Below are 115343 nucleotides of genomic sequence, written 5' to 3'. Positions count from 1 at the left end.
GAACATGGACAATGCGCCCTTCACTGCGTTTGCGGAGGCGGAAGCGGCTATAAGCGCCCCGTAAACAAGCCCGCAGGGGATAAGCCCCAGAACCAGTCCGCTGCCGAAGGCTGTTTTAGGCTGAACCTTTTTTATCAGATTCATTATTTTCTCTGCGGCAAACCTGTTCTCGAACCTGTTCAGCAGGTTGTAGCCGAAGAATGACAGGAGCCCGTAAAGTATGAGGAATACTCCGGCGAATACGGCGGAGGCTTTCTGTATCCCCGCCATGTTTCCGGCGAGGGTGGCCATATTCCCCAGAGCGCCCGCCGCAGCGCCCATCACGGCGTAAGTGACTGAGCGGCCTATATTGTATTTCAGGTGCGGGGCGTACATATTCGCATAGCCTTTGTTTCCGCCCACGAATCTGCCGGAAATATAAAGAACGAAGGGGTGGCACATGCCTATGCAGTGCCCGAACCCCCCGAAAAAACCGAGCGACAGAAACCCCAGAAGGTCAATGTTCTGCAAGATCGGCTCCTAGCTTTTTGGTATTTTGAAGAAAAATACCTTGGAGTGCTCAGCGCCTTTGTAGGAGAAGGTGAGCTTGCCGAACCAGATTTCCCCGCCCATCATGCACTTGGGCAGAACAGCGGTTGCGGTGTATTTTCCGTCCGCTTTTGCGAGGTCATAGGCATATTCACCCATATCCATCTTCATGTTAAAGCGTATTTTACCGTTTTCAACCGCAATCGGAGCTCCCTTTTCCGTAAAGGCAAATGTGAAGGTGATCGGCTTGAAGGCCTCTGTCGGGCGTGACATTGCGGCTGCTATCTCAATGCCGTCCACTGTGAAGGTTTTGTCCGCAGTATAGAGATCGTTTTCCGCATCAAGGGGTATGACGAAGCGCTCCGCAGCGAAGGCTGCCGAGAACATGCATACGATGACTGCAGCGGTTAAGAGTGTAATAAATTTTTTCATAAATAATACCTCCTTGATATTCATATGATGTTACTCCTTTTATAAATCGTGATCAAGTCAATGTAAGCATCAGCCCAACAAATATGATCTGTGCAAAAACTGCACAGGAAAAGAGGGCAGGCTGGCTGAGAAGGAGCATATGATGCAGAAATCAAACATATGTATAACGCAAATAGGTAATTTTGTCAGTGTTTTGGCGGGATATTTATTTTTTTGCAGTTTGATGTTGCCACCGGAAAAACAGCCATCTATATTTCCTATAAAGTTAATATGAATATGGCTTTCAGGACTTCTCGGGGGAGGAGTCTTCCGCAGACGGCGCTGTCCACTCCGCATGGGCAGCGCCGCATGAGCGGAACTTTTTCTGTTTGAAAGGTTCATACGTAGATACACACGGAGGAAATATGAAGATTTTGTTTAAATTAATGTTATTAGGCGTTCTTGTTATGTCTGTCGCGGCGTGGAGCTGGGGCGGAAGCAAAACAAAAGAGGCAAAAGCCCAGAACGGCGTGGTTAAAATAGCCCTTAAAGATGTGAATGACGGCAAGGCTCATTATTTTCATACAAAAATCAACGGCAAAGACGTGAAGTATTTCATACTTAAAAGCAGTGACGGCGTGATCAGGGCAGCGTTTGATGCCTGTGATGTCTGCTACCGCGAGAAAAAAGGCTACTCACAGCAGGGCGATTTCATGGTCTGCAACAACTGCGGTATGAAGTTCCACTCCATGAAAATAAACGAGGTCAAAGGCGGCTGCAACCCTTCGCCCCTGACAAGAACAACTGACAAGGATTTTGTCTACATCAAGGCAACTGATATAGCTTCAGGCGCGATGTACTTCTAGGATAGCTGATGAATCTGTTTACGATACCTTTAAAGAATCTCCGGCGCAAAGCTCTCCGCACGGCGATGCTGACGCTGGTTTTCTCGGCGGGGATAATCTCCGTGGTGGGGCTTTACTATGTCTCTGCCACTGTGGGTGAGAGCCTTGAGCAGAAGCTCACCGCCTACGGAGCCAATATCCTCATAAGACCCCATTCCGAAAGTCTGGATGTGAGCTACGGCGGTTTTTCCATGGGCAACCTTTCCTACAATATCCACAAGCTTGATATGGATGAGGTGGAAAACGGAGTGCGCGGCATAGGCTATAAGGAGCGCATAAGCTCTGTTGCACCCAAGCTTCTGGAAACATCCTCCATAGACGGCAGGGAGTTTGCCGTTGTGGGGATAAACTGGGTGGAAGAGCTTAAGATAAAAAGCTACTGGTACATAGACAAGGCAGACCACAAAGCGCACGGGCACGACACGGCGAGCCTACCCGAAGGCACGGAAATGGTCATGGACGGACTTGAGGAAGGAAGCGAGTTCGGGAAATACGACATAGTGGCCGGAAACACCGCAGCAAAGCTTTTGGGACTTGAAAAGGGCTGGGAAACGGAGATTGAAGGAAAGACTTTTAATGTGGCAGGTGTCCTCGCTCCTATGGGAACTGATGAGGACAAGCTGGTGTTCATGGATATAGAGGCCTTGCAGGAGCTTAAAAACAAGCCCGGAGAGGTCACCTTCGTTGAGGTCTCAGCCCTGTGTGCCGGATGCCCGATTGAAGATATAGTGGTGCAGATAAAGCAGGCTCTGCCTGATGTGGATGTAACTGCCATGCAGAGCGTGGTTAAGCAGAGGATGTTTACGGTTAATTTCGTGAAAAACCTTGTTCTCGTAATTAGTGCGGTTATCCTCGTTATAGCCTGCTTCATGCTTGCCGTGTTTATGATGGCCTCTGTAGCCGAACGCAGGAGCGAGATAGGCATTCTCCGTTCCATGGGCTATTCAAGATTCAAGATCTTCTGCCTGTTCAGCTTTGAATCGCTGGTAATAGGCGCTGCCTCAGGCATTGCAGGTTTCGGGGCGGGTTATTTCACTGCGGTGAAAATACTTGAGAAAATGGAGCTTACAGACGGGGCGGCGATACACTTTGAACCTGCTCATCTGATTCTCAGCGTGGCTGTGGTGTGCCTTGTTTCTGTAGCTGCATCGGTCATTCCCGCACTCAAAGCGGCCAGAACCGAACCGGCAAGCGCCATAATAAGGCTCTAGGTGAAATGATGCTTAAGGTAAATGATATATATAAAAGCTACAGCGGCAGCGGGGTCGTTACCCCTGTGCTGAAAGGGGTTTCCCTTGAAGTCGGCAAAGGGGAGTTTGTGTGCCTCCTCGGCCGTTCGGGTTCAGGCAAGAGTACACTGCTGAACATAATGTCCTCCCTGCTGGATGCGGATAAGGGTGACATAATTTATATGGACAAGCCTTTCAGGGGTATGAAACGCTGCGAAACTGACCGCTTCCGCAGGGAAGAGGCAGCAATGATATTCCAGTTTCATCACCTCATGCCGTATATGACAGCCTTTGAAAATGTTATGCTTCCTTTTCTCTCCGGCATTAAGCCCGCAGGGAAGGAACAGAAAGCCAGAGCCTATGACGCTTTGGCGAAGGTTGGGCTGGCCGGAAAGGAAAAGCGCCTTCCCTCACAGCTTTCCGGCGGCGAGCAGCAAAGGGTGGCAATAGCCAGAGCCATAGTGGGCAGACCTGCCGTTCTCTTTGCGGATGAACCGACAGGCAGCCTGGACAAAGCCAACGGGGACGCTGTGATGAAAATACTGAGCGATCTGAATAAGGAAGGGCTTACCGTAGTCATGGTGACCCACCAGAGGGATTACGCGGAGTATGCCGGCAAGGTTGTGGAGCTCTCCGACGGAAATGTTGACAAAATAACAGTCAAATCAGCATAAAGACATGCCGCCTCCGGGCGGCTTTTTCTTACTTATTTATAAGCATGCTTATTTTTCGTTTTCTAATCAAAAAAGCTTCATCTCGCTTGGAAACTTCATTTTTGAGATGTAAAATAAGATAAATACACAAGTTCTTCCGGGGTCGGGAATGCGAGAGGAAATCAGACGGGTCAAGCTTTATTCTGTGCTTTTGGTCATGATATGGACCGGACTTATTGTTGCCCTTACATTTCTGCAGTATCTGGAAATATCCAACTCAACAGAAAGAATTGCCACTATGATGGCCGAATCAGCCTTTACCAAGGACGAACTCTACAGAAAATGGAACACCGGTCACGGCGGGGTATATGTTCCTGTTACTGACGATGTTAAGCCGAACCCGTACCTCATACATGTTCAGGACAGGGATATTGTCACTGATTCCGGCAGAAAACTCACCCTTGTAAACCCGGCGTACATGAGCAGACAGGTTTATGAAATGGCCATCGACACGGATGTCATACAGACGCATCTCACAAGTGACGTGCTCATAAACCCTGTGAACAAGCCGGACACGTGGGAGAAGCTCGCACTGGCCAAGCTTTTCGGCGGTGCTCAGGAGTATGTATCTGTGGATACAATAGACGGCGAGAAGTATCTGCGGTTCATGCGCCCGTTTGTGACTTCTGAGGGCTGTCTGAAATGTCACGCTGTTCAGGGGTACAGTGTGGGCGAAATCCGTGGCGGCATAAGCGTCAGCATACCTCTCAGAAAGCTTTCTGACATAGAGACCAATGAAATACTTCTTTCGATAATAACCCACAGTCTTATCTGGGTTATAGGCCTTGCGGTGCTTGCTGTGGGCTACAGGAAAATATACGACATGATGTATGAACTTGCAGAAAGCAAGGACAAGCTTCATGAACTGAACGAACAGAAGTCAGCTATCCTTTCCTCCACAGGTGAGGCTATTCTGGGTGTGGACAGTACAGGGATTATTATTTTCGTTAACCCAGTTGTGGAGCAGATTACAGGATATTCAAGGGATGAGCTTCTCGGCAAGTCACACCACATTGTGCTGCAGCGCAGGAATAAACAGGGCAACCCTCTGGAAGAGGCTGACTGTCCGGTGTTTAAAACCATTCATGACGGTGAAAGACGGCGTGAGGAGCAGATTTTCCGCTGTAAAAACGGCACTTTTATAAACGTTGAGGTATTTGCCGCACCAATCAAGAAGGGCGGCAGGGTGCAGGGCGCCGTTGTTTCATATTATGATATAACAGAGCAGATCAGCAACAGGGAGACCATCAAGCGCTCGCTGGATGAAAAGGAGATTCTGCTTAAGGAGATACACCACAGAGTCAAAAATAACCTGCAAATTATAAGCAGCTTTTTAAGCCTCCAGAAGGAATCCAGCGGCTCCAAAGAAACCAGCGATGCATTGGGGGAAGCGGAAAGCAGGGTAATGGCTATGGCGCTTCTGCATCAGTCTCTGTACAGGTCTGAGAATATGTCAGTGGTGAGGCTGGATGCGTATTTCCACAGCCTTCTGGACAATATGCGCAAGAACATGAAAAGTATTCCCATTGAGATAATAGAGGATGTGGAGGCTGTATCACTGCCTATAGATACAATAATGTGCTGCGGGCTCATAGTGAATGAGCTTGTGATGAACAGCATAAAATACGCTTTTGATGAGGAAAGCGAAAATCCGCAGATACTTTTTTCATTCAAAACCGAAGGTGACCTCTGCAACATGACTGTGAAGGATAACGGCAGAGGCTATCCGCCCGGTCTAGATGCGGCATCTCTGGAAAGCCTCGGTCTGCCTATTGTCATTAACCTTGTGAAACAGCTCGGCGGTGAATATTTCCTGGGGAATGACGGCGGGGCATACTTCCGGGTATCTTTCAGATTATAGCCTTCAGCCGGAACAGTTTCTTTTCTTTTGTCTTCATGCTAATAATTATAATGATGCCGATATGTCTGTCCGTTTAACGGATAAAAATCCCCCTCTGTCCCCCTTTATTAAGGGGGAGGTTAGTACGAAAGGCGAAACACACTGTTTTTCCTTCTGCAAACCGCGAGCGTGTATCACAAATTTTTAATGATAGAGAGTAATTTGTGATAATAATGTTTAACACTCCCATGGAAGGGAGTGCGCCGTGCGCAGCGAAGGTTTGCCTTTGCAAACCGCGAGCGTGTATCACAAATTTTTAAGGATAAAAATTTGTGATAATAATATTAAGGAGCCAACTATGAGGATATACATACGTCTTTTCTCTTTTATAATAATTCCTGTCATGTGTGTGACACTGCTGATGTTTTTCACTTATCAGAAGCAGTTGCTCATCAATGCGGAGAATGAGCTTGTCAACGAGCTTAAAAACAAGTGGGAGATAATAAACGCGTCCGGAGTGCTTGAGCTCCCCCCGCATGAAGCCAGAGCGAGGCTTGAATCCATAAGCCGGGCAGCCCCCTTGCGGATTACTCTTATCAGCTCGGACGGTGTGGTTATCGATGATTCCTATGTGGCGGCGGATTCCGTGCCTGGAATAGAAAACCACAGTTCCCGCCCGGAAATTCAGGATGCCTTCAAAAACGGCGAAGGGATGGAGAAGCGTTTCAGTACAACAACCGGGCAGCGGATGATATATTACGCGAAGGAGCTTAAAGAAGGGGGGAATGTTCTGCGCATAGCCTACCCCATGCTTTATGTGGAAAGCCTGAAAAAAAAGATGAAGGAACAGGCCTACGCCACCTTTCTGGGGCTTTTTGCCGTTCTTTTCGCTGTGCTGTGGTTCATAAGCCTGAGAGTGAGCAGACCAGTGGTGAAGATAAGCCGCATTGTTGAGGATATAGAAAGCGGCAGACCGCCTGTTTTTCCTATTTTCAAAAGCAGGCTGATGGATAAGGTCGCGGGGCTGATATACCGGACATACAACGCTCTGGAGAAACAGAAGCACATACTTGAGGCGGAAAAGAAAAAGCTGAACGGTCTGGTTAATCTCCTTGAGGAGGGGATAATCAAGCTGGATGAAAACGGCAGGGTGGAACTTGCCAATAAAAGGGCTGAAAAAATTCTCGGCTGCCTGCTCAGGCAGGGGGATGATGTTCTGGCTAAGGTAACTGACAGGGATGCCATAGTTCTGGCTAAGGAGATCCTCTCCTACGAAACGGACTGCACAAAGGTGTACGAACTCCAGAATGCGGTTTATGAACTGTATGTGCGCTTCATGGAGGGCTCAAGAATCATCGTGCTCACGGATATAACCGACAGCGAACGCTACAGCAAATACAAGAGCGAGCTTATAACCAATATTTCCCACGAACTTAAAACACCGCTGGCGCTGGTTATGGGGTATGCGGAAACGCTTATGGAGCATCCGAACATGAAGCCGGAGGACAGGGATAAGTTCCTCGGCAAGGTTTATAAAGGGACAACCCAGCTTAACCAGATTATTAATGATGTTATAGAACTGCACAGATACGAATCATCCTCTGCGGAGGATATTGAAACCGAAGAGGAGACGGACCCGGCCGAATACGCTGAGGAACTCAGGGATTACTATTCGGATAAATTCGCCCCCGGAATGAAAATTACTGCGGAAGGAGAGCCTGTCAGGGTGAACAGGGCGCACCTTTCGAGCCTTGTCACGAATCTCATAGAGAATGCTGTCGCTTACTCAGGGAAGGATTATATAGAGGTGAGAATGCTCAGCACCGCGGATGAATTTTGCCTTGATGTGGAGGACGGCGGCCCCGTCATCCCTGCCGAGGAGCGGGACAGAATATTTGAGCGCTTCTACACTGTTTCAAAATCCAGAAATAAGAATATCTCAAGCACAGGGCTAGGGCTTTCCATAGTCAAGCATATATGCAGATTATACAGAGGCGGCATAACCCTTGAAACCAACAGCAGGGGCGGCAACACCTTTAAGGTGCGCATTACGCAGCCGGAGTGATGTGTAAGGTTTAAGAATACTGAGAGATTGCTTCACTGGCGTTCGCAATGACAGCAGCCTTTAAAGGGTTGTAGGTCAATCCGGCAGGACGCACGGATGATTGATGTTGTTGGGTGAAGGCACATGGATGTGCCGCCGCCGTGCGCAGCGAAGGATTGCCCTGCAATCCGCGAGCGTGTGGGTCAATCCGGCAGGACGCACTGATTGACCTTGTTAATTAGTGCGGTTTGCCGATTGCGGCGCTCTCTCCGGCCATAAGAACCTGCGCAATGTTGAATGTATGGTCGCCTATTTTTTCAAGGCAGTTCAGTATATCAACATAAATCAGCCCGGCATCAATGGTGCACTCTCCGGCGTTGAGCCTTTTCACATGGTTCTTCTTAAAACGTTTTCTCATGCTGTCTATGATGTCTTCATCTTCTGTATCGATTTTTAAAGCACCGTTCATGAAACAGTTCATGGTATGCCTGTAGAAGCTTTGTACAACGTCATAAATTTCTCTCAGTTCTTCATTGGCTTCCGGGCTGAAAACTATCTGTTTTTTTCTGATTTTCTTGATTGAGTTATATATGCTTTCGGAATAGTCGCCGATTTTTTCCAGATTATGGACAACATGGTGCATCTTATTGATCTGGTTTGCGGAGTTCTGGCTGATGTTTTTCATGGACAGCTTAACGAGGAACGCAGATATTTCCTTGTCGAACGTGTCCAGATGCCCCTCAAAGACTTTAACATCCGCAAGGCCTGATTCATCGCCGTTTACAAGGTATTTTCCGGTAGCTTCCACCATGCTGCCCGCATAGCCTGACATGCGCAGGACTTCTTTTTTAGCCTGTTCAACCGCTATTGAGGGTGTGCTCATTATATTGTCGCTGAGGCGCACCATCCTGTTTTCATCCGGTTTGTCCGGTTTGATTATGACTTCGCACAGTCTGGCCAGATAGTGGATGAAGGGGAGGAACACAAGCATGTTAATCAGGTTGAACATTGTGTGCAGGTTGGCGATGTGGCGTGCTATATTGGGCTTGGAGCCGTCTGCCGCCACTAAGTCCGCATCTCCCGGAGTGACATAGTTAACGAAATCCACCAGATAACGCAGTATGAACAGCATGTACACAACACCGATAAAGTTAAGGAGGAAGTGGCCGAATGCCGCCTGTTTTGCCGTGCGGTTTGTCCCTATGGCCGCAAGGTTGGCTGTTATTGTTGTGCCTATGTTCTCACCGAGAACAAGGGCGCATGCGCCGTAGAAATCTATAAGCCCTGTGGTTGCCAGTGCTATGGTAATACCTATGGTGGCTGAGGAGCTCTGCACTAAAACGGTGAGAAGTGCGCCTGCGCTCACCGCAAGGATGGGGTTGCTGGAGAAGAATACGAACATATCCCTGAAACCATCGGTCTTGCGTAAGGGGACAAAGCCGTCCTTCATGATCTCCATACCGATGAAGAGCATACCGAAGCCGAGAAGAATCTCGCCCCAGTACTGTTTCATAACATCCTTGGAGAACATTTTAAGCATCATGCCTATGGCTATGGCGGGGAGCGCAAAAGCGTGTATGTCAAATGCGATAAGCTGCGCTGTGACTGTTGTACCGAGGTTTGCACCCAGAACAACACTGAGTGCCTGAGTAAGGCTCATCAGCCCGGCGTTGACAAAACCGACAACCATTACGGTGGTTGCTGAGGAGCTTTGTATTATAGCTGTGACCGCAAGTCCGACAAATGTTCCCACGAATCTGTTGCTAGTAAGCTTTTCGAGGGCTTTTTTGAGACCCTGTCCTGCGGATTTCTGAAGTGCTTCGGACATGAGCTTCATGCCGAATATGAATAGACCGAGACCGCCGAAGAGTCCCGCAATCAGGTTAAACCAGTCCGATGACGTCACAAAATGCTCCTTTGGATGACAAAAATCTGACAGGAATATAACCGTAATCTGACAATTTTGACAACCTTAACATGAAAGGAGAATCAAAGTTTTTTGAAACGTCTGCCTAACGAACTGATGGTAATAAAAGCTTTTGTTATTTGCCCAGAACGCTGACAAGCATGAAGCTTTCAGCTTCGTCAAACTTACTGCCGCTGAAATCGCCGTAGTGGACACATGATGAAAAGCCCGCCTGTGCGGCAGCTGTGGAAAGCTCAGTATGGGTCAGAGGATAAAGCATTACGGATGAAGAGGATGTCTGTCTGTCTGCGGTGAGTGTCCCTGTGAATTTGATGCTGTTCTCCGCGTAGGTGTAGTCCCTGACGAAACGCACTCTGTCAGTTTCGATAAGGGGCAGACTGAGGGGGCGGTTTTTCAGTATACGGGCGTAGTTAAGTATCTGGATTACCGCCTTTCCTCCGCTTTGCAGGGTGCGGGCAAATCCGCCGAGGATATTTTCTGCGTCCGCAGTGTCTGTGCAGTGGGCGAGGGTGTTGCCTATGCAGTACACAAGGGAAAATCTGCCGGAGAAGCTTTCCGGCAGGCGGCGCATATCTCCGGCGGATATATTTTCGGTGTATTTAATGAGTTCGGGAACATACTCAATGCCTTCTGCGCTGAATCCTTCCCCATGGAACCTTTTTACATAGGCTCCGGTGGCGCAGCCGACATCCAGAACTCTTCCCGCGGCGTGCAGCCTGAGGAAGTCGAATGTGGTCTGCGAAAAAGGGAAAACCTCGTCATAAGCTTTTGCGAGTATGCGGTAGAACTCCATTATTTCTCCTAGAACATTATGCGCAGTTCGGCGCTGCCTGTTGCTCCGCCGTTAACTTTCTGATCGCGGAGAACTTCGTCATCGTCATCAACAATATAATATCTGGCGCTGGTGATCATCCCTGCGGAAAGTACCAGCCTTGCGTAGCTGCTGATGTCCTTTTCAGCCTCAAGGCTTACTGAGGCTATGCGCAGCCTAAGCTCCGAATCCTCCGGGTAGTCTTTGCCCAGATAAAATGTGTCCGTATTGTTTGAGTATACCAGAGAAGTTCTGAAATCGTCCGACCAGTGGTAAGTTCCCTTCACTTTGCCCTGTCCCAGAATGGAGAGCGAGGCCTCAAAGCTTACCTTCTCCGCCGGTTTCCACTTAATCATATTAAGCGAACCCGCCAGAATGTAAAGGTTTGGGGCAGTGTAGGAATACCCGAAGGCGGGCAGAACGTACATGTCGTCCAAAAGCTCCTTATTAGAGGCAACCAGTCCGAGATAAAATTTATGCGGTCCGGTTTCGTAAATCTTTTTTGCCGCCACGATTCCGACGAAATAACCGTCCGATTCCTCAAACGGCTCATCAGTCGATACTCCTGCCTTCATATTGAGCAGATATTCATGTCCCTCTATATCAATTCCCAGAGCAGCCTGAGTCAGGGTGTCCGGCATGAAGCCTGCCGCATCGTTGAAATCGGTCATTTTATAATCTGCGGAGAGTTTAAGCTTATGATTGTTCGGTATGTCGATTGTTTCGGAAACCTCTGCCCCGTAGTAGGCTGCACCAAGGTCATCAGGGCTGGTGAAGCCGCCGATGAAACCTATTTCCGCTGCCAAGGCATGAACAGAAAAAAGACACAAAAACAAGGCTGCTGCATATTTCATAAATTTTCCTCCAAATAACTCAGGGTATATTATATTATTTACAGTAATATTCGATGCTATTTTTTACCCAGATGCAATTTTTAACATTATCCGGACAAAAATAACGCTGAATAATTCATTGAAAAGAGGGATATTTATGAAATGTGTGCTGATTACAGGCGGAGCAGGCGGAATAGGTCTCGGCTGCGCCTCATACTTCGCCGGAAAAGGCTGGTCGGTGTTTATCGCGGATATAAACGGGGAAGCATGTCCGGAGGCGGCGCGCAGTATTGACGGTGCTGACTTTGCGGTTACAGATGTGGCATCAGAGGAGAGCGTGAAAGCCTGTGTCGAACGATGTGTAAAAAGATTCGGGCGGATAGATGCGCTTATAAATAACGCAGGCATAGCAAACCCTTTTACGGAGCCGGTGGAGAGCCTGAGCCTTGAGGAGTGGAACAGGGTGATCGGCGTGAACCTCACCGGAGCATTTCTTATGACCAAGCACTGTGTGCCTTACCTGAGAAAAACAAACGGCAGCATAATAAATATGGCTTCCACAAGGGCTTTTCAGTCTGAGAAAAACTCAGAGAGCTACGCCGCGTCCAAAGGCGGGCTGACAGCTCTCACCCACGCTTCCGCCGTGAGCCTCGGCCCTGATGTCCGGGTGAACTGCATCTGCCCCGGCTGGATAAATGTTTCAGGTTACAGAACATCGGAAAGGGATCACGCACAGCACCCGGCGGGCAGGGTGGGAAAGGCGGAGGATATAGCATCCCTTGCTTATTATCTGGTTTCAGATGAGGCGAAGTTTATTACAGGGCAAAGCTTCACTGCGGACGGCGGAATGACTGTGAAGATGATATATGAGGATTAGCCCGCCAGCTCCCTTTCCGGTTTGCCGATGAAGTAGCCCTGCGCATAGTCCACACCGAGGCTGTCGGCGGCTTTCAGAAGCTCTTCGCTGCTGATAAACTCCGCTATTGTCCGGACACCGGTCTGTCTGGCGAAGGTGACTATGGAGCGGACAATCTCTGTTGCCCTTTCATCTTCAAGCACATGCTTCATTATGCCTGCATCTATTTTCACATAGTCCGCGTTGAGCTTTATGAGGTATTCAAAGTTTGAGTAACCTGAGCCGAAATCGTCTATGGCTATTTTCACACCATGATTCTTGAACTCCCTGAGCAGGGTAAGCACTTCCTCAAACCCCTGAAGCTCCTCCGTTTCCACGATTTCGATCACAAGCCTGCTGAGAACATCGTGGCTTTTGGCGTAAGTGATCAGGTATTCCATTGTTTCATCATTCATCAGATCCTCAATGGTGAGGTTGATGGAAAACTCATACGGAAGGTTTTTGAACTTCTGCACTGATTTCTCTATTATGATAAGCGTGAGTCTCGGATATATCCTTGTTTTCTTGCTTATATCCATGAAGTCGCCTGGGGTGAGGATTTGCCCGGTTTCATCCTCCGCCCGCATGAGGCACTCGTATTTCTCGATTCTGCCTGTGGCTATATTGTATATTGGCTGGAACACCGGGAAAACCTTATCATTCTTTATGGCAGCATAAATGCTTTTCAGCACTGCAATATCTTTGCCGTAGTTTGCCGCCATCTGCATATCCGCGGGGTCGTAAACATAGTAGTCGGCGTTTCTTGCCTTTGCGTTGTTCAGAGCCATGTCTGCATATGCCAGAACGTCCCTGCTGCCGTATGCTATGCCGCTTCTCAGGGTTATGGGTATCTCTTCGCTGCCTATTTTAACTCCTGTTGAGGCTATGCTGTACTGAACGTCCCTGATGTCGTTTTTGAACTGTTCAATATCCGCCCCGTCAGCGAGAACCGCGAAGGTATCGGCATTCACACGGTAAAAGGAGTAGGGCTTCCTGCTGAGTCTGCGGAAAATGGATGACCCGGTTTCCCTTATGACCCCGTCTCCGGTTTTGTTTCCGTAGTGGTCATTTACAGCGCTGAAACGGTCAATATCAAGGAGCCCCAGAACGGGTTTCTCTGTTCTTTCTATATCCGCCAGAAGCTTCATCCTGCTTCCTAAGCTGGTGAGAACATCCGTGTTGAAAATATTTTCAAGCCTGTCCCTGTTCTCCATGAGCTCCGTTATGTCATGACCGGATGATATGTATTCGATTATGTGCCCGTCCTCATCTTTAAGAGGCACGATGGTGGCACTCTTGTAATAGCTTGTGCCGTCGGCTTTTTTGTTTTTGAGCACTCCGTGCCATACTCTGCCGCTGCTTATGGTTTCCCACATCCTGCGGAAGGTTTCCCTTGGTGTGGCCGGGTGGCGTTCCACATTGTGGGAGCGGCCGATTACGTCATCTTTGCTGTAGAGAGTGGTGGTGCTGAACTTGTCATTGACATAGTTGATGCGCCCCTGAGGGTCTGTCTTGGAGACGATTGATGACTCGTCCAGAACAAGCTTGTACTGTTCCAGCATGTTCATTTCACGCAGTCGGCTTTTCTCTATTTTTCTTATATGCACGTTTATGTATATGCTTATCAGTGCTGTTATGAGGACAATGATCGCCAGCAGTGCGGAGATGCGTATAAGGTCATTGTGGAAGACCTCTTTCAGTTCTCTGCTTTCCCTGTCGAGATAAGTGTTGAAATCGCTGGAGTAAAACCCTGTGGCGATTATCCAGTCCCACGCGGAGATTTTAGCCATGTAAGTGACTTTTTCTTCCGGTTCTTGCCCTTTCGGAGCTTTCCAGTAGTATGAAACATAGGCTGAATCAGTGCTTTTGAGCGCTTCGGAGAACAGGCTGCCCAGGTTGTTCCCCTTTGAGTCGGTTATGTCAAAGGTGCTCATATTTTCGATTTCGCTCATTACCGGATGCAGAAGCACTCTGTAGTCTGCGTCCATAATGAAGAAATAGCCATAGTCGTTATAGCCGAAGCGTTCCTCACGGAAAAGCTCCAGAATATATTTTTTGAGATATGCATCCTGAAATTCGGTATAGGAAGCGGCTGCGATGTAGATGCCCAGTTCGGGGACATATTTTGCGAAAGCTATTTTGGGATAAAGGTCGTTTTTGTCCGCCGCAGGCTTAATCCAGTCATAGTGACCGAAAGTTTCGTTCTTTCCCTCAAGATCGGCCAAAAACTTTTCCAGCCCCTCGTTCCCTTCTACAATGCTGAATATGCTGGTTCCGGTCAGGCTGTTGTTTCCGCCGTGGAAAATAAATTTGCCGTTACTGTCGAAAACAAAGCAGTAGCCTGTTCCGTTGTCCCATTTCAGGCTGTCCAGAGTCTGAGTGATTAATGATTGCGGAGCATTTGCCGCATAGAGTTTTTTTAGAATATCCTCAGCGTTTTCCGCCCTGTTTTTCAGAAAGATGCGGATCGTTTCCTGACGCATGAGGCGCATATTCTCTATCTTCGCCTCGGCGCGCCCGATTTCGGTTTTTATGTTGGCTTTCTGGGTTTCTATGAATCGGTCGCGGATGTTTCCGGCGCGGGTTTCGAACTCCTTTTCCGCTTCGTAAAAAAGGAAATAACCGATAAGCATTATGAATGACACAAAGATAAACAGCACATTAAGTATATTGAGGGTTGTTACGGAGATTCTCGGTTTGCCGTTAATCATATAAATAACCTGTATCAGCGGATTCCTAAGGATTATAGACTAATTCCTCCTATTTTCAATCTATAAAGCGCTGTGTAATACATAGTAAATCTATAGGTTTTGTCTTGACAAAAGAAAAATATGCTTTATCCTGTGTATATGCTTATCCAGAGCGGCTGAGGGACGGGCCCTGCGAAGCCGCAGCAACCCTGCGCACAGACGCGTAAAGGTGCTAACTCCCGCCCTATAATATTTTCAGGGGCAGATAGGCGGAGACAGATTCTCCGGTTATAAGACTCATAAGCCCCTGATCGTTCCTGACGGTCAGGGTTTTTTTATAGCCGAATTATTTTCCCCGTCCCCCGGTATCCAGAGGAGGAAACTATGCCGCACAGACAGGAAACCATAGCCGTAAGAGGGGGCTATAAACCCGAAGAGCACAACGGCTCTATCACAGTGCCTATCTACCAGACGAACGCTTACCAGTTCCGCGACATTGAACATGCCAGAAATCTCTTTGATCTAAAAGAGTTCGGGCATATCTACACCCGCATAACAAACCCCACCACTGCTGTTCTTGAGGAGAGGCTCTGCCAGCTTGAAGGCGGTGTGCATGCGGTGGTAACCTCTTCCGGTCACTTTGCGGAATTTGCGGCAATAAGCGTTATCGCCGGCGCGGGTGATGAAATTGTTTCCTCATCCAGACTTTACGGCGGCTCGGTTAACCTTTTCACTTACTTTCTCGGCAACCTCGGAGTTAAGGTGAATATAGTTGATCAGTATGACTTTGAGGCGGTGGAGAAGGCGATAAACGAAAAAACCAAAGCTCTGTTCATAGAAACCATCAGCAACCCGTCATGCGACATAGCAGACTTCGAGGCGTGGAGCGCCATAGCCAAAAAGCATAAGCTTCCGCTCATTGCGGACAGTACGCAGGCGACACCGCTTCTCTGCCGCCCGAAGGACTTCGGGGCGGACATAGTCATACATTCGCTGACGAAATACATAGGCGGACACGCCAACTCCATGGGCGGGGTGGTTATCGATCTGGGCACGTTCGACTGGGCAGGCTCAGGAAGGTTCCCTTCATTTACCGAGCCGAACCCCAGCTATCACGGACTTAAATTCGCAGAAACCTTCGGTGCGGCGGCTTTCGGTGTGAAGGTGCGTGTTGAAGCCCTGCGTGATGCGGGCGGATGCCTCTCGCCGCAGAACTCGTTTTACATTTTACAGGGTATAGAAACCCTGCATCTCAGAATAAAGGCTCACTCTGAAAATGCCCTCTCCCTTGCGCAGTTTTTGCAGGAGCATGAAAAGGTTGAGTGGGTGAACTACCCCGCGCTTCCCGGAAGCCTCAATAAGGCAAGGGCTGACAAGTACCTGAAAGGCTATGGCTCAGGGGTGCTCAGCTTCGGCGTGAAGGGCGGTCTGGATGCGGCTGTAAAGGTTATTGAGGCACTTAAGATAGCTAACCATGTGGCAAACTTCGCCGATGTGCGCACCCTCGTCACTCACCCCGCAAGCACCAGCCACAGGCAACTTTCCAGCGAAGGCAGAAGAGCCGCAGGCTCCCCTGATGAGCTTATCCGCGTCTCCGTCGGCATAGAACACATTGAAGATATTAAGGAAGACTTTGCACAGGCTTTGGCGCAGATATAAAACACTCCCCGCCCCCCGCTCCCATGGAAGGGAGCGCGCCGTGCGAGCGAAGGCGGGTTTATCCCGCCGCGAGCGTGTATAAAAAATTCCCACGGAGGGCGAATTTTTTATAGTTAAGGACAGACAGACTTTGCGCAGGCTTTAGCGCAGATATAAAGGTTTCCTTGGGCGGGAGTGATAAGCGGGTTAAGCATAAATGCCCAAAGTTTAAATCTTCTTATCTCTGACAGATATTTAGGCGACCATACTTGACTGATGACACGGCCATCTCTTTTTAGAGATGGCTTTAAGTTTTTTTCAATGGCTTCTTTCAAAACCTCAGCTTTCATTTGTGATTCTATATGTATTTTTTTAAGATGCATGTAGAGTCACTTGAACTCTTTTTTCGGTAGGATGATTGCTATCCCTACAATATTGCATTATCCCATTATGTGTGGTATAGTGCAAATATATTGGGATAATATTGATAAATAGGTGATAAATGGGAATAGGAGATTCTGTTCGTAAATATTTATTAAAGACTCTTGGTTGGAATTTTCAGGGCTTTCAAAAAGAGAGTTTTGGAAGCTTGCCTATGTATCTGTCTTCAAGATATAAGTATTTTTCAACTTATCTTTTTGAACAAAGACTGATTTTTATGCAGTGCGATGATTATGAACTGACTCCTGCCCAGATCTATAAGGATTACAATAAGGTTCAAAACATACTGAATCAACCTTTAGTTTATGTTGATGAAGTTATGACTTCTTACGACAGAGAAAGGCTGATAAAATATGGTGTCCAGTTTGTTGTGCCTAATAAACAGATATTTCTGCCTGACTTAAGAATTGACCTGCGTGAACATTTTTCTAAAAGAAAAAATAAAGCTGAATACTTTTCTCCATCGGCTCAGATGGTATTGTTATCAGTGTTGTGGAGAACTTTCGATGTGACTTTTTCCATAGGTGCTTTGGTGGATAGATTTGGAATATCAACATCAAATGCTCAGAGATTAATAGATGATTTAGAAGAATTGGGATTGGCGGAAAGCCATAAAGAGGGGCGTGAGCGAATAGCAAGATTTGTTTTTAGCGGAAAAGAGCTTTGGGATAATTCTGTTAAATACTTAAAATCACCGGTGAAAAAACGGTTGTTTATAAAGGATTTCAATAGTCCTGTGGTTGTAGGCTTTATTGCTGGGCTTACGGCTCTTTCAGAATGTTCCATGTTATCAACACCAAGAAGACCGTCGTTTGCTGTTTCTCAAAAAACTTGGGATGAACACTCCAATATTTACCAATTGGCAAAATATGCTGATGAAGCTGCACTGGAGGTTGAAATCTGGACTTACCCTCCTGAAAAAGTATTGGATTATAAGTCAGAAACTGAACATCCGTTCTCTTTCGGTAATGCTGCTGTAGATAAGTTATCTATGTATCTTTCTTTGAGGAATGATTATGATGAAAGGGTTCAGGGCGAGCTTGCAGATGTGTTGGAGAAAATGCAATGGTAAAAGGATTGGAGTTATTTGCCGAATATTTTAAAGATTATACTGAATGCTACGTTATCATAGGCGGTACTGCATGCGATTATTTTCTGGATAAAGAAGATATTGAATTCAGGCTGACAAAAGATATTGATATTGTTGTTTTATTAGAAGTTCTAAATAAAGATTTTAATGACAGATTTCAACTGTTTGTCAGCGATGCAGGCTATAAACATATAAAGAAATCCACAGGGGAAAAGCAATTTTACAGATTTGAAAACCCGGATGATGGAAGATTCCCGGTTATGATTGAACTCTTTTCCAAAAAAGCGGATTTAATTGACATAAAAGAGGACCAGATTTGTGCTCCTATCACTGTTGATGAAGAAATTAACAGCCTTTCTGCTATTCTGCTTAATGAAGAATACTATGATATGATTAAGAATAACTGTGTATCAGAAAATAATATAACTTTCGTGCAGAAAGAAATAATAATACCACTTAAGGCAAGGGCATATATAGATAACATAAGTAAAAAAGAAAAAGGAATATTTGTTGGAGATAAAGATATTAGAAAACACCGAGGCGATATTTTCAGAATTGCCGACACTATTGCTCCTGATACTCGTATATCTATTCCTTCTCTAGTGCAGAAAGATTTAGCTGATTGCCTCAATATGTTGAGAGACGATGATGTCAAAATGAAAGATTTGGGTATCACAACTGATAAAACAACACTAATAGAAAACGTGATTAAAATATATAGTATTTCATAGTTATAAATGAGCGAATATCTTACAGTAGCTCATCTGCCCTATTTCCTACACATTCGTGCCTTCCTCTATTCCTTGACCATATCCGCGTGTTTTGCCTCTTCCCTCTGCCTGAGTTCAACCCTGCGGATTTTTCCGCTTACGGTTTTAGGGAGCGATTCCACAAACTCTATTTCTCTGGGATATTTATACGGCGCGGTCTCTTTTTTAACGTGCTCCTGAAGCGATTTGATTAATTCAGGTGACGGCTCGTACCCTTTTTTCAACACCACGAACGCCTTGACAATTGTGCCCCTGATAGGGTCTGGCGAGCCGACAACGGCGTTTTCGGCAACTGCGCCGTGGCTCTGGAGTGCGCTTTCCACTTCGAAGGGGCCTACCCTGTAGCCGCTTGCCTTGATAACATCATCCGCTCTGCCCACAAACCAGAAGTAGCCGTCCGCATCCTTGTAGGCCTTGTCCCCTGTGAAATACCAGCCGCCGCGGAAGGCTTCCTTTGTACTTTCCTCATCGTTGTAGTAGCCTCTGAAAAGACCTACGGGGTGGTTTGAGGCGCATTCAATGGCGATATGCCCCGTTTCGCCTGCGGGAAGCGGAAGACCGTCATCATCAACTATGTCAACATTGAAGCCCGGCGCAGGCTTGCCCATGCTGCCGAAGCGTATCTCAAATGCGGGGCAGTTGGCGATGGTGTTCACCGTTTCCGTCTGACCGTAGCCGTCATATATGGTTGTTCCTGTGTGCTCCTTCCAGATGCGTATGACTTCGGGGTTCAGCGGTTCCCCTGCGCTTACCGAGTGGCGCAGCTTTGAAAAGTCATACCGTGTGAGATCCTGAAGAATGATCATCCTGTAGGCGGTGGGGGGAGCGCAGAAAGTTGTCACACCGTATTTCTCCATGATGTAGAGGTGTTTTTCCGGCTCAAAGTGGTCGGCCGCATTGTGCATGAGAACCGTTGTGCCGATTATCCACTGACCGAACATCTTGCCCCAGACAGCTTTTCCCCAGCCTGTGTCGCTGAGTGTCCAGTGGATGTCGTTCTCTGTTAAGTCCTGCCAGAAGCGGGCTGTTATGTAATGACCGAGGGCGTATGTCTGGTCGTGCATTACCATGCGGGGGAACTTGGTTGTTCCGCTTGTGAAGTACATTATGAGCGGGTCGGTCGGGAGAGTGGGTTCTGCATCCTCCCTCCGGAAGTCTGCGGGTGCGTTCTCCATCTCTTGTTCATAGGAGATCCAGCCTTCGCATTCGGCGCCTACGGCTATTTTCCCTTCGAGGTTGTTGAGATTGCATTTCTGCATTTTTTCCAGGCAGTCATGGTAAACCGCTGCACCCTTTGCTCCGGAAGCGGCTATGCGGTAGTTTATGTCGTTGGGCTGGAGTATTTTCGGTGCGGGCATGGGGACAACGCCCATCTTGAAACAGCCGAGCATAACCGCATACCACTCAGGCACACGGGGGATCATTACATAGAGCTTGTCCCCTTTTCTGAACCCGTGCTTTTTCAGGACATGGGCGAACCTTGCGCTCATTCTGCTTAAGTCTTTATAGGAAAAATGTATGTCTGTTTCACCGTCTGTATCAACGAAAATAAGTGCGGTTTTATCCGGCGTGAGTTCCGCCCTTTTGTCTATAACATCAAAACCGAAGTTGTAAAACTCAGGTATTTCAATCTTAAAATCGCCTGTTGCGGGGTCTGTTCTGAATAAACTGTCGGGCATATGAGTCTCCGAATGAAAATTATGGTGACAAAATATAATAGTGCTGCTTAAGAAAGTAAAGCAGGAATTAACAGTTGGACGTAATAAGAAAACCTTTTCCGTCCGCTGTTGCATTCGGCGTAAATTTCCCCTAATATTTGAGTTTAACAAAAAATAAGCGGTGAAACTGATGAGCGAGTCAAAAGAAACTTACAAGGGTTCCAACTTTATCAGGAATATAATCATAAAAGACCTTGAGGAAGGCAAAAACGAGGGCAGGGTGCATACCCGCTTCCCGCCTGAGCCTAACGGCTATCTCCATATAGGGCATGCGAAATCGATCTGCCTCAATTTCGGAATGGCGGAGGAGTTCGGCGGAAAATGCAACCTCCGTTTTGACGATACCAACCCGCTGAAAGAGGACACGGAGTATGTGGAATCGATCAGGCGCGATGTGAAATGGCTCGGTTTTGACTGGGAAGACAGGGAATATTTCGCTTCCGACTACTTCGGGAAGTTTTACGAATACGCAGTGCAGCTCGTCAGGGACGGACTGGCGTTTGTGGACGACCTCACGGCAGAGGAGATAAGGCAGTACAGAGGCTCGCTCACCGAACCCGGCAGGGAAAGCCCTTACAGAAACCGCAGTGTTGAGGAAAACCTTGACCTCCTTGAACGCATGAAAAAAGGTGAGTTCAAAGACGGCGAAAAGGTTCTGAGAGCCAAGATTGACATGAGCTCGCCGAACATAAACATGCGTGACCCGGTTATATACCGCATAGCCCACGCCGAGCACCACAACACCGGAAACGACTGGTGCATTTACCCTATGTATGACTTTGCCCACGGGCTTGAGGATTCCATAGAGGGGATAACCCACTCGATCTGCACACTGGAGTTCGAGGATCACAGACCTCTTTATGACTGGTTTCTGGAAAAACTCGGCGTGTACCACCCCCAGCAGATAGAGTTCGCGAGGCTGAATCTCACCAATACGGTGATGAGCAAGCGCAAGCTGCTCAAACTCGTGCAGGATAAATATGTAAACGGATGGGACGACCCCAGAATGCCCACCATCGCAGGTCTGCGGAGAAGGGGCTTCACACCGGAATCGATCCGCATGTTCACGGACATGATCGGCGTTTCCAAAAGCAACAGCATAATCGAATACTCCCTCCTTGAAAACTGCCTGAGGGATGACCTAAACAAGCGCGCCCACAGGCGCATGGCGGTTATTGACCCGCTTAAGATGGTTATCATCAACTATCCGGAAGACAAAGAAGAGCTTCTTGAGGCTGAAAACAACCCGGAAAACGAAGCGGACGGCAAAAGGATGATCCCTTTCTCCAGAGAGCTTTACATAGAGCGGGAAGACTTCATGGAAAACCCGCCGAAGAAATATTTCAGGCTTTTCCCCGGCGGTGAGATAAGGCTTAAGCATGCCTACTACGTGACCTGCGTTAATGTGGTGAAGGACGCTGAGGGCAATGTGACCGAAGTTCACTGCACATACGACCCCGCAAGCAAAGGGGGCTGGACGGAGGACGGGCGCAAGGTCAGGGGCACATCCCACTGGGTGAGCGCAAGACACGCTGTCAGGTGCGAAGTCCGCATTTATGACAACCTGTTCATAAAAGAGAACCCCGATGACGTGGAAGAGGGGCAGGACTTCACGGCGAACATCAGCCCCGATTCACTGAAAATTACCGGGTGCTGGGGCGAGCCTTCTCTGGCGGAGGCTGCGGAGTTTACCTCCTTCCAGTTTCTCAGACAGGGCTACTTCGTGGCGGACCCGGATACATCAAAAGAAAAGCCTGTGTTCAACAGAACTGTTTCCCTTAAGGATTCATGGGCTAAGGAACAGCAGAAGGGCTGATTATTTAAGGAGGAGATATGCAGATTCTTGAGGCTATTTTCAACAGGAGAAGCATCAGGCGTTTTTCCGTTGTGAAAAAGGTGGAGAAAGATAAGGTGGAAACACTGCTTAAGGCGGCAATGAGCGCTCCCTCAGCGGGAAATCAGCAGCCGTGGGTCTTTGTGGTGATTGATGATGAGTCAACCCTGAGGGAGATCCCCTCCATACACCCTTACGGGGCTATGTTTTCTCAGGCTCCGCTGGGCATAGCGGTCTGCGCTGATCCTTCAAAGGAAAAGCACAAGGGCTACTGGCCGCAGGACTGCGCGGCGGCTGTGCAGAACATACTGCTTGCCACTCAGGCTCTGGGGCTTGAGGCTGTCTGGTGCGGGCTTTACCCTAACGAAAAGCCGGAGGCGGCAGTTAAGGAACTGCTTAAAATCCCCGCTGAAATACGCGCCATGGCGCTTATCGCAATCGGCTATTCCGATGCGAAAGGACACCCAGCCGACAGGTTTGATGCGGATAAAGTGCACAAAAACCGCTGGGGCGGCAAATAAATGAAATACTGGCTGATGAAGTCCGAGCCGGAATCCTACTCCATAGACAGACTGGCGAAGGAAGGTAAAACCTTCTGGGAAGGGGTAAGAAACTATCAGGCGCGCAATTTTATGATGAATGAGATGAAAAAAGGGGACAAGGTTCTCTTTTATCACTCAAACACCGCAGAGCCCGCGGTTGTCGGGCTGGCTGAGGTGTGTGCGGATGGGGCGGCAGCGGATTTCACAGCTTGGGATAAATCAAGCAAATATTACGACCCCAAATCGCCGCAGGAAAAACCAAGGTGGTTCATGACGGAGGTCAGGTTCATTAAGAAGCTTGATAAGCCAGTGACGCTTAAGGATATAAAAGAGATGCCGGGGCTTGAGGGGATGAAGCTTGTCCAGAAAGGGATGCGCCTCTCCGTTCAGCCCGTTTCGGCGGAAGAATATAATATAATTCTTGAGATGGCGGGCGAAAAGGTTTAGAACGCCCGCATTGCCTTGGTGAGCAGCTTTTCCAGAATCTGCCCCTCCTCCGGCGTGAGTTCGCTGAGGATCTCCTCGGTTAGCTCAAGGTGCAGTGCATGGTGGCGGCGGTAAATCTCCTCCCCTTCATCAGAGAGCGCCACATAGTAAGACCTTCTGTCAGTTTCGTTCGGCTTTCTGATCACATACCCCAGCTTCACCAGCTTATCTATATTCACTGTGAGAGTGCCGGTGGTTATGCCCATTTTTTCCGCCAGTTCCTTCATGCGCAGGGGTTCGCTGCTGCCCAGAACCTCTATAGTATGCATCTGCGGCAGCGTGAGGCCTGTATCTTTTACAACGGAGTGCTCCCATGAGGAGAGCTTTTCATAAAATTCAACAACAACGTTTGACAGCTTTTCCATAAGAACCTTTTTTATTAGTGCAGGAATCTGAATCTTAGCAACAGAGAAGTTTTTCTTCAATAAAACTTTACTTTATTATTCGCCATAATAAAAGCTCCTGTTGATTTTGACAGTGCTAATTGGGATAATTAAAAAATTACAGTATTCAGGAATATTAAACAGTTTATCCCGGAGTGAATATGGAAAAGTCCACAGTCATAGGTCTTATCCTCGGTTTTGTCGCAGTCGGTGTCGGAATGGTGTTCAAAGGCGCCAGCCTCACATTCCTCCTGAATCCGGCGGCGTTTCTCATTATCTTTGTCGGCACAGCAGCGACCCTTTTCATAGGCTTTCCCATGAAGGAAATTTCAAAATTCCCTGTTCTTCTGGGGATAATAATGAAGGGGCAGAAGCACGAAACGGAGGAGGAACTGATCCGTATATTTACCGACTTTGCCGGAACAGCGCGCAAGAGCGGGCTGCTCTCGCTGGAAGGGCGGATGGACGAGGTTCACAACCCCTACATGCGTAAAGGTCTGTCACTGATAATTGACGGCCGCGATCCGGAATTTGTGCAGAACATCCTTCAGGAGGATATAAGCGCAATGGAGGAGCGTCACCAGATGGGGGCGCAGATCTTCACACAGGCAGGTACATACGCGCCTACGCTGGGGGTTCTCGGTGCGGTTATAGGGCTTGTGGCTGCTCTGGGAAACCTGAATGATATAGAGAAGCTCGGTCATTCGATAGCTGCGGCGTTCATCGCAACTCTTATGGGTATTTTCAGCGGCTATGTTCTCTGGCATCCTTTCGCTAACAAGCTCAAACGTTTCTCAAAGCATGAGGCGGAGCTGAAGAAAATGATTTTCGAGGGAATAACGGCGCTTCAGGCAGGTGATTCCGCATCCACAGTGGAGGAGAAGCTTAATGTCTTCCTCCCGCAGAAAAAACGCGAAAAACCGGAATAGGGTCATGACATGAAGAAACATAAACATAAGCACCATGAAGAGCATGTGGATGAATCATGGCTCATACCTTACGCTGACCTGCTGACGCTTCTTCTGGCGCTGTTCATTGTCCTTTTTGCAACAAGCCAGAGCGATAAAAAGAAAATGGAGCAGATGGCGGAGGTTTTCACCGATATACTGTCAGGTCAGACGGGTATAATGGACAGCATGGCTCCGTTCAGGAAGGTCAAGCCTGATACAGGCAATACTCCTGATGCACCCGCTCAGACAGGTGATAAGGGCGGAGGCGGGGCAAAGGCCGCTCAGGAGGAGACAGATCTTATACAGCTTAAAAATGATGTGGATGAATTTTCAAAAATGAACAGCCTGCCCGGTTATCTCAGCACCAGCATAACCGGAGAAGGGCTCATGATCTCCATAAAGAGTGTGGCTCTTTTCTCCTCCGGCAGCTCAGCACTTATGCCCGAAGCGGACAGGATTGCCGCGGGAATAGCGAAGCTTCTGGAAAATTACGATCAAAGCGTGGTTGTGGCGGGGCACACTGACGATGTTCCGTCCGGCACTGTGCCTAACTGGGATCTCAGCTCTGCCAGAGCTCTGAGCTTCATGAAGGAGATGCTGAATGATCCGAGGCTTAATCCAGCCCGTTTCAGTTCCGCAGGCTACGGAGAGTATCATCCCATTGTGCCTAATATCACTGAGGAGAACAGGCAGCTTAACAGGCGTGTGGAGGTGCTTGTGAAACGCAAGTTTCCCATGCCTCCTGCCGACTGAATGCAGCAGTCTCGAATATAAGACACCCCTCTGAGGAGGGGTTTTTTTGTATGAAAATAAAGTTTGATGTTCAAAATAAATCCATTGACACTTTCAGAAAACAGGCGTAACTATACCCATACCCCTATGGGTATCGCCGGCATAACTGTAGGAGGTAAAAATGCGTCAGTGTATAGACGTTCCGAAGGTACGCACACGAATAAAAAAGATCGAAGGTCAGCTCAGGGCTATTTCGGATATGGTTGATAAGGATGTCCCCTGCGAGGATATACTTATCCAGATAAACGCCGCCAAGAGCGCGCTGCACAAGGTCGGGCAGCTTGTTCTGGAAGGGCACTTGCAGCACTGCGTCCGTGACGGGATAGAGCACGGAAACGCGGACAGAACCATAGCCGAATTTGCCAAAGCAGTGGAGCACTTTTCGAGAATAGGCTAGGTTTTAATGGAAAAAATAAAGGAATTATTTGAGGACGGGGATAAGCGGACAGTTCTTTTTCTGGTTTTGTCCTGCCTGTCTCTTGCGGTGAGTTTTTTTGAGATAGGCAGCCTCCCTTTGGACGCTGCATGGGTGGCTATTCTGCTTTGCGGAGTGCCGATAATAAAGGGCGCCGTAATCGGCCTTGTCACAGAGTTTGACATCAAGGCGGATGTGCTTGTGGCGCTTGCGCTAACGGCCGCTGTTATTATAGGCGAAACCTTCGCCGCAGGTGAGGTGGCTTTCATTATGGCTCTGGGAGCCATGCTTGAGGAGCGTACGGTTGCCAAAGCCAGAGCGGGCATAGAGAAGCTTGTTCAGCTTTCGCCCAGAACGGCGAGGATAATATCTCCGGACGGAGACGAAAGGGTTGTTCCCGCCGAAGAGGTGCAGGTGGGCGATCTGCTCCGTGTGCTGCCGGGCGAGACGGTCGCCGTGGACGGAGTTATAGTTTCCGGGCAGACATCCATAGACCAGTCGGTTATGACCGGGGAGTCTCTCCCTGTTGATAAAGGCGTGGGGGATGAAGTGTCCAGCGGTACAGTGAACCAGTTCGGCGCTTTTGATATGAAGGCTGTGAAAGTCGGCGGGGACTCATCACTCCAGAGGATGATCCGCCTTGTGGAATCAGCCGATGCGGGCAAGGCAAAGATAGTCGGCCTTGCGGACAGGTGGGCGACATGGATTGTGGTCATAGCCCTCGTTTCCGCTGCGGGTACATGGTTTGTGACCGGTGAGATAATACGTGCCGTGACTATCCTTGTTGTTTTCTGCCCCTGCGCCCTTGTGCTTGCCACACCGACCGCCATCATGGCGGGCATAGGCAATGCCACCAAGTTCGGCATACTCATCCGTGAGGGTGATGCGCTGGAGAGGCTGGCGAAGGTTACAAAGGTCGCTTTCGATAAAACAGGAACCCTCACTTACGGCAAGCCTGAGGTCGCCGCTGTGGAGAGTTTTGCCCCGGCCGTTTCTCAGGATAAGCTTCTGGAGCTTACCGCTGCTGCGGAATCCAGATCCGAGCACCCGCTGGGCAGGGCAGTTGTAGCAGGCTTTTGTGCAAATTTCAAAACCCGCCCGAAGGAACCGAAGGACTTTCTGATGACCGCAGGACGGGGAGTCAGGGCAGTTGTGGACGGAATAGCCGTTCTGGCAGGCAATGCGGAGATGATGGCGGAAAACTCCGTATCTCTTTCTGATGAACTCAAAAACGCAGCCTCACTCCACCGCGGAGAAGGGCGGACGGTTATATATGTGGCTCTCGACGGGAAAGAGGCAGGGCTCATTGCCCTTGCGGATGCCCTGCGGGGCGAATCCGCCGAGACAGTGCGGAAGCTCCGTGATCTTAAGGTGGATAGTGTCCTCCTCACCGGAGACCATCAGGAAGCGGCAGGACATATAGCAAGGGGTGCTGGAATCCCCAAGGTGCATTTTGACTGCCTGCCGGAAGACAAGATGTACTACATTGACAAATATCAGAAACAGAAAAAGATGGTCTGCATGATAGGGGACGGCATAAATGACGCACCCGCTCTCAAATGCGCCTATGTGGGTGTTGCGATGGGCGGAATAGGCAGCGATATTGCGGTAGAGGCGGCTGATGTTGCCCTTGTGGGGGATGAGATAAAGGCTGTGCCGCACCTGCTTAAGCTGGCGCGGAAAACCATGTCCACCATTAATATAAATATAACCCTCTCCCTTGTACTGAACTTTGCTGCCATATTCATGGCTATGGGCGGGCTTCTCAACCCTGTTATGGGAGCCTTGGTACACAATCTGGGGTCAGTGGCGGTGATAATAAACTCAGCGCTTCTGCTCAATTTCAAAAGCGCGTAAATAGGTCGGGGCGTATCAAGCGCCCCTTCTTTCAGTTTTTCTGCTGAATTAATACGATATTTCTTCACTATTATCGGGTAATATTATATTTATGAGTGTTAAGAGGTATCAGATGGCTGTTTCCGTTAAATCCAAGCTTATCACTATTTTGTGCTTTATTCTTTTCACAGGTTTCTTATGCGTTAATCTCATTAATTATTTCTCAGTAAAAAAGACCATGCGTGAGAATGAAATATACGGTTCTCTCCCCCTCACGAGGGATAACATTTACACAGAGATTCAGCGGGATCTTATGAGGCCTGTTTTTGTTTCCTCTCTCATGGCGCACGACACCTTTCTTAAGGACTGGGTTCTGGAGGGCGAACAGAGCACGGGAATGGTGGAGAAATATCTCCAGGAGATAAAGAATAAGTACGGCTTCTTCACCGCCTTCTTCGTTTCCGAGAAAAGCGGAAAGTACTATTACCACGACGGTGTTCTGAAAAGAATTAAAATGGGTGACGAGCATGATGTCTGGTATTACAACTTCAAGGCACTGTATAAAGACTACGATATAGTTATAGATGAAAATCAGGCGGAGGAGAACACCCTCACGGTTTTTATCAACCACAGGCTGAATGACTACAACAATAATCTCCTCGGCGTTACCGGAGTGGGGCTTGAACTCCAGCGTATAACAAACCTTCTCAGCGCTTATCAGGTAAAATACGACCGCGACATATACCTTGTGGACAGGGAGGGGAACATACAGATGCACCCCGGCGGCAAAACCCTTGCTGATAACATATACAATGAGGAAGGGCTCAGGGATGTGGCTAAGGATGCCCTGACCGTCAGTGAAATATCAGGCTTTTATGAATACGACAGGGGAGGGGACAACATATTCCTCACTGTGCGCTATATTGAGGAGCTGGACTGGTTCCTTTTTGTGGAGAACAACCAGAGCAAGTCTCTTGAAGGTCTGCGCAAAAACCTGTGGCAGAACATGTTTCTGGGCTTTTTCGTGAGCATTCTTGTTATTCTCATAAATATTTTTACCGTTAATTTTTTCCAGAGCAGGCTTGAAAAAATGGCTTCGACCGATGAACTCACCGGACTGCTGAACAGGCGCGCTTTTGAAAATGAATTCCGCAGGGCGGAGGCCTTCGCGGAGAGAAACGGAACCGCATTTTCCATTATTCTTTTTGATCTGGACGGCTTCAAGGCGATAAACGATACCTGCGGACACGGCACAGGGGACGAGATACTTAAGAAAGTAACTGCCACAGCCATTGAGAAGATCCGTCAGGTGGATATTTTTGCCCGCTGGGGAGGGGATGAGTTCATAATCCTTGCCTACGGCGGAGAGGAGATAGCCGTTGCCATAGCGGAAAGGATAAGGGCAGGGATAAACCTCATAAGCTGCGGCGGCGCACCGAAGGTAACGGTAAGCTGCGGCGTGTCAAAATACATTCCGGGCGAAAGCATGGACAGCCTCATAAAAAGGGCGGACGAAGCCCTTTACGAGGCAAAGAAGACAGGAAGGGATAAGGTAACCAGCGCTTAGGAGCGCAGAAAATAGAAGGTTGCAACAACCGAGGCCGCAACACCGGGTATCACCGCCGTGTGCGGCAGTCTCTTTCCTATGAGAGCCTGTATTATTATCACGAATACGGGGGTGAGGTATATGTAGCTCATAACCTCGCTCACCGGGAGCTTCTTGCTGGAATACTGCACTATGAAGAAAGTGGCGATGGTGGCAAAAACAGTGATGTACGCCACACCTGCAAAGAAGGCTGTGTCCAGCGCAGAGAAATTGATTTTAAGTATTTTCACATTCGCTATCAGAAGCAGCCATACAGTTCCGGTTATCATCGTCCACAGTGTCAGCACAGGCATGGGCTCAGTCTTATGAAGCTTTTTGGAAAGCGGCGAATACAGCCCGATGCACAGACAGCCTGCGAGGAAGATTAGATCTCCTTTATTAAAATCAAGCTCCGCAAGCCTTGAGAGCGAACCGTCTATAATAACCCACACAGCGCCAAGCATAGCGGCGAACAGCACAGCGAACTTCACAAATGAAACCCTCTCTTTCAGCAGGAAAATTCCGTAAACAGCGGAAAACAGCGGAACCACGGTGTAGGTTATTGCTGTGTTCAGCGGAGTCGTGTAGCGCAGAGCCTCAAACATCGCCCAGAAGTAGAAGATCATGCTGGCGCTTATGGCGAAATACCGCGCAAGATCGCTCAGGGAGGGAAGCCTTACCTTGTACCTCGGAAAAACATACACCCCGAAAAGCACGGAACCCAGCAGAAACCGCACAAAGGTAAGCACTGTGGAATCCATATAATTTACAAGTACATGGCCTATATGGAACGAGCCTGAAACAAGAACGGTGTACAGAAGCATCAGGAAATGGGGGTTGCTGTAATTAATTTTCATCGGCGGAGATTATCATAATCCGGGGAAAAATAAACAGATATTTACAATTAATGTAATTGTCTTTGAGATATTTTTATTTTCTTTATGTGTATATTATGCTTTACATGCACATGATATTGGTTATTATAAAGGTAAGAGACAGCCGCGGGCGGGTTTATGTTCTGGAAGCAGAAAACGGAAGACACTCAGACCTTTTCGGATCTGATAAGGGGTTTGCAGCATTCCATCAGCTCCGCAATGGAGATGATAGAGGCGAGGAATATAGAAATCCTCGGCAGATATTTTGACCCCAGAACGGGGGAGCCTGTCACCCGCCGTCTGCGTCTGGATGAGGACACGGTGATAGATGTGCCCCTTATCTCAGTTGTAAATCCGTCCACGCTTAATATCAAAGAGGTGGAGATGGATTTCTCCGTGAGGGTCAACCAGACCGAACTCAAGCAGAGACAGCCGGACACATCGCTTCTGAACAACTCGGATAATATGCTCTATGCGAACCGGGTTGAGCGCTCAAGCCTGAATGTCAGCTTCGGCGGTAAGGGCGAATCGGTAATGAATGTCCGGGTCAAGTTCAGAGCCGCCCCCATACCGGAGGGGATGTCCAGAATAATAACAGATTTCGATAAAACCATAGAGCCCAGAAAAGAAACTGATAAATAAAGGAGTTTGCTATGCCTAACGTTGGTTCGGAGTTCAGGGGGCTGCCCATTGAGGAGCTTATAGCTGCACCGCTCAAGGCGGCGTGCGATGCGCAGAAACATCTGGCGGTTTCCGCTTTTGCTTTCATGAAGGAGATAGGTTTTGACGGTGACAAGCCGAGGTTGCTTGAATTTAATCTCCAGCGTCCGCTCGGCGATCAGGGCGGAGTGTCAAACGTTAAGGTTCAGGCGCCTTTTATCGGTCTTGTGCCGATTCCGTCTCTGCTTGTTAACGATGTTCAGATTGACTTTCAGATGGAAGTCACGGACACAGCCACATCAAAGGAGACTGACTCCAAGAGTGTGGATGCTGATGTTAACGCTAATTTCAAGTTCGGCCTCTTCGGCAGCGGCGGCATTAAGATTCACGGCAATGTCACATCCACAAGGGAAAACACCAGAAGCACCAACCAGACAGCTAAATATCAGGTGCGTGTTTCTGCCAGACAGCAGCAGCCCACGGAAGGGCTCAGCCGCTTGATGGATATAATGGCCTCCTGCGTCACTCCGATTCCTGTTTCAGGCAGCGGCGGCTAAGGAATTTATTATGTCTGTCCGTGTCTTAATCGGCGAGATAATAAGATGGCTGGGTGAACAGGCTGATAATATTGAAGAGTGCTGCCAATATCCCGGAGGTTTTGAAGGTTGGCTTCAGTGTGAAATGATCAGATTTCTCAACGCAAGAGATGGTGTGGCTGTTTTTTATGAGCGTGAGGCAGGTCATGTGTATGGAAATGTGCTTAAAAGAGCGGACTTTCTGTTTCATTTAAAAAACAGGAGCTACATTGTAGAACTCAAGTGTCAGTCCAGACAGACAGTTGGTTTTGAACATCTAATAATGGAAGATATAGACAAGCTCAATCAGGCAATGGGAGAATATCAGAATTATGAAGGAATTGTGTTAGGGGTTTTCACTCAGGGGTACAGCAATGAAATGGATGATTTTGTGGAACGTCCTCCCAGTATGACTGTCACGGGCGTAAATAGAATTAACGGGAATATTTATTTATTTTATATGATCACCCGTTCCGTTTATATACAGTCGCTTGCTGATAATGCTGATTTCCTAAACTAGCATTTCAGCCGTTTTTTTGGTTATCTCCTCCGGAAAGCGTCCGTTTATGAGGAGTTTTTGATTGAGTTCAAGCTCAATCCCTGCATACTCTGAATCGGGCATGAGCTTCCTCAGCCATGCCGCCGTTCCGTCAGATTTGCCCTGATAGGGGCTGTTTTTCATAACCTTATAAGGCAGTGCCCTTAATCCGTCCGTGAGGACGGCTGCCGCTGCCTTTTCCCTTTTTCCCGCCGGATCGTAAAGAATGCCTATGTCCGCCTTCCGCACTTCATTCTTAAGCACGGGGGTGAATGAATGAACGGATATATGGAGCAAAGGTTTTTCCGCTTTTTCCGCAGCCTCAAGCACTCTGTTTCTGAACGGTGCATGGTATTCATCAAGCAGCCGCTGCTTTTCCGCTGTGCTGAGGTTTCCTGAAAACTCCGAGAAAAGCGCCCTGTTGTGCGGCGAGCGGTTGAGATCGATGAGAAGCCGGGTGATATTCCCCATAACTGGTGTTACTCCGAGGAGGCTGCCCAACAGCAAAGCCGCTTCCGCTGCGCCTGCGTCATACCCTCTGTGAGAACTCAAAACGTCCTCATGTCCCCTGAAAAGGCGTGAGAACTCCGCAGGAACAGTGTTCACCGCATGTTCGCAGGTAATTATAATGCTCATGGCTTAAAGAATCTGTTTTCCGCCAGACAGACGGCAAGTTCGCCGTAAACTTCCCTGAGCTTATCGGGTGAAGGTCTGCTGCCCGTGCGGGACATTATCCTTTCCGCAAGTGAGTCGATGGAACAGAGCTCCGCTGCCTCGGTTTTGTAAGGAGCCTCATCGGGCATTTCTTCCGCCAGCCTGTGCAGGAGCTCACCGGCGGTCACTCTGCCTTCCATGCCGAAAAGGGCGGTGTATGACGGGTTCTCAATATCCACATTGCGGGCATCTTTGGCACATTTATCCATGAGATCCACAAGCATGGCCTGATCAGCCTCTTTCTGGGCGGAATAGCTGCTCCACTCAGTGCTGACCAGTTTTTTCAGTGTTTCTTTAATAAGCGAAACAGCGGCAAGATCTGCCTTCGGGCATTCCTGTATGTCCATGAGGCGTATTTCTATGGCGCTGCGGTCAAAACGGGCTATAGCCCCCCTTGAGTTCAGCCACTCCTCCTGAAGGATGCATTCGGGATCATACGGAGCTATGTCACGGTACATGGGCTCCAGTATACCCTTTTCGTATGCCTCCCATGAGAAGCAGGGCTCAGGTATTACCTGCCCTGTGATGGAGGGGATTTTCTTTTGATTATTTCTGTAGGTGATTATCCTTGTATCAAGCCATCCTGTGTGCTCGCCTTCACGGAAGGGGGAGCTTGCGGCAAGAGCCGGAATCAGCGGGAGAAGAACCCTGATAGCAGCATGCAGCCTGCCGAATTCCTCATCCGTGGCGAAGGGGAGGTTGATATGGGTGCTTTGCAGGTTTGACCACCCGTGCCCCTTGCAGTTGAATATCCTGTTGTATGTTTCGTATATCTCTTTATCGCCGTGGTTCCAGAGGTGCATATCAGTATCGGGGTTCATCAGCGGGTGCATGGCAGCGGGCATAAGCATGCCTCCGAACCTGTCCAGAATAGTATTAATCTCTTTAATGTTTGCGGCAAAATGTGTGTCCAGACCCCGTATGTCCTTTGCGGGGCCGTTGGTTTTAAGCTCTATAACGTGCAGAACAAGCTCGTTTGACCATCCCACAGCTCCTTGCTCAAAAAACTGTGTCATCTCACCTGCAACTGCTTCCAGAAGCTTGTCGCTTACGGGGAGAACTCCCAGATCGTCCTTTGAGACGATCATGTACTCCAGTTCGATTCCGCAAACGGAAAAAAGTCCGTACATAGCTATTTTACCTTCCTCGCAACAAGCCTGTTCACAAACTCGCCTATGATTATCTCATACAGCTTTTTACCGAGAACATTATCCTCAACATCTGATTCGATGCTGGGGTTATCGTTTACTTCTATCACATAAAACTTGTTTCCGACCTGCTTTATATCAACACCGTAGAGGGAGCTGCCTATGCACTTCGTGGCTTTGAGGGCAAGCTCAACAGCACCTGCGGGTGCGGCCTCGACCGGCATTGTGTCGAATTTGCCGTTATGAAGCTGTCCGTGTTCATCACGTTCCACTATCTGCCAGTGATCCCCGTGCATGAAGTAACGGCAGACATACAGGGCTTTTCCGCCTATCACTCCCACCCGCCAGTCAAAGCTGGTGGGCATGAACTCCTGCGCAACCACAAGGGCTGATTTATCCAGAAGCTTTTCCATCGCCTCTTTGTATTCCTTTTCATCATGAACCTTTACAACACCCTGAGAAAAGGAGCTGTCAGGCTGCTTGAGAATGATGGGGAAGGGGAGAACCTTTTTTGCGTGGTTCATATTGTGCCTGTGCAGGATGGTGGTTTTAGGCGTGGGAATTTTATTTTTCTGCATCAGTTCCGAAAGGTAAACCTTGTTTGTGCAGCGCAGTATGGATGTGGGGTCGTCCATAACCACTAGCCCTTCCGTCTCTGCCTTGCGGGAGAAGCGGTATGTGTGGTGGTTCACGCTGGTTGTTTCCCTTATGAAGAGTGCGTCAAATTCAGGTATTCTCGTGTAGTCGTCCTTGCTGATTATCTCTGTGCTTACTCCTTCCTTTTCAGCCGCTTTTATGAACCGCTGAATAGCCACATCATCGGAAGGGGGGGTCTTCTCCGCAGGGTTGAAAAGAATGGCGAGATCAAAGCGGTAGTTTTTTATGTGGGCTGCTCTCGGTTTGCGTACAAAGAACTCTCTGGCAGCCTGTTCCACAAAGCCGAAGTGCTCCTCAGGAACCTGCTTCATGGATATGGGGGCTATGGCGTGGATCATCCACTTTTCCTTGAGCTTCACGAAGTCCGCCCGCACCATAGGGGCAACGAACATTCCGAAGAGGCGTGAGCTGAGCTTGTCGTATCGTTTTGCGAGGTTGCGGCCGAAATATATGCTCAGCGTAAAGCTTTCCGATGTGAGGTGACCGAGGCTTTTCTGTATCAGCTCATCTATCTCATCAGAGATCAGCTTTGCAAAAGCCTTGGACTTGAAGTCCTGAATGGTCATGACATTGGGGTACGGCATATGACCGCGTGCCGCCGCCAGAAGGGAAACATAGTACCCGTAGCTCTGGTACTGGTACGAGCGGCAGAGGTTGAACACTTTGGCTTTTTTAACAGTGTTGAATTCGGGGTCGGTGAGGTAGTTCCATGCGGAGACAACTCTTGCGTCGGGGGTATCAAACTTCCATTCTGAGGGCGTGTTAACTACTATAATGTTTGTCATTTCTGCACATCACCGTCTGTTTCATTTTTTTCTATAACCAGCAGTTTGGCGTCGTATGTAAGAACGCCGAGGAGGATGGCGTTTATAAGATGCGTCATCCTCACGCTGTAGCGGTTTGTTTTCATAAAAGGGTTGGGGAGCATGGGGTCTGCCACGCTTACTTTTTTTGCAGGTTTGTCATATCCGGTTATGACAACAAAGTGACCGGAGGGTTCGCCTTTTATGTCGTCATAGTCCGTGTTCTCCGGTATCTCCCTTGGGCTGCGGTAGAGGTAGGTTGCGCTCAGTGCGGTTATTATGGGTGTCTGCCTGTCCAGATACTTCCTTATGAGCGCAGGGGAGAGATCCGCAAACTTAAGTTCCCCGCCGAGGGTGAGAAACTCAATATATTTTTTGGAAGTATACCTCAGTTTAGGGTCTGTTTTCACTTCCATCTGCTTTTTGAGCTTGTTTATTATGCCTTCGGGCGGAAGCCTGAACCATGTGGGGTCAAAAACCACAAGGTTGTAGGAGTATATTGTTACCCTGTACCCCCTTCTCAGGGCATGCAGACCGAGAACAACGGCCAGTGTGCCGCCGGTTTCCAGTTCTGCTATTTCTTTTCTGAGGTCTTCAAGCCTGAGATCCTCACCGTAATATGAATAAACCGCATGAAGGCATGTCGGGCCGCAGGAGGTGTCATCCGGCTGCGGAAGAATGCTTATGTTCATGTCTTTTGTCATATGCGTTCCTCCATAATTGTATATTTTACCTTTGACGATAAATTATCAAGCGGAAGTTAAGATTTTTCAGGGAAGAGCCGCCGCGTCCCTGAATATGAAATACGCCGCGCCCACCAGACACATGGAAGCGTAAAAAAAGTTCCTTGTGACGGGCACGTTCATATACCAGACGGCAAAAACAGCGAAGACTGCCATGGTTATTATCTCCTGCATAACTTTAAGCTGCGGCAGGGTGAAAATGCCGAAACCGTGCCTGTTTGCCGGAACCTGAAGGCAGTACTCAAAGAAGGCCACGCCCCATGAAATAAGGATCGCGATTATAAGCGGTTTGTCTCTGAGAGTTTTGAGATGACCGTACCATGCGTAGGTCATGAAAATGTTGGACAAAATGAGAAGAAAAACTGTGCGGAACAAAGCCTGTACCTCATTCCCGTACCTGAAAATATGACGGGCAGACGAGATCAGACTATAATCCTATTTATGAGCAAATCAATATTTATTTAAAGGTTCTGTTCCCTCTTTTTTCCGCCGTGGATGAAAAGCATTACACAGGCTACCATAAGCCCGCCCCCCGCAAGGTTTCCGAGAGTAACGGCTATGATATTTCCGGTGAACATGCTCCCCCAGTTCAGGGCGCTCAGGGAGGCTGCATCAAGCCCGCTGGCCGCAGCCGCAGCGGGGAATGATTTTGCGAATATTCCCGCCGGGATGAAGTACATATTAGCCACAGAGTGTTCAAACCCGCTGGCTACAAAGGCCATTATGGGGAAGAATATGCCGAGGATTTTTCCCCCTATGTCCTGCGCGCTCATGGCAATTAAAACGGCAAGGCACACCAGCCAGTTACAGAGAAGCCCCCTGAAAAAATAGGCGTACTGGTGCTCTATGCCGTAAACCTGTTCATTGGTCTTGGCGTAGGCTATTTTTATGGCGGTTGCGCCGAACTGCCCGTCAGTGAGCCCTGTTCCCTTCACCACAAGCAGGGCGAGGATAACCGCACCTATGAGGTTGCCGATGTAAACTATCATCCAGTTGCGCAGCATGTCAGCAGCGGTGATCCGTCTGTCCGCTATGCCTGCTATCATCATTGTGTTTCCCGTCCAGAGCTCAGACCCCGGAATAACCGCCAGCATCAGCCCGAAGGAGAACACCGCCCCGGTGAGAAACCTCTGAACCCCGATCCACTCCGTGCTGCCTGTGGTCACCATAGTTGCCAGATGAGCGGCGAAGCCTATATACGCCCCTGCCAGCAGCGCCAGAACAAAGGCTCTGGAAGCGGGAAGGGCGCACTTGGCTGAGGCTGATTCAAGCATGGCTTCGGTCATTTCTGGAGGGGTAAGGAATTTTCGCATCCGGCACCTGTAGTTAGAGTGAATATGTTTTATTTTTTTTAAAAAGGCTGAATTCTGATGATTAGTTTCGGATAAAGTTCTATAATTCTATAAATATATGTACTTTTTATATCGGCGGGTGAAAAAATGCAACTTGTAATGACGGCAATGTCCGTCAGTGAGAAGATAAGGACAAAAGGGATCGAAATCGGCGAGCGCACCTCTCATTTACCGCTCAGTTTCAGGCTGGGTGAAAATCAGTGGGTTGTGATATTCCGTTTCGGCGTGATTGTGACGGTCGGCCTGAGCGATAAGGAAAGAAACGATATTCTCTCCGAACTGGAGAGTTTTATAGATGAGCCGAACCCTTCTGTGGAGAGTGAGAGCCTGTTTATCAACACTGGCACAGGTGAAGACAGGTTTGAGGGTGACCATGTTAGTCTGGCGGAGCTTACACGCCAGCATGTGCTCACCATGGCTGACATACTGGCAAAAAGCGTTGTTCTCGGCAGGTATGAGGCGGCGATGTCCGAGGTTTTCCAGCAGATAGAGCCGCTTGCCATGCGCCTTAAGTCCGGCATGGGCAAAACCCGCACCTACAGAGAGCTTGTCAGCACCATCGGTTCCGCACTGCTTATTCAGCATACCATGGTGGGCGGGGTTGAGGTGAACGAAAAGCCGGAGATACTCTGGGAGCATCCGGAGCTTGAGCGGCTTTACTTAAAGCTTGAGGACGAGTTTGAAATAATAGAGCGGAGCAAGGCGCTGGAACGTAAGCTCAAGCTTGTGACAGACACCACGGAAAAGCAGCTCGGCCTCCAGCACAATGCCCATTCGCTCAGGGTTGAGTGGTATATAGTTATTCTTATTCTTGTGGAGATAATGCTTACTCTTTACGAAATGTTCTTTAAACATGTATAAATGTTAATGGTTCCATAGCCGTCCCGGTCAGACGGCTGTTATTTATTGACGGGGGTGTATTTTGGCGGAGTTTCCGAGGGATAACTCATTTTCACGTGCGGCAGATGCCGCCTCCGGGGGTGCTGAGCGCATAAGGTGGGATTTTTCCGCCGCCGCAGCAAGGCTGATTATGAAATCAGCAGTAAAATACTATCTCCGCTTTTCGGAGGACAATGTAACGGTTCTGCCCCCTGCGGACAAAAACAAGAGCTATCTGCTCTATCTCCATGTGCCTTTCTGTCTCACCCTCTGCCCTTACTGCTCTTTCCACAGGTTTAAGTTTCAGGAGGAAACAGCAAGACGATATTTCAGCCTTCTGCGGGATGAAATGCGGATGACCGCAAGGCTAGGCTACAGTTTCAGTTCCGCTTACTTCGGCGGCGGCACAACATCTATCCTGCCGGATGAGCTTGCGAAAACCATAGATCTCGCCAGAGAGCTTTTCGGGATAACCGAGGTTTCCTGCGAGAGCGACCCCAACCATATCGACCCCCAAAGCCTGATGTACACCGAAGGGCGTATTGACCGTCTTTCCGTGGGGATACAGACTTTCAATGACAGGTTTCTGGAAAGCATAGGCCGCATAAAGAAGTTCGGCACGGGTGCTGAGCAGTACGACAAGGTTAAGGCGATACTAAAGCACTTTCCCATTGTCAATGTTGATCTTATGTATAACTTTCCCGGCCAGACGGAGGAAGACCTTCTGGAAGATATACGCATAGTGCGGGAGCTGAACCCCCAGCAGGTGACATTCTACCCGCTGATGTACGCACCTTTCGTGGGCAGGAAGCTTAGGGAGGCCATAGGAAAACCCACCAATGAAAACGAGGCGAAGCTCTTCTCCCTCATAATGCGGAATATGACAGACCCTTACTTGCAGCGCACCTCATGGGCTTTCGCTCTGAAAAAGAAGGAATTTATAGACGAATATGTTGTGGATCACAGCGAGTATGTGGGGCTGGGTTCAGGGGCATTCAGCTTCCTGAACGGAACCCTGTACGCCAACTCCTTCTCATTACAGGAATATGCCGAGCGCGTGGCGGCGGGCATGGCCTCCGTGGTGAAAAGCACAGCTTTCGGCAGACATTCGGTAAAGCAGTACCGAATGATGGTGGAGATGTTCGGGCTCCATGCGGAACCGCCTTACAGGCCATTTTTTGAATACACCGCATTGAGGGCTGTCGGGGCAGTGGGCGGGTCCGGCGGACATAAATTTATCACACCCAAGGGGCGTTTTCTGCTTTCCGTAATGATGAAAGGATTCTATAACGGTATGGACTACATAAGGGAATCCATGAGAAAAGACCTTAAGGGGGCGGATGAGCGCATCTGCCTTGCCGGTTGTCAGGAAGAGGAATGACGGAAAATATTTTTGATGTGGCGGTAATAGGCGGCGGCGCAGCCGGGCTTATTGCTGCCGGATTTGCAGCCTCGCAGGGGGCAAAAACAGTGCTCCTTGAGCGGGGGTCTTCAATAGGGCGTAAACTGCTGATAACCGGCGGCGGGCGCTGTAATCTCACTAATAATCAGACAGATATAAAGAAACTCACCGAAGTCTTCGGGAAGGAGGGGCGTTTTCTCTATTCCGCTTTCAGTTCCTTTTCCCCTGCGGACACGCTGAAATTCTTCTCCGAACTAGGCGTGACATGCGTTGAGGAGGATGCGGGCAGAATTTTCCCCGATGATGACGATGCGAAGTCCGTTCTCCGGGCGCTGACCACCTTCGTCCGTTTCAGCGGCGCCAAGATATGGACGGATGCCGAAGTGAAGCGTCTTGAATGTACGGACGGAATGGTTACGGGGATCATTCTTGAAAACGGCATAATCCGTGCCGACAGAGTTGTAATCGCAACCGGAGGGCTGAGTTACCCCGCCACAGGCTCCAAGGGTGACGGCTTCAAGTGGGCGGAAAGATGCGGACATACCATAGTTCCGCTCCGTCCGGTACTTACTCCCGTTAAGCTCAGGGAACGCTGGATAGCTGATCTTGAGGGGCTGAGCCTGCGGGATGTGTCCATAAGTGCCTATTCCGGCAAAAAGATTGCCGAAGAACGGGGCGATCTCCTCTTCACTAAGGACGGGATGACAGGCCCCGCGGTCTACAACATAAGCAGTAGTATCTCCGGAAACGAGCAGGGAATGAAGCTTCTGCTGGACATTTTCCCCGATGAGCCGAGGGAGGAACTGGATAAGCGCCTTGCGGAGCTCTTTGCCGCTAATGATAAAAAAATGATGAAAACCGCACTGGGAAGCATTCTCCCGCCAAAACTGCTGCCTGTATTAATCAGGCTCTCAGGTCTTGACGGAGAAATGCACGGAGCAAAGGTTTCAAAGGCGCACAGAAAGGTTCTTCTGGGGCTATTGAAGGAGCTTGAGACTGTTATTGACTCCTTCCACGGCTTTAACAAAGCCACAGTCACCGCGGGCGGCGTGAGCCTTAAAGAAATTGACCCGAAAACCATGAAATCAAAAGTGATCGAAAACCTTTTTTTCGCGGGGGAAGTGCTCAACCTTGATGCCCCCACAGGCGGCTATAACCTCCAGATGTGCTGGAGCACAGGCGCACTCGCGGGGAAATCGGCGGGAGCAGTTTAGCCGAACTGCTGCCCGGTTCCATACATCTCTTCACATTCTTTACATCCCTTTCAGAACCTTAACGCCTCATTTACGAATTTGCAGGTATAGTTGGACAACGCATAAACATTTGTTAATTCTTCAGGAGGTTTACATGTTTAAAAAGTGCGCTTTTATTTTCAGCGTTCTCGCAGGACTCATGCTTCTCGTTTCAGCTCAGTCCGCGGAAGCGGCTCAGAAAGCTGCTGTTAAGAAAGTTGATCCCAAAACCTGTTATGAGTGCCATGACGTGGTTCAGGGACTTCACCAGTCAGGAAAACACAAAGGTGTTAACTGTATAAGCTGCCATGGCGGTCTTGACGAGCACCTGAAAGATTCTTCCAAACGCCCCGAAGTATTTACTTCATGGGATGCCTGCGGAGCATGCCACAAGGAACAGCACGGAAGTTTCCTTAAAGTAAACAAACACAGACCCGCAAGAGATGAAAAATCACAGCTCACTAACAGAGCGCCCAACCCCTTCTGGGATAAGCTTATGGCTGGCCACGGCTTCACAAAGGAACATGCTCTTACAAGAAGCCACGGCTACATGCTCCTTGATCAGGTAATAGTTGACAGGGCAGCAGGCGGCAGATTCCAGCCCAAAAACGGATGGATGTATGTTAACGAGAAACCCGGCAAAATCTGGGACACAATTGTTGACGCTGATCCTTCCACAAGCGACCAGAAAGTGTTCATGAGACAGACCGCCACAGCGGTTAACCCCGTTTGCTTCCAGTGTAAAACTCAGGACCACATACTTGACTGGGCTTACCTCGGCGACCCTACTGTAGGCGCGCCCTTCTCCAGAAAAAGCAAACCTGTTGAAATGATCCAGACTAAGAAAATTCAGCACGGTCTTAACTGCTACACATGCCACGATCCTCACGCTGCTAAACCCAGAATCGTGAGAGATGCTCTTATTCAGGCTCTTACAAGACCCGAAGCGGACACTCTGTGGCATAAAGACCCCAACAGAACCAAATTCGAAGTTATCGATATGGGTATGAGAGGCTACACAAGAAAAATAGCTATCCTTGAAAAATACGATGCTACTCTTCAGTGCGGCCAGTGCCACGTTGAATATAACTGCAACCCCGGAACAGACCCCAAAACCGGACAGGCTGTGGGCTTTGATGACCCCAGAACAAACCACTTCCCGTTCAAAGACGCGCTTCAGCTCTATGATCACTATGTTAACCAGATCTCCTTCATAGACTTCAAGCATGCGCTTACTGGCGGCGGACTCTGGAAAGGCCAGCACCCCGAAGCTGAAACCCACTACAACTCAAAACACGCTAAAGCGGGCGTAAGCTGCGACGGATGCCACACTCCGAAGATGGTTGATAAAAAGACAGGCAAAAAATACACATCTCACTTTGCTGTGACACCCAGAGAGCACATTAAAGAATCATGCCTCTCAGGCGGCTGCCACACAGGCTGGACAGAGAAAGATGCTATTTACTCCATCGACTCTGTAAAAGCCTACACCAAAGGCAAAATGAGAAAAGCCGAAGTTGCGCTTTCAAACCTTATCGACAAAATACTTGAAGGCAAAGATAAAGGCCTCAGCGAGGAAGTTATCAAAAAAGCGCAGGATCAGCACCTGAAAGCCCACATCCTCTGGGAATACTGGACTGCTGAAAACTCTGACGGCTTCCACAACCCCGAAATGGCGAGAGAATCTCTCACCAAATCCATTGACGAGTCAATGGCGGGTATAAAAGTAATCAACGATGCAATAGCCGAAATGAAAAAAGCACAGGCTGCTGCGAAGTAATTTAAACAATAAGAATACACTCTGAGTCGGGGGCTTAATGCCCCCGATTCTTTTTTACAAAAAAATACTGTCTGAATCTGTCTAAAGGGTTTATATATATTACGGGATTTCTCGAAACATGACTAAGATTCGGGAATGCTGTAATTTATTTTTGAAAGCAGGAATTTTAATTATGATGAAAAAAATATTCAAGGCCGCAGGCTCTCTGAGGTTTGCTCTCGTTCTTTTCGCGGTTATAATTTTCGTATCCTCCGTGGGTACTTTCATTAAACAGCACGCACCGGCCGAAGAAACAACAGAAAGGCTCAGCTCTGTTTTCGGCGAGGCTGCACCGACGGTTTACAATTTTCTGGATAAAACAGGTTTCACCGACCTTTACCATACATACTGGTTTAACTCCATCCTGCTGCTTCTGGCGCTGAATCTTATTTTTTGTTCCGTGGATAAGTTTCCGGCAACATGGAGGAAGCTTACCGGGAAAATCAGCACGGATAAGGATGCCTTCTCTGCCTATTTTGTTGAGGAAAAAGAGTTTAATACATCTTCCGAAAATGTGGCAAAGGCCTTTGAGTCCGTTTTCTCACGCTGGAGAAAAACCGGGAGTGAAGATGTTCTCGCTGCGGAAAAAGGCAGATACGGCAAATCCGGTGCATTTATAACGCACCTCGGACTCGTTATACTCATTGCGGGCGGCTTCATAGGCGGAATTTTCGGCTACAACGGCAATATAGCCATACTCGAAGGTAAGCTGGAACATATTGTCACTGCCGGTAAGGATAAGGAGATTGAGCTTCCTTTCAGTGTTTATCTCGAAAATTTTGAATCTGAGTTCTATGAAAACTCTCCCAAGCAGAGTTCCTTCCGCTCCAAAATACACTTCATAAAAGACAACGTAACAACAGACGCAGTGGTCTCAGTGAACAGCCCGGTTAAGTTTGACGGTGTAACATTTTATCAGTCAAGCTACGGCGTGTTCCCCAACAGGGACGTTATATTTAAATTCACGGTCGATTCCCTCATCTCCGGTGTCAGTTCCGAATATTCAATGGGGATCGGACAGGAGTTTGAAATACCCGATCTCAAGCTTAAGGTCATGCTGAATGACTTTGCGCCCGCTCTTGGTAAGGACAGTGAAGGAAATCTTATCAACTTCAGCACCCAGCTTGTGAACCCCGCCCTGAACTTTGTGTTCACCAATCAGGAGGGGGAATCCGCAAGTGAATGGATACTTATGAAAGATCCCGCATCCGGGGATTTTACTAATATGCACATAACCTTTAATGATGTTTGGGGCGCTGAATACACTGTTCTTTCTGCGCGCATAGATCCGGGTCTGCCTGTGATTTATCTCGGTTTCATAATTATTTCCATCGGGGTGATGACAGCCTTCTACACATCACACAGAAGGGTGTGGATTGTAACCAAGCCGGGCGGGAGAAATATCTCCGTGCGCCTTTTTTACCATAAAGACAAGGGCAAAGTAACAGCCCAGAGGGAAGCGGAAAAGCTGTTCCGTGGGCTTTCGGCTGAAATTGAAAAAAGCAGGGGGGAAAAATAATGAGCTCATCGCCTCTTTTCGCGGCGGCAGGTCTCGGCTACCTGCTTGCAATGGTCATTTACATAGCCTATTTCGTTACAGGAAGAGATATAGTCGGCAGAGTTGCCTCATCTGTTGCGGTTGTGAGCTTCGCATGCCACACAGGCGCTTTTGCTATCCGCTGGTTTGCCTTCTCGCAGATGTATAATCTGGGCTTTTTCCAGTCCATACCCATCACTAACCTTTATGAATCGCTGGTGTTTTTTGCGTGGTGTCTTATCCTCGGCAATATTCTGGTGGAATCTTATTATAAGATCAGAGCCTTCGGCGCTCTGGCAGCCATGCTTGCCGGAATGGCGATAGCCTTCATAGACACCACAGGGATGTCAAAAGACATTCAGCCGATTCTCCCGGCACTTAAAAGCAACTGGCTTCTGGCGCATGCTTCACTCAGCTTTGTGGCTTATGCCGCGTTTGCGGTTTCGTTCATAGCCGCAGTGCTTCACCTCGCCCTGAGCGATAAAAGGAAAAGCTCCGGTGTTTATCTTTTCTGGACAGGTACGCTCTCGCTGTTTATTTTCACAATGGGCGGCATGTTGGCAGATATGATCCTTAAAGCTTCCTCCGGTGACAGGGAGGGGATGTCAAAGCCTTTTTCTGACCTTTTCAGAAGGGCGGACGGCTCTGATATAGCTATAATAATAGTGGGTTTTATAACTGTATGGCTCTTTCTGTGGTATTTCGGTAATTTTATCGCAGGTCTCGCCGAAAAGCTTGGTCTCACGCAGGATCTGCTTGAGGAACTCACATACAAGGCTATCTCGGTGGGTTTTCCGGTTTTCACTGTGGGCGGGCTGATATTCGGTGCGATATGGGCGGACAAGGCATGGGGGCATTACTGGTCATGGGACCCGAAGGAAACATGGTCGCTCATCACATGGCTTATATATGCTTTTTACCTCCACGGCAGATACATGCGCGGCTGGCAGGGTCGCAAGGTGACAGTCATCGCCGTTATAGGGTTCCTCAGCACGATTTTTACATATGTCGGCGTGAACCTTCTGCTCAGCGGTCTGCATTCCTACGGCACATTCTGATCTGATGATTTCAGCGTCATTCTGAGGCTTTAACCGGAGAATCCCGAACCTGCGGATATATTGTTTGCAGCAGTTTGAGATCCTCCACCCGCGTTCAGGATGACGCATAACACCGTTCTTGGAACTGTTTGCGTCATCGCGAACCCTGAAATGATGTTGTTGCTGTAAACAAGCCTGCTGAGGTGTTTCGCCTCAGTCTGAACTTCTTTCCCCTTTCCCTTTCATTACTCCACAGGTCATCATATATTTATTCTTACCCCTGTGCGGAGGTTTTATGAAAAAGCTGCTTTTTATTCCGGCGTTACTGTTTTTGCTTATGACAGGTGAATCTATGAGTGCAGAAAAATACGAAACCGCTACATTTGCGGGCGGCTGCTTCTGGTGTATGGAGCCGCCTTTTGAGAAGCTGGAAGGTGTGAAGGATGTTATAGCCGGCTACACCGGAGGCAAGGTTGAAAACCCCACCTATGAGGACGTGAGCGCAGGCTTTACCGGGCATTATGAAGCCGTGCAGATAACCTTTGATCCTGCCGTGATAACTTATAAAGAACTGCTGGAGGTTTTCTGGCGGAATATTGACCCTGTGGACAGGGGCGGACAGTTTGCCGATAAAGGCACTCAGTACCGGACAGCAGTATTTTACCACAGCCCCGAACAGCGGGATGCGGCAGAGATTTCAAAGCGGGCTCTGGCGAACTCCGGCAAGTTCAAGCAGCCCATAGCAACAAATATTCTGCCCGCTGTAAAGTTTTACAAGGCTGAGGAGTACCATCAGGACTACTATAAGAAGAATGCGAATCACTATAACAGATACAAAGTCGGCTCCGGCAGAGCGGGCTTCATCGAGAAAACCTGGGGGAATGAAAAATCTCAGGTTCCTAAGAAAGACTGGCGGGGTTTTAAAAAACCGTCTGACGCTGAGCTGAAAAACAAACTCTCGCCTATGCAGTACAAAGTGACTCAGCATGAGGGTACTGAAAGAGCATTCACAGGGGAAACATGGGACAACAAGCGGGATGGGATATACGTGGATGTAGTCTCAGGCGAGCCTCTTTTCTCGTCCCTTGATAAATACGATTCCGGCACAGGCTGGCCGAGCTTTACCAAGCCTCTTATGCGGGAGAATATCGTAACCCGTGTGGACACGAAGCTTTTTCAGTCCAGAACAGAGGTGCGCAGCAAATACGGTGATTCCCACCTCGGCCATGTGTTTGAGGACGGCCCGGCTCCGACAGGTATGAGGTACTGCATGAACTCGGCGGCTATGCGCTTCATCCCGAAGGAAGACCTTGAGAAGGAAGGCTACGGCGAGTTTCTTAAGCTTTTCGAGTGAACTTCACAGAACAAGGCGCATGGGGAGCATGGGTGATATGCTGAATCCGTGGCGTTCGTAAAACCTCTGCGCCTTTTCGTTTACTGTGTCGGTAAGCAGGGTTATGCGCAGGCAGCCCTGCTTTTTTGCATGCTCCACGGCGGCTTTAAGCAGTCTGCCGCCTGTTCCGCCGTTTCTGTGCTCAGGAGAAATAACCATATCCTCAAGCACAGCGACTTTGCCGCCCAGAGCGGTGCTCACTGTGTAAAGCAGATTCACCATCCCCGCTGCCTGCCCGTTTTCCCGCATTATCAGTATATCCCCGGTGCGCGGGTCGTCTATAATCAGCCTCAGGCCCTTTTCCTGAGCTTTTGTATCCGGTGAAAATTCAGCTTCCTGCTCAAAAAGATAAGCCAGCAGACGGCATAAGTCCGGTATATCTTTTGTTTCCGCTCTGACAATTTCCATAACTTTTCCTGCCTCATTTAAACTGGCGTATGCGGTATTTGATTATATAATTAATACTATAAAGGAGGCGTATATGCCACACTTACAGTTCGAGATTAACAGGAAAATAAGCGACGATGAGAAAAAAGCTCTCGCCGAGAGGGTTAAGGAGCTTTTTTCACTGGTTATGGACACGGGCACAGACCACATAGGCATAAGCATCCGCGAGTATGACACCTACAACCTGTTCATAGGCAGGGTGAGAAACAACAAAGAGGGCGTTGCTCTGGTTAATGCCGACATAAGGGAAGGGCGCACCATTCAGCAGAGGCGCAAGCTTGCCTTGGGGTTTATGGAGATTATCAACAGCCTGTTCTTCATTCCGTTCGATAATATGTATGTTACATTTACTGAGCATAAGGGAGAGGATTTTCACCTGAACGAGCGTTATCTCGCCTCTTGGCATCAGGGTGAGGACCCGCTTAATGAATGATTGTAATCTGTTTCGTGCGGGGTTATTATCCGCTCCATGAAGGATGAGATAAAACAGGCCGTGCTTGTCTGCGGGCGCGAGGTTTCCTACCGCCACACAGTGAAGGCGGGGCTTAAGAATATATACATATCCGTGGATGCGGACGGTGTGATAGCCGTCAGGGCTCCCGCTGTGCCGGAGAAAACCATTCTCTCCGTAATCGAAAAAAAGGCGGAGTGGATCTTCCGCCGCATGTCTGTAAAGCGTGAAAGGCTGGATGCCGTGCGGTTTGATGACGGATGCCCCGTGCCTTTATTCGGTGCGGAGTACCCGCTTGAAATAATCCGTAACCCGCTGGCCGGACTGGGCAGGGCGGAGGTTTATCTCGCAGGCGGCAGTATAAAGGCGGAGATAAATCCGTATCTCTTTAAAGAAGAATACTTTTTTAAAGCTCTTGAAGTTTTCCGGAAACGAAAAGCCGAAGAGGTTATAACCCCTGTGCTTGAAAGGCGCGCATCTGAAATGGGGCTTCTGTACCGCAAAGTCACTTTCCGCAAAACGGGCAGCCGCTGGGGAAGCTGCTCGTCTCTGGGGCACATATCCCTTAATTACGAACTGACCAAGCTCCCGCCGGAATGTGCTGACTATGTTTGCGTCCATGAGCTTGCCCATCTGGTGCACCCCAACCACGGTATAAGCTTCTGGGCTCTGGTTGCGGAATATGTTCCTGATTATAAGAGAATAAGGCAGTTTATGAAAAACTGCGTCATCGGCTGATCATCTACCGGAATCATAAAAAGCAGTGCGGTTGCGTCCGTTTGCCTTTGCTGTGAACATGGCTTCCCGCGCCTTATGGAACACCTCCGCCGCGCTCTGCACACCCTCCGGGCAGACAAGGGCAACTCCTGCGCTCAGTGTGACAGCAGCGTCCGATTTGCGGGTTTTCCATATGCTGTTCTCCATATTAACCCTTAAGCGTTCAGCGAGATTTTTTGCCGTCTCCTCGGTTTCATCAGCCAGAAATACCGAAAACTCGCCGCCTCCGGTTCTGGCAATCAGATCAGCCGGGCCAACCAGACTTCTGAGCCTGTGGGCTGCGGTGCGGAGTATCATATCTCCTGTTTCCTGACCGTATGCATTATTTATTTTCTCAAATCCGTCAATATCGCAGACAATTATGAAGCTGTCATTCTCCGCGGGCTTTCCCTGAAGCAGTGCATCTGCCTTTTCCAGAAAAGCGCCGAGACCGATGAGCCCTGTCAGAGTGTCCTTTCCGCTCCCGTTTCCGGCAGTTGTCACGGAGTGCGCAGCGCTCGCGCCCGCCTGTCCCCTGCGCATATGAAGAAAGTAGCTCCTGCGCATGTATGAGGATATGACGTAAAAAAGAGCTCCGGCAGGTATTAACAGTGCCGCAGCCGCAATGCCTGTGCCCGTGATCAATTTCACGGCAAAAAACGGGAGCAGGGTGATGTAAACCAATGTCTTCAAAGGAATCTCAATCAGCAGGAACGGAATAATCAGGCCTGCGTAAACAGCCGGATGCATTTCGCCTGTGTAGAGTGCATTAACCAGAAAGAATACGAAAAAGATGAAAACTGCTGTTCCCGCAAGGATGTTCATTCTTGAAGGTTTTCCGGGCAGCCTGAGCACACATGAGGCGGATAAAGCAGCAGAAACCGCCCCCGCAAGGCGCATTTCCTGCGCCTGAGCAGACACGGCGAAAAAGGAATACATAACTGCGTACAGCGCAAAAAGAAGACGCACCTTCATCGCCGATGTTTTTGCCTTCTCCCTGCGGAAAAGGGCTTCAAGCCGTCTGTTTTTGAAGCCGCCCGCAAGCCTTATGCGGTCTGCCACTGCCTTTTGTTCCTTTGTCATGCATGTGTTCCCGTATTTTTTTTATATAATCGTAAATTACGCCGAAAAGCTTAGCTCTTCGCCGGGGGTTCTTTCCCCTTGCTGAAAAGTATTTTCAGAGTTATATTTTTTGTTCTTCATTATTTCGGAGTAATTTGTGAGCAGTAACGTCAGGTTCGCCGAGGGCGGCGTAAGAGAGATGATTTACATAGCGTTTCCCATGCTTGTTTCCAACGCATGCGAAACGGTGATGGTGTTTACCGACAGGCTTTTCCTTTCCCGTCTGGGCTCGGTGCAGATGAGTGCGGCTATGGGCGGCGGCATGAGCAGCTTCATGCTCACTGTCTTCTTCATAGGGCTCATAGGCTACTCCACGGCGATGATAGCGCAGTTTTACGGCGCGGGCAAAAAGGAAATGTGCGGTATTTCCGCATTTCAGGGGATGATAATCTCTGTTCTGGCTTACCCGGTTATACTCCTCTCCCGCCCGCTTATACATTATATGTTCACCAAGACAGGGATAGACGAAATGCAGCTTTACTACCAGCGGCAATATTTTGATATTCTGATTTTCGGTTCCGTTTTCTTCCTCATAAGGCACTCTTTAAGCTGCTTCTTCTCAGGCATAGGGAAAACAGGTATAGTCATGTTCTCTTCCATATTGGCCATGTTCGTGAATGTCGGTGCAAGCTGGGTGCTGATTTTCGGCCGCTTCGGTCTGCCTGAGATGGGGATGAGGGGCGCTGCCATCGGCACTATAATAGGCAGCATATCCGGCATACTTGTTCTGGTTTTTGCTTATCTGAGAAAAACTAATGTGGATGCATACGGCATAAAGGGCTCTTTTCGTTTTGACAGGGCTCTCAGCCTTAAGCTGCTCAGGTTCGGCACACCCGCGGGGATAGAGTTTCTGCTGGGCTTCACGGCATTTACGTTTATAGTGCTTATTTTCCACGCTCAGGGGCTCTCCACTGCGACAGCGGCTACCATAATGTTCAACTGGGATCATGTTGCGTATGTGCCGCTTATAGGTGTTGAAATAGGCGTAACCAGCCTTGTGGGGCGCTATATCGGCGCGGGCAGACATGACATAGTGCATAAAACCGTAATCTCAGGCCTCAAACTCGGCGTGATCTACTCTGTTATTGTGGCTCTGCTTTTTATCTTTTTCCCTTATCAGCTTACGGATTTTTTCCGGCCGGATTCGCCTGACCCTGCTTTCGAGGCGGCAGTGCCTCTTACTGTATATATGCTGAGGCTGGCTTCGATATATGTTCTTGTAACCGCACAGATGGTTGTTTTCATGGGCGCTCTCAGGGGCGCGGGGGACACCTTCTGGGCTATGCTGATTTCCGTGGGTACAAACTGGTCTATCATGGTTATCACATATATTATTATGAACACGCTGAATTTTTCCGCAGAAGTAGGCTGGACATCCGTTGTTCTGCTTTTTCTGCTGTTTCCCGTTTTTCTTTACGCCCGTTACAAAAGCGGCAGATGGAAGGATATTCAGCCTGTCACCTGAATTTTTCTTTGGCACATTCCGTAAATAATGTATATATAAAGCTGTAGACGCGGATTTTTTATGAAGCCTCCCCGACCCGCCTTTTAAAAGGAGAGGGGATTTCAGTTTTCAGCGTAAGCTCCACACAATAACCACGGGAATGCCGATGAAAAACAGGATTCTTTTTGTTGATGATGATAAATTTATTCTGGACACATTCCGCCGCACGTTCAGGGATCTGGACATTACTCTGTGCGATTCGCCTATCAAAGCCCTTGAAATGATGCGGGAAGAGGCTTTTGACGTGGTGGTTTCTGATTATAAAATGCCCAAAATGGACGGTGTTGAGTTCATACGGCGGGCTGCCGAAACCAACCCTAACAGCGTGAGGATCATGCTCACGGGAAACGCCGATCTGGATATAGCCGTCAGAGCGGTTAATGAGGGTTCGGTTTTCAAATTTCTCCAGAAACCATGCGACAGAAATATCCTCCGGAAAACAGTGGAACAGGCCATGGAAAAGTTCAACAGCGAGAAAGAGCTGAGGGACGCTTCCGAGGAAAACTATTACAAAGCCACCCACGACAGCCTCACCGGACTTGCCAACCGCTTTATGCTTCAGGAAAAAGCCGGAGACTACATAGACAACTGGAACAGGTATCAGAAGCGCTTCGCCCTTTTTTACATGGATCTGGATAAATTCAAGCCTATTAATGACACTTACGGTCACCACATCGGGGATGAGGTGCTGAAAGAGGTCGCCGCCAGACTGCTGAAAACTGTGCGCGCAACGGACACCGTAGCCCGGCTCGGCGGTGATGAGTTTGTTATCCTCGCCGAAAACGTTAAGACGGAAGAAGAGGCAGGAGCACTGGCCAAAAAGATAATAACGGCAGTCACATGTCCTATATATACAAATAATGACCTCGCACTGGAGGTTGGGATCAGTATAGGGATAAGCATATATCCCGAACATGCGGAACAATATAAACTGCTTCTGGAAGAGGCAGATGCCTGCGTCTATAAATCCAAGGAAAAAGGCGGTTCTGCCTTCACTGTCGGCGGATGCAGGCAGGAGCCGCAATAACTTTCTCCTTTTATCAAAATGGGATTGAGTTGGATTTTGCAGTCGATGCGTTTTTGAAATCCTCCCCCGCCCTCCTTTGCAAAAGGAGGGAGTTCTTCTTTGGCTGCAATAGCCTCCCCCTTTGATAAAGGGGGACTGAGGGGGATTTTCTAACCGATGAGTTGCTGAAATCCTCCCTCGCCCTCCTTTGCAAAAGGAGGGGGTTCTTCTTTGACTGCAACAACTTCCCCCTTTATTAAAGGGGGACTGAGGGGGATTTCCTAACCGATGCGCTTTTGAAATCCTTCCCCGCCCTCCTTTGCAAAAGGAGGGAGTTCTTCTTTGACTGCAATAGCCTCCCCCTTTATTAAAGGGGGACTGAGGGGGATTTATGATCAGATACAATAAAAAGCTTAAATCTTTCTCCAGAGCACTCAGGAAGAACATGACCGATGCTGAGTTGCTGATTTGGTCAAAAATCAGAAGAAAACAAATAAAGGGACTGCAGTTTTACAGGCAGAAAGTCATCGAAAATTATATTCTTGATTTTTATTGTCCTGCCTCTAAGTTGGTTATAGAAATTGATGGCGGGCAGCATTTCAGTGAAGAAGCAATTCATAAAGATAATGAAAGAGACAGATTTTTGCTGAGGCACGGGTTCAAAGTGCTGAGATTCAGCAACACAGAAGTTTTGACTAATATTGACGGAGTTGTTCAGGCAATTTATGAACATTGTTGAGATTCTCTTTTGCTGCAATATCTTCCCCCTTTATCAAAGGGGGATAGAGGGGGATTTGTAACCGATGTCTTAGGTAAATCCTCCCCCGCCCTCCTTTGCCAAAGGAGGGGGTTCTTCTTTGACAGCAATAGCTTCCCCCTTTATCAAAGGGGGACTGAGGGGGATTTTGATTTTTGCTGTTTATGTCATTGCGAACCCTGATAAGGTGAAGCAATCTCTATGTATATATACCGGAGACTGCCGCATCGCTTTACTCCTCGCAGTGACGCTATCTCCAACTTCTTCACCTCAGAAATCTCTCAGTCATTTCAAAAAAATCATTCCGGTAAGCCATAGGTAAAATTTTATAGCAAAACAAAAAACATTGTCTCCCTGTGGCGGAATATTAGTTTTCAGGCAATTCCTAGCGGTTTAATATGTCTTATTTATCAATAGTCACTGGAAAATTATTATTAGGCTAAAATAAACCAATGTTAATTTATTTTCTTAATAATTTTTACATTGGCATTACCTAAAAAAGTTCGTTTCGATATTTCACGATAAATAGGATGGTTAAGTATTTCTAAACACCTAGTCATCTTCTGGGTAATTATGCAAATATTGCGAAATTTCTATACATATGGAATGATAAGATTTTACGCTGATTTAGTAGTAACTAATAAGTTTCGATGATGACTAAAATATGAAAAAAAACAGGCGGTAAAGCGAATGTAAATTTTATTAGCGCAAAGAGTTAAGTTCATTTTGACAAATCATTTTTTTTTGATATACTTCGATAACGTGAATAATATCGTACAGATATGTAGTTTATTAATTGAGTCTGTAAAACTTAAACACTGTTTGACTAGGGCGTTATAGCCCTTAATCCCTGAAACAGGCATTAAGGGCTTAGAATAAGGGGCATAAAATTAAAGGAGGAAAGTTTATGTCAAAAAGACTTTTATTGCTTGTAATGGCAACATTACTTTGCATGTTCGTCGCTGTCGGCTGCGGCTCAGACGGTTCCGACGGAAAAGCTGGACAGGATGTTGACCCGGGTACGGTCACTGCTCTTCAGCAGCAGATTGATGCTCTTCTGGCTCAGATTGAGGCTCTTGAGGAGTCTGGTTCTGCTTCAACAGAGGAAATTCAGGCTTTACTTGCGCAAATTGCAGAGCTTGAGGCTCAGCGTGATGCTGAGATCGGAGTTGGTGCAACTATCGCTCTTCGTAAAGAGGTTATCGAATCTAACAATGATTTATCTGCTACTCTGAGTGGTGGAAACATTGAAATTACCTTCTCTTTCAAGGACGCAAAAGGCAATCCTTTTAAAGGGTATAAGAATTTCAACACAGTATATTTCCACTATCTTGATGCTCAGAATCAGGTAGTGCGTGCGAGAATCCAGTCTTCGAGCACCGCCACTGCTCTTCCTAATGCTTTTACTCAGCCTACAGACGGTAATTATAAAATTACTTTCCCTGCAAATGGCGGGAGTACCACTGGAAGTACTCTGACAGATATTCAGAAACTTGCAGAACTTCTTGCACTTCCTGAAGTTGATCGCGATATACGTATTCTTGTAACATTTGTTAATGATAATACTGACTTGGCTGATACAACTGGTTGGTACAGGTATTATGCTAATGTTCAGAAGGACTACGGAACAGCTCCCAGAGATCTTTTTTCAAAAGCGGCATGTGCAAGCTGCCACGGTGAAAAAATATTCAACAGAGGCAATAATTCTGCTATAAATGCTTCTCATGAAACAAGAAAATCCACATATGGTTATCATTATGCAGCTTCAAACGGTGAAAATTGTACAGTTTGCCACTCTTATGCATCAAAGGAGGCTGCTAACCCCAATAAAGGTGGAAATCTTGTAGCATATGTTCACGGTGTGCATGTTTCAACTCATGACGAACCTGTGCAGGTTAAATCGGGTGTTTATTATGCCATTGGTTACCCCAATAATATGCAGGATTGTGTAGTATGCCATGATAGTCCTGCAAGGGTTGCTGAAGTCACTCAGCAGAAATATTTCAACTATTACACATGTATGTCCTGCCACCAGAGTTGGGACTCATGGGATCTTGTTGGAACTCAGGTTACTGATGTAAGCTTCCATGAAGATTACACTGGAGCAACAAGTGAATTGGCTTGCGTTAGCTGCCACAATGGCGGGCTTGCACCCACTTTTGCTCAGTTCCACGGCGGTTATGACCTCAGTACAAAATACGCATCAGATTTTACTTACAAAATCTATAGCATAACTGTAAATGGTGCAGGGGATTTTGCTGATGTTGTTTGGGGAGTTGAGGATGCTGATGGTGATAATTACAACCTTATAAATAACGATCTTGATGCAGGTCCTACATTTGGCAACCTTACAATGTGGGTCGGTTATGGAAAAGGCGATGATTGGACTAACATTGGCATGACTAGTGCTCAGCCATCAACAACTAACAGACTTTCAGCGGCTGCGGGTGCACTTACAACTAACGGAACAAACGTTTACAATGCTATGACAAATAGAATGACAACCACTGTTCCTGTTGCTGCTGGTGCTGGTGAAACGAGAGGTGCGATTGTTATTCATAACAGACCTTCACTTAAAGTAGGTGACGTAACGCTTACTGGGTACACTGGACCTCTGGTTAGCGGTATTGCCGTTCCTTTTGATGTTGCTGCCAATGGTACTGAACTTGCACTTCGTCGCTCAATAGTTGATGATGCAAAATGTATTGCATGCCATGGCAGTAATTCCGGTTTCCACGGCACAAGCGGACGTGTTATCGGTACACAAATGTGTGTTGTTTGCCACAACCCCGGTGCAACAGAGAAAAACAGAAGAGCGAGTTACTATGGCGTTAATGCATCAACTGCTCTTGATGGCAAAGATGAGGAAAGCTACGATCTCAAAAACATGCTTCATAGGATTCACTCTGCTGGTGCAACAGATAAACCTTATATCCTGTACAGACAGCAAGGAACATCGATCTGGGCATTCTTCGGAAAAATCCTGCCCGCAGGCTGGGGAGTGAACCCTGTTGGAACCAATGCTATCACTGCGAACTTCAATGATGTTCAGATTTACTATCCGCAAGATCTTACAAATTGTGAAGCTTGCCATAACCCCGGAACATACAGTGATGCAGGTGTTGGTGCTGTTCCTGTTACTCTTGGACAGGGTGCAAGTTTGACTGTTGATTCTGACGATACAATAGTTGGACCGGCTAAAGCTGCTTGCGCTAGCTGCCACACAGGAGATCTTCTTAAATCTGGAAATGATGCTAGTCTTAAAGCACATTTTAACTTTGTGACTTCAAAATCACAGACTGGTGGAGAAGGTTGTGCAACTTGCCATAACGGCAGTTACGCTCCCGGCCATTAACAGTTTCTAACTTCAAAACTAAAAAGCGGAGCTTCGGCTCCGCTTTTTTTTTGCTCCCAAGGAGGGAGCCCGCCGTGCGCAGCGAAGCCGAACGTGTTCGGCGTGAGCGTGTACATCAAACTGACAGGATGTGCAGTTTGATGTTGTCAAGTCGGAGCTTCGGCTCCGCTTTTTTTTTGCTCCGAACTAGTCATGCTGAACGGAGTGAAGCATCTCTGCCGTGATCATTGATTTGATGTTATCAGATAAGAGACTCTTCGCCTGAGGCTCAGAGTGACGGAAAAAAAGCAGGATTATGTAAACGATGTCTCAGGTAAATCCTCCCCCGCCCTCCTTTACGAAAGGAGGGTGCTTTTACTCTTATTCGCAATAGCTTCCCCCTTTGCAAAGGGGGACCAGAGGGGGATTTGAAATAGTTGATTAAAGACTGCCGGCATGAACACAAGAGCAGGATGTACGGTTTTTAACTGTCAGGATAGAGATCGCTTCACTTTGTTCACAATGACAGTAGCTTACGTCACAGCGAGGAGCAAAGCGGCGTGGCAGTCTCAAATCTGAGATTGGTGTGCTCTGTTATAGGCTTTTATATAGGAGGCAAGACGTTTGTCGAAATCATTTATATGCGCCACATACCAAATCTGGCAAAGTTTTGCCAGTTTCTCATGGAGTTCGTCAGAGGCGCCGTTTTCTATAAGCTCTTTGTATATCTCCACAAGTTTTTCAGTGAGCTCTCTGTGGGATTTTCTGTGTTCCTTCTGCCTTGTATATTCTATCTGGGTCATTATATCGTCTTCGGTTTTGAAATGGGTTTTAACGTATTCCACCAGATAGTTAAGTGTTTCAATCAGTTCCTGCGGGCGCGGGTTGCGTTCCGCGCACTCGAAATACCTGTTCATTCTGCTGAACAGTTCTTTATGCTGTGAATCCAGAAGCTCGTTATTGGTTTGTATATAGCTTGTCCATTCTATCCGCATTTCACAACCTCTTAGTCAACATAATGTTATAAGAGGGGAAAATCAATTGTAATCGTTTTTAACATATTTTGCGTTAAGCTCTTTCTGCGTGGGTTTCGATGTATTGAACATGAAGTTCAGGGGGTTCACCGGAATGCCGTTTATAAGGACTTCATAATGAACATGGGGCCCGGTGCTGTGCCCTGTTGAACCGACAAGAGCTATACGCTCGCCACGCTGTACAAAATCACCCTCGCGCACTGTGAGCCTGCTGTTGTGGCCGTATCGTGTTACAAAGCCGTACCCGTGGTCTATTGTGACAAGATAACCGTAACCCTGCTTATAGCCGGAGAAGATAACTATACCCTTAGCCGATGCCCGCACGGGTGAACCGAACGGCGCCGCTATGTCGAGCCCTTCATGGAAGACAAGCCTTCCGGTAAACGGAGAGAAACGGAAATCAAATTTGCTGGAGATCCACCCTTCAACCGGAGAGCCCGACGGAGTAGACTGAAAGAGAAATTCCTGCTCTTCTATGTAGTTAGCAAGTCCGGTGATGCTTATTATCCTTGAGTCAAGCTCCCGGCGGAGAAACTTTGTCATAGGGTTAAGGGCATCGGTCTGATAAATATCTTCCGCAAGCTGATAGGGCTGTGCACTTTCCGTTCCGCCTTCCGGCTGGGGATCGGAGACCTGCAAACCTGCCAGTGATGCCGTACCCAGAAGCCTGTTCTGGGTTGAGTCAAGGATAGAGGACTTGTCCTCAAGCTCCGCTATCACAGGTTCATACTGCTTAATTTGCTTGGTCAAACGTTTGTTCTCATCCTTCCAATGCAAAAAATGAGCCCTGTCCACAGCGAAATCAAAAAGAACGGTAAAAACCGCCACAGAAGAAATCAGAAAAACAACAGTTGCCGCTAATGCCAGCCTGAAGCCGGTCACAGAGAAAGAAAAACTTTTTACAGAATCAGTACTGTCCGACCCGAAAATAACAATAGTCCTTTTAGTTCCCACAAATCACCTTCCGGTGTAATCACTTATTAAATAATCGTCACATTTGCAGAAAATATTAGAATTCCTGAAAGATACAAGCTATTATTTGCATCTCAATAAAAAAAAGACGGAGTTCCTATGCTGCGTAAACTTATTTTTCTTCTGGCTGCTGTTCTGGTTTTCGGTTGCAGCACACAGAAAGAAGCGGACAAAACTGAAGAGGTTGAGATGAAAAACACAAAAGTATTATTCAGTACAAACTTGGGAGATTTTGAGGTTGAGCTTTTCGACAAGGAATCGCCAGAAACGGTCAAAAACTTCCTTGGATATGTAAAGTCAGGATTTTATGAAGGAACAGTCTTCCACAGAGTTATTCCCGGATTCATGGCACAGGGCGGCGGTTTCACTGAAAATCTTGAGCAGAAGGAAGGAAATGCCCCAATCAAAAATGAGGCATCAAACGGAATCAAAAACGAGAGAGGAACAATAGCAATGGCAAGAACGAATGATCCTCACTCTGCCACATCACAGTTTTTTATAAACTATGTGGATAACTATTTTCTGGATTATGCCGCAGAAACTCCGCAGGGCTGGGGCTATGCCGTATTCGGCAAAGTCACGAAAGGTATGGAGATCGTAGACGCTATGGCGGATGTACCCACAGGGAGCGGCGGCTTTTTCAGAAGCGATGTTCCTCAGACTTCCATAGTGATAAAAAAGATAAAAGTAATTAAGAAAAAATAAAACACTGGGGCTCCCTTCTCCGCGGAGGGAGCTTTTTAACCACTTAATGCACTCAAACTTTTTTGTTCTGTAAGTTTCTATTAGTTCATAATTTTTATTAAATGATTCCCGTTCTCTAGACATTTCTGTGGACAAATTTATGAGCATAATATAATAAAAGATAGTGGTATAGTTATCAGTTGATATTCTTTCTTTTCGGAGAATATCAAAATGTATCTATAAAGTGTTTCTCTACAGATATTTACAGGCTGCTGTCTCTGATGTATTTTAAAAAAGCATTGCCTGATGTCAATTAATTATTATTTTTAGTTGAAATATATTTGTATTTGAAGACATAATTGGTTTGAATTAAAACCGTGTACTGCTGACTTAAAGTAAAAGGAGCTTTATATGAATTTTGAAGAATCGCTCAGGTCGAAAAACCTTAAGGTTACACCTCAGAGGATGCTTCTGCTCAGCGAGATCAGAGGTAAAGGGCATGTCTGCATTGACGAGCTGCACAGGCTTGTTAAGGCTGTTTCCCCTTCCGTTTCTCTGGCAACAATATATAAAAATGTTAACCTCCTTGTGGAGGAAGGTCTGCTTAAGGAGATCCCGATTGAGGGCGCAAAACCGGTTTATGAGATAAACATAGGCGACCATGTTCACTATGTCTGCTCAAAATGCGGCTATGTGGAAGACCTGGAAACGGATTCATACGAGCTTAAAAAATTCTTCTATGAAAAATACGGAAAATATGTGGACTCTGTGGGTGTCATGATAAAAGGCACATGCAGAAGCTGCTCAGGAATGAACTCTTAAAATAAAGAAGGGAACCTTGCGGTTCCCTGTCTTTTCGGGAGGTTGTTTTCTGCTTCTCGTTAATGATATGAACGCCGCACCGAAGAATAGTTCATAAAAAGTCCGTAATTTAAATTCTGCCAGATAAGGCGGACTCCTCTGGCATATACCAGCGGGTGAGTCTGCTGTATTATCCCTTTACTTTCCGCTGAAAAGATATTTTTCCAGTACGCTGAAAATATCAGTAGTTATCTGATCCGGCGTGAGTGTTTCTTTTATGACTTTTACAGGTTGCCCTGTGACGATATTTTTGGCATTGAGATCAAGGGGAAACGGCTCCCTCTCATTTCCGTCCTCATCAATAATCACAAGTATTTTCGGCTTTGTGGAGCTCCCTCTGGAAACTTCATAAACTATTCCGACCTCTCCGGATTCCAGCCGCAGGACAGTACCCACGGGATAAACCCCCAGAAGACTAACGAAGAATTTTACCAGAGTTTCGTTGAAATGTCTGCCGGACCAGCCGAAAATCAGCTTGATTGCCTGCACGGGGGAGCGCCCCTTGCTGTATGGCCGGTCTGAGGTTATTGTATCGTATGTATCTGCTATGGCGACTATTTTAGCATTTTTTGTTATCTGGCGCTCAAGCAGACCTTCGGGGTAGCCTGTGCCGTTAGCCTTTTCATGATGCTGGAGGACAGCCTGAAGAACGGCCTCGTTCAGCCCGCCGCACTGTTTAAGCATCTGAAAGCCGCGTTCGGAGTGACTTTTCAGTGTTTCAAACTCAGTTTCCGAGAGCTTGCCGGAATCCTTATAAACATACTCCGGCAGCATAAGCATGCCAACATCATGGAGCAGACCTGCCAGACCGAGATTTTCCAGTTCGTATGTCGGCAGTCCCAGCCTCCTGCCAAGGGCTATTGAGAGAATGCTTACGTTTATGGCGTGGTTGACTTCACATTCCAGTGCTTCCTTTACAAGAAGCATGTTCATAAAAACTTCATTTTTATAAAGACATGTGCTGACAAACTCGTCCGTTACGGAGCGTGCAATATCCAGATCAGGCAACGCGCCTGAGGTTATTTTATCGAAAATTGATTTTACATTGCTCTGAGCCCGCTGACGGATCTTTTTTGCAAAAATGAGGTTATTGCCGGGTGAGAACACTCCCGGACGCATGTTTTCGTCATCCTCCGGCTCAGCTTCCGCTTTTCTGCACGGGGGGCGCATGTTATCCTTCCGCGCTAGGCCGAAGCTGTCCAAAAGGGAGATCGCGGGTTCGTCCTCAGCGTCAGCCAGATAGACGTAGCCAACTCCCTGATCTCTCAAATCCTGAATAAAATCCAGATCCGTAATTACCTGCCCGTAATGTGGAAAGTGGACTCCCTGCTTGTCCAGCCGCGAAATGACCATTCCCGGCTGGATTTCTGATAAAGGAATTCTCTTCACTTAATCACCTGATGTAAACGCTCCCTTCTGCTTTTACGCCTATATCAGTCCGGATTTGATGGCGTAGTTTACCAAAGCAGTCGAGTTGGAGAGATTGAGCTTCTGGAGCATTTTATTTCTGTGCGTATCGACAGTATTTTTACTTATTTGAAGCTGCTTTGCAATCTCTTTGCTTGTTTTTCCGCCTGCAATATGCTTGAGAATTTCATATTCCCTTACAGTAAGCAGCAGAACGGACTTAGGCCAGGGCTTCATCCTTTTTCTGGGCTTAACTCCTTTGAGCGCTTCGGTGAAGGTATGCACATCGTTTTCGATGTAGAGAAAATTGATAATATTATATTTTTTGAAATAGTACTTCTGGAAGGGGTTGCTCTTTGAGGTGAGAAGCATAATTGTCGCCGGATAGTCACCGTCAAGAAAAGGGCGGATAAGTCCTTCGTCAAAATTGCTGGAGAAAATGTCAAAAATTACAAAATCAGGCAAAAAGTCAGACTGTGCAAGCTCCTCTTTGTCTTCATAGCGCAGTGTGAGGCATTTATGCCCCTGAATACTCAGTATTTCGTTTATCCATTCAAGGTGAATGGTGTTGTTGCTGATAACAAGATAATTTTTCATCCTAACCTCAGATCGGCAATGCTTCGCAAGCAATAGAAATATCACTATAAATAACGTTTATCATGCGGGCGTGAAAATATCGTGAAGGAAAATCAGACTGATTGCGGAGGAAAAGGAATGCGGTGCTTGTTTCAGGAGTTTATGAAATACCCCAGACCTTTAGCACTTTTGATGATCTCATTGCCTATTTTTTTTCTCAAAAATTTTATATGGCTTCTCAGGGTTTCCTTGGACATATACTCATTTCGCCATATTTCAGACTCAAATTTTTCATAACGCACTATTCTGCCGCGGTTTTCAATCAAAATTTCCAGAATGCGCGACTCAATATTGGTGAGGGGGATTTCCCCTTCGTAAGATGAAATGCTTTTAAGGGGAAAGCTGTATGTCAGCCCGTTTTCGAGGCAAATCAGCTCCGGGTTTTTTTCCTCCAGCTCGCGTACACATTTTTGCAGTGCGCCGCGGAGATCCTCAAGCATAACAGGTTTTACAAGGTATCTGCTTATGTCCAGCTCTATTGCTTGCAGGGTGTACTGCTCATCTGTATAGGCAGTGGTCATGAGTATGCGCAGCTTTTTGTCGGAACTGCGTATTCTTTTGATAAGCTGCAATCCGTCCGTATAGGGCATTTTTATATCGGCTATGAGGATGTCCGGTTTCTTTTCGGTATAAAGGACGAAGGCCTCATTACCGTCTGAGGCGCAATGAAGGGTTCCGCATAGCTTTTTAAGTATCATTTCATAGCTTTTGCGTATGCCTTCATCATCCTCGGCGTAAAGCACTGTGTATTTTTTCAGCTTCTTTTCCGGTTCTGTCATACAGGCTTCACTTTTATGTAATCCGCCAGTATTTTGGCGTGGTCAAACGCCAGATCGGCGGGCAGGGCATTCATCGGGAAGAATTTTGCTGTTTTTGCATCATCACCCGCTACGGGTTCGGCATCAGATTCTGTGTAATATACAGCGGAAGCCACATGACCGCGCTTATCCCTTGCCGGGTCTGAGTAAATGCCCAGCAGTGTTACGGATTCAGCCTTAATGCCTGTCTCTTCCATCAGTTCGCGCACAGCAGCGTCCTCTGTCTTTTCGCCGTATTCAACAAATCCGCCGGGTATAGCCCAGCCTTTGGGCTCGTACTTTCTTTCCACGAGGAGAACGGAGCCGCCGTTTCTTACTATAACATCCGCAGCCACTCTCGGTGTGTAGACAAATATTCTGCCGTATTTAAACCTGAGCGATCTGTACACAGTTTCGCAGTAGGGCGCTCCTTTGCCCGCGGCTTCCAGACGGCTTATGACAGGCAGGAGTATGCCGTCAATCTCAGGCTGTCTGTTCTTCTGTATATCGATGAGCATGCTGGTTTTATAATCGTCCAGACTGTCCTTGTGGGCTATAAGCGGCATCCATTCCTCTTCGGGAACTTCCACCCCTTCCATCCGTGCCGCCTCAAGGGTTTCCTTAACCATTTTCACCATGAGGGCAAAGACTTCCGGATCTTTTGCCATTTTGCCGCAGGTGCTTTCCAGAAGCGCGGAAAGCGGGTTGTAGGCAATGTTCCAGATAAGCTTTTTCCACAGAATATACTTCATGCTTTTTGCCGCATTAAACTCCAGGCTGGATTTGCTGAGAATTTCGGCAAAATATGGCTCTACGGTTTTGCTCTCCTCACTGAAAGCGCCGAAGGTGATATTTCCGAAGGCTGTGTGGTTCAGCACCCCCGGTGATTCTATCCACACGCCGATGTAAAGGCTCGCAGCGAGAACACGGTTTTTACCGAAGTGCTTTTCCAGAATAGCCGGGTTTTCCACTCCGTTCTGGAACGAAACAGCGTAGCCGTCTTTTCTGAGGTGCTTCGCGGCATCTGCGCACACTGCTTCGGTGTCCTGCGATTTAACGGCGAAGATTATAACATCATACTCACCCGTAAGCCCGCCTGACGCCTTGACAGGGATAACAGAATCCCCGTGTATTCTGCTTTTAAACACAAGCTTGCCTGTTTCCTGCATGGCTTTCAGATGCGCTCCCCTTGCTATGAGCTCGGTATCAAAACCCGCCTTGGTGAAGAATGCGCCGTAATAGCAGCCTATTGCCCCGGCTCCAACTATGGCTATACGTTTATTTGAAAGAGATTTGTCCATCCTTTAAAACCGCCCTTAAGTTCCTGCGTTTTTTGTATCTGCCGGAGATGAGTATATCCGACAGGTTGTCTTCTATGTGCGTCTGGAGGAGGCGTTTGATTGGCCTTGCTCCGTAGTTGAAGTTATAGTCCTGAGAAAGGAGGAATTCCTTAACATCGTCATCGAGTGAAACCTGCTTTTCGTGTTTTTCAAGCCTCTGGTTGATTTCCTCCACCTGAAGATCGATGATTTTGAACAGATCACCTTTGCCCAGCGGCTTGAACACTATGTGGCTGTCCACCCTGTTGAGAAATTCGGGGGAGAAACGCTCCCGAAGCTCCTTAAATGCGTTGGATCTGAACCTGTCATAATCTATCTCGAAGCTTACCTTATCATCCGAGGTACTGAAACCCATGGAGCGGGAATCAAGGGTGAGCTTGGTTCCGAGGTTTGAGGTCATTATCACTACAGTGTTTTTGAAGTTAACCATATGACCCAGACTGTCATGTATGTGCCCTTCATCCAGAACCTGCAGCAGTATGTTCATCACTTCGGGGTGCGCTTTCTCTATCTCATCGAAGAGTACCACTGAGTATGGCTTCCTGCGAACCTGCTCGGTGAGTTTGCCCCCCTCTTCATAGCCGACATATCCGGGGGGTGCGCCGACAAGCCTGGAAACGTTGAACTTTTCCATATACTCGCTCATGTCTATGCGTATGAGTGCTCCGGCGGAGCCGAAAACTATCTCGGCAAGGCGTTTTGCGACCTCAGTTTTTCCCACGCCTGTGGGACCGAGGAATATGAAGGAGCCCAGCGGTCTGTCAGGGTTGTTGAGCCCTGCGAAGCTGCGCTTTATGGAACGGGCAAGCGCGTCCACGGCCTCATCCTGTCCGAGAACGTATTTCTTTATATCCTTTCCGATGTTGACTATGCGCTCCATCTGGTCTTCACGGAGCTTCTGGACGGGGATTCCCGTCATCATCGCCACCACTTCGGATATGTGGTCATTGTTCAGTGAAGGCCAGTTCAAATCAAGCTCCTGAGTCCATTCCCCAAGGAGGCTGCGGAACTTTCCGCCGAGGCGGTCAATATCCTTTGTCACTTTTTCCACAGTGTCAAAGTCGTTGTCGGCTATCAGCCTGTTCCGTTTATCCATGGCGGCATCAAGCTTAAGCTTAACCTCCTTGAGATTATCGGGGAGTATGTTCACGCTGAGCTTAAGCTTTGAGCATGCTTCATCTATCACGTCTATACTTTTGTCAGGCTGGAATTTATCGGTCACATACCTGTCTGTGAGGTAAACGGTTTCCTTTAATACCTCATCAGGTATGTAGACCTTGTGGAAGTCTTCGTAATACTTTCTTATTCCGCCGAGGATTCCGATTGTTTCCTCAGTGTTGGGCGGATTAACAAAAATTGTCTGAAAGCGTCTGTTCAGCGCACCGTCCTTTTCAAAGTGCTTCCTGTATTCCGTTAGGGTAGTTGCGCCTATGCACTGGAAAGAACCTCTGGCAAGGGCGGGTTTCAGCATGTTGGACGCATCAATGGAGCCTTCGGCAGCACCCGCACCGACTATGGTATGTATTTCATCTATGAAGACTATGATGTTTGTTGCCTGTTCAATCTCCTTGATCAGGTTTTTCATCCTTTCCTCAAACTGGCCTCTGTATTTGGTTCCGGCAACGAGGCTTCCGAGTTCAAGGGAGATCAGGCGCTTGTTTTTAAGGAATTCGGGTATGCCGGAGGAGACCATTTCACGGGCGAGGCCTTCCACTATGGCTGTTTTGCCCACGCCGGGTTCGCCGATTATCACTGCGTTGTTCTTTATCCTGCGGCAGAGGATCTGGATCAGTCTTTCAATCTCCCCGCTGCGGCCTATAACGGGATCAAGCTTGCCTTCCTTGGCAAGTTCTGTGAGATCACGCCCGAACTCGTCTATTGTGGGGGTGGAGACCGTGGCTCCCTGTACTTTTGTGCTGGAAAGAGCGCGTATCTCCTCCCTTATCGGGGCAAGCTCAAAGCCCAGCTTGGCGAGGAGCATGTACGCCTTGCCTCTGCGCTCCCTCAGGAGACCGAGGAGGATATGCTCTGTGTTTATATATTTGCTTTCCAGCAGCCGCGCTTCCTCCACAGCCGCCTCAAGCACAGTTTTTCCCATGGGGCTGAAAGGGAGGCTCCCTTTTATCATCAGGTTTCTTCCCTGAACGCTCATTTTCTTGATGTCGTTTATGAGCACGTTGGTGTCCAGCCCGCGCTTATTAAAAATATCGGCGGCTACACCCGTTTTCTCCCTGAGGAGCCCCATGAGGATGTGCTCCGTATCTATGGATATTTGGAGGAGCTTTTCTGCGGCCTCTCTGGAATAGAGAATCACCCGCCTTGCTCTGTCCGTAAAAAGATCAAACATGAGTTTCTGCCCCCTATATTTAAATGTATGTTTATAATTATATGGTCTTTAAACACTTCTTTTCAATACTAATATGCCCTGAATCTTTTTTGAGAGCAAAAAAGTCCGTTGACAAATAAGCAGGCGAAAGCATAATAACCCATTAGTAATAACGGGGTGCATCTATGGGAAAGGCAAACCTTTTTTCACTCATGCTCGTTGCGGGTGACAGGCCCGGTATAGTAGCTGACATAACCAAGGTTCTTCTTGAGAACAATTTTAATATCGAAGACTCAAGCTCCACGCTGCTTCAGGGTTTTTTTGCGGCAATATTAATAGTAAGCCGCGAACAGCCCATGAGCGAGTGCGAGGTTAAGGAACTTTTTGAGGAACTCCTTGAGAAAAAAGGTGTTTCCGTAAAAGTGCAGAGCATGACGGAAACCGAGGATGCTCCCGCGGGTGAGCACTACATAATATCCGTATACGGTTCAGACAAGCCCGGCATAGTGCATAAGGTGGCTTCATTTCTCTCCGGGGAAGGTATAAACATCATAGACCTTCAGACCAAAGTGGCGGGAAAGGAAAAATCGCCGATATACATTATGGTTCTGGAAGTTGTTCTGCCTGAATATTTTCCGGATAAAACATGGACGGACAAGCTTAAGCAGATCTCATCTGAGCTCGGAACCGACATACACGTCAGACAGATTGAAACATACGAGTTGTAATATATGGCAGTAAGGGAAGTTCTGGTTTATCCCGATCCGGTTCTGAAAGAGATTTCGGAAGATGTGACGGAGCTGAACGATAAAATAAAGCAGGTCATACAGGATCTGAAAGATACAATGGATTCATCATCCCACTCCGTGGGAATAGCCGCACCGCAGATAGGTGAACTCTACAGGATCATAGCAATCGATCCGGGCAAAAACCCCAAGTGCGAGCAGAGCCACGGCAGACAGATAATGATCAACCCCGTGATACTGAAATGGGAAGGCATAACCCCTTTCAGAGAAGGGTGCATGAGTGTGCCGGATTATACTGGGAACGTGAACAGGGCAAGGAAGGTTCTTGTGCAGTATCTGGATGAGAATCTGGAAGAAAAAGTCATCGAAACCGAAGGCTTCGAGGCGATCCTCATTCAGCACGAATCAGACCACCTCGACGGCGTTCTGTTTATCGACCGAGTTATATCAAGAAGAACAGATCTTTTTCGCAGGAAAAAATATAAGTAAACGTAAACAGTTTATGCTGATGTCATTCTGAACGTCAGTGAAGAATCTCTTGTTGGACATAATATTGAGACTCTTCGCTTTGCTCAGAGTGACGCTGAACAGGGAGAAAACCGGGGCTGCGGCGCGAGCGTGTATTCAAAATTTCCATGGATGGCAAATTTTGAATTATAAAGGAAATACACTGCGCCGTGCGAAGCGAAGCCGTATTTAAAATATTCCCAGTTTTTTCATCCTGTGGCGCAGTGTGTTGGGATGTATTCCCAGAATATACGCTGCGCCGTTTTTTCCGCTTATTCTCCAGTTGGTCTGATGAAGAGTTTTGAGAATGTACGCTTTCATAACATGGTCAAGTGCGATATTGCTTTCAGTGATGATTTGCTCCGGCTGACTGCTGAACTGCATTCCGGTATTTATATGTTCAAACTTCATCTCTGTTGCATGATTCATTATGATTTCGCGTTCAACTATGTTTTCCATTTCCCTGACGTTTCCCGGCCACTGATAGCTGATGAGTTTCTCCATTACAGAGCCGTCAATTTCGGGTATATTTTTGATTCCAAACTTTCTGCATATTTTTTCTGTTATATGCCTGAGAAGAATCGGAATATCCCCTTTTCGCTCTCTCAGAGGCGGAATTTCAATGGGGAAAACATTCAGTCTCCAGAACAGATCTTCTCTGAATGTTCCGTCCTTCACCATTTTTGGCAGGTTTTTATTAGTGGCGGAGATAACGCGCACATTGACCTTGATCGCTTTTCCTCCGCCGAGACGCTCTATTTCCCCGAACTGGAGCGCACGCAGAAGCTTTGTCTGAGAATTCAAAGGCAGCTCTCCCACCTCGTCCAGAAAGAGCGTTCCATTGTGCGCCAGCTCGAACCGCCCTTTTCTTGATGAATCCGCCCCCGTGAACGCTCCTTTCTCATGTCCGAAAAGTTCATTGTCTATAAGAGTTTCAGGGATTGCTCCACAGTTTATTTTTATGAAGGCCTCGTGTTTTCTGTCTGAATTGCTGTGTATGAAGTTAGCGAAAACCTCTTTCCCTACTCCGGTTTCCCCTGTGAGGAGAACAGCGCTTGAAAATTCGGCTACCTCTTTTGCCTGTGTGAGAAGCTTGTTCATATCAGGCTCCACGGACATGGCAAAGTTTGTTAATGCAGAATCCTGCGATATGCTGTTTTTCACACTGCTGTAATTGCTGTTGCGCATCTCTCTGGCAGTGATGGCAGTGCATAGTGCCATGGTATATGGGGTTGCCAGAAGGCGCAGAAGATTTTTATGCTCATCGGTATAGACATTTTCCTTGTAAACCTTAATCGCAAGGTTGCCTATGACGTGCCCTGCGTTTCTGCATTGAAGAACTATGCAGGAGTTGCCCTCCGTAGGGCAGATAAAGTTGGTTTTATTCTCTGTCTGGGCTACTCTTTCATTATAGTTATATACACAATCATTGGGGAAACCGCGCTTAAAGTCTTCTGGTTTGATGCTGTCAGGTAGCTTTATGTAAAGATCCTTGTAGGTTCTGTTCTCTTCTACTGTGCATAAACGCAGTATACTGTGTTCCTCCTCCAAATAATATGACAGATCTATCATATCAATGGGGATGTACCTCTTCAGACATTTGAGTGAGTTTGTAAGAAGAGTTTCAACATCTGTACTCTTAAAAATATTAAGAATGGTGTCGTTAAGAAACATTTCATTGTTGATCATCTCTCTCTCCGACTTTTAATAAAAATGTAGTTAATACATTAACTATTTTTTCAGAAATGTCAAATTAATTCGGACACATATCTTTTTGTTTCTTCTTCATTAACAATGTTTTTGGCGAATATAGCTCACCATATTTGGTGAATCTACTCACCATCTGTGGTGAGTCTGTTTGGCGCGATTCCCTAAGTCATTTATAGGTAAAGAGGACAGTGTTTGGCACCTTTATTGTTATCTGAGGCGTAATAAAAATTCTGATTAGGTGTGCTTTGAGTTCGTTTTTATTTCTCAGATGTTCGTTCATTACACCTGAGCCAGACAAAGCATCTTAAAAGTACAAGTATCTTTGATTGATGTTTAGGAGTGAAGAAAATGGTTTCTAACAAATGGTTAGTAGTCGGAATGCTGTTGTTTGCTTCTGCCTGTGGATGCGGTGAGAAGGATTTTAATGCAGTCCGTTGCGAAAATATGCCGGATCTTTTCCGTGTGATTTTCCCGGAGGACTATCCGCTCGGCTTGGGAGAGTCCGAAACGGATCCGGCTGTAAGCGGAAGATATTTTAAGGAGGTGGTGTATACAAAGTGCCTGTGAGTTCTGAAAGCCATAGTCGGCTGAATCGGCTGAGATGTCAAAAAATATACTTACAAGAGGAAATTAAATGAAAGGAAAGAATTTATTACTTTTGACCGTGCTTACAGTGCTGCTTTCCATATTTGCGGGCTGTTACGGTGATGACAAAACAATTTATCTGGATGACTATGTCAACAATGGCGGAAGTTCGCCTGTTGATCCAACTGACCCAACTGATCCGACAGATCCCACTGATCCGACTGAACCTCCTGCAACTGCGGAAGAAATTTTTTTGGCTTACTGCTCTTGTCATGAATTCAGTCCTCATCTGTTCACCCCTGAAACATTTCATCATCCATTTGAGCTTGACCCCGCACCCACGCTGGAACAGCTCCAACTTATTGACGGGTATCTGAGAGAAAATACAGACCCGACTGATCCCACAGACCCCACAGATCCGAGTGATCCTGCGTTGCCCGGGGAGGCTGTTTTTAACACAACGTGCAGCGGCTGTCACAGCGGGGTAATGGCTCCGGCAATCACTGATGCGATATTTGACGGGTTCAATTCATCAAGTCTTGATGACCACCCGTTTCCTGTGTCGCTCACTGCCGAGGAGCTTAGTGACCTAGTTGAATATATATCATCAACAAGACCGTAGCTCTGTTTGTAATTTTAAGAATCACAACAGAAAATTCATTTTAAGGAGAAAATCATGAGTATAAAAAAAGATGAAAAAGAGATAAATAAATCGATTTCCCGCAGAAAGTTTCTTAAATTCGGAAGTCTTGCGGTGGGTACAGTTGGAATGAGCATTCTCACTGGCTGCGGAGGCGATGTCAATGTCGTAGAGCCCTCCGGTTCTGCTGGTAGCTCGGGTAATCTTCCTTCAAGCTGGGACGATTCTGCTGATTTCGTTCTTGTCGGTTTCGGCGGTGCGGGCGCAATGGCTGCCATCAACATAAAAAAACAGGATCCTTCCGCAAAAATAATTTTTGTAGAAGCAGGAACGGCAGGCGGCGGCAGTACAAAAATATGCGGCGGCGGAACACACTTCGGCGGCGGTACGCAGATTCAGATAGACAGCGGCTTCACTGAAGATGCTGATGAGTTTTATAACTATGCACTCGCCGGAGTAGGCGAAGGCGGCAATGCGGAGCTTATGAGAGTTTATGCTGATAATGCGAAAGCGGCTTACGATACCCTTGTGGAGCTTGGCGTGACTTACTCAGGGTTTTACACAGGCTATGCCACCGGCCCCGCCGCTGATTACAGCCTTATGTATGATAATGAAAAACGCCCCGAGCTTATGGCTAAAGCAGGCTACACCACTCCTGTTCCCCATACGCATTTTGCAATTGCGGATACATCTGCAGGTCTTTCAAGAGCAGGAACATTCTGGAGAGCACTTGAAACAGCAACGCTTGCACTCAGTAATGTTTCAGTTGAATACAGCGCAAGAGCAAACGAACTCATAGTAAACGGAAGCGGAAGGGTAGTAGGTGTTGCCGCTGAGAAAGACGGCGGCACAAAATATTACAAAGCTTCAAAAGCAGTTCTTATATGCAGCGGCGGTTTCATAAACAACGATGAGATGGTTCAGCAGTTTATACCCCACGCAATGAACTGCTTCCGCGGCGGCAGCGGCAGAGACAGAGGCGATGGAATAAAAATGGGACAGGCAATAGGAGCCGATATAAAAAATATGGGAGCTGCCGAGGACTACGGTCCGACTTATATGAACCATCCTGCTCTTGTTAAATCAATAGCCGTTACTCCCACAGGAATAAGATTTGCGCCTGAGGATCTTGGAGGCTCAGTTTTCGGAAGACTTGTGGCAAGAACATATCCTTCAATCTACCTCATTTTTGACCAGAAAGTGCTGGATGAGATACCCCTTGCAGTTCAGGCGAACTTCTCTATGGAAACTGCCAATACTATAGTTGAACTTGCGGGAAAAATAGGTGTTCCGGCATCGATCCTTAGTGAAACCGTGAACCGCTACAACCTGTACGCAACTAACGGAACCGACGAACAATTCCAGAAGGATCCCACTACACTTCAGGTAATGGAAGCTCCTTTTTATGCCATGAGGCAGACAAGCCAGAGGGTTTTTACTCTGTCATGCGGAGGTCTCCGTGTGAATGCTAAAACTCAGGTTCTTAAAACCGACGGTTCGGTAATTCCCGGTCTTTATGCCGCAGGTTCATCCATTGCCCACATCAATGCCCAGTATTATCTCGCAGGAGGCGGAACCGCCGGAGCCTTTACCTTCGGACTTGTTGCAGGTAGGGAAATGTCAAACGAAAATTCATGGGAGTAACAGAGAATCCTGTCTCCGCAGGATAAAAGGGAGAGGAGAGATCCCGCAATATGCCTCAGGCTGCTTCCGCAGGCGGTCTGAGGCAAATATTAAAGCTTTTTTAAGCACGGCATCCACATCCTCCGTGGATGTCGTGTGATTTTCTCTATACCGTCTTCATCACCTCTGCCAGCCTGTCCGCGAATGCGTCTATATCCTTCTTCTCCGTTGCGAAGCTGGTCATCAGGCGCACTTCGTTCAGCTCCTCATTCCAGATATAAAAGCCGAATTCTTTTATTATCACATCAATTGCGCTGCGGGGTATCTGCGCAAATACTGCATTTACCTCCGGCTTTCTGCTGAGTGTTACACCGTTTATGGCTTCAAGCCTTTCACCCAGATATGCGGCCATTGCGTTTGCATGCCCGGCCGCCTTCAGCCACAGGTCATCCTCAAACATTCTTTTGAACTGTGCGGCTATATAGCGGGACTTGGAGAGAAGCTGCATAGATTGCTTACGGATGTATTTGAAATCGGCTGCGAGTTCCTTATTAAAGAACACGGCAGCCTCTCCGAACATCATTCCCGCCTTTGTTCCTCCAAGGCTGAGGAGATCCACCCCAAGATCGCCTGAGATTTCCTTTATTGTTTTGCCCATGGCACAGGCAGCGTTAGTTATCCTTGCTCCGTCCATGTGCAGATACATGCCGTTTTCGTGGGTTATGCGGGCTATTTCACTTATCTCATCAACAGTGTACAGACTGCCCGCTTCCGTTGCCTGAGATATGGAAACCATAACAGGCTGCACATTGTGCTCAAAGCCGACATTATGGGCAAATTTCGTGATGTATTTAGGGTTCAGCTTGCCGTTTTCCGCCGGAACGCTCAGAAGCTTGCATGATGTGAATCTTTCGGGAGCGCCGCATTCGTCCACATTTATGTGAGCAGTCTCCGGGCATATTACCCCCTGAAACGGTTTCAGAGCCGCTGCAATAAGTGCAACATTTGCACCTGTTCCTGTTAGCATGAAGTTAACTTCCGCATCCCCCAGATGTTCCCTGAGAACCTCTTTCGACTCCCCGGTTGTATGATCATAGCCGTAAGGTCGTGTAAAACCACTATTTTCTGCTGAAATTGCTTCCATTATCTCCGGCAGCACGCCTGCGCAGTTGTCACTGAAAAAACCTAGGTACATCTTCATAACTCCTTATTATATAAGTTTTATATTCAATGATTCAATATATCAGTCAACATCTCTTTAAATGGTCTCTCTCCTAATTTATTTGTATTTTGGCTCAGTTTTAACAATATCCTCTTGCATAAATAGTTAAATTGAATAAATATACTCCTATGCGCCGATAAGCGTTATTGATATATACAATGCACAGCCAAGGTGGGAGATGAAAACACATTTCAGTTCCGAGTTGACTGATTTTGGTATCCTTACAGATTCCGAAAGCATAGTTATGGTTACTGATAAACAGAAATGCTTTCTTTATGTAAACAAGGAGGCTGAAAAGTTTTTATCTGTTTACGGCAATGAATTCTGCGGCAGATTCTCCTCTGAAATATCCAGCTCACTCTCACCCTTATACGTATCCACAAGAAGCATAACTCTTTCTGATCAGGAGAACAATAGGCGAACTTTCCGTTTTACCCGGATACCCATGAACAACGGCGGGGAAAAGTTTCTCTGTATCGGCACTGATATTACCGAAAACACTGCCGAAGAAGAGGGCTCGGAGGAGCTTCCTGATATACTGGAGACCGTTACCGAACACCTGCCCTCCGGCGTTGTTATACTGGACAGCAGTCTGAAAATGAAATTTGCCAACTCCGCCGCAATATCCATGATGATGCTGGGTGAACGCGCCAACTGGTTTAATAAAAATATAAAGGATTTTTTCGCAGGGAAGCTTGAGGGTGATACCTGTATTCTGCATGATTACAAATGTCCTTTTGACGGTCTGGTAAAAACCGGAAAAGCTTTTTACGATGAACTTTTCTGCTCCACAAGAAACGGCGGAAACGGCTTTGTCAAGGTCAGCGCCTCCCCAAGCAGGGATGCTTCCGGAAAATTCAGCGGCATAGTCTGCACTCTGGAAGACTGCACCGAAATAACGAAAACCAGAAAGCTGCTGGAAAAGAGTGAAAACAAATACAGACTTCTTACTGAGTTTTCCCCGATGGGCATTGTTGTCCAGGAGAAAATGCTCATCACCTACATAAATCCCGCCGGGGCGGAGCTTCTGGGGTACGAAAACCCTGAGGACGCTTTCGGTGAGCGTATTATGGATTTTATCCCCGAACAGGATAAGGTATCGGTGGAAGATTTTATCGAAGATATGCTCACAACCAGAAAGCCTTCCGTTGGTTTTGAAAGAACCCTGATAAACAAGCGCGGAAGGGAAATGACCGTCAAGATGTCCAGTCAGCCGTATGAAAGCAGAAACGGCATGGCAGTTCTGAACGTTTTCAGGGACATTACCGATGAGAAAAGACGCAGCGAAGAGATAATGAAGCTTTCTCTCGTTGTGGAGCAAAGCCCGGTTTCCGTAATAATTACCGACTCATCAGGCCATGTGGAATATGTTAACCCTGCTTTCTGCGAGATTTCCGGTTACAGCGCACCGGAGATATTCGGGAAAAACGTGAACCTGCTCAAATCAGGAGTGCACCCGCAGGAGTACTATGAAAATCTGTGGGAGACAATACGCGGAGGGCAGACCTGGAACGGGGAGCTTTGCAGCCGCGGTAAATACGGTGATATTTTCTGGGAGCTTTCGACAATAACCCCTGTGAAATGCAGCGAAGGAAGGCTGCTTTTCTATGTGGCGGTGAAGGAAAACATCACGGATAAAAAACTCCGTGAGGAAAAAATACGGCATATGGCCATGCACGACATACTCACCGGACTCCCCAACAGATTCCTGATGAGGGACAGGCTGGAAACCGTTCTGGAAAGGGTGCAAAGATACGGTGAAATGGCCGCTGTTCTGTTTATTGATCTGGACGGCTTCAAAAACGTTAATGATACTTACGGGCACAAAGCCGGTGATGATGTGCTGAAAGAGACTGCAAGACGCATTCTCACCAGCATCAGAACGGCTGACACTGCCTGCCGCATAGGCGGGGATGAGTTCCTGGTTATTTTAAGCCGGATAGAAAACAGGGAAAAAGCCGGAGCGGTGTCCAGAAGGATTATAGAGATGGTTTCCCGCCCCTACGGCGCCTGCGGTGACAGGCAGATATTAGGGGCGAGCATAGGCATAAGCATTATTCCCGATGACGGGGTAAATATAGATGAACTGGTGAGCAAGGCAGATACCGCCATGTACGAAGTGAAAAACGGCGGGAAAAACGGCTTTGCTTATTTCTTTGATTTTCCCAAATAGTGCTCAAGCTCATATATGAGTGATTTGAGAACTCTTTCCGCTGCGCTTAAGTCCTCTTCCCTGAACTTGGGGGCAACAGCCTCCACATTTTCTCTCATTGCTTCATAAACTTCGCTGTAAAGCTCCTCGCCCTTCTGGGTGATTTTGAGAAACTGCGAACGTTTGTGGCCGGGGTTTTTGCTGTATTCTGCGTATCCTTCGTCAACTATGTCGTTGGCGAGCCTCTGTATATACTGTCTGGAAACAGAGCGCATTTTCGCTATCTGCGGCACTGTCTGCGGACCGTAAAGCTTAAGAATCCTGAGAAGAGCCCATATTCTTTTGCCTGTTTCACTGACTGCGCCTATTTTTTTGCCCGCTTCCTGAATTATTCCGAATGCTCTTGCCGCTTCTACCACAAAATCAAGGATAATCTCGGTTTTTTTGTCATTTGTCATGTTGTTTGAAATCATTCATGCCTCCGCTTGGTTAAGAAAATATAATAATCAGAATTTGTAAAATAACAACAGAAATTGACAATCCGATTGCCAGTTTCGGCGTATATCCGGCAGAAATTACTCAAAATAGTGTCACATTTATATACAGTAAAATTTTGAAAGGGAATTTATCTGTTCAGAATAGTGTTACATTTATATACAGTATGAATTATGGTAGATAATTAGTCTTAATTATTAATCAGTTAAATAATCTAAACAATTTGTTTCCGGAACAAAAATAATCCTTGAATTTCTTAGCTTTTGTTAATATTTTATTGACATAAAAAAGGACAAAACTAGTGTTCTTATAGGATATGACAGACACAAATCATGTATTCTGATTTACGGAGGTTATTCATGTCTCTTTCGTTAAGACTTAAGTTCAGCGTTGTTACCACGCTGTCGGTTCTGATTGCTGTATTTTCAGTAATGTTTTTGGCAGTTTATGAAATGGGGCAAATGGGAAGGAGCTTTGTTGAAAACACAAGAAGCGATCTTGAAGCTGCCAAGCGTGATGAGCTTAAAATCTACATTGAAATGGCGGTTTCATCCATAGATGATATTTACCGCAGTTCTGCGGCTGATGATGTGCAGGCACAGAATGCTGCTAAGGAAATAATAAAAAAGTTCAGTTTTGATAACGGGAACTATGTATTTGTCACGGATTTCGATTCCAATGTGCTGGTTCACAGAGGAAACCCTGAATTGGAAGGGAGAAATCTGGGAGATCTGAAAAGCGGTGACGGTAAATATATTTTCCGTGAGATGAGCCGTATTGCCAGAGACGAGAAGCAGGGTTATGTGCTTTATCAGTGGAACAACCCCGAAACAGGCAGACAGGGTGACAAGCTCAGCTATGTCGTCGGTCTGGAGAAATGGGGCTGGGTCGTGGGCACAGGTTTTTTTATAGATGATATAAACGAGGAGATAGCGCGGATAGAGCAGTCTGCTGCTGAACAGAAGGCCCTGATGGTGAAAATCATGGCAGCGGCCGTGGCGGTTCTGCTGGCTGTAATGATTACGGTGACTTTCCTTGTGGTTCGGGTTCTTACAAAAAGCCTCGGACAGACGGCAGACATGCTTAAGGATATTTCAGAAGGCGAAGGTGACCTGACAGTTGCGATCAAAGTCAGCCAGAAGGATGAAGTCGGTCAGGTTGCGGAAAACTTCAACAGATTCATAGACAAGCTCAAAGATCTCATAATAACCATAAAGCAGAGCTCCGTGAGTGTGGCTTCCGCAAGCTCACAGCTTGCCTCAGCCTCAGAGGAGATGGCCTCCACATTTCAGGGACAGTCCTCTCAGGTTTCGAGCGTGGCCGCAGCTACGGAAGAGCTTACATCATCCTCCAGCGAGGTTCTGGAAGCGCTCCGTGAAGGGAGCGAGCGCTCACGTGAGGCGGTAAAATACACAGGCGAAGGGCGGAAGAGCCTCAACAAGGCCACAAATGAGATAAACGCAATCAGAGACAAGGTGGACAGGCTCAGCGCGGCTATAGGCAGACTTTCAGGTTCATCAGATGAGATAGGCAATATTGTGGGTGTGATAGACGATATAGCCGACCAGACTAACCTGCTTGCGCTTAACGCAGCAATAGAAGCAGCCAGAGCGGGAGACGCAGGAAGAGGCTTTGCCGTGGTGGCGGATGAGGTACGCAAGCTGGCGGAACGGACACAGAACGCCACAAGCGAAATCAGCAAGATAATTGGCGGCCTTGTCAGGGAGACAGGCGAGGCCGAAAAGGACATGAGAGAAGCCAGAAAACAGGTTGAAGAGGGCGTGAAAGTTATAGGCGAAACAGGCGCTGTTTTCGGGCAGATAGTGACAACAATGGAAACTGCGGAGCAGGTGAACAGCATAATAAGTAACGCTGTTCAGGAGCAGACCGCTACGATAATAAGCATAAACGACAACACTCAGGCGCTCAGTTCCGGTCTGGAGGAGAGTTCAGTCGCAATGCAGGAGATAACCCACACCATAGCGGATCTCCAGAGGCAGGCGGATGAAATGAGCCAGCTTGTTTCGAGGTTCAGAACAGAATAATTGCAAAGAAAGCCAGCAGCGTATAGAATAAAAGCCGCCGTATCATTTCCATGGTGCGGCGGTTTTTTAATTTAATTTTTCGGAGGCGTTTCATAGAAGTATTCGGTCATCTTGAGGGTTTGCGCCCTCAGCAGATTAAGCGTCTGGAAAAGCTTTACAGCAGAAAATCATCATCCTTTTCAGCAGTGTCCCCTGAGTTTGCCAGAACCCTCTGTGAACTCACTGCGGAAACAGGCAGACAGACTGCGGTTCTCTTTGACAGGGCAAACACAGTGCAGTATGTGATCATCGGCGGTTCATCGGAGATCGTGATCCCTGTCCTCAGCAGATACAGGATAACGCCGGGAGGGCTGCGCGGCTTAAGGCTTGTGCATACCCACACAGGCGGCGAGGAACTCACCGACGACGACCTTACCGACCTTGCTCTTCTCCGTCTGGATTCCGTGACGGTTCTCCACGGAGACAGCAGAGGCATCCCCATGCGGATGCAGACGGCTCATCTTCTTCCGCCGGACAGCCCGCATATGTTCGGCTTCCTTGAGGACACAGATCCCCACAGGCAGGACACTGATTATCTGGATTTCATCTCTGCTCTGGAAAAAGAGATAGAGGATAAAACCAAGGCTCTGTTCAGGGTAAAAAACGCCCATTCTGCGATACTTGTGGGCTCTTACCGCAAAAAGCAGGATGCCGGGGAGCACATGGCGGAGCTTCAGGAGCTCACCGAAAGTGCCGGAATGGATGTTCTGGATATTCATACGCAGATTAAACCGCAGATCCATCCGAAATACGTTATGGGGCCGGGAAGGCTGAAAGAGGTGGTGATCCGTGCTCTCCAGACCGGGGCAGACTTTATAGTTTTTGATAACAGCCTTTCACCCGCACAGTCCAGAGCCGTTTCAGAATTTACTGAGCTTAAGGTGCTTGACCGCACACAGCTCATCCTTGATATATTCGCACGCAGGGCAAAATCTAACGAAGGCAAGATACGTGTGGAGCTTGCACAGCTTAAATACATACTTCCCCGTCTCTCCGGCAGGGATGATGCTCTCTCAAGGCTTACAGGCGGAATAGGGGGCAGAGGCCCCGGAGAAACCAAACTGGAGATAGACAAAAGGCGCATTAACGACCGGATTGCATTCCTTTCCAAGAAGCTGGAGAAGATAGAACAGAACAGAACAGTGCAGAGGAGCAGGAGAAACAGGGGCGGGCTGCCCATAGTTTCGATTGTCGGCTACACTAATGCCGGGAAATCCACCCTGCTTAACAACCTCACCCAAAGCGAGGTTTATTCTGATGACCTCATGTTTGCCACTCTGGACACAAGCTCCAAGCGCATACGCTTTCCGGAGGAGCGTGATGTTATCATAACAGATACGGTGGGTTTCATACGTGACCTGCCTGAGAATCTCAAAGGCGCTTTCAAATCGACCCTTGAGGAACTGAACGAGGCGGATTTGCTGGTTCATGTGGTTGATATATCAAACCATGGCTTTCTGAACCACATCCGCTCTGTGGAGACAGTTCTGGCGGAACTGGGACTCACTGACAAGAAGATTATAACGGTGCTGAACAAGACCGACCTGCTCCCGCCGGAGGAGGCGGATTTTGTGCTGAACAATGTTCTGCCGGATACAATGTTTGCGGATGCAAGGCTGCACAGCCTGATGGAAATAAAAAACTCCAAGCCTGATGCGGTGTATATTTCCGCTCTGGACAGGAAAACCTTCCGGCTGCTCCTTGAGCGCATCCGCTTTGCCCTCTTCATAGAAGGCAAGGGGCGGGACATACCAGTGGAGAGCTATTTTGATGATGACCCCGAAAGAGATAATTGAACACAGGGCGAGGCTTTACACCGAAAAAAACGGCGGCGGAGTATATGACCTATATGCGGAAAGCAGCGAACTGAGACGCTTTTTCCCTGATGAACAGTCCTTCTGCACCCGCTTTGCGGAGATAGTGGCGGCAAGCTCCCATGCGGGGCTGAACATTGTGAAGGAGACTGTACAGGGGAAATGCGCCGAGGTCACTTTTATAGAATACATTGCCGTGGATGATAAGGTTACCAGCTTTTTCAGCAGGAGCAGGTTTGTTTTTGAAGGCGGCAGGTGGCGTATTCTCCGCGAGGAAAGAGAGATGAGTGTGAAATAAAAGGCCCTCCTTGCGGAAGGCCTTTTCTGCTCCTGTTTCCGGAACTATATCCTGAACATTCTTACTGCGTTATGCAGGTCATCAGCCAGTCTGCTGAGCTTGGCCGTTGCGCTGCTTATTTCCATGAGTTCGTTTGTGTTGCTTTCAGATATTTTTCTTATTCTGGCAACAGTTTTGGCTATTTCATCCGTGGTTGCGGACTGCTGTTCCGCAGCAGTTGCGATCTGGGTTGCCATGTCCGATGTGGTGTTGGTGTTTTCGATGATTTCACCTATGGACATTTCCGCCCTGTTTGCCTGTTCAGTACCTGCCTGAGCGTGTTTAACGCCGCCCTCGACCTTACTTACCGCATCTTTAGCTGAGCCCTGAAGCCCGCCGATCATGGATGTTATCTCCTGAGTCGCTCTCTGAGTGCGCTCAGCAAGCTTGCGAACCTCATCCGCCACCACGGCGAAGCCGCGTCCGTGTTCTCCGGCTCTTGCCGCTTCTATGGCGGCGTTGAGTGCCAGAAGGTTTGTCTGGTCTGCTATGTCATTGATTACATTTACAATTTCGCTTATTTTGCCTGATGATTCACCTACAGATTCAATGACAACTGCGGATTCCTTTATAAAATCGGCTATCTCCGCCACTTTCTGCACTGTACCCATTACTGAGTCTTTGCTGTATTCGGCGCTTTTCAGCGTGTTGCCCGCCTGTTCCGCAGTGCTTGATGCGTTTTCGGCTATCTGCTGGATGGTCTGGTTCATCTCTTCAATGGCGGCGGCGAGCTCATTTGTGTCCCCCGTCTGGTTTCCGAGGCCATCGGAGATACCGGTGACGGCATGTGCGAGCTCTGAGCTTGAATCGGTCATGGTGGAGGCCAGATCATCCACCTGACGTATGATGTCCTGAATCCTCTGAATAAATCTGTTGAAAAGTCCGGCCACTGTGCCCAGTTCATCAGTGCGGGATTCATCCAGACGCTTGGAGAGATCCGCCTCTCCTTCTGCTATATCCTTAAGCCTTGTTATCAGCGTGTCTATGGGGCTCAGGAGTTTCTTGGTGAAGAAGAGGATAACAAGAACAGAGAGACCGGTGATAAAAAAGCCTGTGAAAACCTGTTTAAGGAGCTTTGAATGGAGATCTCCGAAAACATCCTCATTTGCTATGGCGGTGAATACATACCAGCCGAGTGAGGGAACTGCCGAACCGGAGAGGAGATAGTCCTGCCCGTCAGTGCGGAAAGATACAGTGCCCTCCCTGCTGTTTACAATGTTTTCTATGTTTCTGAGACCGGGGTCAAGGTCGGTTATTTTTTTCTTCAGCACATAGTCCTTGTTTTTGTGAACAAGTATTACTCCGTCCCTGTTGGTGATGAAAGTGAATCCGTTTTTGCCCGTGTTTCTGGAAAGTACGGAGCCGACTATGTCCGTCATGGTGACGTCAGATGCGAGCACGCCAGCAAACCTTCCGCCGGGGTGAACAGGCTTCATGAATGATATGATAAGTCTCCCGTCCTCAGCATCCGCATAGGGTTCAGTTGCGGAGACGGTGCTGCTGTTTTTTGCTCCCTGATACCATGGTCTCTTCCTTGGGTCATAATCTGCGGGGAGATTGATATGGGCGGAAGGCAGAAATTCGCCCGTGGCCTCAACACCCACATACATCAGGTCAAACGAATGTGAGTCGGAGACCAGCTTGAGGTCTTTTGTGAGAGTGTCAATGTCGCTGAGAGCGTACTCGCCCTTTTTACCGAGGTCTTCCGCGAAAACATCCAGCGCCTTCATCTTCGACTTTGACCATGCGTCCACATAAAGTGCTATTTCGTCTGATACTGCCTTCTGTGAACCGTTTATTATTCCTCTGGAGAGATCCTTTTTATCTCCGTAGGACTGTATGTTCAGGATGGCCGAACTGATAAGGAATACAGTCAGCGTGATAATAAACAGCTTAAGTTTGAGACTCATTGCTCCTCCTTGTGTTCTGCTGGTTTAAAGCTTGCAGACTTTCTAAATATGTATTTTGACAAGCAAGTGCAATGCCTTTTTTGCATTTGAAATGAAATTTGACATAAAATTAATGATAACTTAATGAAGTAAAAGAGAATTGTTTATTATGTAAATCTATAGTAAAACATATCAATAGACTTGTTTTATCTTAAATAATCGCTATAAAGCACTATCCTTTTACATTTATGAATGGTTTAGCCCTGTTTAACGTGTGTATAACAACCCCTTCCTGGAGTTCCATTACCCTGTTTATATCCTTATATGCCTGCGGTGCTTCCTCCAGACGTGCCTTGTCTGTGAATGCGGTTATTCCTTTCATGTCGCTGACGAAGCGGTCAAGAGAAAGGCACTTTGCTGCCTCTTTTCTGCCCAGTGTTCTGCCTGCTCCGTGGGAGGCGGAGGAAAGGAAACGTTCGTTGCCGAGCCCCTCCGTGATGAAAACTCCGTCGCGCATGTTGGCGGGAATAACTCCGTATCGGCCTTTATCGGCCTGAGTTGCGCCCTTGCGGTGGAGAACGCCGTCCCTGCGCACTTCCGCATGGTTGTGGTTTTCGTTTATGAAAAGCTTTACATTTTTTTTGCCTATGCCGAGGATTTTTTTCACAGTTTCAAGCATGGCAAGCCTGTTTGCGAGGGCATATTCCAGCATGAAGCGCATATCCGCCAGATAAGCCCTGCCTGTGTCCCGCGTGAGATCCAGAAACCCTTCGGGGAGGCTTTTATCCTCCGTTTTTGACAGCCTCATGTAATAACCGCCTACAGAGTGACCGGGGTTGCGGGAGCCGCTGTGGAGAGTTACCGTGAGCATTCCGTCCCTGTCCTCCCCTATCTCTATGAAGTGGTTGCCGCTCCCCAGAGTGCCTAACTGGTGAAAGAGTTTTTCGTTCACCTGTTTGTCCAGATCCCTGTTTGATGAGGCGGAGCGGAATTTTTCATATTCCTCCGGGTGCTTATGAGCGTCAAATCCGCTGGGTATTTTTGATGTTATTTCACGGAATATTTTTTCAGCGGAGGGTTTTATCTCCTGTGCGGGTATGTCGGTCAGTATGCAGCACATTCCGCAGCCTATGTCATACCCGACGGCGGAAGGGGAGATTATCCCTTTGTCCAGAAGCGCAACCCCGCCTATAGGCAGGTGGTAGCCCTGATGAACATCCGGCATCACAGCCAGCTTACGCACGAAAGAGTAGTCTAAAAAGTTAAGAATCTGCTTCATTGCCCCGCCGTCTATCTCTTCCGCCGGGATAAGGAGCTCCAGTCTGTTATCTTGCTTCATACGGGTCATGGATGTATTATGTTAAAAATGATGCCCGTTGCAACGGGTTTTAACGCGGAGGGGAATATGAAGGTCGGGTTCATAGGAATGGGCAACCTCGGAAAAGCCATGGCGGGCAGGCTGATAGAGCAGGGATTTGAGCTTGTGGTCTGGAACAGGACTCTCGGAAAATGCGAGGGGCTTAAGGCTGAGATTGCCGAATCTCCCGCTGCCGTGGTTTCCGCTGCGGATGTGATTGTGCTTAATCTGTTTGACACGGCGGCTGTTCTGGACGTACTCTGGATGGAGAACGGAATACTTTCCGCTGATATTGAAGGCAAACTTATAATAGATACGACAACAAACCATTTCGGCGATGTTTTCCAGCTTTATGATGAGGTGGAATCCATGGGCGGAATGTACCTTGAGGCTCCAGTTCTGGGGAGCACTGTCCCTGCCTCGAAGGGACTTCTGGTGGTGCTTGCTTCCGGTTCCGCCTTAGCTCTTGAAAAAGCGCGCCCTGTGCTTGATGCCATAGGCAGGAAGACCTGCTGGCTTGAGAAGGAGGGGGCAGCCTCAAAGGTCAAGGTAATAAATAACATGCTTCTCGGTGTTTTCTGCGCCTCCATAGCCGAAGCAGCGGCTCTGGGAGAAAAGGCAGGGATAAACAAGGCGGAGCTTCTGGAAATTCTCGCTGAGGGTGCGGGAAAATCCCTTGTGATGGATGCTAAAAAAGACAAAATAATAAAAGGTGACTTCTCAGCCCAGTTCAGCGGAGCCTGCATATTCAAGGATATGGGGTATCTTCAGGCTCTGGCGCATGAACTGCAGACTCCTTTATACACAGGCTCCCTTGTTAAGGAGCTTTTCGGTGAGATGTTCCGCAAGGGGATAGCCGATGAGGATTTTTCCGCTGTGTATAAAGTTTTCAGCGGAGAGTGAGAGATTTTACCTAATTTAATTTGAAGCAGCGGTGTACAATGGAAATAACGAATATTCAGACAGCAGAAGGCGCTTACAGAAGGAAGATGATGGACTCGTATGTGATTTCACGCCTTGACTTAATAATGGGCTTATCCCGCGTTGTGGACTTGGTTAACCCGTTAATAAACGGGCATCATCAGCGTGTGGCTTATATAGCGGGGGTTCTCGCCCGTGAGTGCGGCCTGTCTGAATATGAGGTTCAGGATATAGTGGCTGCTTCTGCTCTGCATGACATAGGCGTTGTTGCCGAAAAGGAGTTCAGGGAGCTCGCAAACCCTGAATTTACAGGGCATGAGTACGGCCACGGCTATATCGGCCATCTATTGTTTAAAGACACGGATAAGTTTGGCAGCATAGCTCAGATGATCCGCTACCATCATGAAAAATGGAACCACGGCAAGGCCGCCCGTGACTTGGGCTCCGCACTGCCGGAGGGTGCATTCATAATTCATCTGGCTGACAGGGTGGACATACTCACCGACAGGAATAAAAGCGCCCTTGAGCAGAAGGCGGCTGTCCTTGATAAAATCTCCTCCATGAAAGGGCGGTGGTTCAAGCCTTCGCATGTGGATGCCTTCATGCATCTGGCAGAAAAGGAATCCTTCTGGTTTAACCTTGAGGAGCCGGACAAATACAGGCTTCTCAAGAGAGACTACCATTTCAATACACTCATTCTCAAACCAGCGGAGATACTGGAAATCTCCAAACTGATAAGCCGTATAATAGATTTCAGGTGCAGCTTCACATCCACTCATTCCGCCGGAGTTGCCAGAACAGCCTCTCTCCTTGCTGAAATATTCGGTATGGGCTCAGAGGAAGTGCAAAATATGGAAGTGGCTGGCTATCTGCATGATCTTGGCAAGCTTGCTGTTCTGCCTGACGTGCTGTACAAAAACGGCTCTCTGAACATCAGCGAGCAGAGGATGATCAAAAAGCATACCTACTACACCTACTTTGCCCTCAACTGCTTTGAGATATTTGACAATATCAAAGAGTGGGCTTCCTTCCACCATGAAACTCTGGACGGAAACGGCTATCCCTTCCATGTTAAAGGGGACAGGCTTGATCTGGGCTGCCGGATAATGGCTGTCGCGGATATTTTTACCGCCCTCACGGAGGACAGGCCGTACAGAGCGGGAATGGATAAGGAAGGGGTGATTTCGGTTCTGGATGAACTTGTTTCAAAAAACAAGATAGATGCCCGCGTGGTTGCCGCGCTTAAGGATAACTACACAGCGGTTAACTCCGAAAGGGAGAAGGCGCAGGCTGCCGCTGCCGTGTCTTTCAGCGAGTTTATCAGCAGTGTGAAAGGCAGAGGGATTGAGCTCTTTCTGGAAGAATAAAAACTCTGTCAGTTTCCGCTGAACTCAACTGAGAAGAGCGGCTTGTCATCCGGAAATTTTTCAAGCACTTTTTCGCCGTATTCATTCATGATCTCAGCAAGGGCTCTGTCCGCCCACTGGTTTTCGGGTATTTTATGTGTTGCCACATAAATATCACGGCAGACAGTGGTGAAATAATCCAGACGGTTGCTGGTCCAGCACTCGATTCCCAGAATGTCAATTCCGCAAACCTTTGCATTATCAAGAAGTTTTCTTATATTATCCGCATCGAAGAACGGAGTCTCAGGCTCATGGTCCGTAAAACGGAAATGAATACCCTCAAGCAGTTCATTATGCAGTTCGGTGGTCATTTTTTTAAAAGTCATTGCTGTCAAACCTGAAATATTAATAGAATGATGTTCTGATTTATAATGAGACTATACAGGTAAAAAAGAGACCTGTCAAGCATTTGTTAAGCATTTCCGCTCTGAACAGATGCACTCCGCTTTTCTGCGCGCCTTTCAGATGTTTATTCTATAAAATATATTAAACTTCGGGTTAAACACAGCATCGGATGAATAAACCTGCTGCTCCTCTCCGCAATGCTGTTATTTGATTAGCTGCCTTATCTTTTCTGATTTTTTTTGTATTCAGCCTGCACATTCATAACCATAAGTCACTACAGGGTTTTATGCTGTTTCGCATTTTGGCTCGGTGTTCTGGTAAGTCACATTTGTTAATAAGCTGAAAATAAATGTTGATCGTTGATAAATAGAATGGTATCCAATCTGTGTTATCAGTATTTCTTATAAGCGTGTTTACTCTTTTTGATAGGTTTTCGCTTATTGATAACAAATGCTGATGCAGTGTTGCCGAAAACTCCGTTAGGGTTTAAAATCTGTCTTATTAATATAATAATGAGGCAGAATTTATGGAACTGAACAGAGAACAGGCCTACATGCTTCTGAGCGAGTACACCAAGTCGGATTCGCTTTTGAAGCATGCTTTGTCGGTGGAGCAGGCCATGAGGGCTTATGCCCGCAAATCCGGCGCTGATGAAGAAAAATGGGGCATTACGGGGCTGATTCATGATTTTGATTATGAACTGTTCCCCTCACTTGAGGAACACCCGTATAAAGGCTGTGCCATTCTCAGGGAAAAAGGCTGGCCTGAGGACATCATCAGAGCTGTGATGAGCCATGGGGAACACACGGGGATAACCCGCGAAACACCGATGGAGAAAACGCTTTTTGCAGTGGACGAGCTCTGCGGCTTTCTCCTTGCCTGTGCTTATGTCCGCCCTGACAGAAAGATTGCTAATGTAGAAATAAAGAGTGTTAAGAAAAAGCTGAAAGACAAAAGCTTCGCAAGGGCAGTGAACAGGGAAGATATTGCCAAAGGTATGGAGGAGCTTGGGATTGATGCCGATGAGCACATAGGCTTTGTCATCGGGGCGCTTTCAGAGATTTCAGACGAACTTGGACTTTAATAGATTATAATTATATATGGCTACACCTCTGGAGGGGCGGCGCAGGGTAGTTATCGGACCCGGTGACCGCCCTTTCCGCGTCTTTGGTTTCGGCAAATATTTTTCTGAAACGGGCAAGCCGGTTCGATTTTTCCATCTGCGCCTTCCATGAGCCGTACTGGATTCCGTAACCTGCAAGCTTTTCAAGCATCTGTACAGTTTTCGGTGATACTGTCACGGGGGGCAGGTGGCCGAACGGAGTACCCGCCAGAGGCATGAACGTGTGGCTGTGTACCTTAGCACCCATCGAGCAGAGCTCAGTCATAAAGCGTATGCTCTCCTCCTCATCCTCCTCTGTTTCACCGGGCAGGCCGAACATGAAATCCACATTGGCGGCGAAGCCTTTTTTCAGTATGATCCCCACCGCTTTTCTCACATCATCCACAGTGTGGTTGCGTCCTATATGGCGCATCAGTCTGTCGCTTCCGGTCTGCGCGCCTATAACTATGTTGTCGTTTGAGGCGTAGGCGGCAAGGAGCTCCATGGATTCATCAGTTACTGAGGTGGGGAAGACCTCGGAGGGGAAGGAACCGAAATGCACATTGCTTGTTCCGGCGCATTTTCTTATATCTTTCAGGAATTTCTCAATGAACGGCACATCCGGTCTGCCCACGTCATTACTGCCGTATGAGAGGCAGTCCGGCGTGATGAACCGCAGATCCTTCACACCGAGGGAGACGAGCCTTTCAGAATAGTCCAGCACCTTCTCAGGTGATCTGTGACGATAGTGCGCACCCTGAATATAGCTGGTCTGGCAGTATCTGCATGCCACGGGGCAGCCTCTGGTTATCTCTATGTAGCTGAACTTGGTCAGCCTGACGGGGAAGGGGGGATAGTCATCAAGGTGCACAGCTTCCGCGCGCCCTTTTGATATGAGTTTTCCGTTCTCCAGTCTGCAAACGCCTTTTATCCCGCATGGGTCGCTTCCGTTTATGAGTGCTTTTATCATGGCGGGGAATGCGTACTCTCCTTCGCCTTTGACTACAAAGTCAAATCCGCATCCCAGCGTTTCCTCCGCTGAGCCGCTGGGGTGTGCGCCGCCCGCTATGTAAACCGGGGGGAGCGGAAGAGCATCCAGATTTTTCTTAAGAAACAGAAGCTCCTTCACAGTGTCCAGAAAGTGGAGCGTGGTGAATGAAAAGCATATGACAGGCAGAAGCCCTTCGCCTGATGCCTGCGCTGCGCTGCGAAGCAGATCCTCACTGTTCCACATGACAGACGGCTCAAGCTCCGCTGTTTCGGGGCAGACCTGTAATGCTCCGGTCAGTGCGGCTATGCTGTTTTTATTAAACTTGTGGGAAAGGATGAAAATCTTAATTTTTCTCATAAATGTGCACGGATAAGAAAAATAGCTTTTTCTCCGTCCGTTGGCAAAAGAAAAATGCGCAGGTGATCTTTGCCGCCTGTTAGGTTATAATTTAAAATCTCAGAAAGGAGAATGAATTGAACTCAGAACACAGAAAATACACTCTTTTTGCAGTAATGTCAGGCTACTTCCTCACGGGGTTTATGGGGAGCGCAATGGTGGTTGCCGTTCCCGTTATAGCGCTTAATCTTCAGATGAGCGTCACAATGACCGGCTGGGTGATCTCCGGCTTCGTGCTGGCAAGTGCGATACTCCTCATGCCTGCGGGCAGATTTGCTGATTACAAGGGCTATCCGGTGGTTTTTAAGGCGGGTATGGCCTCATTTGCGGTTACAACTATGGCCTGCGGGTTTGCGCCGACGGGTGAGCTTCTTATTGTTTTCCGGTTTCTTCAGGGTGCGGCTTCCGCACTGATATACTGCAGCGGCATGGCGCTTGTTTCCTGTGTTTATCCGCCGGAGGAGCGCGGACGCGCCATAGGCTGGGTTACTTTTACTGTTTATACCGGGCTTTCCATAGGCCCTGTCATAGGCGGTTTTCTCAACGAGTTTTACGGCTGGCGGAGCATCCTGCACCTGACATGGGTTATGGCGGCTCTTGTCTCTCTCTATTCATTCACGGTGCTTAAGCCTGTGAGGGGGCGTGAGGGGAAAGTGAGCGACTATACAGGAATGGCTCTGTTCATGCTGATGGTGCTTCTGATATTCGGCGGGCTTTCCGTGCCGGATGCGAGGGGATATTCCGCCTTCGGCCTTGGGCTTATTGTTATGATTGTGATGACTTACTATGAATACAGACAGAAGGATCCGCTTATCAACGTCCGCCTGTTCTTCGGCAACCGCACCTTCGGCTTTGCCAACAGTGCGTCCATGCTGAACTACTGCGCCACTTCCGGAGTGCTGTTTCTGGTCAGCATGGAGCTGCAGCTTAACTACGGCCTCACTTCGGAAAAAGCCGGAATGGTTATGCTGGCTCAGCCTCTGGCCATGGCGGCTGTTACCCCTTTTGCAGGGAGAATGTCAGACAGGTCAAACCCGAAGACCCTTGCCTTCGGCGGAATGCTGATTATCGCTTTTGTACTAGGTGCTATGGCTTTTATGACGGGCAGGGCGGAGCTTTATCAGATTGCGCTTATGCTGTTTATTCTGGGTGTGGGGCTCGGAATATTCTCCACGCCGAACAACACCGTGATCATGAACTCGGTGGAGAAGAAGGACTACGGCTTTGCCGCATCCACCCTTTCCACTATGCGCCTCATGGGGCAGACATTCAGCATAGCGGCATCTGTCATACTGCTTAATATGTTTGCCGGCTCCGCCAAGCTTGAAACCATGAGCGAGGAGGGGCTTATCACTGCTCTGAGGGCATCGTTCGTGCTGTTTGCGCTGATATGCGCCGCGGGTGCTGTTATGTCCCTGGCGGGAAGAAACACTTCTAAATAGCCGGAGGTTTTTAAGGATGCTGAGATTTTTCAAAACACCTGAAAAAAGGCTGGGTGCTGCGCCCGGAACCCTGCATGAGGAAACGGCAGATTACGGTTTTTCCGCCGCATGCACCAGCTACAGTGAGGATGTAATAGAGCATGCCTCCTGTGACACTGCGGAGGCATGTATAGCTGCCATAAGCAGGGAGGACACCATAAACTGGCTGAACGTTACAGGGCATGCCACCCATGATGTTCTGCGGGAGCTGGGAAGGAAACTGGATGTGCATGACCTTGTTCTGGAGGATATTCAGAACGGATCTCAGCCCCTTAAGTTCGAGGAATATGACAATTTCGTGTTTATAATCGTTAAGTCTCTGGTTTATAACCACAATAAAGAGAGCTTCACCATTGCGGATACGAAGATAATTGTGGGCGAAAACTATATAATCACATTCAGCGCTGAGCCCGTGCCCATGTATCTCAAGCTTTTTAAGAGGCTTTCGCAGAAGAATACCAAACTGCGCAAAATGGGGCTGCCTTACTTCCTTTTTGCGCTGCTGGATGCCCTGAGTGACGGAAGCTATGAAACCCTCAACCGTATAATAGACACTGTGGAGGAGATGGAAGAGGTTGTTCAGGAAAACTTTCAGGAGTTTGATATAGCAGAGATTTACCGCATAAAGCAGCTTATGGGACACGCCAAACGCTCTCTCTGGCGGTATATGGAGATAATAAACAGCATAAAGGTAAGCGACTATCTGGATATTCCGGATGAGGTGATGCCTTACTACAAGGATCTGGAGGATCACTACAAGCACATGCGGGACATAGTGGAATCGGTGCATTCCGCTGCCACGGATATGTTCAATCTCTATGTTTCCCTTAACGGGCAGCAGATGAATGAGGTCATTAAAGTGCTTACGGTATTTTCCGCTATATTCATTCCTCTGACCTTCATTGCAGGGGTCTACGGCATGAACTTTCAGTACATGCCGGAGCTTGCCAAGCCGTGGGGCTACCCGGCTGTGCTTGGGCTTATGGCCTGTGTTGTCTGCGCCATGGTGATATATGTCCGGCGTAAACGGTGGTTTTAGGCCTGCTCTTTCAGCTTGGTGAGGTAAAGGCGGATGATAGCCTGCTCTATCCTCCCTTTTCTGCGTGAAGGTACGGGAACACGGACAAGGAGGTTCACTGTTTCCCTGTCAGGAAATTCTATGGAGACTCTAGGTTCAACGGAGGGAACCTCAAGACCTGCCCGTGTGCTCACTTCCGTCATGTATTTCACTGCACTTCCGAGGTATTCTGTGCATACCTCGTTGGCAGCATCCAGAATTATCTTCTCGGTTTTTTCCAGATCATCCTCTCTTTTCAGGGGAATGCTGAAAATATGGAGCATGAATTCATCCAGATAGGTTTCATTTATTACCGGATAGCTCATGAAAAGGCTGTTGGGGAGGTTCACTGTCCGCCCTGTGTACTGGTGGGTTGAGCTTATTTCCAGCAGGGTTGTGCCTATGAGGTTTACATCTATAACGTCACCCCTCAGTCCGTTGATCTCTATCCTGTCTGCTACCCTGAACGGCTGGGTGATGCCCCTGATTATTCCGGCGAGAAAACAGAGGAGTATCTCCTTTGTGGCAATGACCAGCGCCACGGCTATGGCGGCGAGGGATATTGCCATGTCCCTTATGTGGGAAAGCCAGATTATGCTGACAATAAGGATCACAGTGAGGAAAAACATATTCCGTGTGGTTACCAGCACACGCCTTTTCGCGTCCGCATTGGGGAAGTTGTGCTTCTGCACATAACGGAGAAAAATTATGCGTGAAATTATGGCTACGGCTATTACAAGTACAGTGCCTACCACACGCCACATTATTTCCTGCTGCATATCGAAAAAACCTCTTTACGTTCTGACTGCTTCAAGTATAAAGCAGTTTATCCGGAAATAAAACTAATGGAGCATCCCTGCGGAAAATGCAAGGACTTTATAATAAGGAAGTGAAAATATGAAATACACTGATCTCACTTATACAATTACCGAAAACATGCCTGTTTACCCCGGAACCGAAAAGCCTGTTCTTGAAAAGCTTGAGATTGACGGATACCGGGAAACTCTTTTTCATATGTTCTCCCATACGGGAACCCACATGGACGCTCCGTACCATGTTTTTAAGGATGGCAGGAAGCTTGAGGATTACTCCATTGAGGAGTTTACAGGCAGAGCCGCAGTGATAGACATTCCGCAGGGCACAAAGACCATTGAGCCGGAAATGCTTAAATCCGCCGAAGGCTTTGAGTTTGTCCTGCTCCGCACCGGCTGGGGCAGTAAATGGGGCAGGGATGAATATTTTGATGGTTTTCCCGTTCTTTCCCTGAAAGCTGCGGAGTATCTGACCGGGCTCAGGCTGAAAGGGATAGGGCTTGACTGCATTTCGGTAGATGAGGTCGGGATGAACGAACTTCCTGTTCACAGGGTTATTCTGGGGAGCGGAATGCTGATAATAGAAAACCTTGCCTGTCTGGAAATGCTGCCCGCTGAGGTGACTTTCACCGCGCTGCCGCTGAAATACGCCGATTCAGACGGGTGCAGCGTGAGGGCTTTCGCCTCCTACTGAGCCTCTTTTTCCGTGATAATGAATCTGTCGTCAAAATATTTTTCAAGGACGGGGAGCACATCGGCCTTTTTCAGCCCGCCTTTGCCGCAGCCGGGAAGGGGGATGGTGATGCGCTCTATGCCCCGTTTGTCAACCTGTTCCAGAAGCTGTGCTGCGGAGCGTTCCACAAGCCTGAGCTCTGCGTATGAGAGCCATGTCTCCTCAACGGGGAAGCTGAACACCATGCTGCCTAAGTAATGTACGCTGTTCCCATTTTCCGTGAGGAGCCTGCCCAGTTCTGACACAATATCGGGAAGCTTCGCCGCCACCTCTCTGGCATTACCCCTGCCCATGTTCGCCGTGCCGTCCTTCTTAACCGTTCCGTTGGTGGTTACGGCTATCCAGCTTTTCCCGGCAAGCTCCGTCAGGTCGTCTCTGCTGAAAAGCATTTCAGTCTCCGGAATACATTTCCATGAAAGCGGCCAGCAGGGCGTTCGCCTCCGGTGTTTCGGCTATCAGCTCCATGATTTTTTCAGGTTCTTTCAGCCTGTGCTTCTGGTGCTCGGCATACTGCTCCATTATGAAGGAGTCAAACTCAGGGTGGAACTGAACCCCCCATGTGTTTTTGCCGTATCTGAAAGCGTGTATCGGTTCGTAGCCGTTTCCGGCAAGGACAACGCATCCCTCCGGCAGTTTCATTACCGACTGGGTATGGGTCGCATGGGCTATGAATTTTTTCGGGAGTGTTTTGAAGAGGGGGTCTTTCCTGCCCGCATCGGTGAGTTCCACCTCCACAGTGCCTATTTCGGGGCCGAAAGGATGGTTGTCCACCCTGCCGCCCAATGAATGAGCAAGAAGCTGATGACCGTAGCAGATGCCCAGCACGGGAACCTCTTTCACGGCAGCTTCTTTCAGCCAGACTGCGGTTCTTTCGCTCCATGGGTGAAGGTCGGTGACCATCTCATGTGCGCCGGAGACAACTACGCCTTCGTACTGCGAAGGATCGGGGAGTGCGTCCCCTTTTTGTACATCTATTACTTTTACCTGCTTCCTGAATGCTCCCATGAAACGGATTATCCAGTCGGCAAAGCCGCCGTAATTATCTTCAAGTTCTTTGAGAGTGCTTCCCATTTTCAGTACAAGGAACATCCTTACCTCTTAACAAATGTGTTCTTGGGCTAAGAATATACCTTGGTGAGGCAGTGTTCAAGAGTAATTAAGGGAGCTAAGCTTCGGCAACATATTCAGACGCAGCGGTATATGTTTGTGAAATGGCTGTCCTGCCTGTTTGGTGAGGCTGTATTTCTGCCTCAGTGGGCGGGGTGATTATCAGCTAAATCAGCCCCGAAGTTTTTTCACGCCGAAAATCTGCACAAGGCTGAGTTCCTCCATGAGATCAATGAGCCTGTCATCGCCCACGTACATGGTTATATGGATGCCGTCCACGTTTACAAGCTTCATCAGGTAGCCGATTACGGAGGAGGTCATGGAGAGCGAGTCGCCTATTATGAAGCTGATGCTGTCTGCGCCTCTGTCAACAAGAGCCTGAACTGTCTCCTTGATGGTCATGTAGTTTTCGAGGGTCTTGATGTTGCCTTTTATTTCGATCTGTCTGTCGTGAACATTTATTTCCATACGCATTCTCCGCGGATTGTTTTATAGATTCTGACTTTATTCCCTTTTTCATTAAAGTAAATATCATCCACAGCGGAAGTCACCATTTTTATTCCGTTTCCGCCGAAAAAGGCCTTTCTGCTTCTGCGTTTTTTGCGGAAGTCAAAGCCGTGTCCGTTGTCGCTCACTTCTGCGCAGAAAACAAGGGAACCGCCCCTGTTCTCAACACGGGTTCTTATTTTTATAAATTTATCCGGTGTCGGCTTTGCCTTCTTGAGGCATTCGTCATACACGCCTTCTGTTATGAGCTTTGTTTTCTCTTCAAGTTCAATTTCCAGGCAGCCGTGCTCAAAGGCATTCATGACAAGTTCCGTCAGAACCCCCGTCATGGAAGCTGCGTCATCGTCCGAGAGGCCATCCCTCCTGAGCTTTTCCTCCACTCCGTTTATGTAGACCATAACGTCATGAAAGTCGGGGTTTACGGATATTTCCTCCGCATAGCCGCCCACGGATGAATTTATGTATATAAAGGTTATATCGTCCTCATAGCTGGTGACTGTACTGTCGAGAAATGTACGCATGTGCATAAAGGGCGGATTGTCCTTTATGAGATCATACAGCATTTCCTTGTGTTCTGCTGTACTTATAAATGTATTTTCCAGAAGTCCGTCAGTGAAAACCGCAAGGGAAAGCATGCCTGCTGTATTTTCCCTGCCTATGTTAAAGCTTTCGGTGGAGGACATAAGCGGGGGGTTATTGCTTTTTAGCTTTTTAAGCCCGTCAGGCATGGAGACAGAGAGGGAAGGCACGGAAAACAGCGCATATTCCATCTCTTCGAACCCGCTGCTTATTCTCAGAAAAGCGCAGCTTACTATCTCCTCCTCAAGCAGAACCTTTTTCACATATTCCAGGTATCTGCTTATGAGAGTGGAGAGCCCTGAACCGTTGCGTTCGTTGAAGCGGTCTATTATGTGGTTTATGAAAGCTATGCTCATGAATGTGGTTACGGATGCGGAGAGTCCTTTTCCCATAGAGTCTATGAGAAAAACAAATATGCTTCCGTCAGAAAGTCTTCTCACCGAATATCCGTCACCGCTGAGCGTGTCCAGAGGCTTGTAGAAGGTGTTCACGAAATACGGGTTGCCGGCGTTTTCCAGCATCATACCCTGAAAGTCGTTTTTGATCAGGTTAAGCTGCTTTTCGAAGGCGTTTTTTTCCTGAAGGGAGTGGTAGCGCTCCTTAAACCTGAGAAGTTCGAGGTCTTTTCTGCGGCTTTCATGCTCAAGCTTTTTGACAAGCACCTTCTGAAAAGAATCCTCAAGGGCACGGCGGATTGTTTTTCTTGTGATCGGTTTGGGCAGAAAGTGGGTTATGCCGCTGTTGAGCGCGCTTATAACCACATCGCTCTCGTTGTGCCCGGTTACGAGAACCACAGGGGTGTCTGGCTTCTCCTCCAGAATTTCTCTGGCAAGCTCAAGCCCGGTCATCTGCGGCATGTCATGGTCGGTGAAAACCACGTCTATCTCACGGCGGCGGAACAGTTCCAGACCTTCCAGACCGTCGGCGGCGGTAAAAACCCTGCCCACCATCTGTTCCAGAACCAGTTCCATTGTGCGTCTGTTGACGGAGTTATCCTCCACCACCAGAACATTAAGCTTATCGAGCAGTCCGCCCAGTGTCATTTCTAAACCTTAAATCTTTTCAGCACTGCAAGAAGACTTCCGGATTTTTCCGAGAGCATTCTGGCAACCTCCTCAACATTTTCACCGGAATATTTGTTCTCGGTGGAAAGTGAGGTGAGCCTCTGCACTATCTCTATCATCTCCTTGGTTTTTGTGGCGATGATTGTATTCATCTTCACCACTTCGGAGGAAACGGACACTGTGTCGCCCAGTTTGCTGCCTGTGGCGTTTGCCTCGCTTATCAGCTCTTTGGAATCGTCTGCGACTGTGACTATTTTTTCTGATATATCGCTTATCTGTCTGTTGGAGTTTTCAACCCCGTTGGTTATCATCCCTATAATGCGGTTGATCTCCACAAGTGATGTCTGTGTACGTTCGGCAAGCTTGCGCACTTCGTCCGCAACAACGGCGAAGCCGCGTCCGTGTTCGCCCGCTCTTGCAGCCTCAATGGAGGCGTTCAGCGCTAGAAGGTTTGTCTGGTCGGCTATATCGCTGATGATGGAGAGAACCTGACGTATCTGAGCCGCCTGTTCAGTAAGGTTTTCCATGTCTTTTGCGAGGGATGCCTGACGCGCGCTTTCGCTGATGATGGTGCTGACAACATTATTAAGATTCGCAACAAACTTGTTGAGCATGTTGCGGCTGTCTTCCAGAACTTCTGTGGTGCTGATGGCAAGCTCCTCTGTTTTGTCGAGGTTGGAGGCGATGTTGTTCACTATTACGCTGTTTTCCTCAGCGAGGCTTGTCATTTCCTGAATATTGCTGTAGAGGGATTCGGAAGTGGAGGAAAGCTCCTCGCTTGCGCTTGCTGTTTCGTTTGCGCTGTCCAGAGAGGTGATTACAGTGTTCTGCACTTTTTCTATGAATGCATCTATGTTGTCCGAAACAAGCTCAAACTCATCGCCGCTTCTGTAGCTTACTCTTCTGGTCAGGTCGCCGTCACCCACAGCTAGGTCTTCCGTTGTGGCTATCACTTCCTTAAGCGGTTTGATAATCGCTACAAAGAGGATAACAAGCACAACTGAGGCGATGAAGAGGAACCACACAATGGTGTAGAAAAACTGCTGAGAGGAAACCTTTTTTGCGCTTGATATAGCTTCGTTTATATCACGAAGGGGCACAGCCGCCGCAAAGTGGCCTATTGCGCTTTCTCCGTCATTTTTGATCTCTTTGGTGATTACGAAGAAGCTGTCTGTGACAGTGTAGGGCTTGCCAGAAGAAAATTCCGCTTTGCGCAGTTCTTCCGCAAGTGCGGGGTCGCCGTTGTATGCAATTGTATAACCGCCGAGCTTTTCACCCTTAGCGGCTGATGAGTTCAGCAGGATGAGGGTTGACACGCCCATATCGGTTTTCATTTCCTTGGCTATTATGTCCGCGTTAACGGAAAGCTGGAGTGCGCCCACATATCTGCCGGAGTTATCGGTTATGGGAGCCGCACCCTTGATACAGACACCGTCGGCAGAATCCTCGACTCCGCTGAAAGGTGATTTTGACTGCTCGGCCTTTTTCAGCACATAGCCCGGTTCAGGTGAACCTGATGCGAAGCCTGCGTATGTGAAGGTGCTGAGGCCCTCGTTCACCACAAGGATCTTAATGCCTTCAAAGTGGCTGTTTTTTTCAAGGCGATAGTGTATTTTCCCTATGTATTCCGCGGCGTATTCATTGTCGCGCATACTGAGGGAGTTCATTATCTCTGAATTTGTGGAGAGAACAATGGCATTGGTCAGCACTGTTTCCGCGGCAGATTCTGCGGTATGCTGGAGAAAACGGCCGATCTCCTCCACTTTGGAATTCATAACGTCTTCTTTAACTTTGTTCAGCCCCATTATGGAGTAAACAGAATAAACTATAGCCGCTGTTGCAACAATTCCTGCAAGAGGGATAAGAAATTTCATGAAAAGTGACAGCTTTCTTACTTTAGGCATAATAAAACCCCCGCGCACTAAAACAAAATATTATAACTCAGGATTCAAACACTTCAGATAGAAATTTAACAGTTTTTAGAATAACTTTATGCGCGATCCGTGTCAAGTCCGTAACTGGCGAAAAGCTCATGATAAAAATTATTTGTGGCTAAACCAGAATGCTCGTATAACACTATTTTATGAACCGGAACGCTCATAACGCTGCAAAAGTTTTAATGAACTATTAACAGCCGTGAAGCACCTGCTGCTCCGCGACCCATTCAAAACTGGCGTATTTGATTTCGCTTACATCGTTAACGGAGAGTTTCATCTGTTTCAGCAGATCACCGTTAACAGCAACCGAACGATCGTCAGACGTTTCTATAAGCCGTAGCAGGCTCCCCAGTCTGCCTTCCCTTTTTTCTATCGCATCTTTTATGTTCCCTTCAATATTCAGTGAGTTCATCAGTTCAGAGGAGGAAATGCCGAAAATCACATCAAGCATGGATATGAGCCCTGTGAAGTATGCATCACCGGCTATGCCGGAGCCTTCTCCGTATACTCTGGAGGCGAGCAGCTCCATCGCCCTTGCCCGCAGGAGAACGGTTTCCAGCAGCGGGCTCCGTCTGCTGTCTTTATTTTTGGAGGCGTAAAGCATTATTATCAGCCATTTCTGAAGCTGCTGCCGTCCCAGAAGGCTTATTGCGTGACGTATGGAGCGCACTTCAGAACGGATAAAGAATGAGGAGGAGTTTATCAGCTTAAGCAGTTTCAGGCTGAATTCCGGCTGGAGCTTGAACTCGGTTTCTATTTTATCAAGGGAACTGTCGCTCCCAAGGAGGTTGAGCAGCTTGAGTATGGATATTTTAGACGGTTCGATTGATGATTTGGATACAATGTTCGGACGGGCGAAATAATAGCCCTGAAACAGTTCGAAACCGACATCCAGAGCCATTAAATAAGATTCCTGAGTTTCCACTTTTTCGGCAAGGAGCGTTGCCGGATATTTTTTCAGTTCCCGTGTCTTGTAGCGTATGTCTTTCTCTTCCGAGAGGGCAAAGTCTACCTTGATGTAGTCAACCATGGGGAAAAGCGGAGCAAACATAAGCATGTACTCGTCCGAAAAAAACATATCGTCCAGAGCAAAGCGGTAGCCCTTTTCCTTGTATTTTTTTATCCTTTCCACGAGAGCTTTGGAAACAACGGTGTTTTCTATGATCTCAAAGACAAGCTTCTCCGGCGGAAGAACATCCAGTATGTCCTGCATAAGCATGTTTTCGTTTATGTTGATGAATCCGTCTTTTCCGCCGAGCAGTTTTTCCAGCCCGAAGTTCTGAACCATGTTCACCAGAACCCTTGCCGTTGCGCATGTATTGTCAGTTATAACGGCTGATGTCTCACCGGGATTACGGAAGAGGAGTTCATAGCCGTGGGTGAACCCGTCTCTGGTGAGAATCGGCTGACGGCCGAGTATCAGTTCTTCATAATTCATCAACAGAATCCTTTGGTTTGTGTTTTATAATTTAGAATATAGTAATGCACTGCAAATCCCGAAAGATGAATTTGATTATTTTGATAAAATATTCTGCCTCATCCGGCAGCCTGCCGCTTTGCGTCTTTTTATCCGGTATAGGGGTTTATTATAACAACAAAGTTGACTGTTTATCAATGATATAATTCAGATGTTTTGTGTGGGAATATAGCGTATTAATGAGCTTATGATTATTTAATTATCGGATAACGAGTTATTTAATAATAAGTTGACAAACTAAAGTATTGCAGTTTTGTGCCGCATGGCATATTCATTTAATGAAAGGAGATTTCTATGCGGATAAAAGATCCAGTAAGCGGTTTTTCTCATCTGGCCGGGGCTGTAATGTCCGTTGCTGCGCTCAGCGTTCTTGTCGTGCTTGCATCTATGAATGCAACCGCATGGCATATTGTATCTTTCTCTATTTACGGATCTGCAATGTTCCTCCTTTACGCTGCCAGCGCCGCGTATCACCTTATTCCGCTGAACGAAAAGGGTACACGTATTCTCAAAAAGCTGGATCATGTTATGATCTTTATGATGATAGCCGGGACATACACTCCTTTCTGCCTTGTTCCTCTCAGGGGCGGCTGGGGATGGAGCATTTTCGGCATAGTCTGGGGCTTTGCCGTTGTCGGGATTTTCTTCAAGCTTTTTTATATCCATGCGCCAAGGTTCCTTTCCACCAGTATTTACCTTGCCATGGGCTGGATAAGTATAGTAGCTATATACCCCATAGTTAAGAACGTTCCTGCCGGAGGAGTGGTATGGCTTGCGGCGGGCGGGTTGCTTTACAGCGTTGGTGCGGTGATTTATGCCCTCAAAAAACCTAACCCGTGGCCGGGTGTGTTCGGGTTCCATGAAATATGGCATATCTTTGTTCTTGCTGGAAGTTTCTGCCATTTTATGGTAATGCTTTTATACATCCTCAACCTTTAACTTTAAAATTATTTTTTAAAATTGCAAAAAAATGATTCTTTTTTTTGTAAATTCGGGTATTATACAATCAGAGCAAAGAGTACAGTTTAGTTACCAGACGAGCACGAGTCGAGTATAATCACCGATTATCTAAGGCAAGTTGAACTGGAAGTTTCAAAACTGTAGTTCTTTTACTACTTTTAACAGGAGACTATTCATGCAAGAAGGAACTGTAAAATGGTTCAATGAGACTAAGGGCTACGGCTTCATAGCCAAAGATGACGGTGATGACATTTTCGTACACGTAAGCGCAATCGCAAAAGCGGGCTTCAAAACCCTTGAAGAAGGCGAAAGAGTTAAATTCGATGTAGAAAAAACTCCCAAAGGTCTTGCTGCTGTTAACGTTGTTACTGCGTAAGCTTTAGGAAACAATAACAGAATTATGAAGCCCGTCCGGTTATCCGGACGGGCTTTTTTTGTGCTCTCTTTCAGTTCGGTTTTATATCCGGCAGGTTTTCTGAAATCCCCCTCATTCCCCCTTTAAGAAAGGGGGAAGTTCTTGGCTTCAAGGCCTTTTATTTCGTCAAAGAAAATTATATATGAGGTTGATGCTCCCATCACACAAGATTGTTCAGGATGACTTTTTCCCCATCATTCTGAAGGCGCAGCCTGATGCGGCAGTCTAACAATACCGAGAGATTGCTTCACCCTTCGCGGGTTCACAATGACATCCCAAGCTTAAGGTGCTTAAAATATAATTATGATTATATAAAAAACGGATATGAACAGTTCCACGGATGGAACTGCGCCGTTTGATGTTATCAAATCGTCACTGCGAGGAAGGCGCAGCCTGACGCGGCAGTCTCACAATACCGAGAGATTGCTTCACCCTTTGCGGATTCGCAATGACATCCCAAGCTTAAGGTGCTTAAAATATAATTATGATTATATAAAAATCGTACACAAACATTCCCATGGAAGGGAATGCGCCGTGCGCAGCGAAGCCTTGCTATGCAAGGCGCGAGCGTGTACATCAAACTGACAGGATGTGCAGTTTGATGTTATCAAATAAGAGATTGCTTCACCCTTCGCGGGTTCGCAATGACATCCCAAGCTTAAGGTGTTTAAAATATAATTATGATTATATAAAAAACGGATGTGAACATTCCCATGGAAGGGAATGCGCCGTGCGTAGCGAAGCCTTGCTATGCAAGGTGCGAGCGTGTATCTCAAATTTCCATGGATGGAAATTTGGGATTATAAAGAGAAGACATGCGCCGTGCGTAGCGAAGACGTGCCTGCACGGCGCGAGCGGTTTAAGTAATTTCCACGGATGGAAATTACGATCATTAATTAGAAGTTTTCAACCAGAAGTTCGAAGTGTTCCTGTTTGTGTGCGCATGTGGGGCAAACGCCGGGAGCTTCAAAACCTTCGTGTATGTGTCCGCACACAAGGCATTTCCATTTAACGGTAACGTCTCTTTTGAAGACCATGCCGTTTGCGAGGCTGTCAGCGAGTTTGCGGTATCTGTTTTCGTGGTGGGCTTCAATAGCCGCAATGCGTGTGAAGAGTGAAGAAACCTGAGGGAAGCCTTCTTCTTTGGCTATCTGAGCGAATTTGGGGTAAAGGATTTCCCATTCTTCATGTTCGCCGTCAGCGGCATAGATAAGGTTATCCTTGGTGCTTTTATAACAGACAGGGTAGTCAGCGTTTACGTTTACCATAACGGGCGCTGAATCGCCGAGGCCTTCAAGGGCGTAGTCGAAGAATCTTTTGGCGTGCACTCTTTCGTTGTCTGCTGTTTCAAGGAAAATGTTCTCGATCTGGCGGAAGCCGTCTTTTCTGGCCTGAGCCGCGTACATAGTGTATCTGCCTCTGGCCTGTGATTCTCCGGCGAAAGCTTTCATGAGGTTTTCAAGGGTTTCTGTTCCTTTGAGAGTTTTTGACATTTCGTATGCCTCCTTTTATTTTTCAGTTCATTTAATATTACTTCAATTATGTTTCTGAAAAAAGCATAATTGCAAATATAGTCGATAAAAAATATTAGTTAATAATTTTTATTAAGTCAAGCAGGAAATATAAGAAATTTAAACATGTTTGTTATTCTGTTCTATTTGTATGGAATTTAAGGGAAAAGTCAACGAAAAGCGCGATTTATCCCGCCCGGCTAAAAACCGGGCGGGCAGCGGTATAAAACAAGAAGGTTGTAATTATTCTCAGTCAAGTCCCGGTGGGGGGAACTTGCTGCACAGCTCCTTGACATCCTTCGCCGTTTTGGCGAGGAATTCTTCGTTCTGCCAGTTATCTATAACTGCGCTGATGAACTCGGCAGTTTTTCTTGTTTCTTCTTCCTTAAACCCTCTGGAGGTTACGGCAGCGAGGCCGAGCCTGATTCCGCTGGGGTCAAAGGGCTTTCTTTTGTCATAGGGAACAGAGTTGCAGTTGAGAACTATGCCTGCATCATCAAGGGCTTTTGCCGCCTGTTTTCCTGTGATGTTTTTATTGGTGAGGTCAATGAGCAGGAGGTGGTTGTCTGTTCCGCCCGTTACAAGCTGGAAGCCTTTTGCAAGGAGTGTTTCAGCCATAACCTTAGCATTTTTGACTATCTGGTGGCCGTAGTCTTTAAATTCCGGAGCCATAGCCTCTTTAAGGGCAACTGCGATAGCTGCTGTGGTGTGGTTGTGGGGCCCGCCCTGTATTCCGGGGAAAACGGCTTTGTCGATAGCCGCTTTGTGCTGCTCTTTACAGAGGATCATGCCGCCTCTGGGGCCTCTGAGGGTTTTATGGGTGGTTGTGGTAACAACATCCGCATAGGGGACGGGGCTGGGGTGTGCGCCCGCTGCCACGAGACCTGCGAAGTGCGCCATATCAACAAAGAGGATTGCGCCGACTTCATCCGCAATTTCACGGAATTTTTTGAAGTCAAGCTGGCGGGGGTATGCGGAGTGACCGGCTATTATCATTTTGGGCTTGCTTTCAAGGGCAAGCTTTCTGATTGTATCGTAGTTGAGGAGTCCCGTTTCCTGATCGAGTTCGTAGGAAACTATATTAAAATATTTTCCGGTGATGCTTACGGGGGAGCCGTGTGTGAGGTGTCCGCCGTGGGGGAGAGCCATACCCATTACTGTGTCGCCGGGTTTTACGAAGGCAAGGTAAACGGCAAGGTTCGCGGGTGAGCCTGAGTAGGGCTGAACATTTGCGTGATCGGCGCCGAAAAGCTCTTTCGCTCTTTCGATAGCGAGTTCTTCGATGGGGTCGATAAACTGCTGCCCTTCATAGTAACGTTTGCCGGGGTAGCCTTCTGAGTACTTGTTGGTGAGTACGGTTCCCGAAGCCTCAAGCACAGCACGGGTAACGTAGTTTTCGGAAGCTATAAGACGTATTTTGTCTATCTGCCTCTGCTCTTCTTTGATGATGAGATCGTAAATCGCTGGGTCAAAGTTTTTGAGATTCTGCATTAAAATCCTCCCATACATACGGGCATAAAAAAACGCCCGAACAGTTCTAAGAACAGCCCAGACGCACGACTTTAAGCATATAGTTCCGTACTTCCCGGAGGTGATCCCCCTTAATCTGCGTCAGTTGCACGGACGAGTATTAAATAGGACATTTAAGAGCGGATGTCAAACCCTAATTATGCTTTTAATTACGTTAGTCCTTTTCATTTAATATTATATATTTTTTTATAAAGTGCACTTTAGTGTTAAAGGATTTCGTCTGATTAAATAATTCATAAAAAAGATAAGAATAAAACACTAACACAAGAAGCAAATAAAATACTAATAGATTCAACCAGACTGGAAAGCTACTGACAATTGCTTCGTAAGTTATTAATATTAAACTTACTTGAAAAATAATAACTGCATTATCTTTAATGTTGCTTGTCAAGTCAGTAGCTGATTTTGATTCATGCAATTCAATAAAAGCTCCCAAAAACACTCTATCAAATAAGTTCTTTCCATGTTTTTTGGCAAATTTCATAAAGAGGAAGCTTCTGATTTCAAGAAGATCTTTGTCAAAGAATGGCGTTTTTATATTATATTTTTTTAATATTTTTCTTTTTGAGAAATAAATGCTTATTAATACAAAGATCAAAGATAGAAATATAAGCCATAGATATTGTTTTTCATTATATAAATAAACAAGTATGAAGGTAGTAATAAGCAAAATAAAAGAAAGAGCTGAGAAAAATAATGCAAGATTTGATCTTGCATGCTTAAAATGTATTTTTGATATATTTACTTCTTCATATAGCTTGTTAAATATTTGTTCAGTATCAGAATATTTCATAATATCACCTCTTTATCTTTTCCGCAAGCCTGCCGAAATAGCGGGATTTGATCTGCTCGCTCGCCATCGCCTGCTTCACAGGGGGGAGTTTGAGAATCGCACCGAGGACGGCGGCCATCGCCCTGTGTGAGAAAAGGGCGCGGTTATCGAATATCAGGTGCTCAAGTCCGCCTCGTTCGATGGCCATCATCACGGCTTTATGCACCGAGTTTTCCGGAGTTATCACCCTTTTTCCCCTGTACACCATGCTGACTGCCTCAGCGGAACAAACCCGTACGCACACTCCGCAGCCGAGGCAGGGATCATTATCCAGCTTTGCTTTCTTTTTCCTAGGTTTGTGCGGGTCATTCGCAGAGACCATTCCTATAGCCTCCACCGGACAGACCTCTGCGCATCTGCCGCAGCCTGTACAGGCTTCTTCCTTTATTTCAGGAATGTAGTTTGAGGTGTGCACAGGGTTCATTATGCCGAACCTGCGGGCAGCTACCATAGCTTCGCAGCAGCACCCGCAGCAGTTGCAGATGAAGCTGACCTCTTTCTTTACATTTTCCCCGAACTGAACAAGGTTGCTTTCGTAAGCCTGCCGGAGCAGATCAAGCCCCTCTCTGTCATCCACTCTGCGGGCATATCCGTGGCGGATGAGGGAATCTGCGACTGTGCCGAAGGTCATGCAGATGTCCATCGGTGCATCGCATGCCGTGCCGAGATGCTCTTTCTTATGGCGGCAGTAGCACATGCTGATTCCCATATGCTCCGCGGTTTTTATAACTTCGCTGGCCTTTTCATAGTCCAGTATGTGCATGCTGTTCTCTTCAGCCAGTGCCCCTTCATTTACAAATACACGCCCAAGCTGGGTTTCGCCGCGGACAAACAGTGCCTTTATGAAGTCCTCTTCAACTGTAATATACTGATAAAAAAGCTCACTGAGGTATTTCTGGTCTATGTCGCCCCTTGTGCGCATCATGGAAAATTCGAAGAAACCTGCCATGGGCGGAGGGAGAACATAGTGGGTCTGCCCGTCAGTTTCCATATCGAGTATGAGAACTTTGTCGGCATATGAATCCAGCTTTTTCCGGGCTTCGGTTTCGGATATTTTCCAGATTTCTGCCGCCTGCTTCGCAGTAAACGGCTTAATGGGTATCTGTGCCAGATGGCGTGCATCCTCTTCACTCATGAGGACTGAAAAGATTTTGAAAAGATTCTCGCTCAGAGGCGCTCCCTGAGGAAAGCGGTTCAGCCGTTCGGCCAGCTCCCGGAAGCCGTTTCTTGCTGTTAGATGTGCCATGTCCTGCCCTCCGTAATTTAATTATAGCAGAAAAACCATAAACAGAAATAACTTGAATGAATAAAGCTTAATAAAAAGCATGTTCATAAACTGTTTTTAAAAACGAGACCACTCATCTTCCCGATAAGAGGGGAGGGCGGAACTCTTTAACATTAAATGGATAAATCAAGAAGGGCTCAGTGTTTGTTTCTGACAAACACTCATAACGCCAGTAATATAGACGGCCGTTCAAATATGGGGTATTGTTTAATTAGAACGTTGATTTTATATGGTTATCACATTATGATGTTCGGTGAAATTTAGGAAGAGTTATATGCTTAAGAGGGACGAGCAGGAGGTCAACAGTGATTAAAAAGTTATTATTGCTTGCGGGGATTGTCTGTATTTCCGTTTTTCAGGCAAATGCGGAAACATGCGTCACCGCCCAATGCCACGCTGACATCAAAAAATATGAGGTTCTTCATGCCCCTGTCGAGGCTGATGAATGCACCACATGCCACATTATGGACGATTATGAGCAGCATATAAGCAAGCCGGCACAGTTTAAGGAGTTTTCATCCCCCGCTGAGGACGGCCCTGTATGCCTTGTCTGCCACGATGAAAAGGGCGGGAAAAAGTTTGTTCATGCTCCGGTCGAGGGCGGAGACTGCACAGCCTGTCACAACCCCCACGGCGGAACTAACAAATATCTGCTGATTACGGCAACTGAATCGGAGACATGCTTTCAGTGCCATGAAAATGATAAAATGAGCAAAAAGTTCCTGCATGGCCCAGTCGGGGCAGGGGAGTGCGCCTCATGCCACGATCCGCACTCATCCGATCACCAGTATCAGCTTAAGGCAGCCAAGGATGAACTCTGCTTCGTGTGCCACTCGGACAAGAAGGCAGACCTCTCAAAAGTGAGCGTTCACGCTCCTGTTGCAGATGACTGCACCCAGTGCCATGATCCGCATAACTCTGATGCGAAATTCCACCTGAAAGCGGCAGACGAAAAGACTCTCTGCCTCACCTGCCACGGCGATATGGACCCTGCGTTTAAAGAAAATATACTCACAGCGCAGTTCAAACATAAGCCTGTGGAGGAAGGAAGCTGCGGCGAATGCCACAACCCCCACGCATCGGACTTCGGTCAGCTTCTCCGTTCGGACACCAAGCAGATCTGCTTTGAGTGCCACCAGAATCTGGGCAAAATTATAACAGGTTCCGAATATGTCCATGCTCCTGTTGAGTCTGACGGCTGCAACGCCTGCCATAATGTGCACGGCTCCGGCAACCCTTTCATTCTCTATGAGCATTTCCCCAAAACATTCTACAACCAGTACACGGACGGAATGTATAAACTCTGCTACGAATGCCACGATACTGGCAACCTCGAATCAGCCACGACAGACGGAACAGGCTTCCGCAACGGCGAGCAGAACCTGCATTACCTGCATGTGATGATCCCCGGTAAAGGCAGAAGCTGCAAGGCATGCCACGAGGTTCACGCCTCTAACCAGCCGCTTCATGTGAGAAACACTGTACCCTTCGGTTCCGGCGGATGGGAGCTTCCTGTTAAGTTTACCCGCACCGCAGGCGGAGGAACCTGCGTGGTCGGCTGCCATAAACCTAAAACATACGACAGGGTTAAAGAGTTTCAGAATCCCTAAGGAGATTTTATGAAGAAAACCGCGCTTGCGCTTGCCGCAGTTTTTATGAGCTTCGCCGCATTTGCCTTTCCTCTGAAAGAACTGAAAGAGGGGGACAGGGTGGAAATGAAAAAATTCACCTATTCCGCTGGAGCTTATACCGATAAAGAGGATAAAGCGCCTCTCAAGGCTCTTCTCCTTTGGAAAGGGGATAAGAGGCTCAGCAAAAACACCTTTGAGGAGTTTAAGCAGTTCTGCGAAAAAAGCGATATTGTATGCGTTGCGGTGGAACTTGGCGTTAACGAAACGCTGAAACCGGTAAAGAACGTTATATTCGCCGCAGACACAGCTAAAATGACCGACACATGGGGGATATTTACCCTGCCTGTGACTCTTGTCCTTGACGGGGATAACAAAATTATCCACGGAATAGGCTTTGAAGGGCAGTACAGAGCCAAGCTTGAGAAGTTCATAGAGCTTAAACAGGGTAAAATCTCCGAGGCGGATTATCAGAAAATGACCAATGTTCAGGGGGTTGATAAAACCGTCAGTCGGCTGCCTGAGATAAACTTCGCAAAAAACATGATAAAAAGCGGGCAGACTGAGGATGCCCGCAAGCGCCTCGCTGAGATTGACCCCGCTGCTTTGAGTGATACGGAAAAGACCAGACTGGCGGAAGCTTACTTTATGCTTAAGCAATACCCGCAGGCTCTTGAGGTGCTGCAAGGGATCAGCAACACGGTTCCGGAGGTCAGATTCCTTCTCGGTTATGCTTATATGCAGACAAAGCAGTATGATACAGCCCTTACGGAGCTTGAATCAGTAAAAGATATTTACCCGCGCAAGGAGCGCGTCTACTACGCCCTCGCCAAAATCTACTATGAAAAGGATATGTACAAGGAAGCGGCAGATTACTTCAACCGCTGCTGTGAGATAGTCATAGACTTTTGAGCATGCCGCTTCCGCTCCCAAGGAGTGGGAGCGCGCCGTGCGAGCGGAGACGAACGCAGTTCGGCGCGAGCGTGTGTAAAAAATTTCAAGGATGGCAATTTTTTACAGTTAAGTCGGAGCGGCAGATTACTTCAACCGCTGCTGTGAGATAGTGATAGACTTTTGATATGCCGCTTGCAGCAACGCAATTCACTGTCACTCTGAAGGGAATGAAGAATCTCAATCCTCGGAATATCTTAAGATGTTCCGCAGTTATTGTTCCTCCCTAACCTATGGAAGACATATGCAGTTTGTTTTGTAAATCTCCCCTAGCCCCTCTTTATTAAAGAGGGGTATTTTTCTTTATCAGCAATAACTTCCCCCTTTGTAAAGGGGGACTGGAGGGGGATTTTTCAGTCTCAATGCAGGGAAGATTTATTGTGTGTGCTGTTATTAACCAGACACATGGATGTGTCCGCGGAGCGCGTACCGCAGCGAATGCGAGGAACGCAAGCGGAGCCAGAGCAGTGAGGACAGCCTGAACAACTCCACGGATGGAGTTGCGCCGTGCGAGCGAAGACGAACGCAGTTCGGCGCGAGCGTGTGTAAAAATTTTCAGGGATGACAAATTTTTATTATAAAATTAGAAAGGGCACGCTGGTCAGGCGTGCCCGTTTCCTGGAAATATATGTTAATGGTACCAACAGGGGTCTTGGCTAATTATCCATGTTATTAAGCAGGGCTGAGGTTTCTTTGATCATGCCCTTAAGCAGCCATCCGGCTCCTTTATAGAAGTCGGTAACAGAGTTTTCGATCACTTTGTCGGCAAACTCAACAACCCACTTTTTCATATGCAGGCCATAGAAAAGACGCATGTCCTCCACAAGCTCACAGCATTTCTCTTTTTCATCTTTCTCAAAAGCTTCAAGTGCTTTGAGAGAAGGAAATTCATATACGCACATTCGTATGCGATGTGATCATCAGGTTCTTTGTGCAGTTTGTTTATCTGTAAGCCGTTTTTCCTGTACATTTCCCTTACATTCAGTGTGGATTTACCGAAAAGGGTTTTGTCAGGCTCAGTGTAAACAGATTCCCACGGAGCCGCAAGGAGCGGGCCGGGGCCTATAAATAGCACATTGTAATTGTCTGTGAGTTCTCCGAAGCTGCTTTCCGTATAGCCTGAAAGATATTTTTTCATCAGACCGAGCCCTGTAACAGACTCAAGACTTTCGCACATGGGCCAGTCATTTTCCAGAATGTGCGTAACTTTAAGGTTTTCGATGAAATCCTTTGTGGGTGCTTCTACAAACACTTTATTCATAAAACTGTGAGCGATTGTAACCCCCAGGAGATCCTGATAAACCTTTTCGCAGTTTTTATTAAGCAGCTTATCCATTAACTTCTCCTTCCAAATGAAAAAACCGTTATGCGGTTTAAAGAGGAGAGGGGTTGCCCCCTCTCCGTATGTTTATTTAAACTTCTTCGATGTTAACGGCCTTTACTCCGCCGTCAGCGTCTTTGTGAGCTTTGAACACTATGTTCGGTTTTGTGGTTGCAGGGAACGGGCTTATGGACTGAAGGCTGCCGTATTTCGCTTTAAGAGCGCCGATTTCACCGAAATCTATAGCTCTTGAAGGGCATGCTTTAACGCAGGCGGGAGCGGGTACTCCGTCAGCCGAACCTTCATCTGTGCACATAACGCATTTTGTCATATGCCCTTTTTCATAGTTGTATGAAGGTGCGGTGTAGGGGCATACCTCTCTGCATGCGAAGCATGAAATACATGTGGAGGGGTTAAAAGTAACCACGCCGTCGCTTTCACGCTTGCTGTAAACCTTGCCGGGGCAGATTTCAAGGCATGCGGGAGCATCGCACTGGTTGCAGGCCATTGAAGAATAGAAAGCAAACACATCAGGTTTGTAAGCATCTGTGTCCGCATTCTGCCAGCTTCCGCCCGCAAATTCATAAACCTTTCTGAACTTTGTTCCTTCAGGAAGATTTTGTCTGTCCTTACAGGCGTTCATACATGCCTTGCACCCTGTACAGTGCTTTGTATCTACATAAAATCCATATTGTTTAGCCATTTTGAGCCTCCCTCTTAGCCGACTTTCCTGACATTAGCGAGAACGCTGTGCTGACAGTTGCCTTTTGAGTAAGCTTCAGGACGCAGGCTTGTCAGAACGTTATTGCATCCGCCGTGGTCAACAACGCTTGTGTTGCCAACTTCAGCAGCGGTTATGCTGCCCGTATGCTCGATCTTGCTGTTAAAACACTTGCCGCCGGGGTTGTACCATGCACCCTGGGGAAGAGCTATAACGCCGGGCATAATTCTCGGAGTAACTTTCGCTTTCACTCTTACCTTGCCTCTGTCGTTCCAGATCTCCACAGTGTCTCCGTGGCGGATTCCGAGATTAGAAGCATCGCCGGAGTTGATCCACGCAGTCTGGGGGTTGGCTTCCCTGTTCCATGAAGTGTTGTAGTAGGTCGAGTGTGTTCTCTGTTTATAGTGGTGTCCTACAACCTGGAAGGGATATTCATCTCTTTTGGAGTGTGTATATCCGTCCTGAGTGGCATGGAATTCAGGAATAGCACATATTCTGTCCAGACCGTCTCCGGGGAGAACCCACTGGTGGCTGAGGTTGTACAGCCTTTTTGAGAAGATCTCGAATTTGCCGGAAGGTGTGGAAACCTTGTTGGTTATAGGGTCATCAACGAATGCCTTGTACGCAACTGTGGGAGTGGCAGTGGGAACAACCTTTCTTACCAGACCGGCAGCTTTTGCCTTGGCATAAGTGTCAAGACCGTTTTCAGCAGTGAACACACCCTGATCGCCGCTGACTCTCAGAGTTTCATTGAAGAGGAACTCAAGCCATTCGTCCTGTGTTCTGTCTTCGGTAAACTGCTCTTTTATGCCGATTTTATCAGCGATAAGAGTAAGCATTTCATAAATAGTTTTGCACTCAAAGAGAGGCTCAACCGCTTTGGTATCGAATACCATGATAGCGGAGTTACCGCCGGAGTTTGTGGTTACGTCGTTCTGCTCCCAGTTTGTACAGTCGGGCAGAATGTAGTCTGACACAAGCGCAGAAGGAGTGAAGCTGTTTTCGATTGTCACGATGCATTCGCATTTGGACTCATCTTTGTACATCTTCATCGTTTCATTAATATCGCCGTGCTGGTTGGTCATACAGTTGCCCGCATAGTTCCATATGAACTTAATGGGGAGGGGCAGAGGTGTATCGGGAGTTGCCAGACCTTTTACTCCCCATGTTCTGCGTGTCATTGATGTATGATCAAGTATAGCCTGATACCATGTGTAGTGTGAAACAGTGTAAGTAACAGGGTTTGAGGGGAATGTGGTTGACCACGCCCTGAAGCTGAGGCTCACTGATGCGCCGCTTTCACGTGCGCCGGAACCGCCGCCCTGAATACCGATGTTTTTTGTGAGGATTGCCATAAGGCTGATTGCACGGCAGTTGTTTCCGCCGAGGTAATGCCTCTGGGGTCCCCAGCCCTGAATGATCATCGCGGGCTTTTCATTTATCAGTCTTTTCGCGAAAGATTTGATAATGGCAACAGGAATACCTGTTATTTCAGATGCCCACTCAGGAGTTTTGGGGGTAGCATCAGCACCCAGTCCGAGCAGGTATGACTTGTATGAACTGTTTGCGGGAACAGCAGGTTCAGTTCCTTCGGGAGCTCCGTCAGCAGAACCTGTTGCCTCGACTATTCCGGCCATTGAAGCTTCGCTCCAGCCTACGCAGTGAGCATTGATCCATGCTTCGTCCAGAAGACCTTCATCAAGCAGATAGTAAGCCATTCCGGCAACAAGCGCAGTGTCTGTTCCGGGTCTTATGCTTATCCAGTCAGCTTCAAGCGCAATCGCCGTATCGTTGTAGTGCGGGTCGATTGAGATGAATTTCAGGTTAGGGTTTTTCTCCTTAGCCTTCTGAAGGTGATATGTGTAATGTGCGCCTGAACCCATGCGGGTGTTTGCGGGGTTATTTCCCCAGAGAACCACAAGGTTGCTGTTTACAGCATCCGTAATGGTGTTCTGGCTGGAACCGCCGAGCAGCATGGGAAGGTACGGCCCTATCTGGGGTGTTGAGTAGTTGCCGTAATGGTTGAGCCATCCGCCCCAGAGGTTATGAAGCCTTGCGAGGGGGCTTGCTGCAGGTGTCCATGATTTGGCAAATGAAGCATCTATAGTGCCTGTTGCGTACTGAATATAGAACGAACCGGGACCGTAGTTGCTTTTAACCTGAAGCATTTTGGCGGATATTTCGTTTATCGCCTGCTCCCATGAGATCCTTTCATACTTGCCTTCGCCCCTTACAGAACCTGCAACTCTTTTCATGGGGTATTTCACCCTGTCAGGGTTGTAAAGTCTCTGACGGATTGAACGTCCGCGTACACAGGCACGGAACTGGAATCCTGCGCCGTAGTCGCCGTATTCATCGGGATTTTCATTGTCTGTGCTTACGCGCACAACAACACCGTCTTTAACGTGAAGTTTCAGGGGACAGTGGCTTCCGCAGTTAACGTTGCAGCCGTTCCATACTTCTTTGTCGAAAGACGGAGCACTGGGGCCGTCATTTTTGTCATCGCTGCTGCTTGAGCTTCCGCAGCCGAGCGTTGCAGCAGTACCGAGCACGGCACTCCACTTAAGGAATGAACGTCTGGTAACACTCATTAAATCTTTAAATTTTTCCTGTTGGAAAACTGATATAATCTTCCTCCTCGTCTGGCGGCCGGGGAGCCGCCGCTGTAACAGATCATGTTCTGAATGAATTGTGATATTTCTAACATGACAGGGGTAAACAGTAGGTAAAGAGGACGGCTGTATAATTCGATAAAAAGAGAAAAATAGGAGAAAGATGAAGTTTATTCGGTGATAATCAGTTTTATGTATCTGTAAAGACCTGCAGAATCATTGTCAGATATTTTTGCATGGGTCTTCATTGAGCTCATTATACCCGCCCACTGCTCAACACTGAACCTTCTGTGGTTAATGGCCGAGTGGCAGGAACTGCATATTTCGTAGTACATATCCTCATACTCTCTCAAAGCTGAGGCGAGGCTGGGGGATATGTACTCGCTTTTTATATAGCCCTTGATCATAACTTCACGCATTCCGTGGCTTGTGCTGCCTGTTTCAACAGCCGCTGAGGATTCGTAAAGTATTCCGTAGGTCATCCTGCCGTCTTCGGAGTACAGGGTTTTATCCCCTTTTCTCATCCACGCAGTGAGCCTGCTGTCTTCGATGGGTGAACCGAACTGGAGGAGAACGGTTTTTCTTCCTTTATCATCAGTGAGTTCAATGTTTTTATTGAGCCAGCCCTTTTCAGAGGCAGAGGCACTCAGCAGACAGAAGAGAAGTAGTAAAAATGTATAACTGATAGTGATGGCTTTGTTCATCTTTATTACTTAATATTATTCTTCCGTTATTACAACCGGATTTTTGTACGCCTCGTTATTTTTAATTTTTCCCTGAAATTTTCTTAATGACACAAGACAGCTGTGAGCGGCACATGCCTGAGCCAGTTTTGATGTCGGTCTGGATGGTGTGAGAACGTTCACATTGCCGCTGACACATCGCGCTCCGACACCGCAGGGCTCCTCCGGGGAGTACCATGCCCCCTCGTCAACCCTGACAACGAACCTTCTCAGTGTGGCGCTCACCTGTGCCCCGCAGATTATCGAGCCCCTGTCATTGTATACCTCAACGAGGTCGCCCTCCCTTATTCCAAGCTCACGGGCATCATCAGGGTTAATGACAATCGGTTCACGCCCCTTCACTTTGTACTGCTCCTTAAGGGAAATGTTATCCATCTGCGAATGCAGCCTGTGTTTGGGGTGTATGGAAAGAAGGTGATACTTATGCCTTTTTGCCAGATCAGCCCCAAGCCACTCTTTGGGTTCGATCCATGTGGGATGCCCCGGACAGTCGTCATAGCCGAAGCTGGCAACTTTTTCGGAGAAGATCTCTATCTTGCCCGATGGGGTGAACAGCGGCGAAGCCTGAGGGTTTTTGCGGAAATCCGCAAGCCTGACAAAGTTTTTATTTTTTGAAGGCACTTTGAATTCTATCGAACCCTGTCTCCAGAACTGCTCAAAAGGAACATTGGTTTCCACATTTGAATAGCTCCAGCGTATCCAGTCCATCTGGCTGCGTCCTTCGGTGAAATCCTTTTCAAAACCGAGGCGTTTGGAAAGCTCAGTGAGTATCCAGTAGTCGTCTCTGGATTCAAAAAGAGGCGGTACAACCTGTTTCATTGCCCATATATGTGTATTGGAATAGAGGTCTCCGTAGGTTATGTCATTTCTTTCAAAAGTGGAGGTAACGGGCAGAACTATGTCCGCATATTTAGCCGTGGCGTTCCATACTATTTCGTGAGTGATTATGTTCTCCACTCCGCGCATCCCTTCCAGCAGTTCATTGGTATTGGGGTGCTGGGTGATGATATTTGAGCCCATATTATGCAGCAGGGAGATCTTGGGGTAGGTGATCTTGTTTCCGTTGAAGTCAATGGTTCTGCCCGGGTTCAGAAGCATCTCGCCTATTCTGGACGCGGGTATCACGGTTCTGGCGGGGTTTCGCCCCTGTGACATCCTGCGGGGCATAGCCTTGCCGGAATAGGCAAGTCCTCCGTCTCCGAAGTGGTATCCGCCCCCGGGAGTTCCCACATGCCCCAGCATACAGGCAAGGGTGATGAGCGCCCAGTGGAACTGCTCGCCGTTGTCCGCGCGCTGGCAGCCGTAGTGGCTGTTCAGCAGAGTACCTGTTTTCCGGAACTCGGTAGCAAGTCTTCTTATGGTTCCGGAGCTTATGCCGCATATTTTTTCTGCCCACTCAGGGCTTTTGCGCACTCCGTCGCTTCTGCCTGTGAGGTAGTTTTTGAAAATATCGAAGCCCACGGTATATTTATCCATGAACGAGCTGTCATATTCGCCGTTAAGGAGCAGTTCAAAGCAGATCGCCATTATCATCGCCACATCGGTGTTCGGCTTTATGGGAATCCACTCGGCATCCATAAACTTAGCCGTTTCGGTGTACACAGGGTCTATGCTTATGAACTTCATTCCGGAGTTTTTCATATTAACGAACCAC

General features: G+C 47.7%; 103 protein-coding genes and 2 riboswitches (2 of these 105 cut by a window edge). Of the genes, 54 read left to right on the top strand and 49 right to left on the bottom strand.

Annotated elements, in window-relative coordinates; all coding sequences use genetic code 11:
• A protein-coding gene (locus OSQ85_RS07695) for a sulfite exporter TauE/SafE family protein (protein WP_265822268.1) crosses the window boundary here: on the bottom strand, positions 1–510 show its 5' portion. The gene continues 150 nt to the left of window position 1, outside the view; only the first 510 of its 660 coding nucleotides appear in the window; its start codon is at positions 508–510; the stop codon falls past the left edge of the window.
• Between the two features lie 9 nt (positions 511–519).
• A complete protein-coding gene (locus OSQ85_RS07690; RefSeq protein WP_265822267.1) occupies positions 520–960 on the bottom strand; it encodes a hypothetical protein in 441 nt (146 codons plus the stop codon).
• Between the two features lie 404 nt (positions 961–1364).
• On the opposite strand from OSQ85_RS07690, the gene OSQ85_RS07685 reads away from it, so the two are divergent.
• The 5 genes from OSQ85_RS07685 to OSQ85_RS07665 all read left to right on the top strand — a co-directional run bounded on the left by OSQ85_RS07685 (position 1365) and on the right by OSQ85_RS07665 (position 7691).
• The gene (locus OSQ85_RS07685) at positions 1365–1805 is read left to right on the top strand and encodes a DUF2318 domain-containing protein (protein ID WP_265822266.1); all 441 of its coding nucleotides are present in this window, start codon (positions 1365–1367) and stop codon (positions 1803–1805) included.
• An 8-nt stretch (positions 1806–1813) separates the two neighbouring features.
• Entirely contained in the window at positions 1814–3055 is a 1242-nt protein-coding gene (locus tag OSQ85_RS07680) for an ABC transporter permease (protein ID WP_265822265.1), read from the top strand.
• Between the two features lie 8 nt (positions 3056–3063).
• The gene (locus OSQ85_RS07675) at positions 3064–3747 is read left to right on the top strand and encodes an ABC transporter ATP-binding protein (protein ID WP_265822264.1); all 684 of its coding nucleotides are present in this window, start codon (positions 3064–3066) and stop codon (positions 3745–3747) included.
• Positions 3748–3895: 148 nt separating this feature from the next.
• The gene (locus tag OSQ85_RS07670) at positions 3896–5647 is read left to right on the top strand and encodes a histidine kinase dimerization/phosphoacceptor domain -containing protein (RefSeq protein ID WP_265822263.1); all 1752 of its coding nucleotides are present in this window, start codon (positions 3896–3898) and stop codon (positions 5645–5647) included.
• 337 nt (positions 5648–5984) lie between these two features.
• Positions 5985–7691, top strand: coding sequence for a sensor histidine kinase (locus OSQ85_RS07665; RefSeq protein WP_265822262.1), 1707 nt, complete (start codon positions 5985–5987; stop codon positions 7689–7691).
• A 217-nt stretch (positions 7692–7908) separates the two neighbouring features.
• Here the strand turns inward: OSQ85_RS07665 and OSQ85_RS07660 are convergent, their stop codons facing one another.
• The 3 genes from OSQ85_RS07660 to OSQ85_RS07650 form a co-directional block, all read right to left on the bottom strand.
• Positions 7909–9576 carry a Na/Pi cotransporter family protein gene (locus tag OSQ85_RS07660; RefSeq protein ID WP_265822261.1) on the bottom strand — a complete coding sequence of 556 codons (1668 nt, stop codon included), beginning with the start codon at positions 9574–9576 and terminating at the stop codon, positions 7909–7911.
• 136 nt (positions 9577–9712) lie between these two features.
• Positions 9713–10390 carry a class I SAM-dependent methyltransferase gene (locus OSQ85_RS07655; RefSeq protein WP_265822260.1) on the bottom strand — a complete coding sequence of 226 codons (678 nt, stop codon included), beginning with the start codon at positions 10388–10390 and terminating at the stop codon, positions 9713–9715.
• Between the two features lie 8 nt (positions 10391–10398).
• Positions 10399–11262: a hypothetical protein gene (locus OSQ85_RS07650; protein ID WP_265822259.1), complete on the bottom strand. Its 864-nt coding sequence runs from the start codon at positions 11260–11262 to the stop codon at positions 10399–10401.
• A 136-nt stretch (positions 11263–11398) separates the two neighbouring features.
• Between OSQ85_RS07650 and OSQ85_RS07645 the strand changes: the two genes are divergently transcribed.
• The gene (locus tag OSQ85_RS07645; RefSeq protein WP_265822258.1) at positions 11399–12118 is read left to right on the top strand and encodes an SDR family oxidoreductase; all 720 of its coding nucleotides are present in this window, start codon (positions 11399–11401) and stop codon (positions 12116–12118) included.
• Here OSQ85_RS07645 and OSQ85_RS07640 read toward each other — a convergent pair.
• A complete protein-coding gene (locus OSQ85_RS07640; protein ID WP_265822257.1) occupies positions 12115–14847 on the bottom strand; it encodes an EAL domain-containing protein in 2733 nt (910 codons plus the stop codon). The two genes, OSQ85_RS07645 and OSQ85_RS07640, sit on opposite strands and share 4 nt — an antisense overlap.
• A 139-nt stretch (positions 14848–14986) precedes the next feature.
• A riboswitch (SAM riboswitch) is annotated at positions 14987–15098 on the top strand.
• Positions 15099–15210: 112 nt separating this feature from the next.
• Here OSQ85_RS07640 and OSQ85_RS07635 point away from each other — a divergent pair.
• From OSQ85_RS07635 to OSQ85_RS07625, 3 genes are all read left to right on the top strand, one after another.
• Positions 15211–16485 carry an O-acetylhomoserine aminocarboxypropyltransferase/cysteine synthase family protein gene (locus tag OSQ85_RS07635; RefSeq protein WP_265822256.1) on the top strand — a complete coding sequence of 425 codons (1275 nt, stop codon included), beginning with the start codon at positions 15211–15213 and terminating at the stop codon, positions 16483–16485.
• A gap of 481 nt (positions 16486–16966) precedes the next feature.
• Positions 16967–17977 (top strand): winged helix-turn-helix domain-containing protein, encoded by a 1011-nt coding sequence (locus tag OSQ85_RS07630; RefSeq protein WP_265822255.1) that lies wholly within the window; start codon positions 16967–16969, stop codon positions 17975–17977.
• Positions 17971–18726: a hypothetical protein gene (locus OSQ85_RS07625; RefSeq protein ID WP_265822254.1), complete on the top strand. Its 756-nt coding sequence runs from the start codon at positions 17971–17973 to the stop codon at positions 18724–18726. Before OSQ85_RS07630 ends, OSQ85_RS07625 begins: the two co-directional genes overlap by 7 nt.
• A 65-nt stretch (positions 18727–18791) precedes the next feature.
• Here the strand turns inward: OSQ85_RS07625 and OSQ85_RS07620 are convergent, their stop codons facing one another.
• On the bottom strand, positions 18792–20444 hold the full coding sequence (locus tag OSQ85_RS07620; protein WP_265822253.1) for an acyl-CoA synthetase: 1653 nt from the start codon (positions 20442–20444) through the stop codon (positions 18792–18794).
• A 169-nt stretch (positions 20445–20613) separates the two neighbouring features.
• Here OSQ85_RS07620 and OSQ85_RS07615 point away from each other — a divergent pair, with 169 nt between their 5' ends.
• Genes OSQ85_RS07615 through OSQ85_RS07605 form a run of 3 tightly spaced genes read left to right on the top strand, consistent with a single transcriptional unit; the run spans position 20614 to position 23306 of the window.
• Positions 20614–22299, top strand: a complete 1686-nt coding sequence (locus OSQ85_RS07615) for a glutamine--tRNA ligase/YqeY domain fusion protein (RefSeq protein ID WP_265822252.1) — start codon at positions 20614–20616, stop codon at positions 22297–22299.
• 17 nt (positions 22300–22316) lie between these two features.
• On the top strand, positions 22317–22838 hold the full coding sequence (locus OSQ85_RS07610) for a nitroreductase family protein (protein WP_265822251.1): 522 nt from the start codon (positions 22317–22319) through the stop codon (positions 22836–22838).
• A complete protein-coding gene (locus OSQ85_RS07605; RefSeq protein ID WP_265822250.1) occupies positions 22839–23306 on the top strand; it encodes an EVE domain-containing protein in 468 nt (155 codons plus the stop codon).
• On the opposite strand, the gene OSQ85_RS07600 is transcribed toward OSQ85_RS07605, so the two are convergent.
• Positions 23303–23710, bottom strand: a complete 408-nt coding sequence (locus tag OSQ85_RS07600; protein WP_265822249.1) for a MarR family winged helix-turn-helix transcriptional regulator — start codon at positions 23708–23710, stop codon at positions 23303–23305. The two genes, OSQ85_RS07605 and OSQ85_RS07600, sit on opposite strands and share 4 nt — an antisense overlap.
• A 179-nt stretch (positions 23711–23889) precedes the next feature.
• Here OSQ85_RS07600 and motA point away from each other — a divergent pair, with 179 nt between their 5' ends.
• The 5 genes from motA to OSQ85_RS07575 all read left to right on the top strand — a co-directional run bounded on the left by motA (position 23890) and on the right by OSQ85_RS07575 (position 29288).
• A complete protein-coding gene (motA, locus tag OSQ85_RS07595; protein WP_265822248.1) occupies positions 23890–24657 on the top strand; it encodes a flagellar motor stator protein MotA in 768 nt (255 codons plus the stop codon).
• A gap of 9 nt (positions 24658–24666) precedes the next feature.
• A complete protein-coding gene (locus OSQ85_RS07590; RefSeq protein ID WP_265822247.1) occupies positions 24667–25431 on the top strand; it encodes a flagellar motor protein MotB in 765 nt (254 codons plus the stop codon).
• A 160-nt stretch (positions 25432–25591) separates the two neighbouring features.
• On the top strand, positions 25592–25867 hold the full coding sequence (locus tag OSQ85_RS07585; protein ID WP_265822246.1) for a metal-sensing transcriptional repressor: 276 nt from the start codon (positions 25592–25594) through the stop codon (positions 25865–25867).
• A 6-nt stretch (positions 25868–25873) separates the two neighbouring features.
• Positions 25874–27742, top strand: coding sequence for a heavy metal translocating P-type ATPase (locus OSQ85_RS07580; protein ID WP_265822245.1), 1869 nt, complete (start codon positions 25874–25876; stop codon positions 27740–27742).
• Between the two features lie 112 nt (positions 27743–27854).
• The gene (locus tag OSQ85_RS07575; RefSeq protein WP_265822244.1) at positions 27855–29288 is read left to right on the top strand and encodes a sensor domain-containing diguanylate cyclase; all 1434 of its coding nucleotides are present in this window, start codon (positions 27855–27857) and stop codon (positions 29286–29288) included.
• On the opposite strand, the gene OSQ85_RS07570 is transcribed toward OSQ85_RS07575, so the two are convergent.
• The gene (locus tag OSQ85_RS07570; protein ID WP_265822243.1) at positions 29285–30163 is read right to left on the bottom strand and encodes a DMT family transporter; all 879 of its coding nucleotides are present in this window, start codon (positions 30161–30163) and stop codon (positions 29285–29287) included. The two genes, OSQ85_RS07575 and OSQ85_RS07570, sit on opposite strands and share 4 nt — an antisense overlap.
• 156 nt (positions 30164–30319) lie before the next feature.
• On the opposite strand from OSQ85_RS07570, the gene OSQ85_RS07565 reads away from it, so the two are divergent.
• From OSQ85_RS07565 to OSQ85_RS07555, 3 genes are read left to right on the top strand one after another with little or no spacing between them, the layout of a single operon-like run.
• Positions 30320–30823 (top strand): DUF2589 domain-containing protein, encoded by a 504-nt coding sequence (locus OSQ85_RS07565; protein ID WP_265822242.1) that lies wholly within the window; start codon positions 30320–30322, stop codon positions 30821–30823.
• 11 nt (positions 30824–30834) lie between these two features.
• Positions 30835–31398, top strand: a complete 564-nt coding sequence (locus OSQ85_RS07560) for a DUF2589 domain-containing protein (protein WP_265822241.1) — start codon at positions 30835–30837, stop codon at positions 31396–31398.
• A 10-nt stretch (positions 31399–31408) separates the two neighbouring features.
• Entirely contained in the window at positions 31409–31936 is a 528-nt protein-coding gene (locus OSQ85_RS07555; protein ID WP_265822240.1) for a hypothetical protein, read from the top strand.
• Here OSQ85_RS07555 and OSQ85_RS07550 read toward each other — a convergent pair.
• The 6 genes from OSQ85_RS07550 to OSQ85_RS07525 form a co-directional block, all read right to left on the bottom strand.
• The gene (locus tag OSQ85_RS07550; RefSeq protein ID WP_265822239.1) at positions 31928–32590 is read right to left on the bottom strand and encodes an N-formylglutamate amidohydrolase; all 663 of its coding nucleotides are present in this window, start codon (positions 32588–32590) and stop codon (positions 31928–31930) included. The genes OSQ85_RS07555 and OSQ85_RS07550 overlap by 9 nt on opposite strands.
• Positions 32587–33798: a carboxylate-amine ligase gene (locus tag OSQ85_RS07545; RefSeq protein WP_265822238.1), complete on the bottom strand. Its 1212-nt coding sequence runs from the start codon at positions 33796–33798 to the stop codon at positions 32587–32589. Before OSQ85_RS07545 ends, OSQ85_RS07550 begins: the two co-directional genes overlap by 4 nt.
• Before the next feature lie 2 nt (positions 33799–33800).
• Entirely contained in the window at positions 33801–35258 is a 1458-nt protein-coding gene (locus OSQ85_RS07540; protein ID WP_265822237.1) for a RimK family protein, read from the bottom strand.
• A complete protein-coding gene (locus OSQ85_RS07535; RefSeq protein WP_265822236.1) occupies positions 35255–35980 on the bottom strand; it encodes a C39 family peptidase in 726 nt (241 codons plus the stop codon). The genes OSQ85_RS07540 and OSQ85_RS07535 overlap by 4 nt, the downstream gene beginning before the upstream one ends.
• A 66-nt stretch (positions 35981–36046) precedes the next feature.
• Positions 36047–36394: a DMT family protein gene (locus OSQ85_RS07530; RefSeq protein ID WP_265822235.1), complete on the bottom strand. Its 348-nt coding sequence runs from the start codon at positions 36392–36394 to the stop codon at positions 36047–36049.
• Positions 36395–36480: 86 nt separating this feature from the next.
• Positions 36481–37332: a formate/nitrite transporter family protein gene (locus tag OSQ85_RS07525; protein WP_265822234.1), complete on the bottom strand. Its 852-nt coding sequence runs from the start codon at positions 37330–37332 to the stop codon at positions 36481–36483.
• A 126-nt stretch (positions 37333–37458) separates the two neighbouring features.
• Between OSQ85_RS07525 and OSQ85_RS07520 the strand changes: the two genes are divergently transcribed.
• From OSQ85_RS07520 to msrA, 7 genes are all read left to right on the top strand, one after another.
• Positions 37459–38232 (top strand): RMD1 family protein, encoded by a 774-nt coding sequence (locus OSQ85_RS07520; protein ID WP_265822233.1) that lies wholly within the window; start codon positions 37459–37461, stop codon positions 38230–38232.
• Positions 38233–38293: 61 nt separating this feature from the next.
• Positions 38294–39631: a coproporphyrinogen III oxidase family protein gene (locus OSQ85_RS07515; protein WP_265822232.1), complete on the top strand. Its 1338-nt coding sequence runs from the start codon at positions 38294–38296 to the stop codon at positions 39629–39631.
• A complete protein-coding gene (locus OSQ85_RS07510) occupies positions 39628–40866 on the top strand; it encodes a BaiN/RdsA family NAD(P)/FAD-dependent oxidoreductase (protein ID WP_265822231.1) in 1239 nt (412 codons plus the stop codon). The genes OSQ85_RS07515 and OSQ85_RS07510 overlap by 4 nt, the downstream gene beginning before the upstream one ends.
• A gap of 133 nt (positions 40867–40999) precedes the next feature.
• Positions 41000–42664, top strand: a complete 1665-nt coding sequence (locus OSQ85_RS07505) for an ammonia-forming cytochrome c nitrite reductase subunit c552 (protein ID WP_265822230.1) — start codon at positions 41000–41002, stop codon at positions 42662–42664.
• A 172-nt stretch (positions 42665–42836) separates the two neighbouring features.
• Entirely contained in the window at positions 42837–44222 is a 1386-nt protein-coding gene (gene resB / locus OSQ85_RS07500) for a cytochrome c biogenesis protein ResB (RefSeq protein WP_265822229.1), read from the top strand.
• Entirely contained in the window at positions 44222–45298 is a 1077-nt protein-coding gene (gene ccsB / locus OSQ85_RS07495) for a c-type cytochrome biogenesis protein CcsB (protein WP_265822228.1), read from the top strand. The genes resB and ccsB overlap by 1 nt, the downstream gene beginning before the upstream one ends.
• A 274-nt stretch (positions 45299–45572) precedes the next feature.
• Positions 45573–46631 carry a peptide-methionine (S)-S-oxide reductase MsrA gene (gene msrA / locus OSQ85_RS07490; RefSeq protein ID WP_265822227.1) on the top strand — a complete coding sequence of 353 codons (1059 nt, stop codon included), beginning with the start codon at positions 45573–45575 and terminating at the stop codon, positions 46629–46631.
• Between the two features lie 3 nt (positions 46632–46634).
• Here msrA and OSQ85_RS07485 read toward each other — a convergent pair whose 3' ends face one another.
• The gene (locus tag OSQ85_RS07485) at positions 46635–47078 is read right to left on the bottom strand and encodes a GNAT family N-acetyltransferase (RefSeq protein ID WP_265822226.1); all 444 of its coding nucleotides are present in this window, start codon (positions 47076–47078) and stop codon (positions 46635–46637) included.
• A 73-nt stretch (positions 47079–47151) separates the two neighbouring features.
• Between OSQ85_RS07485 and OSQ85_RS07480 the strand changes: the two genes are divergently transcribed.
• Both OSQ85_RS07480 and OSQ85_RS07475 read left to right on the top strand, forming a co-directional pair.
• The gene (locus OSQ85_RS07480) at positions 47152–47550 is read left to right on the top strand and encodes a tautomerase family protein (RefSeq protein ID WP_265822225.1); all 399 of its coding nucleotides are present in this window, start codon (positions 47152–47154) and stop codon (positions 47548–47550) included.
• 36 nt (positions 47551–47586) lie between these two features.
• Complete coding sequence (locus tag OSQ85_RS07475) at positions 47587–48306, top strand: M48 family metallopeptidase (protein WP_265822224.1); 720 nt, start codon at positions 47587–47589, stop codon at positions 48304–48306.
• Here the strand turns inward: OSQ85_RS07475 and OSQ85_RS07470 are convergent, their stop codons facing one another.
• Entirely contained in the window at positions 48307–49407 is a 1101-nt protein-coding gene (locus tag OSQ85_RS07470; RefSeq protein ID WP_265822223.1) for a GGDEF domain-containing protein, read from the bottom strand.
• 136 nt (positions 49408–49543) lie between these two features.
• Between OSQ85_RS07470 and OSQ85_RS07465 the strand changes: the two genes are divergently transcribed.
• Both OSQ85_RS07465 and OSQ85_RS07460 read left to right on the top strand, forming a co-directional pair.
• Entirely contained in the window at positions 49544–50911 is a 1368-nt protein-coding gene (locus tag OSQ85_RS07465) for an MATE family efflux transporter (protein ID WP_265822222.1), read from the top strand.
• A 145-nt stretch (positions 50912–51056) separates the two neighbouring features.
• A complete protein-coding gene (locus OSQ85_RS07460) occupies positions 51057–51977 on the top strand; it encodes a two-component system response regulator (RefSeq protein WP_265822221.1) in 921 nt (306 codons plus the stop codon).
• Positions 51978–51990: 13 nt separating this feature from the next.
• Here OSQ85_RS07460 and OSQ85_RS07455 read toward each other — a convergent pair whose 3' ends face one another.
• Entirely contained in the window at positions 51991–52197 is a 207-nt protein-coding gene (locus tag OSQ85_RS07455; protein ID WP_265822220.1) for a hypothetical protein, read from the bottom strand.
• A gap of 150 nt (positions 52198–52347) precedes the next feature.
• Here OSQ85_RS07455 and OSQ85_RS07450 point away from each other — a divergent pair, with 150 nt between their 5' ends.
• Both OSQ85_RS07450 and OSQ85_RS07445 read left to right on the top strand, forming a co-directional pair.
• Entirely contained in the window at positions 52348–52695 is a 348-nt protein-coding gene (locus OSQ85_RS07450; RefSeq protein WP_265822219.1) for an endonuclease domain-containing protein, read from the top strand.
• 925 nt (positions 52696–53620) lie between these two features.
• Positions 53621–56068 (top strand): multiheme c-type cytochrome, encoded by a 2448-nt coding sequence (locus OSQ85_RS07445; protein ID WP_265822218.1) that lies wholly within the window; start codon positions 53621–53623, stop codon positions 56066–56068.
• Between the two features lie 548 nt (positions 56069–56616).
• Here the strand turns inward: OSQ85_RS07445 and OSQ85_RS07440 are convergent.
• Together OSQ85_RS07440 and OSQ85_RS07435 are read right to left on the bottom strand one after the other, a co-directional pair.
• Positions 56617–57042 (bottom strand): bacteriohemerythrin, encoded by a 426-nt coding sequence (locus OSQ85_RS07440; protein ID WP_265822217.1) that lies wholly within the window; start codon positions 57040–57042, stop codon positions 56617–56619.
• Between the two features lie 42 nt (positions 57043–57084).
• Positions 57085–58035 (bottom strand): M23 family metallopeptidase, encoded by a 951-nt coding sequence (locus OSQ85_RS07435; RefSeq protein WP_265822216.1) that lies wholly within the window; start codon positions 58033–58035, stop codon positions 57085–57087.
• Positions 58036–58152: 117 nt separating this feature from the next.
• On the opposite strand from OSQ85_RS07435, the gene OSQ85_RS07430 reads away from it, so the two are divergent.
• Together OSQ85_RS07430 and OSQ85_RS07425 are read left to right on the top strand one after the other, a co-directional pair.
• Positions 58153–58758 carry a peptidylprolyl isomerase gene (locus tag OSQ85_RS07430; RefSeq protein ID WP_322874093.1) on the top strand — a complete coding sequence of 202 codons (606 nt, stop codon included), beginning with the start codon at positions 58153–58155 and terminating at the stop codon, positions 58756–58758.
• Positions 58759–59148: 390 nt separating this feature from the next.
• Complete coding sequence (locus OSQ85_RS07425) at positions 59149–59559, top strand: Fur family transcriptional regulator (protein ID WP_265822215.1); 411 nt, start codon at positions 59149–59151, stop codon at positions 59557–59559.
• A 177-nt stretch (positions 59560–59736) separates the two neighbouring features.
• Here the strand turns inward: OSQ85_RS07425 and OSQ85_RS07420 are convergent, their stop codons facing one another.
• The 5 genes from OSQ85_RS07420 to OSQ85_RS07395 all read right to left on the bottom strand — a co-directional run bounded on the left by OSQ85_RS07420 (position 59737) and on the right by OSQ85_RS07395 (position 66125).
• Positions 59737–60987, bottom strand: coding sequence for an HD-GYP domain-containing protein (locus OSQ85_RS07420; protein WP_265822214.1), 1251 nt, complete (start codon positions 60985–60987; stop codon positions 59737–59739).
• A gap of 39 nt (positions 60988–61026) precedes the next feature.
• A complete protein-coding gene (locus OSQ85_RS07415; RefSeq protein ID WP_265822213.1) occupies positions 61027–61602 on the bottom strand; it encodes a response regulator transcription factor in 576 nt (191 codons plus the stop codon).
• Between the two features lie 131 nt (positions 61603–61733).
• On the bottom strand, positions 61734–62420 hold the full coding sequence (locus OSQ85_RS07410; protein WP_265822212.1) for a response regulator transcription factor: 687 nt from the start codon (positions 62418–62420) through the stop codon (positions 61734–61736).
• Positions 62417–63739: a 2-dehydropantoate 2-reductase gene (locus OSQ85_RS07400; protein ID WP_322874092.1), complete on the bottom strand. Its 1323-nt coding sequence runs from the start codon at positions 63737–63739 to the stop codon at positions 62417–62419. Before OSQ85_RS07400 ends, OSQ85_RS07410 begins: the two co-directional genes overlap by 4 nt.
• The gene (locus OSQ85_RS07395; protein ID WP_265822211.1) at positions 63717–66125 is read right to left on the bottom strand and encodes an ATP-dependent Clp protease ATP-binding subunit; all 2409 of its coding nucleotides are present in this window, start codon (positions 66123–66125) and stop codon (positions 63717–63719) included. The genes OSQ85_RS07400 and OSQ85_RS07395 overlap by 23 nt, the downstream gene beginning before the upstream one ends.
• A 164-nt stretch (positions 66126–66289) precedes the next feature.
• Here OSQ85_RS07395 and OSQ85_RS07390 point away from each other — a divergent pair, with 164 nt between their 5' ends.
• Positions 66290–66832: a glycine cleavage system protein R gene (locus OSQ85_RS07390; protein ID WP_265822210.1), complete on the top strand. Its 543-nt coding sequence runs from the start codon at positions 66290–66292 to the stop codon at positions 66830–66832.
• A gap of 3 nt (positions 66833–66835) precedes the next feature.
• Positions 66836–67339 (top strand): peptide deformylase, encoded by a 504-nt coding sequence (def, locus tag OSQ85_RS07385; protein WP_265822209.1) that lies wholly within the window; start codon positions 66836–66838, stop codon positions 67337–67339.
• A gap of 207 nt (positions 67340–67546) precedes the next feature.
• Here the strand turns inward: def and OSQ85_RS07380 are convergent, their stop codons facing one another.
• Positions 67547–69046: a sigma-54 interaction domain-containing protein gene (locus OSQ85_RS07380; RefSeq protein WP_265822208.1), complete on the bottom strand. Its 1500-nt coding sequence runs from the start codon at positions 69044–69046 to the stop codon at positions 67547–67549.
• Positions 69047–69415: 369 nt separating this feature from the next.
• On the opposite strand from OSQ85_RS07380, the gene OSQ85_RS07375 reads away from it, so the two are divergent.
• From OSQ85_RS07375 to OSQ85_RS07365, 3 genes are all read left to right on the top strand, one after another.
• Entirely contained in the window at positions 69416–69634 is a 219-nt protein-coding gene (locus OSQ85_RS07375) for a hypothetical protein (protein WP_265822207.1), read from the top strand.
• Between the two features lie 67 nt (positions 69635–69701).
• Positions 69702–70274: a c-type cytochrome gene (locus tag OSQ85_RS07370; RefSeq protein ID WP_265822206.1), complete on the top strand. Its 573-nt coding sequence runs from the start codon at positions 69702–69704 to the stop codon at positions 70272–70274.
• A gap of 54 nt (positions 70275–70328) precedes the next feature.
• Positions 70329–71936 (top strand): FAD-binding protein, encoded by a 1608-nt coding sequence (locus tag OSQ85_RS07365; RefSeq protein WP_265822205.1) that lies wholly within the window; start codon positions 70329–70331, stop codon positions 71934–71936.
• 145 nt (positions 71937–72081) lie between these two features.
• Here OSQ85_RS07365 and OSQ85_RS07360 read toward each other — a convergent pair whose 3' ends face one another.
• Entirely contained in the window at positions 72082–73116 is a 1035-nt protein-coding gene (locus OSQ85_RS07360) for a threonine aldolase family protein (RefSeq protein WP_265822204.1), read from the bottom strand.
• 199 nt (positions 73117–73315) lie between these two features.
• On the opposite strand from OSQ85_RS07360, the gene OSQ85_RS07355 reads away from it, so the two are divergent.
• Positions 73316–75310 carry a sensor domain-containing protein gene (locus tag OSQ85_RS07355; protein ID WP_265822203.1) on the top strand — a complete coding sequence of 665 codons (1995 nt, stop codon included), beginning with the start codon at positions 73316–73318 and terminating at the stop codon, positions 75308–75310.
• Here the strand turns inward: OSQ85_RS07355 and OSQ85_RS07350 are convergent.
• Positions 75286–75762 (bottom strand): MarR family winged helix-turn-helix transcriptional regulator, encoded by a 477-nt coding sequence (locus OSQ85_RS07350; protein ID WP_265822202.1) that lies wholly within the window; start codon positions 75760–75762, stop codon positions 75286–75288. The genes OSQ85_RS07355 and OSQ85_RS07350 overlap by 25 nt on opposite strands.
• Before the next feature lie 381 nt (positions 75763–76143).
• Between OSQ85_RS07350 and OSQ85_RS07345 the strand changes: the two genes are divergently transcribed.
• From OSQ85_RS07345 to OSQ85_RS07335, 3 genes are all read left to right on the top strand, one after another.
• Positions 76144–77829, top strand: a complete 1686-nt coding sequence (locus OSQ85_RS07345) for a methyl-accepting chemotaxis protein (protein ID WP_265822201.1) — start codon at positions 76144–76146, stop codon at positions 77827–77829.
• 119 nt (positions 77830–77948) lie between these two features.
• Positions 77949–79664 (top strand): GTPase HflX, encoded by a 1716-nt coding sequence (gene hflX / locus OSQ85_RS07340; protein WP_265822200.1) that lies wholly within the window; start codon positions 77949–77951, stop codon positions 79662–79664.
• Positions 79639–79980, top strand: coding sequence for a YchJ family protein (locus OSQ85_RS07335; protein ID WP_265822199.1), 342 nt, complete (start codon positions 79639–79641; stop codon positions 79978–79980). The genes hflX and OSQ85_RS07335 overlap by 26 nt, the downstream gene beginning before the upstream one ends.
• A gap of 44 nt (positions 79981–80024) precedes the next feature.
• Here the strand turns inward: OSQ85_RS07335 and OSQ85_RS07330 are convergent, their stop codons facing one another.
• Both OSQ85_RS07330 and OSQ85_RS07325 read right to left on the bottom strand, forming a co-directional pair.
• Complete coding sequence (locus OSQ85_RS07330) at positions 80025–81929, bottom strand: methyl-accepting chemotaxis protein (RefSeq protein ID WP_265822198.1); 1905 nt, start codon at positions 81927–81929, stop codon at positions 80025–80027.
• Between the two features lie 211 nt (positions 81930–82140).
• Positions 82141–83247, bottom strand: coding sequence for an RtcB family protein (locus OSQ85_RS07325; protein ID WP_265822197.1), 1107 nt, complete (start codon positions 83245–83247; stop codon positions 82141–82143).
• Between the two features lie 66 nt (positions 83248–83313).
• Here OSQ85_RS07325 and OSQ85_RS07320 point away from each other — a divergent pair, with 66 nt between their 5' ends.
• A complete protein-coding gene (locus tag OSQ85_RS07320; protein ID WP_265822196.1) occupies positions 83314–84168 on the top strand; it encodes an NAD(P)-dependent oxidoreductase in 855 nt (284 codons plus the stop codon).
• 38 nt (positions 84169–84206) lie between these two features.
• Entirely contained in the window at positions 84207–85553 is a 1347-nt protein-coding gene (locus OSQ85_RS07315; protein WP_265822195.1) for an HD-GYP domain-containing protein, read from the top strand.
• Between the two features lie 8 nt (positions 85554–85561).
• Here the strand turns inward: OSQ85_RS07315 and OSQ85_RS07310 are convergent, their stop codons facing one another.
• Positions 85562–85918 (bottom strand): hypothetical protein, encoded by a 357-nt coding sequence (locus OSQ85_RS07310; RefSeq protein WP_265822194.1) that lies wholly within the window; start codon positions 85916–85918, stop codon positions 85562–85564.
• Positions 85919–86463: 545 nt separating this feature from the next.
• Here OSQ85_RS07310 and OSQ85_RS07305 point away from each other — a divergent pair.
• Entirely contained in the window at positions 86464–87021 is a 558-nt protein-coding gene (locus tag OSQ85_RS07305) for an HD domain-containing protein (RefSeq protein ID WP_265822193.1), read from the top strand.
• 10 nt (positions 87022–87031) lie between these two features.
• Here OSQ85_RS07305 and OSQ85_RS07300 read toward each other — a convergent pair whose 3' ends face one another.
• Positions 87032–88387, bottom strand: coding sequence for a TIGR04013 family B12-binding domain/radical SAM domain-containing protein (locus tag OSQ85_RS07300; RefSeq protein ID WP_265822192.1), 1356 nt, complete (start codon positions 88385–88387; stop codon positions 87032–87034).
• A gap of 116 nt (positions 88388–88503) precedes the next feature.
• Here OSQ85_RS07300 and OSQ85_RS07295 point away from each other — a divergent pair, with 116 nt between their 5' ends.
• Together OSQ85_RS07295 and corA are read left to right on the top strand one after the other, a co-directional pair.
• Entirely contained in the window at positions 88504–89868 is a 1365-nt protein-coding gene (locus tag OSQ85_RS07295) for an MFS transporter (protein ID WP_265822191.1), read from the top strand.
• 16 nt (positions 89869–89884) lie between these two features.
• Positions 89885–90946, top strand: a complete 1062-nt coding sequence (gene corA, locus OSQ85_RS07290; protein WP_265822190.1) for a magnesium/cobalt transporter CorA — start codon at positions 89885–89887, stop codon at positions 90944–90946.
• Here corA and OSQ85_RS07285 read toward each other — a convergent pair.
• Positions 90943–91743: a mechanosensitive ion channel family protein gene (locus tag OSQ85_RS07285; RefSeq protein ID WP_265822189.1), complete on the bottom strand. Its 801-nt coding sequence runs from the start codon at positions 91741–91743 to the stop codon at positions 90943–90945. The genes corA and OSQ85_RS07285 overlap by 4 nt on opposite strands.
• Positions 91744–91861: 118 nt before the next feature.
• On the opposite strand from OSQ85_RS07285, the gene OSQ85_RS07280 reads away from it, so the two are divergent.
• Complete coding sequence (locus OSQ85_RS07280) at positions 91862–92470, top strand: cyclase family protein (protein WP_265822188.1); 609 nt, start codon at positions 91862–91864, stop codon at positions 92468–92470.
• Here the strand turns inward: OSQ85_RS07280 and OSQ85_RS07275 are convergent.
• The 6 genes from OSQ85_RS07275 to OSQ85_RS07250 form a co-directional block, all read right to left on the bottom strand.
• Positions 92464–92898, bottom strand: coding sequence for a macro domain-containing protein (locus OSQ85_RS07275; protein WP_265822187.1), 435 nt, complete (start codon positions 92896–92898; stop codon positions 92464–92466). The two genes, OSQ85_RS07280 and OSQ85_RS07275, sit on opposite strands and share 7 nt — an antisense overlap.
• Before the next feature lies 1 nt (position 92899).
• Positions 92900–93598, bottom strand: a complete 699-nt coding sequence (locus OSQ85_RS07270; RefSeq protein WP_265822186.1) for a glutamine amidotransferase — start codon at positions 93596–93598, stop codon at positions 92900–92902.
• 189 nt (positions 93599–93787) lie between these two features.
• Positions 93788–94084 carry a hypothetical protein gene (locus tag OSQ85_RS07265; RefSeq protein ID WP_265822185.1) on the bottom strand — a complete coding sequence of 99 codons (297 nt, stop codon included), beginning with the start codon at positions 94082–94084 and terminating at the stop codon, positions 93788–93790.
• A complete protein-coding gene (locus OSQ85_RS07260; RefSeq protein ID WP_265822184.1) occupies positions 94075–95745 on the bottom strand; it encodes a response regulator in 1671 nt (556 codons plus the stop codon). Before OSQ85_RS07260 ends, OSQ85_RS07265 begins: the two co-directional genes overlap by 10 nt.
• A 2-nt stretch (positions 95746–95747) precedes the next feature.
• Positions 95748–97670, bottom strand: a complete 1923-nt coding sequence (locus tag OSQ85_RS07255) for a methyl-accepting chemotaxis protein (protein WP_265822183.1) — start codon at positions 97668–97670, stop codon at positions 95748–95750.
• Positions 97671–97893: 223 nt separating this feature from the next.
• Positions 97894–99141 (bottom strand): EAL and HDOD domain-containing protein, encoded by a 1248-nt coding sequence (locus tag OSQ85_RS07250; RefSeq protein ID WP_265822182.1) that lies wholly within the window; start codon positions 99139–99141, stop codon positions 97894–97896.
• A gap of 333 nt (positions 99142–99474) precedes the next feature.
• Here OSQ85_RS07250 and trhA point away from each other — a divergent pair, with 333 nt between their 5' ends.
• Both trhA and OSQ85_RS07240 read left to right on the top strand, forming a co-directional pair.
• On the top strand, positions 99475–100119 hold the full coding sequence (gene trhA, locus OSQ85_RS07245) for a PAQR family membrane homeostasis protein TrhA (RefSeq protein ID WP_265822181.1): 645 nt from the start codon (positions 99475–99477) through the stop codon (positions 100117–100119).
• 196 nt (positions 100120–100315) lie between these two features.
• A complete protein-coding gene (locus OSQ85_RS07240; protein ID WP_128465850.1) occupies positions 100316–100516 on the top strand; it encodes a cold-shock protein in 201 nt (66 codons plus the stop codon).
• Between the two features lie 935 nt (positions 100517–101451).
• Here the strand turns inward: OSQ85_RS07240 and rbr are convergent.
• The 4 genes from rbr to OSQ85_RS07220 form a co-directional block, all read right to left on the bottom strand.
• Positions 101452–102048: a rubrerythrin gene (gene rbr / locus OSQ85_RS07235; protein ID WP_265822180.1), complete on the bottom strand. Its 597-nt coding sequence runs from the start codon at positions 102046–102048 to the stop codon at positions 101452–101454.
• Between the two features lie 267 nt (positions 102049–102315).
• On the bottom strand, positions 102316–103557 hold the full coding sequence (locus tag OSQ85_RS07230; RefSeq protein ID WP_265822179.1) for a serine hydroxymethyltransferase: 1242 nt from the start codon (positions 103555–103557) through the stop codon (positions 102316–102318).
• 48 nt (positions 103558–103605) lie between these two features.
• Positions 103606–103695: riboswitch (ZMP/ZTP riboswitch) on the bottom strand.
• A gap of 55 nt (positions 103696–103750) precedes the next feature.
• Positions 103751–104389 (bottom strand): hypothetical protein, encoded by a 639-nt coding sequence (locus OSQ85_RS07225; RefSeq protein ID WP_265822178.1) that lies wholly within the window; start codon positions 104387–104389, stop codon positions 103751–103753.
• A 4-nt stretch (positions 104390–104393) separates the two neighbouring features.
• The gene (locus OSQ85_RS07220) at positions 104394–105674 is read right to left on the bottom strand and encodes a 4Fe-4S dicluster domain-containing protein (protein WP_265822177.1); all 1281 of its coding nucleotides are present in this window, start codon (positions 105672–105674) and stop codon (positions 104394–104396) included.
• Between the two features lie 344 nt (positions 105675–106018).
• Here OSQ85_RS07220 and OSQ85_RS07215 point away from each other — a divergent pair, with 344 nt between their 5' ends.
• Both OSQ85_RS07215 and OSQ85_RS07210 read left to right on the top strand, forming a co-directional pair.
• A complete protein-coding gene (locus OSQ85_RS07215) occupies positions 106019–107323 on the top strand; it encodes a cytochrome c3 family protein (protein WP_265822176.1) in 1305 nt (434 codons plus the stop codon).
• Between the two features lie 9 nt (positions 107324–107332).
• Positions 107333–108253, top strand: a complete 921-nt coding sequence (locus tag OSQ85_RS07210) for a tetratricopeptide repeat protein (protein ID WP_265822175.1) — start codon at positions 107333–107335, stop codon at positions 108251–108253.
• 695 nt (positions 108254–108948) lie between these two features.
• On the opposite strand, the gene OSQ85_RS07205 is transcribed toward OSQ85_RS07210, so the two are convergent.
• The 6 genes from OSQ85_RS07205 to OSQ85_RS07180 all read right to left on the bottom strand — a co-directional run.
• On the bottom strand, positions 108949–109083 hold the full coding sequence (locus OSQ85_RS07205) for a hypothetical protein (protein ID WP_265822174.1): 135 nt from the start codon (positions 109081–109083) through the stop codon (positions 108949–108951).
• Entirely contained in the window at positions 109080–109628 is a 549-nt protein-coding gene (locus OSQ85_RS07200) for a TorD/DmsD family molecular chaperone (RefSeq protein WP_265822173.1), read from the bottom strand. The genes OSQ85_RS07205 and OSQ85_RS07200 overlap by 4 nt, the downstream gene beginning before the upstream one ends.
• A gap of 76 nt (positions 109629–109704) precedes the next feature.
• Positions 109705–110316 carry a 4Fe-4S dicluster domain-containing protein gene (locus tag OSQ85_RS07195; RefSeq protein ID WP_265822172.1) on the bottom strand — a complete coding sequence of 204 codons (612 nt, stop codon included), beginning with the start codon at positions 110314–110316 and terminating at the stop codon, positions 109705–109707.
• Positions 110317–110330: 14 nt separating this feature from the next.
• A complete protein-coding gene (locus OSQ85_RS07190; protein WP_265822171.1) occupies positions 110331–112925 on the bottom strand; it encodes a DMSO/selenate family reductase complex A subunit in 2595 nt (864 codons plus the stop codon).
• A 191-nt stretch (positions 112926–113116) separates the two neighbouring features.
• On the bottom strand, positions 113117–113650 hold the full coding sequence (locus OSQ85_RS07185; RefSeq protein ID WP_265822170.1) for a hypothetical protein: 534 nt from the start codon (positions 113648–113650) through the stop codon (positions 113117–113119).
• Between the two features lie 15 nt (positions 113651–113665).
• On the bottom strand, positions 113666–115343 hold the 3' portion of the coding sequence (locus OSQ85_RS07180; protein WP_265822169.1) for a molybdopterin-dependent oxidoreductase. It continues 716 nt past the right edge of the window; the window shows 1678 of its 2394 coding nt (coding positions 717–2394); its start codon lies beyond the right edge, outside the window; its stop codon occupies positions 113666–113668.

This window comes from Geovibrio ferrireducens, from assembly GCF_026226615.1.
GTDB classification, from domain to species: domain Bacteria; phylum Chrysiogenota; class Deferribacteres; order Deferribacterales; family Geovibrionaceae; genus Geovibrio; species Geovibrio ferrireducens.
This window is presented reverse-complemented; position numbering and strand designations above follow the sequence as displayed.

Excerpts from the sequence above, each read along its gene's own strand:
- OSQ85_RS07545 (WP_265822238.1), bottom strand. The coding sequence starts at position 33,798 with ATGTACGGACTTTTTTCCGTTTGCGGAATCGAACTGGAGTACATGATC.
- motA (WP_265822248.1), top strand. The coding sequence starts at position 23,890 with ATGGAAAAGTCCACAGTCATAGGTCTTATCCTCGGTTTTGTCGCAGTC.
- trhA (WP_265822181.1), top strand. The coding sequence starts at position 99,475 with ATGCGGATAAAAGATCCAGTAAGCGGTTTTTCTCATCTGGCCGGGGCT.
- OSQ85_RS07590 (WP_265822247.1), top strand. The coding sequence starts at position 24,667 with ATGAAGAAACATAAACATAAGCACCATGAAGAGCATGTGGATGAATCA.
- OSQ85_RS07470 (WP_265822223.1), bottom strand. The coding sequence starts at position 49,407 with ATGACAAAGGAACAAAAGGCAGTGGCAGACCGCATAAGGCTTGCGGGC.
- resB (WP_265822229.1), top strand. The coding sequence starts at position 42,837 with ATGATGAAAAAAATATTCAAGGCCGCAGGCTCTCTGAGGTTTGCTCTC.
- OSQ85_RS07520 (WP_265822233.1), top strand. The coding sequence starts at position 37,459 with ATGCAACTTGTAATGACGGCAATGTCCGTCAGTGAGAAGATAAGGACA.
- OSQ85_RS07475 (WP_265822224.1), top strand. The coding sequence starts at position 47,587 with ATGAAGGATGAGATAAAACAGGCCGTGCTTGTCTGCGGGCGCGAGGTT.
- OSQ85_RS07450 (WP_265822219.1), top strand. The coding sequence starts at position 52,348 with ATGATCAGATACAATAAAAAGCTTAAATCTTTCTCCAGAGCACTCAGG.
- OSQ85_RS07565 (WP_265822242.1), top strand. The coding sequence starts at position 30,320 with ATGTTCTGGAAGCAGAAAACGGAAGACACTCAGACCTTTTCGGATCTG.
- OSQ85_RS07345 (WP_265822201.1), top strand. The coding sequence starts at position 76,144 with ATGTCTCTTTCGTTAAGACTTAAGTTCAGCGTTGTTACCACGCTGTCG.
- OSQ85_RS07240 (WP_128465850.1), top strand. The coding sequence starts at position 100,316 with ATGCAAGAAGGAACTGTAAAATGGTTCAATGAGACTAAGGGCTACGGC.
- OSQ85_RS07195 (WP_265822172.1), bottom strand. The coding sequence starts at position 110,316 with ATGGCTAAACAATATGGATTTTATGTAGATACAAAGCACTGTACAGGG.
- OSQ85_RS07320 (WP_265822196.1), top strand. The coding sequence starts at position 83,314 with ATGAAGGTCGGGTTCATAGGAATGGGCAACCTCGGAAAAGCCATGGCG.
- OSQ85_RS07570 (WP_265822243.1), bottom strand. The coding sequence starts at position 30,163 with ATGAAAATTAATTACAGCAACCCCCATTTCCTGATGCTTCTGTACACC.
- def (WP_265822209.1), top strand. The coding sequence starts at position 66,836 with ATGGCAGTAAGGGAAGTTCTGGTTTATCCCGATCCGGTTCTGAAAGAG.
- OSQ85_RS07225 (WP_265822178.1), bottom strand. The coding sequence starts at position 104,389 with ATGAAATATTCTGATACTGAACAAATATTTAACAAGCTATATGAAGAA.
- OSQ85_RS07315 (WP_265822195.1), top strand. The coding sequence starts at position 84,207 with ATGGAAATAACGAATATTCAGACAGCAGAAGGCGCTTACAGAAGGAAG.
- OSQ85_RS07685 (WP_265822266.1), top strand. The coding sequence starts at position 1,365 with ATGAAGATTTTGTTTAAATTAATGTTATTAGGCGTTCTTGTTATGTCT.
- OSQ85_RS07575 (WP_265822244.1), top strand. The coding sequence starts at position 27,855 with ATGGCTGTTTCCGTTAAATCCAAGCTTATCACTATTTTGTGCTTTATT.
- OSQ85_RS07650 (WP_265822259.1), bottom strand. The coding sequence starts at position 11,262 with ATGAAATATGCAGCAGCCTTGTTTTTGTGTCTTTTTTCTGTTCATGCC.
- OSQ85_RS07440 (WP_265822217.1), bottom strand. The coding sequence starts at position 57,042 with ATGCGGATAGAATGGACAAGCTATATACAAACCAATAACGAGCTTCTG.
- ccsB (WP_265822228.1), top strand. The coding sequence starts at position 44,222 with ATGAGCTCATCGCCTCTTTTCGCGGCGGCAGGTCTCGGCTACCTGCTT.
- OSQ85_RS07540 (WP_265822237.1), bottom strand. The coding sequence starts at position 35,258 with ATGACAAACATTATAGTAGTTAACACGCCCTCAGAATGGAAGTTTGAT.
- OSQ85_RS07640 (WP_265822257.1), bottom strand. The coding sequence starts at position 14,847 with ATGATTAACGGCAAACCGAGAATCTCCGTAACAACCCTCAATATACTT.
- OSQ85_RS07445 (WP_265822218.1), top strand. The coding sequence starts at position 53,621 with ATGTCAAAAAGACTTTTATTGCTTGTAATGGCAACATTACTTTGCATG.
- OSQ85_RS07210 (WP_265822175.1), top strand. The coding sequence starts at position 107,333 with ATGAAGAAAACCGCGCTTGCGCTTGCCGCAGTTTTTATGAGCTTCGCC.
- OSQ85_RS07310 (WP_265822194.1), bottom strand. The coding sequence starts at position 85,918 with ATGACTTTTAAAAAAATGACCACCGAACTGCATAATGAACTGCTTGAG.
- OSQ85_RS07280 (WP_265822188.1), top strand. The coding sequence starts at position 91,862 with ATGAAATACACTGATCTCACTTATACAATTACCGAAAACATGCCTGTT.
- OSQ85_RS07360 (WP_265822204.1), bottom strand. The coding sequence starts at position 73,116 with ATGAAGATGTACCTAGGTTTTTTCAGTGACAACTGCGCAGGCGTGCTG.
- OSQ85_RS07625 (WP_265822254.1), top strand. The coding sequence starts at position 17,971 with ATGGTAAAAGGATTGGAGTTATTTGCCGAATATTTTAAAGATTATACT.
- OSQ85_RS07605 (WP_265822250.1), top strand. The coding sequence starts at position 22,839 with ATGAAATACTGGCTGATGAAGTCCGAGCCGGAATCCTACTCCATAGAC.
- OSQ85_RS07525 (WP_265822234.1), bottom strand. The coding sequence starts at position 37,332 with ATGCGAAAATTCCTTACCCCTCCAGAAATGACCGAAGCCATGCTTGAA.
- OSQ85_RS07480 (WP_265822225.1), top strand. The coding sequence starts at position 47,152 with ATGCCACACTTACAGTTCGAGATTAACAGGAAAATAAGCGACGATGAG.
- OSQ85_RS07200 (WP_265822173.1), bottom strand. The coding sequence starts at position 109,628 with ATGGATAAGCTGCTTAATAAAAACTGCGAAAAGGTTTATCAGGATCTC.
- OSQ85_RS07425 (WP_265822215.1), top strand. The coding sequence starts at position 59,149 with ATGAATTTTGAAGAATCGCTCAGGTCGAAAAACCTTAAGGTTACACCT.
- OSQ85_RS07375 (WP_265822207.1), top strand. The coding sequence starts at position 69,416 with ATGGTTTCTAACAAATGGTTAGTAGTCGGAATGCTGTTGTTTGCTTCT.
- OSQ85_RS07325 (WP_265822197.1), bottom strand. The coding sequence starts at position 83,247 with ATGAAGCAAGATAACAGACTGGAGCTCCTTATCCCGGCGGAAGAGATA.
- OSQ85_RS07190 (WP_265822171.1), bottom strand. The coding sequence starts at position 112,925 with ATGAGTGTTACCAGACGTTCATTCCTTAAGTGGAGTGCCGTGCTCGGT.
- OSQ85_RS07510 (WP_265822231.1), top strand. The coding sequence starts at position 39,628 with ATGACGGAAAATATTTTTGATGTGGCGGTAATAGGCGGCGGCGCAGCC.
- OSQ85_RS07505 (WP_265822230.1), top strand. The coding sequence starts at position 41,000 with ATGTTTAAAAAGTGCGCTTTTATTTTCAGCGTTCTCGCAGGACTCATG.
- OSQ85_RS07275 (WP_265822187.1), bottom strand. The coding sequence starts at position 92,898 with ATGCTTTTCAGCAGAGACGACCTGACGGAGCTTGCCGGGAAAAGCTGG.
- OSQ85_RS07675 (WP_265822264.1), top strand. The coding sequence starts at position 3,064 with ATGCTTAAGGTAAATGATATATATAAAAGCTACAGCGGCAGCGGGGTC.
- OSQ85_RS07550 (WP_265822239.1), bottom strand. The coding sequence starts at position 32,590 with ATGAGCATTATAATTACCTGCGAACATGCGGTGAACACTGTTCCTGCG.
- OSQ85_RS07355 (WP_265822203.1), top strand. The coding sequence starts at position 73,316 with ATGAAAACACATTTCAGTTCCGAGTTGACTGATTTTGGTATCCTTACA.
- OSQ85_RS07335 (WP_265822199.1), top strand. The coding sequence starts at position 79,639 with ATGATGACCCCGAAAGAGATAATTGAACACAGGGCGAGGCTTTACACC.
- OSQ85_RS07265 (WP_265822185.1), bottom strand. The coding sequence starts at position 94,084 with ATGGAAATAAATGTTCACGACAGACAGATCGAAATAAAAGGCAACATC.
- OSQ85_RS07400 (WP_322874092.1), bottom strand. The coding sequence starts at position 63,739 with ATGGACAAATCTCTTTCAAATAAACGTATAGCCATAGTTGGAGCCGGG.
- OSQ85_RS07535 (WP_265822236.1), bottom strand. The coding sequence starts at position 35,980 with ATGACAAAAGACATGAACATAAGCATTCTTCCGCAGCCGGATGACACC.
- OSQ85_RS07300 (WP_265822192.1), bottom strand. The coding sequence starts at position 88,387 with ATGAGAAAAATTAAGATTTTCATCCTTTCCCACAAGTTTAATAAAAAC.
- OSQ85_RS07305 (WP_265822193.1), top strand. The coding sequence starts at position 86,464 with ATGGAACTGAACAGAGAACAGGCCTACATGCTTCTGAGCGAGTACACC.
- OSQ85_RS07230 (WP_265822179.1), bottom strand. The coding sequence starts at position 103,557 with ATGCAGAATCTCAAAAACTTTGACCCAGCGATTTACGATCTCATCATC.
- OSQ85_RS07255 (WP_265822183.1), bottom strand. The coding sequence starts at position 97,670 with ATGCCTAAAGTAAGAAAGCTGTCACTTTTCATGAAATTTCTTATCCCT.
- OSQ85_RS07645 (WP_265822258.1), top strand. The coding sequence starts at position 11,399 with ATGAAATGTGTGCTGATTACAGGCGGAGCAGGCGGAATAGGTCTCGGC.
- OSQ85_RS07185 (WP_265822170.1), bottom strand. The coding sequence starts at position 113,650 with ATGAACAAAGCCATCACTATCAGTTATACATTTTTACTACTTCTCTTC.
- OSQ85_RS07670 (WP_265822263.1), top strand. The coding sequence starts at position 3,896 with ATGCGAGAGGAAATCAGACGGGTCAAGCTTTATTCTGTGCTTTTGGTC.
- OSQ85_RS07205 (WP_265822174.1), bottom strand. The coding sequence starts at position 109,083 with ATGAAAAAGTGGGTTGTTGAGTTTGCCGACAAAGTGATCGAAAACTCT.
- OSQ85_RS07415 (WP_265822213.1), bottom strand. The coding sequence starts at position 61,602 with ATGAAAAATTATCTTGTTATCAGCAACAACACCATTCACCTTGAATGG.
- OSQ85_RS07220 (WP_265822177.1), bottom strand. The coding sequence starts at position 105,674 with ATGGCACATCTAACAGCAAGAAACGGCTTCCGGGAGCTGGCCGAACGG.
- OSQ85_RS07580 (WP_265822245.1), top strand. The coding sequence starts at position 25,874 with ATGGAAAAAATAAAGGAATTATTTGAGGACGGGGATAAGCGGACAGTT.
- OSQ85_RS07560 (WP_265822241.1), top strand. The coding sequence starts at position 30,835 with ATGCCTAACGTTGGTTCGGAGTTCAGGGGGCTGCCCATTGAGGAGCTT.
- OSQ85_RS07395 (WP_265822211.1), bottom strand. The coding sequence starts at position 66,125 with ATGTTTGATCTTTTTACGGACAGAGCAAGGCGGGTGATTCTCTATTCC.
- OSQ85_RS07600 (WP_265822249.1), bottom strand. The coding sequence starts at position 23,710 with ATGGAAAAGCTGTCAAACGTTGTTGTTGAATTTTATGAAAAGCTCTCC.
- OSQ85_RS07460 (WP_265822221.1), top strand. The coding sequence starts at position 51,057 with ATGAAAAACAGGATTCTTTTTGTTGATGATGATAAATTTATTCTGGAC.
- OSQ85_RS07410 (WP_265822212.1), bottom strand. The coding sequence starts at position 62,420 with ATGACAGAACCGGAAAAGAAGCTGAAAAAATACACAGTGCTTTACGCC.
- OSQ85_RS07690 (WP_265822267.1), bottom strand. The coding sequence starts at position 960 with ATGAAAAAATTTATTACACTCTTAACCGCTGCAGTCATCGTATGCATG.
- OSQ85_RS07260 (WP_265822184.1), bottom strand. The coding sequence starts at position 95,745 with ATGACACTGGGCGGACTGCTCGATAAGCTTAATGTTCTGGTGGTGGAG.
- OSQ85_RS07620 (WP_265822253.1), bottom strand. The coding sequence starts at position 20,444 with ATGCCCGACAGTTTATTCAGAACAGACCCCGCAACAGGCGATTTTAAG.
- OSQ85_RS07370 (WP_265822206.1), top strand. The coding sequence starts at position 69,702 with ATGAAAGGAAAGAATTTATTACTTTTGACCGTGCTTACAGTGCTGCTT.
- OSQ85_RS07555 (WP_265822240.1), top strand. The coding sequence starts at position 31,409 with ATGTCTGTCCGTGTCTTAATCGGCGAGATAATAAGATGGCTGGGTGAA.
- corA (WP_265822190.1), top strand. The coding sequence starts at position 89,885 with ATGCTGAGATTTTTCAAAACACCTGAAAAAAGGCTGGGTGCTGCGCCC.
- OSQ85_RS07285 (WP_265822189.1), bottom strand. The coding sequence starts at position 91,743 with ATGCAGCAGGAAATAATGTGGCGTGTGGTAGGCACTGTACTTGTAATA.
- msrA (WP_265822227.1), top strand. The coding sequence starts at position 45,573 with ATGAAAAAGCTGCTTTTTATTCCGGCGTTACTGTTTTTGCTTATGACA.
- OSQ85_RS07615 (WP_265822252.1), top strand. The coding sequence starts at position 20,614 with ATGAGCGAGTCAAAAGAAACTTACAAGGGTTCCAACTTTATCAGGAAT.
- OSQ85_RS07390 (WP_265822210.1), top strand. The coding sequence starts at position 66,290 with ATGGGAAAGGCAAACCTTTTTTCACTCATGCTCGTTGCGGGTGACAGG.
- OSQ85_RS07630 (WP_265822255.1), top strand. The coding sequence starts at position 16,967 with ATGGGAATAGGAGATTCTGTTCGTAAATATTTATTAAAGACTCTTGGT.
- rbr (WP_265822180.1), bottom strand. The coding sequence starts at position 102,048 with ATGTCAAAAACTCTCAAAGGAACAGAAACCCTTGAAAACCTCATGAAA.
- OSQ85_RS07330 (WP_265822198.1), bottom strand. The coding sequence starts at position 81,929 with ATGAGTCTCAAACTTAAGCTGTTTATTATCACGCTGACTGTATTCCTT.
- OSQ85_RS07350 (WP_265822202.1), bottom strand. The coding sequence starts at position 75,762 with ATGATTTCAAACAACATGACAAATGACAAAAAAACCGAGATTATCCTT.
- OSQ85_RS07655 (WP_265822260.1), bottom strand. The coding sequence starts at position 10,390 with ATGGAGTTCTACCGCATACTCGCAAAAGCTTATGACGAGGTTTTCCCT.
- OSQ85_RS07380 (WP_265822208.1), bottom strand. The coding sequence starts at position 69,046 with ATGATCAACAATGAAATGTTTCTTAACGACACCATTCTTAATATTTTT.
- OSQ85_RS07270 (WP_265822186.1), bottom strand. The coding sequence starts at position 93,598 with ATGTTCCTTGTACTGAAAATGGGAAGCACTCTCAAAGAACTTGAAGAT.
- OSQ85_RS07430 (WP_322874093.1), top strand. The coding sequence starts at position 58,153 with ATGCTGCGTAAACTTATTTTTCTTCTGGCTGCTGTTCTGGTTTTCGGT.
- OSQ85_RS07680 (WP_265822265.1), top strand. The coding sequence starts at position 1,814 with ATGAATCTGTTTACGATACCTTTAAAGAATCTCCGGCGCAAAGCTCTC.
- OSQ85_RS07610 (WP_265822251.1), top strand. The coding sequence starts at position 22,317 with ATGCAGATTCTTGAGGCTATTTTCAACAGGAGAAGCATCAGGCGTTTT.
- OSQ85_RS07250 (WP_265822182.1), bottom strand. The coding sequence starts at position 99,141 with ATGAATTATGAAGAACTGATACTCGGCCGTCAGCCGATTCTCACCAGA.
- OSQ85_RS07585 (WP_265822246.1), top strand. The coding sequence starts at position 25,592 with ATGCGTCAGTGTATAGACGTTCCGAAGGTACGCACACGAATAAAAAAG.
- OSQ85_RS07365 (WP_265822205.1), top strand. The coding sequence starts at position 70,329 with ATGAGTATAAAAAAAGATGAAAAAGAGATAAATAAATCGATTTCCCGC.
- OSQ85_RS07665 (WP_265822262.1), top strand. The coding sequence starts at position 5,985 with ATGAGGATATACATACGTCTTTTCTCTTTTATAATAATTCCTGTCATG.
- OSQ85_RS07485 (WP_265822226.1), bottom strand. The coding sequence starts at position 47,078 with ATGGAAATTGTCAGAGCGGAAACAAAAGATATACCGGACTTATGCCGT.
- OSQ85_RS07635 (WP_265822256.1), top strand. The coding sequence starts at position 15,211 with ATGCCGCACAGACAGGAAACCATAGCCGTAAGAGGGGGCTATAAACCC.